Annotated in this window: 105 protein-coding genes and 1 CRISPR repeat array (1 of these 106 cut by a window edge); of the genes, 51 read left to right on the forward strand and 54 right to left on the reverse strand. The window is 72.9% G+C overall.

What is annotated here, in order from left to right; genetic code table 11:
* Positions 1-55: 55 nt before the first annotated feature.
* The gene (locus ABT092_RS05560) at positions 56-1,216 is read left to right on the forward strand and encodes a GNAT family N-acetyltransferase (RefSeq protein WP_351240092.1); all 1,161 of its coding nucleotides are present in this window, start codon (positions 56-58) and stop codon (positions 1,214-1,216) included.
* Between the two features lie 193 nt (positions 1,217-1,409).
* Positions 1,410-2,588, forward strand: coding sequence for an acyl-CoA dehydrogenase family protein (locus ABT092_RS05565; RefSeq protein ID WP_351240094.1), 1,179 nt, complete (start codon positions 1,410-1,412; stop codon positions 2,586-2,588).
* A gap of 124 nt (positions 2,589-2,712) precedes the next feature.
* On the opposite strand, the gene ABT092_RS05570 is transcribed toward ABT092_RS05565, so the two are convergent.
* The 5 genes from ABT092_RS05570 to ABT092_RS05590 all read right to left on the reverse strand — a co-directional run bounded on the left by ABT092_RS05570 (position 2,713) and on the right by ABT092_RS05590 (position 8,948).
* Positions 2,713-3,387 carry a thioesterase II family protein gene (locus tag ABT092_RS05570; protein WP_351240096.1) on the reverse strand — a complete coding sequence of 225 codons (675 nt, stop codon included), beginning with the start codon at positions 3,385-3,387 and terminating at the stop codon, positions 2,713-2,715.
* A 100-nt stretch (positions 3,388-3,487) separates the two neighbouring features.
* A complete protein-coding gene (gene asnB / locus ABT092_RS05575; RefSeq protein ID WP_351240321.1) occupies positions 3,488-5,266 on the reverse strand; it encodes an asparagine synthase (glutamine-hydrolyzing) in 1,779 nt (592 codons plus the stop codon).
* A gap of 5 nt (positions 5,267-5,271) precedes the next feature.
* Positions 5,272-6,999, reverse strand: a complete 1,728-nt coding sequence (locus ABT092_RS05580) for a non-ribosomal peptide synthetase (RefSeq protein ID WP_351240098.1) — start codon at positions 6,997-6,999, stop codon at positions 5,272-5,274.
* A 49-nt stretch (positions 7,000-7,048) separates the two neighbouring features.
* Positions 7,049-7,840 (reverse strand): fumarylacetoacetate hydrolase family protein, encoded by a 792-nt coding sequence (locus tag ABT092_RS05585; protein ID WP_351240099.1) that lies wholly within the window; start codon positions 7,838-7,840, stop codon positions 7,049-7,051.
* 79 nt (positions 7,841-7,919) lie between these two features.
* On the reverse strand, positions 7,920-8,948 hold the full coding sequence (locus tag ABT092_RS05590; RefSeq protein WP_351240101.1) for a hydroxymethylglutaryl-CoA lyase-like TIM-barrel protein: 1,029 nt from the start codon (positions 8,946-8,948) through the stop codon (positions 7,920-7,922).
* A gap of 932 nt (positions 8,949-9,880) precedes the next feature.
* Here ABT092_RS05590 and ABT092_RS05595 point away from each other — a divergent pair.
* The 5 genes from ABT092_RS05595 to ABT092_RS05615 all read left to right on the forward strand — a co-directional run bounded on the left by ABT092_RS05595 (position 9,881) and on the right by ABT092_RS05615 (position 15,846).
* Positions 9,881-11,356, forward strand: coding sequence for a PqqD family protein (locus ABT092_RS05595; protein WP_351240103.1), 1,476 nt, complete (start codon positions 9,881-9,883; stop codon positions 11,354-11,356).
* 456 nt (positions 11,357-11,812) lie between these two features.
* Positions 11,813-12,748 carry a DMT family transporter gene (locus ABT092_RS05600; protein WP_351240105.1) on the forward strand — a complete coding sequence of 312 codons (936 nt, stop codon included), beginning with the start codon at positions 11,813-11,815 and terminating at the stop codon, positions 12,746-12,748.
* 257 nt (positions 12,749-13,005) lie between these two features.
* Positions 13,006-13,779 (forward strand): SDR family oxidoreductase, encoded by a 774-nt coding sequence (locus ABT092_RS05605; protein ID WP_351240107.1) that lies wholly within the window; start codon positions 13,006-13,008, stop codon positions 13,777-13,779.
* Between the two features lie 77 nt (positions 13,780-13,856).
* The gene (locus ABT092_RS05610) at positions 13,857-14,105 is read left to right on the forward strand and encodes an acyl carrier protein (protein ID WP_351240109.1); all 249 of its coding nucleotides are present in this window, start codon (positions 13,857-13,859) and stop codon (positions 14,103-14,105) included.
* Between the two features lie 223 nt (positions 14,106-14,328).
* On the forward strand, positions 14,329-15,846 hold the full coding sequence (locus ABT092_RS05615; protein WP_351240111.1) for a hypothetical protein: 1,518 nt from the start codon (positions 14,329-14,331) through the stop codon (positions 15,844-15,846).
* Positions 15,847-15,968: 122 nt separating this feature from the next.
* On the opposite strand, the gene ABT092_RS05620 is transcribed toward ABT092_RS05615, so the two are convergent.
* Entirely contained in the window at positions 15,969-16,838 is an 870-nt protein-coding gene (locus tag ABT092_RS05620; protein ID WP_351240113.1) for a lytic polysaccharide monooxygenase auxiliary activity family 9 protein, read from the reverse strand.
* Between the two features lie 294 nt (positions 16,839-17,132).
* Here ABT092_RS05620 and ABT092_RS05625 point away from each other — a divergent pair, with 294 nt between their 5' ends.
* From ABT092_RS05625 to ABT092_RS05640, 4 genes are all read left to right on the forward strand, one after another.
* Complete coding sequence (locus ABT092_RS05625) at positions 17,133-17,552, forward strand: helix-turn-helix transcriptional regulator (RefSeq protein ID WP_351240115.1); 420 nt, start codon at positions 17,133-17,135, stop codon at positions 17,550-17,552.
* Between the two features lie 10 nt (positions 17,553-17,562).
* On the forward strand, positions 17,563-17,979 hold the full coding sequence (locus tag ABT092_RS05630; RefSeq protein WP_351240117.1) for a VOC family protein: 417 nt from the start codon (positions 17,563-17,565) through the stop codon (positions 17,977-17,979).
* 780 nt (positions 17,980-18,759) lie between these two features.
* Positions 18,760-18,921, forward strand: coding sequence for a VOC family protein (locus ABT092_RS05635; protein WP_351240323.1), 162 nt, complete (start codon positions 18,760-18,762; stop codon positions 18,919-18,921).
* A 198-nt stretch (positions 18,922-19,119) separates the two neighbouring features.
* Positions 19,120-21,393, forward strand: a complete 2,274-nt coding sequence (locus tag ABT092_RS05640; RefSeq protein ID WP_351240119.1) for a bifunctional glycosyltransferase/CDP-glycerol:glycerophosphate glycerophosphotransferase — start codon at positions 19,120-19,122, stop codon at positions 21,391-21,393.
* A 52-nt stretch (positions 21,394-21,445) separates the two neighbouring features.
* Here ABT092_RS05640 and ABT092_RS05645 read toward each other — a convergent pair whose 3' ends face one another.
* Together ABT092_RS05645 and mca are read right to left on the reverse strand one after the other, a co-directional pair.
* The gene (locus ABT092_RS05645) at positions 21,446-21,691 is read right to left on the reverse strand and encodes a hypothetical protein (RefSeq protein ID WP_351240121.1); all 246 of its coding nucleotides are present in this window, start codon (positions 21,689-21,691) and stop codon (positions 21,446-21,448) included.
* Entirely contained in the window at positions 21,684-22,565 is an 882-nt protein-coding gene (mca, locus tag ABT092_RS05650) for a mycothiol conjugate amidase Mca (RefSeq protein WP_351240123.1), read from the reverse strand. The genes ABT092_RS05645 and mca overlap by 8 nt, the downstream gene beginning before the upstream one ends.
* Before the next feature lie 132 nt (positions 22,566-22,697).
* Between mca and ABT092_RS05655 the strand changes: the two genes are divergently transcribed.
* Positions 22,698-23,102, forward strand: a complete 405-nt coding sequence (locus ABT092_RS05655) for a DUF4307 domain-containing protein (RefSeq protein ID WP_351240125.1) — start codon at positions 22,698-22,700, stop codon at positions 23,100-23,102.
* A gap of 254 nt (positions 23,103-23,356) precedes the next feature.
* Positions 23,357-23,854 (forward strand): transcription elongation factor GreA, encoded by a 498-nt coding sequence (greA, locus tag ABT092_RS05660; RefSeq protein WP_351240127.1) that lies wholly within the window; start codon positions 23,357-23,359, stop codon positions 23,852-23,854.
* A gap of 67 nt (positions 23,855-23,921) precedes the next feature.
* On the opposite strand, the gene ABT092_RS05665 is transcribed toward greA, so the two are convergent.
* Together ABT092_RS05665 and ABT092_RS05670 are read right to left on the reverse strand one after the other, a co-directional pair.
* On the reverse strand, positions 23,922-24,455 hold the full coding sequence (locus ABT092_RS05665; protein WP_351240129.1) for a UTRA domain-containing protein: 534 nt from the start codon (positions 24,453-24,455) through the stop codon (positions 23,922-23,924).
* Positions 24,452-25,189, reverse strand: a complete 738-nt coding sequence (locus ABT092_RS05670; RefSeq protein ID WP_351240131.1) for a GntR family transcriptional regulator — start codon at positions 25,187-25,189, stop codon at positions 24,452-24,454. The genes ABT092_RS05665 and ABT092_RS05670 overlap by 4 nt, the downstream gene beginning before the upstream one ends.
* A 123-nt stretch (positions 25,190-25,312) precedes the next feature.
* Here ABT092_RS05670 and ABT092_RS05675 point away from each other — a divergent pair, with 123 nt between their 5' ends.
* Positions 25,313-25,930, forward strand: a complete 618-nt coding sequence (locus ABT092_RS05675; RefSeq protein ID WP_351240133.1) for a hypothetical protein — start codon at positions 25,313-25,315, stop codon at positions 25,928-25,930.
* Between the two features lie 37 nt (positions 25,931-25,967).
* Here ABT092_RS05675 and ABT092_RS05680 read toward each other — a convergent pair whose 3' ends face one another.
* The 3 genes from ABT092_RS05680 to ilvA form a co-directional block, all read right to left on the reverse strand.
* Positions 25,968-26,819 (reverse strand): ABC transporter permease, encoded by an 852-nt coding sequence (locus ABT092_RS05680; protein ID WP_351240135.1) that lies wholly within the window; start codon positions 26,817-26,819, stop codon positions 25,968-25,970.
* Positions 26,816-27,856 carry an ATP-binding cassette domain-containing protein gene (locus ABT092_RS05685; RefSeq protein ID WP_351240137.1) on the reverse strand — a complete coding sequence of 347 codons (1,041 nt, stop codon included), beginning with the start codon at positions 27,854-27,856 and terminating at the stop codon, positions 26,816-26,818. Before ABT092_RS05685 ends, ABT092_RS05680 begins: the two co-directional genes overlap by 4 nt.
* Before the next feature lie 338 nt (positions 27,857-28,194).
* Positions 28,195-29,436 (reverse strand): threonine ammonia-lyase, encoded by a 1,242-nt coding sequence (gene ilvA, locus ABT092_RS05690; RefSeq protein WP_351240139.1) that lies wholly within the window; start codon positions 29,434-29,436, stop codon positions 28,195-28,197.
* Between the two features lie 151 nt (positions 29,437-29,587).
* Here ilvA and ABT092_RS05695 point away from each other — a divergent pair, with 151 nt between their 5' ends.
* On the forward strand, positions 29,588-30,094 hold the full coding sequence (locus ABT092_RS05695; RefSeq protein ID WP_351240325.1) for a MarR family winged helix-turn-helix transcriptional regulator: 507 nt from the start codon (positions 29,588-29,590) through the stop codon (positions 30,092-30,094).
* A gap of 229 nt (positions 30,095-30,323) precedes the next feature.
* On the opposite strand, the gene ABT092_RS05700 is transcribed toward ABT092_RS05695, so the two are convergent.
* Complete coding sequence (locus ABT092_RS05700; RefSeq protein WP_351240141.1) at positions 30,324-31,478, reverse strand: cystathionine gamma-synthase; 1,155 nt, start codon at positions 31,476-31,478, stop codon at positions 30,324-30,326.
* Positions 31,479-31,580: 102 nt separating this feature from the next.
* Between ABT092_RS05700 and ABT092_RS05705 the strand changes: the two genes are divergently transcribed.
* Both ABT092_RS05705 and msrA read left to right on the forward strand, forming a co-directional pair.
* The gene (locus ABT092_RS05705; RefSeq protein WP_351240143.1) at positions 31,581-32,714 is read left to right on the forward strand and encodes a hypothetical protein; all 1,134 of its coding nucleotides are present in this window, start codon (positions 31,581-31,583) and stop codon (positions 32,712-32,714) included.
* A gap of 170 nt (positions 32,715-32,884) precedes the next feature.
* Entirely contained in the window at positions 32,885-33,547 is a 663-nt protein-coding gene (gene msrA, locus ABT092_RS05710; RefSeq protein WP_351240145.1) for a peptide-methionine (S)-S-oxide reductase MsrA, read from the forward strand.
* 5 nt (positions 33,548-33,552) lie between these two features.
* Here the strand turns inward: msrA and cas2e are convergent, their stop codons facing one another.
* From cas2e to ABT092_RS05765, 11 genes are all read right to left on the reverse strand, one after another.
* On the reverse strand, positions 33,553-33,831 hold the full coding sequence (gene cas2e, locus ABT092_RS05715; protein WP_351240147.1) for a type I-E CRISPR-associated endoribonuclease Cas2e: 279 nt from the start codon (positions 33,829-33,831) through the stop codon (positions 33,553-33,555).
* Positions 33,828-34,904 carry a type I-E CRISPR-associated endonuclease Cas1e gene (gene cas1e, locus ABT092_RS05720; RefSeq protein ID WP_351240149.1) on the reverse strand — a complete coding sequence of 359 codons (1,077 nt, stop codon included), beginning with the start codon at positions 34,902-34,904 and terminating at the stop codon, positions 33,828-33,830. The genes cas2e and cas1e overlap by 4 nt, the downstream gene beginning before the upstream one ends.
* 3 nt (positions 34,905-34,907) lie before the next feature.
* On the reverse strand, positions 34,908-35,771 hold the full coding sequence (cas6e, locus tag ABT092_RS05725; RefSeq protein WP_351240151.1) for a type I-E CRISPR-associated protein Cas6/Cse3/CasE: 864 nt from the start codon (positions 35,769-35,771) through the stop codon (positions 34,908-34,910).
* Between the two features lie 5 nt (positions 35,772-35,776).
* Positions 35,777-36,622, reverse strand: a complete 846-nt coding sequence (cas5e, locus tag ABT092_RS05730; RefSeq protein ID WP_351240153.1) for a type I-E CRISPR-associated protein Cas5/CasD — start codon at positions 36,620-36,622, stop codon at positions 35,777-35,779.
* Entirely contained in the window at positions 36,619-37,770 is a 1,152-nt protein-coding gene (cas7e, locus tag ABT092_RS05735; protein WP_351240155.1) for a type I-E CRISPR-associated protein Cas7/Cse4/CasC, read from the reverse strand. Before cas7e ends, cas5e begins: the two co-directional genes overlap by 4 nt.
* A gap of 168 nt (positions 37,771-37,938) precedes the next feature.
* The gene (gene casB / locus ABT092_RS05740; protein WP_351240157.1) at positions 37,939-38,538 is read right to left on the reverse strand and encodes a type I-E CRISPR-associated protein Cse2/CasB; all 600 of its coding nucleotides are present in this window, start codon (positions 38,536-38,538) and stop codon (positions 37,939-37,941) included.
* Positions 38,539-38,666: 128 nt separating this feature from the next.
* A complete protein-coding gene (gene casA, locus ABT092_RS05745) occupies positions 38,667-40,373 on the reverse strand; it encodes a type I-E CRISPR-associated protein Cse1/CasA (RefSeq protein WP_351240159.1) in 1,707 nt (568 codons plus the stop codon).
* A 232-nt stretch (positions 40,374-40,605) separates the two neighbouring features.
* Positions 40,606-43,716 carry a CRISPR-associated helicase Cas3' gene (cas3, locus tag ABT092_RS05750; protein WP_351240161.1) on the reverse strand — a complete coding sequence of 1,037 codons (3,111 nt, stop codon included), beginning with the start codon at positions 43,714-43,716 and terminating at the stop codon, positions 40,606-40,608.
* A 376-nt stretch (positions 43,717-44,092) separates the two neighbouring features.
* Positions 44,093-46,561: a CRISPR direct-repeat array (repeat unit 28 nt; unit sequence GTCGGCCCCGCGCTTGCGGGGGTGTTCC).
* Positions 46,562-46,633: 72 nt separating this feature from the next.
* Positions 46,634-46,996 (reverse strand): DUF1330 domain-containing protein, encoded by a 363-nt coding sequence (locus ABT092_RS05755; RefSeq protein ID WP_351240163.1) that lies wholly within the window; start codon positions 46,994-46,996, stop codon positions 46,634-46,636.
* 168 nt (positions 46,997-47,164) lie between these two features.
* Positions 47,165-48,418, reverse strand: coding sequence for a L,D-transpeptidase (locus tag ABT092_RS05760; protein WP_351240165.1), 1,254 nt, complete (start codon positions 48,416-48,418; stop codon positions 47,165-47,167).
* Positions 48,419-48,731: 313 nt separating this feature from the next.
* The gene (locus ABT092_RS05765; RefSeq protein ID WP_351240167.1) at positions 48,732-49,127 is read right to left on the reverse strand and encodes a hypothetical protein; all 396 of its coding nucleotides are present in this window, start codon (positions 49,125-49,127) and stop codon (positions 48,732-48,734) included.
* Between the two features lie 110 nt (positions 49,128-49,237).
* Here ABT092_RS05765 and ABT092_RS05770 point away from each other — a divergent pair, with 110 nt between their 5' ends.
* Both ABT092_RS05770 and ABT092_RS05775 read left to right on the forward strand, forming a co-directional pair.
* A complete protein-coding gene (locus tag ABT092_RS05770) occupies positions 49,238-49,576 on the forward strand; it encodes a hypothetical protein (protein WP_351240169.1) in 339 nt (112 codons plus the stop codon).
* A 72-nt stretch (positions 49,577-49,648) separates the two neighbouring features.
* Complete coding sequence (locus tag ABT092_RS05775) at positions 49,649-50,338, forward strand: MBL fold metallo-hydrolase (RefSeq protein WP_351240171.1); 690 nt, start codon at positions 49,649-49,651, stop codon at positions 50,336-50,338.
* Positions 50,339-50,345: 7 nt separating this feature from the next.
* Here the strand turns inward: ABT092_RS05775 and hutH are convergent, their stop codons facing one another.
* The 6 genes from hutH to ABT092_RS05805 form a co-directional block, all read right to left on the reverse strand.
* On the reverse strand, positions 50,346-51,884 hold the full coding sequence (gene hutH / locus ABT092_RS05780) for a histidine ammonia-lyase (protein WP_351240327.1): 1,539 nt from the start codon (positions 51,882-51,884) through the stop codon (positions 50,346-50,348).
* A gap of 136 nt (positions 51,885-52,020) precedes the next feature.
* The gene (locus ABT092_RS05785; RefSeq protein WP_351240173.1) at positions 52,021-52,230 is read right to left on the reverse strand and encodes a DUF4287 domain-containing protein; all 210 of its coding nucleotides are present in this window, start codon (positions 52,228-52,230) and stop codon (positions 52,021-52,023) included.
* Between the two features lie 133 nt (positions 52,231-52,363).
* Positions 52,364-53,539 (reverse strand): GGDEF domain-containing protein, encoded by a 1,176-nt coding sequence (locus ABT092_RS05790; protein ID WP_351240177.1) that lies wholly within the window; start codon positions 53,537-53,539, stop codon positions 52,364-52,366.
* Positions 53,540-53,658: 119 nt separating this feature from the next.
* Positions 53,659-54,477, reverse strand: coding sequence for an enoyl-CoA hydratase/isomerase family protein (locus ABT092_RS05795; protein WP_351240179.1), 819 nt, complete (start codon positions 54,475-54,477; stop codon positions 53,659-53,661).
* 81 nt (positions 54,478-54,558) lie between these two features.
* Entirely contained in the window at positions 54,559-55,731 is a 1,173-nt protein-coding gene (locus ABT092_RS05800; protein WP_351240181.1) for an adenylate/guanylate cyclase domain-containing protein, read from the reverse strand.
* Between the two features lie 165 nt (positions 55,732-55,896).
* Positions 55,897-56,766, reverse strand: coding sequence for a biotin--[acetyl-CoA-carboxylase] ligase (locus tag ABT092_RS05805; RefSeq protein WP_351240183.1), 870 nt, complete (start codon positions 56,764-56,766; stop codon positions 55,897-55,899).
* Between the two features lie 168 nt (positions 56,767-56,934).
* Between ABT092_RS05805 and ABT092_RS05810 the strand changes: the two genes are divergently transcribed.
* From ABT092_RS05810 to ABT092_RS05835, 6 genes are all read left to right on the forward strand, one after another.
* Positions 56,935-58,551, forward strand: coding sequence for an acyl-CoA carboxylase subunit beta (locus ABT092_RS05810; protein ID WP_351240185.1), 1,617 nt, complete (start codon positions 56,935-56,937; stop codon positions 58,549-58,551).
* Between the two features lie 33 nt (positions 58,552-58,584).
* Entirely contained in the window at positions 58,585-58,791 is a 207-nt protein-coding gene (locus ABT092_RS05815; RefSeq protein WP_351240187.1) for an acyl-CoA carboxylase epsilon subunit, read from the forward strand.
* A gap of 64 nt (positions 58,792-58,855) precedes the next feature.
* Positions 58,856-58,984: a morphogenic membrane protein MmpB gene (gene mmpB, locus ABT092_RS05820; RefSeq protein ID WP_351240189.1), complete on the forward strand. Its 129-nt coding sequence runs from the start codon at positions 58,856-58,858 to the stop codon at positions 58,982-58,984.
* A gap of 28 nt (positions 58,985-59,012) precedes the next feature.
* On the forward strand, positions 59,013-59,633 hold the full coding sequence (locus tag ABT092_RS05825; protein ID WP_351240191.1) for a nucleoside triphosphate pyrophosphatase: 621 nt from the start codon (positions 59,013-59,015) through the stop codon (positions 59,631-59,633).
* Positions 59,634-60,036: 403 nt separating this feature from the next.
* Positions 60,037-61,797 carry an acetyl/propionyl/methylcrotonyl-CoA carboxylase subunit alpha gene (locus tag ABT092_RS05830; protein WP_351240193.1) on the forward strand — a complete coding sequence of 587 codons (1,761 nt, stop codon included), beginning with the start codon at positions 60,037-60,039 and terminating at the stop codon, positions 61,795-61,797.
* A 240-nt stretch (positions 61,798-62,037) separates the two neighbouring features.
* Positions 62,038-62,583 (forward strand): TetR/AcrR family transcriptional regulator, encoded by a 546-nt coding sequence (locus ABT092_RS05835; protein ID WP_351240329.1) that lies wholly within the window; start codon positions 62,038-62,040, stop codon positions 62,581-62,583.
* 35 nt (positions 62,584-62,618) lie between these two features.
* Here the strand turns inward: ABT092_RS05835 and ABT092_RS05840 are convergent, their stop codons facing one another.
* Positions 62,619-63,569 (reverse strand): DeoR/GlpR family DNA-binding transcription regulator, encoded by a 951-nt coding sequence (locus tag ABT092_RS05840; RefSeq protein ID WP_351240195.1) that lies wholly within the window; start codon positions 63,567-63,569, stop codon positions 62,619-62,621.
* 163 nt (positions 63,570-63,732) lie between these two features.
* A complete protein-coding gene (locus ABT092_RS05845; RefSeq protein WP_351240197.1) occupies positions 63,733-65,181 on the reverse strand; it encodes an NAD(P)H-quinone dehydrogenase in 1,449 nt (482 codons plus the stop codon).
* Positions 65,182-65,299: 118 nt separating this feature from the next.
* Between ABT092_RS05845 and ABT092_RS05850 the strand changes: the two genes are divergently transcribed.
* The 6 genes from ABT092_RS05850 (at position 65,300) to ABT092_RS05875 (ending at position 70,709) form a co-directional block, all read left to right on the forward strand.
* Complete coding sequence (locus ABT092_RS05850) at positions 65,300-65,737, forward strand: gamma-glutamylcyclotransferase family protein (RefSeq protein WP_351240199.1); 438 nt, start codon at positions 65,300-65,302, stop codon at positions 65,735-65,737.
* 257 nt (positions 65,738-65,994) lie between these two features.
* Positions 65,995-66,819 (forward strand): purine-nucleoside phosphorylase, encoded by an 825-nt coding sequence (locus ABT092_RS05855; RefSeq protein ID WP_351240201.1) that lies wholly within the window; start codon positions 65,995-65,997, stop codon positions 66,817-66,819.
* A 46-nt stretch (positions 66,820-66,865) separates the two neighbouring features.
* Entirely contained in the window at positions 66,866-68,530 is a 1,665-nt protein-coding gene (locus ABT092_RS05860) for a phospho-sugar mutase (protein ID WP_351240203.1), read from the forward strand.
* A 149-nt stretch (positions 68,531-68,679) separates the two neighbouring features.
* Positions 68,680-69,114 carry a hypothetical protein gene (locus ABT092_RS05865; RefSeq protein ID WP_351240205.1) on the forward strand — a complete coding sequence of 145 codons (435 nt, stop codon included), beginning with the start codon at positions 68,680-68,682 and terminating at the stop codon, positions 69,112-69,114.
* 79 nt (positions 69,115-69,193) lie between these two features.
* Complete coding sequence (locus ABT092_RS05870; protein ID WP_351240207.1) at positions 69,194-69,844, forward strand: PH domain-containing protein; 651 nt, start codon at positions 69,194-69,196, stop codon at positions 69,842-69,844.
* Positions 69,845-70,010: 166 nt separating this feature from the next.
* Positions 70,011-70,709, forward strand: a complete 699-nt coding sequence (locus tag ABT092_RS05875) for a beta-glucanase (protein ID WP_451363217.1) — start codon at positions 70,011-70,013, stop codon at positions 70,707-70,709.
* Positions 70,710-70,764: 55 nt separating this feature from the next.
* On the opposite strand, the gene ABT092_RS05880 is transcribed toward ABT092_RS05875, so the two are convergent.
* Together ABT092_RS05880 and abc-f are read right to left on the reverse strand one after the other, a co-directional pair.
* Positions 70,765-71,715, reverse strand: a complete 951-nt coding sequence (locus ABT092_RS05880; protein WP_351240209.1) for an aminoglycoside phosphotransferase/kinase family protein — start codon at positions 71,713-71,715, stop codon at positions 70,765-70,767.
* Positions 71,716-71,764: 49 nt separating this feature from the next.
* Positions 71,765-73,414 carry a ribosomal protection-like ABC-F family protein gene (gene abc-f / locus ABT092_RS05885; protein ID WP_351240211.1) on the reverse strand — a complete coding sequence of 550 codons (1,650 nt, stop codon included), beginning with the start codon at positions 73,412-73,414 and terminating at the stop codon, positions 71,765-71,767.
* Between the two features lie 275 nt (positions 73,415-73,689).
* Here abc-f and deoC point away from each other — a divergent pair, with 275 nt between their 5' ends.
* The 3 genes from deoC to ABT092_RS05900 are packed head-to-tail and all read left to right on the forward strand — an operon-like array spanning position 73,690 to position 77,031.
* Complete coding sequence (deoC, locus tag ABT092_RS05890; RefSeq protein WP_351240333.1) at positions 73,690-74,703, forward strand: deoxyribose-phosphate aldolase; 1,014 nt, start codon at positions 73,690-73,692, stop codon at positions 74,701-74,703.
* Between the two features lie 5 nt (positions 74,704-74,708).
* On the forward strand, positions 74,709-76,145 hold the full coding sequence (locus ABT092_RS05895; protein WP_351240213.1) for an aldehyde dehydrogenase family protein: 1,437 nt from the start codon (positions 74,709-74,711) through the stop codon (positions 76,143-76,145).
* Positions 76,138-77,031 (forward strand): aldehyde dehydrogenase family protein, encoded by an 894-nt coding sequence (locus ABT092_RS05900; protein ID WP_351240215.1) that lies wholly within the window; start codon positions 76,138-76,140, stop codon positions 77,029-77,031. Before ABT092_RS05895 ends, ABT092_RS05900 begins: the two co-directional genes overlap by 8 nt.
* A 57-nt stretch (positions 77,032-77,088) precedes the next feature.
* Here ABT092_RS05900 and ABT092_RS05905 read toward each other — a convergent pair whose 3' ends face one another.
* The gene (locus ABT092_RS05905) at positions 77,089-77,688 is read right to left on the reverse strand and encodes a DUF4291 domain-containing protein (RefSeq protein ID WP_351240217.1); all 600 of its coding nucleotides are present in this window, start codon (positions 77,686-77,688) and stop codon (positions 77,089-77,091) included.
* 199 nt (positions 77,689-77,887) lie between these two features.
* On the opposite strand from ABT092_RS05905, the gene ABT092_RS05910 reads away from it, so the two are divergent.
* Together ABT092_RS05910 and ABT092_RS05915 are read left to right on the forward strand one after the other, a co-directional pair.
* Positions 77,888-78,217 carry a trypco2 family protein gene (locus ABT092_RS05910; RefSeq protein ID WP_351240219.1) on the forward strand — a complete coding sequence of 110 codons (330 nt, stop codon included), beginning with the start codon at positions 77,888-77,890 and terminating at the stop codon, positions 78,215-78,217.
* A 52-nt stretch (positions 78,218-78,269) separates the two neighbouring features.
* Entirely contained in the window at positions 78,270-81,698 is a 3,429-nt protein-coding gene (locus ABT092_RS05915; protein ID WP_351240221.1) for a tetratricopeptide repeat protein, read from the forward strand.
* A 15-nt stretch (positions 81,699-81,713) separates the two neighbouring features.
* Here ABT092_RS05915 and ABT092_RS05920 read toward each other — a convergent pair whose 3' ends face one another.
* Positions 81,714-82,154: a hypothetical protein gene (locus ABT092_RS05920; RefSeq protein ID WP_351240223.1), complete on the reverse strand. Its 441-nt coding sequence runs from the start codon at positions 82,152-82,154 to the stop codon at positions 81,714-81,716.
* Positions 82,155-82,280: 126 nt separating this feature from the next.
* Between ABT092_RS05920 and ABT092_RS05925 the strand changes: the two genes are divergently transcribed.
* The 3 genes from ABT092_RS05925 (at position 82,281) to ABT092_RS05935 (ending at position 83,559) form a co-directional block, all read left to right on the forward strand.
* Positions 82,281-82,922, forward strand: a complete 642-nt coding sequence (locus ABT092_RS05925) for a uridine kinase family protein (protein WP_351240225.1) — start codon at positions 82,281-82,283, stop codon at positions 82,920-82,922.
* A gap of 108 nt (positions 82,923-83,030) precedes the next feature.
* The gene (locus ABT092_RS05930; protein WP_351240227.1) at positions 83,031-83,255 is read left to right on the forward strand and encodes a hypothetical protein; all 225 of its coding nucleotides are present in this window, start codon (positions 83,031-83,033) and stop codon (positions 83,253-83,255) included.
* On the forward strand, positions 83,221-83,559 hold the full coding sequence (locus ABT092_RS05935; protein WP_351240229.1) for a hypothetical protein: 339 nt from the start codon (positions 83,221-83,223) through the stop codon (positions 83,557-83,559). The genes ABT092_RS05930 and ABT092_RS05935 overlap by 35 nt, the downstream gene beginning before the upstream one ends.
* 79 nt (positions 83,560-83,638) lie before the next feature.
* On the opposite strand, the gene ABT092_RS05940 is transcribed toward ABT092_RS05935, so the two are convergent.
* The 3 genes from ABT092_RS05940 to ABT092_RS05950 form a co-directional block, all read right to left on the reverse strand.
* Positions 83,639-83,845 carry a DUF397 domain-containing protein gene (locus ABT092_RS05940; RefSeq protein WP_351240231.1) on the reverse strand — a complete coding sequence of 69 codons (207 nt, stop codon included), beginning with the start codon at positions 83,843-83,845 and terminating at the stop codon, positions 83,639-83,641.
* Positions 83,835-84,668 carry a helix-turn-helix domain-containing protein gene (locus ABT092_RS05945; protein ID WP_351240233.1) on the reverse strand — a complete coding sequence of 278 codons (834 nt, stop codon included), beginning with the start codon at positions 84,666-84,668 and terminating at the stop codon, positions 83,835-83,837. Before ABT092_RS05945 ends, ABT092_RS05940 begins: the two co-directional genes overlap by 11 nt.
* Before the next feature lie 451 nt (positions 84,669-85,119).
* The gene (locus tag ABT092_RS05950; RefSeq protein WP_351240235.1) at positions 85,120-85,875 is read right to left on the reverse strand and encodes a SigE family RNA polymerase sigma factor; all 756 of its coding nucleotides are present in this window, start codon (positions 85,873-85,875) and stop codon (positions 85,120-85,122) included.
* A gap of 192 nt (positions 85,876-86,067) precedes the next feature.
* Between ABT092_RS05950 and afsQ1 the strand changes: the two genes are divergently transcribed.
* From afsQ1 to ABT092_RS05975, 5 genes are all read left to right on the forward strand, one after another.
* Complete coding sequence (gene afsQ1, locus ABT092_RS05955; protein ID WP_351240237.1) at positions 86,068-86,745, forward strand: two-component system response regulator AfsQ1; 678 nt, start codon at positions 86,068-86,070, stop codon at positions 86,743-86,745.
* The gene (locus ABT092_RS05960) at positions 86,742-88,367 is read left to right on the forward strand and encodes an ATP-binding protein (protein WP_502968395.1); all 1,626 of its coding nucleotides are present in this window, start codon (positions 86,742-86,744) and stop codon (positions 88,365-88,367) included. Before afsQ1 ends, ABT092_RS05960 begins: the two co-directional genes overlap by 4 nt.
* Positions 88,364-89,008 (forward strand): hypothetical protein, encoded by a 645-nt coding sequence (locus tag ABT092_RS05965; RefSeq protein ID WP_351240239.1) that lies wholly within the window; start codon positions 88,364-88,366, stop codon positions 89,006-89,008. Before ABT092_RS05960 ends, ABT092_RS05965 begins: the two co-directional genes overlap by 4 nt.
* A 191-nt stretch (positions 89,009-89,199) precedes the next feature.
* Complete coding sequence (locus ABT092_RS05970; protein ID WP_351240241.1) at positions 89,200-89,760, forward strand: VanZ family protein; 561 nt, start codon at positions 89,200-89,202, stop codon at positions 89,758-89,760.
* Positions 89,761-89,846: 86 nt separating this feature from the next.
* A complete protein-coding gene (locus ABT092_RS05975) occupies positions 89,847-90,050 on the forward strand; it encodes a PspC domain-containing protein (protein WP_351240243.1) in 204 nt (67 codons plus the stop codon).
* 100 nt (positions 90,051-90,150) lie between these two features.
* Here the strand turns inward: ABT092_RS05975 and ABT092_RS05980 are convergent, their stop codons facing one another.
* Together ABT092_RS05980 and ABT092_RS05985 are read right to left on the reverse strand one after the other, a co-directional pair.
* Positions 90,151-90,537: an ATP-binding protein gene (locus ABT092_RS05980; protein ID WP_351240245.1), complete on the reverse strand. Its 387-nt coding sequence runs from the start codon at positions 90,535-90,537 to the stop codon at positions 90,151-90,153.
* 179 nt (positions 90,538-90,716) lie between these two features.
* On the reverse strand, positions 90,717-91,880 hold the full coding sequence (locus tag ABT092_RS05985; RefSeq protein WP_351240247.1) for an adenosine deaminase: 1,164 nt from the start codon (positions 91,878-91,880) through the stop codon (positions 90,717-90,719).
* A 113-nt stretch (positions 91,881-91,993) separates the two neighbouring features.
* Here ABT092_RS05985 and ABT092_RS05990 point away from each other — a divergent pair, with 113 nt between their 5' ends.
* Positions 91,994-92,767, forward strand: coding sequence for an alpha/beta hydrolase (locus ABT092_RS05990; protein ID WP_351240249.1), 774 nt, complete (start codon positions 91,994-91,996; stop codon positions 92,765-92,767).
* A gap of 25 nt (positions 92,768-92,792) precedes the next feature.
* On the opposite strand, the gene fabV is transcribed toward ABT092_RS05990, so the two are convergent.
* Entirely contained in the window at positions 92,793-94,010 is a 1,218-nt protein-coding gene (fabV, locus tag ABT092_RS05995; RefSeq protein ID WP_351240251.1) for an enoyl-[acyl-carrier-protein] reductase FabV, read from the reverse strand.
* A gap of 519 nt (positions 94,011-94,529) precedes the next feature.
* Positions 94,530-95,225 carry an NAD(P)-dependent oxidoreductase gene (locus tag ABT092_RS06000; protein WP_351240253.1) on the reverse strand — a complete coding sequence of 232 codons (696 nt, stop codon included), beginning with the start codon at positions 95,223-95,225 and terminating at the stop codon, positions 94,530-94,532.
* Between the two features lie 91 nt (positions 95,226-95,316).
* Here ABT092_RS06000 and ABT092_RS06005 point away from each other — a divergent pair, with 91 nt between their 5' ends.
* Positions 95,317-96,021, forward strand: a complete 705-nt coding sequence (locus ABT092_RS06005; protein WP_351240254.1) for a TetR/AcrR family transcriptional regulator — start codon at positions 95,317-95,319, stop codon at positions 96,019-96,021.
* A 4-nt stretch (positions 96,022-96,025) separates the two neighbouring features.
* Here the strand turns inward: ABT092_RS06005 and ABT092_RS06010 are convergent, their stop codons facing one another.
* Positions 96,026-96,532: a DUF6624 domain-containing protein gene (locus ABT092_RS06010; RefSeq protein WP_351240256.1), complete on the reverse strand. Its 507-nt coding sequence runs from the start codon at positions 96,530-96,532 to the stop codon at positions 96,026-96,028.
* A gap of 234 nt (positions 96,533-96,766) precedes the next feature.
* Between ABT092_RS06010 and ABT092_RS06015 the strand changes: the two genes are divergently transcribed.
* Positions 96,767-97,096, forward strand: a complete 330-nt coding sequence (locus ABT092_RS06015) for an STAS domain-containing protein (RefSeq protein WP_351240258.1) — start codon at positions 96,767-96,769, stop codon at positions 97,094-97,096.
* Here the strand turns inward: ABT092_RS06015 and ABT092_RS06020 are convergent.
* Together ABT092_RS06020 and ABT092_RS06025 are read right to left on the reverse strand one after the other, a co-directional pair.
* The gene (locus ABT092_RS06020; protein WP_351240260.1) at positions 97,007-97,984 is read right to left on the reverse strand and encodes a sigma-70 family RNA polymerase sigma factor; all 978 of its coding nucleotides are present in this window, start codon (positions 97,982-97,984) and stop codon (positions 97,007-97,009) included. The genes ABT092_RS06015 and ABT092_RS06020 overlap by 90 nt on opposite strands.
* A gap of 121 nt (positions 97,985-98,105) precedes the next feature.
* The gene (locus ABT092_RS06025) at positions 98,106-99,512 is read right to left on the reverse strand and encodes an MFS transporter (protein WP_351240262.1); all 1,407 of its coding nucleotides are present in this window, start codon (positions 99,510-99,512) and stop codon (positions 98,106-98,108) included.
* Positions 99,513-99,574: 62 nt separating this feature from the next.
* On the opposite strand from ABT092_RS06025, the gene ABT092_RS06030 reads away from it, so the two are divergent.
* Both ABT092_RS06030 and ABT092_RS06035 read left to right on the forward strand, forming a co-directional pair.
* Positions 99,575-100,531 carry a LysR family transcriptional regulator gene (locus tag ABT092_RS06030; protein WP_351240264.1) on the forward strand — a complete coding sequence of 319 codons (957 nt, stop codon included), beginning with the start codon at positions 99,575-99,577 and terminating at the stop codon, positions 100,529-100,531.
* Between the two features lie 316 nt (positions 100,532-100,847).
* The gene (locus ABT092_RS06035) at positions 100,848-101,438 is read left to right on the forward strand and encodes a lytic polysaccharide monooxygenase auxiliary activity family 9 protein (RefSeq protein ID WP_351240266.1); all 591 of its coding nucleotides are present in this window, start codon (positions 100,848-100,850) and stop codon (positions 101,436-101,438) included.
* 115 nt (positions 101,439-101,553) lie between these two features.
* Here the strand turns inward: ABT092_RS06035 and ABT092_RS06040 are convergent, their stop codons facing one another.
* Positions 101,554-102,522, reverse strand: coding sequence for an AraC family transcriptional regulator (locus ABT092_RS06040; protein WP_351240268.1), 969 nt, complete (start codon positions 102,520-102,522; stop codon positions 101,554-101,556).
* A 100-nt stretch (positions 102,523-102,622) separates the two neighbouring features.
* On the opposite strand from ABT092_RS06040, the gene ABT092_RS06045 reads away from it, so the two are divergent.
* Positions 102,623-103,486: an NmrA family NAD(P)-binding protein gene (locus tag ABT092_RS06045; RefSeq protein WP_351240270.1), complete on the forward strand. Its 864-nt coding sequence runs from the start codon at positions 102,623-102,625 to the stop codon at positions 103,484-103,486.
* A 9-nt stretch (positions 103,487-103,495) separates the two neighbouring features.
* Here the strand turns inward: ABT092_RS06045 and ABT092_RS06050 are convergent, their stop codons facing one another.
* Positions 103,496-103,972: a hypothetical protein gene (locus ABT092_RS06050; protein ID WP_351240272.1), complete on the reverse strand. Its 477-nt coding sequence runs from the start codon at positions 103,970-103,972 to the stop codon at positions 103,496-103,498.
* A 53-nt stretch (positions 103,973-104,025) separates the two neighbouring features.
* On the opposite strand from ABT092_RS06050, the gene ABT092_RS06055 reads away from it, so the two are divergent.
* Complete coding sequence (locus tag ABT092_RS06055; protein WP_351240274.1) at positions 104,026-104,676, forward strand: class I SAM-dependent methyltransferase; 651 nt, start codon at positions 104,026-104,028, stop codon at positions 104,674-104,676.
* Between the two features lie 8 nt (positions 104,677-104,684).
* On the opposite strand, the gene ABT092_RS06060 is transcribed toward ABT092_RS06055, so the two are convergent.
* From ABT092_RS06060 to eccCa, 5 genes are all read right to left on the reverse strand, one after another.
* Positions 104,685-105,962 carry a thymidine phosphorylase gene (locus tag ABT092_RS06060; RefSeq protein WP_351240276.1) on the reverse strand — a complete coding sequence of 426 codons (1,278 nt, stop codon included), beginning with the start codon at positions 105,960-105,962 and terminating at the stop codon, positions 104,685-104,687.
* A 103-nt stretch (positions 105,963-106,065) separates the two neighbouring features.
* Complete coding sequence (locus ABT092_RS06065) at positions 106,066-106,602, reverse strand: DinB family protein (protein ID WP_351240278.1); 537 nt, start codon at positions 106,600-106,602, stop codon at positions 106,066-106,068.
* 966 nt (positions 106,603-107,568) lie between these two features.
* Positions 107,569-108,327 (reverse strand): GntR family transcriptional regulator, encoded by a 759-nt coding sequence (locus ABT092_RS06070; RefSeq protein ID WP_351240280.1) that lies wholly within the window; start codon positions 108,325-108,327, stop codon positions 107,569-107,571.
* Positions 108,328-108,478: 151 nt separating this feature from the next.
* On the reverse strand, positions 108,479-109,921 hold the full coding sequence (locus ABT092_RS06075; RefSeq protein WP_351240282.1) for a DUF6177 family protein: 1,443 nt from the start codon (positions 109,919-109,921) through the stop codon (positions 108,479-108,481).
* A gap of 73 nt (positions 109,922-109,994) precedes the next feature.
* Positions 109,995-112,470 carry the 3' portion of a type VII secretion protein EccCa gene (gene eccCa / locus ABT092_RS06080; RefSeq protein WP_351240284.1) on the reverse strand. It continues 1,568 nt past the right edge of the window, so only the last 2,476 of its 4,044 coding nucleotides appear in the window; its start codon lies off the right edge, out of view — the gene reads right to left on this strand; it ends in the stop codon at positions 109,995-109,997.

The following is a 112,470-nucleotide window of genomic DNA, read 5'->3' on the forward strand; positions in this document are numbered from 1 at the left end:
GCGCGCCACTCGCAGGGCGGACCCATGCCAGCACAAGGACCGGGAGGACGACCAGATGGAGATCACCGCCCCCAGGCACGAGGCCGACCTGGCCGAGTACGCGAGGCTCGCCCATCGCGCCTTCGCCACCGAACTCACCGACCTCGAAGTCCTCCACACCCACGGCGCGGTCCGGCTGGCCCTCGACGGGCAACGGGTCATCGGTGGAGTCACCGCTCTGCCCGTCGGACAGTTCTTCGCCGGAGCGGCCCTCTCCAGTTGCTGCATCTCCACCGTGTGCGTCGCCGTCGACCAACGCGGCCGGGGCGTCGCCCGCCGACTGCTGGCACACGTGACGGCCGAGCAGAGGGCGGCCGGGGCGGTCATCAGCAGCCTGTGGACCCCCTCGCTGGGGTTGTACCGCCGCTGGGGGTGGGAACTGGCCGGCTCGGCGACGACCGGTCAGCTGCCCATCGACGCCTTCGCACCCCCCGTCCGGCACGGCTACCGGGTCGCGGACGTCACGGAGTCGGCCGGGCATCCCCTCCAGCGCAGCCTCGCCCGCACCTGGCACGGCCCCGTCGACCGACCCGCGTGGTGGTGGACGTGGAAGTACCCGGACACGACCGCAGGACCGCGACTGTACGAGATCAGCGATCCCGACGGTCGGGCCCGTGCGCTCGTCGGCTGCTCCCGCACCCGGACGGGACCCTGGGGACACGAACTGGAAATCACCGACTACTGGGCCGGGGACCCGGAGGCGGCCGGCCTCGCGAACGCGTTCATCAGCGACCAGCGCAGCCAGGCGGCCACGGTCCGGTTCCAGCCCGGCACGCAACCCCTGCTGGCTCCCCACCTGTGGACGACCGACCAGTACACGACGACCCAGCAGGTATGGCACCCCTGGATGCTGAAGCTGCTCGACCCTGCGGGGGCGATCGAACAGCGACCGTGGCCGGCCGCCGCGACGGGGCACCTCGACCTCCGTCTCCTCGGGCCCTCCGGGGCCGAGGAACACCTCTCCTTCGACATCGCATCGGGGAAGGCCACGGCCGTGACCGGCCGGAACCCGCGCGTCACCCTCCCCACCGGCCTGTTCACCTCGTGGTACGCCGGATCCGCCAGCACGGAACACCTCCTGCAGTGGGGCGAGGCGGACGGCGTCACCGAGGAGGACCGTCAGCTCCTCACCGCCATGTCCGGTTCGCACCACACCTGGCTCCCCGACCTGTTCTGAACCGCCCCGGGCGAAGCGGGGATCCCGTGCCACGCCACTCGTGCCTCCCGGACGTGCCGTCCGGGAGGCCGGTCGGCACGGCAGCGGCGGCCTCGACCGATCGCAGGTCGGGGGGAGCGCGGTGAACTCGGGACGGGGGCGGCTCGGAGCCTGCGTGAGAGGATCGGGAACAGGCCACGAGGAGGGGTAACCCATGGGTGACCAGGGGCAGTTGCACGTCAGTGGGGAACTGGCGGCGGTGCTGGAACAGATCGACGCGCTCGGCGGGGTCCTCGACGAACGGGCGGATGCGGCAGAGGAGTCGGGACGGCTTCCGGAGGACACCGCGCGGGCGCTGTTCGCCACCGGGATCGTGCGGGCCGAACTGCCGCTGAGCCTCGGCGGGTACGAGTTCGCGCCGCGGCAACTGATCGAGGCGGCGGAGCGGGTGAGCTACCACGACGCCGCGGCCGGATGGACCGCGATCGCCTTGCAGATGATGACCGGGACCACCGCGGCGTACCTCGGCGGGGAGGCGACGGCCGAGCTGTTCCCCGACGTGTCGAACGGGAAGCACGCACTGCTGTCCGGGCACGGCACCCGCCCCGGCCGGGCGGTGCCGGTGGAGGGCGGCTACCGGGTCAGCGGTCAGTGGCAGTTCGCCTCCGGGATGGCGCACGCCACCCACGTCCACAGCGCGATCCTGGTCGAGGGCACCGATGAGCTGCGGGTCCTCACCATGCCGAAGTCGCAGGTCAGCCTGGACGGCAACTGGGACGTGCTCGGGCTGCGCGCCACCCACAGCATCGACTACCACTGCACCGACGCCTACGTCCCGCACGAGTACACCTACGTCGCGACCACGGACACCCCGCGCAACGGCGGCGCCCTCTACCGGCTCGGCCTGGTCAACATGTCCGCGATCGGGCACACGGGATGGACCCTCGGGGTGGGGCGGCGGCTGCTGGACGAGATGAAGCGGGTCGCCGCGGCGCGGACCGGCTCGCGGGGCGCCGCGGTCGACACCTCGCAGTTCCACGCCGAGTACGCGGCGGCGGAAGCGGGGCTGCGGGCCGCCCGGGCCTGGGCGAACGAGGTGTGGCGGGACATCGAACTCACCCTGGATCGAGGTGAGTTGCCGGGCACGGAGCAGGACACCTTGATCCGGCTCGTGCTCAACCACACGACCTCGACCGTGTCCGGGGTGGGCCGGACCGTGCACCGCTGGGCCGGTTCGGCGGCGATCCGCCGCGGCCCGATCGACCGCTTCCTGCGCGACCTCGGCACGGGCGCGCAGCACATCACGTCGAGCCCGGTCGTGCTCCAGAACTGCGGCAGGTGGCTGAGCGGCGCCCGCCCGGACGCCCGGTGGAGCTTCCTCGACCTGGTCTGACCGCGGCCGGCCACCGGGCCGGGCGCGGGCGGCGGCGGGACGCCCGAGCCGGTGATCCCGTCGCACCCGTCAGCCAGGGGAATCGACCCTCCGGGACCACGCCCTGCACCACCGCCAGCGGCCGTCACGGCCGGCCGCACCCGGCGCGCGCCCAGCGGGCGAACTCCGGCGCGCCCAGGAGGTCGGAGTGCCCGCCGGGGAACACGCGGTGGGCACATCCCCCGGTGGTCAGTCCGCTCCACTCGACGATCCCCTCCGTGGAGGTCAACCGATCGTCCTCGCCGCGGGCGGCGAAAACCGGACACTTCACCTCCGGGTGGTCCGCAGACATGAACTCCCGGAGCGTTCTCAGGTCGTGCAGGGCCGTCTCGACGACGACGTTCCGCCATTCGCTCGACTCGTCCGGCAGGGCGGCGGGGTCTACCCCGCTCAGGTAGGCCGCAGTCTCCGAGGGGCTCCGGGTCACCGACTCGGGCAGCGTCAGGAGCGGTGGTGCGGTGGCACCGACGACGACCAGTGCCCGGACGGACGCTCCGCTGCCCTCCAGTGCCCCTGCCGTGGCATAGGCGAGGTAGGCGCCGAAGCTGTGTCCGACGAGGACGGGAGGACCCGGTTCCTCCCGCACCTGGGCGACGCAGGACCGGACAGTACCGGCGAACGACTGCGGGTCGTCGCCAAAGCGTCCCGGGTACCGGACGGTCCGGGCCGACTTCGACAGCCCTCGGGTCAACGGCCTGAGTTCGGTGCCGAACGAACCCGCACCCGGAAAGACGAAGAACTCGGTTGTCCCGACGCTCATTGACGACTCCCTCGTGGGTGGCGCGTGTGACGGTGCGTTCGCAAGGCAGGGACGGCCGGGGGCCGACCCCGTCCGGCCGAGCGCCGGAGCGCTCGCGAAGTCAGAGCGAGAGCCCCAACTCATCCATGATCATGGCCACACTGATGGCGCTGAGCCGGAAGTCCCACTTGTCGGTGCCTCCTCGATCGGAGGACGCGTCGAGGCAGCCGGGGGCGAGGACGCCGCTGGCCTCCACGAGCCCGCGCCAGTCCGACCAGGTGCGTTCGCCGGTGACCGAGCGCAGGTCGTACGCGGTAAAGCCGTGCTTGCCCCGGCGGAGGACGGACTGCGGCACGATCCCGTCGTAGGCCGACTTCAGGCACGCCTTCCCCTCGAAGTCGACGACTTTCGCCTCGTCCGCAACCCTCTGGGCGAGCGAGACGACCGCGTTGCCGAGGAACGGGTAGCGGCCTTCGACGGAGCTGCCCATCAACATCGAATCGCCGTGGTCGCCCAGCAGGTGGCCCGACATCTGCACGTACACGTCGGCGATGGAGCGCAGTTGCATCGCCGAGAGCGATCTCGCCTCCGCGTCCGTGAAGGGGATCAGCCGCGTTCGCCAGAACTCGTCGCCGCGAACGCCGTCCAGGAGAGCGGGGGCGAGGTAGGTCTGCCGGCGCTCGTGCACCCGGCGCCAGTCGATCTCCCAGCCGAAGTCCGCTCTTCCCCAGGCTTGTTCGTTCTCGGAACGGGACCCGCGGGGCGTACCCGGCACGCTGTCGAAGGCGTAGGAGTCGTAGCCGAAGAACAACTCGTCCGCGCCTTCTCCGGACACGACGCCCTTGATCCCGGCGGAACGCACGCTGTCGGCCAGCATCATGGCAGCCACGTTGTAGGTCTCGCGCTGGGGGTAGCAGCAGTGCCGGACCATCCCCTCGAACTGTGCGGCGACGTCGGACCGGAGGCACCGGATCTGCTCGTGCTTGCTCCCCACGAGCTGGGACACTTCGCGTTGGAAGCGCCCTTCGTCCAGACCCGGATCGTCGAAGACCACCGAGAAGGTGTGCAGTGGCTGGTCAACGAGGTCGGACGCCTCCATCACGATGGCGGTGGAGTCGAAGCCGCCGCTCAGATAGGCGCCGATCTCCACGTCCGCGTGCAGTCGGTCGCGGACCGACCGCCTCAGCCCCTCGCGGAGTTCCTCCGCGGGGACCCGCTCCGCGGTGGACTCGAACTCGCCGTAGCGCCAGTAGCGCAGGACCTTCGCGGGGCCGTCCGCGTCGAACCTGACGGCGCAGCCGGGGGGCACGGCCCGGACCTCCCTCACGAGCGTCCGGGGGGCGACGATGTTGCCCAGCGAGAAGTACTGGTCGATCGCGCCGAGGTCAACGCTCCAGGACCGGTCGACGCACCGCACCAGGGGTTTGATCTCCGAACAGAAGTGCGTGTCGGAGTCCGTCCGCGTGTAGAACATCGGGCACACGCCGAACCGGTCTCTCGCCAGGTACAGGGCGTTTTCAGCCCGGTCGAAGATCGCGGTGGCGAACTGGCCGTCCACCATCCGCAGTCCGTCGATCCCGAACCGCGCGACCAGCTCGGGGATGACGGCGACGTCGACCTCGTTCTCCCGCCGCCGGGAACTGCACTTGTCCCACAGCTCGCGAGAGTTGAAGACTTCGCCGTTGGTCATCGCCACGTAGCGGCCGCTGCCGTCCTGGGCCGGCTGCCAGCCGTGTGCGAGGCCGGTGAATCCGAGGCGGCCGAGCTTGACGGAGAGCGTTTCGGTGTTCAGCGAGTAGGTCTCGTCGGGCCCGCGGTGGGTGAGCCCGGCGTGCATGGCGGCGACGATCCCGCGATCGCCCCCGCCGTTCGGGGAGTAGGTCCCGCACACACCACACATCGAGGTCACACGCTCCGGTCACGTAGTTGTCCGACAAGAGCCTTCACGGTGGGCGCCCGCAGCACGTCCGGGACGCCGGCGTCCATCCAGCCGAGTTCCCTCAACTTGCTGACCAGGGCCACCGTGGAGGCCGAGTCGCCACCGATGGCGAAGAAGTTGTCCTCCAGGGTCGCGTCGTCCACGCCCGTGAGCTGACGGACCAGCCCGATGACGTGCTCCTCCGGCGTGGCGGACGCGGTCGGGGCGGGCGTGGCACGGCGGCTCGCCCGCAGGGCGTCGCGGTCGACCTTGCCGTTGCGGGTGTACGGGAGGGCGGTGACGCGGTGGAGGATCGACGGCACCTTGTAGGGGTCCAGGACGGCTTCCAGGTGGCCACGGACCTCGCGGGACGTGACCGTGCCCTGGTAGTAGCAGACCAGTGCGTCGTCGCCGGAGTCCGTTGACGACCCGTGGGACTCCGCGGTCACCACCGCCTCCACGACCCCGGGCAGGCGGCACGCGGCACTCTCGATCTCTCCGGGGTCGAGACGGTAGCCGCGGACCTTGAGCTGGCGGTCCAGTCGCTCGACGAAGTACACGCGCCCGTCGCGGTGATCGACGATGTCGCCGGTCCGGTAGACCCGGTTCGCGTCGCCGTCGACGAAGCGGTGCAGGTCCTGGCCGGTCAGATAGCCGATGGCGACGCTCTCACCGGTGATCACGAGTTCCCCGCGGGTGCCCTCCGGGCCGAGCGGGTCGCCCTCGTCGCCGTCCGGCAGGGGAACGACGTCGAACGCGCAGTCACCGACCACCCTGCCCAGCGGAACGGAGTCCGCGCAGTCCTCGGGGTCGAGCGGATCGCTGAGGAAATTGCAGACGGTGGTCTCGGTGGTCCCGTAGGCGTTGTGGAAGGCCGCTGCCGATGACCACTTCCGGACCACCGCCTGTCGGCAGGACCCGCCGCCGTTGACGACGTGCGCCAGGTTCATCGCGCTGGTGGGCTCGGTCGCGGTGAGCGCGAACGGGGTGGTCTTCAGATGGGTGACGCGGAACTTCTCCAGGGTGCCCCGGAGTACCGCACCGGGGGCGAGTCGGTCCTCGCCGACGACCACCAGGCACGCGCCCGAGGTCAGGGTCCACAGGATCTCCGTGATGCAGCCGTCGAAGGTCAGACGGGCGAACTGGAGCGTGCGGCTGGTGGGGCCGAGTTCCAGGACGCGCACGTGGTCGGCGATCACGCGGGCCAACGGGAGTGCGCGCACGAGCACGCACTTGGGCTGCCCCGTGGACCCCGAGGTGTGGATGGCGTAGCCGACGGAACCCCGATACGGAGCCAGCACCCCGGGTGCCCGGGCGGGGCGTCCCTCCGTGCCGTCGGACCACTCGGCGGGTGTGGGGACGAGCCGGGGCGGGCCGGAGCGGGAGACCGCCTGGGCGATCACGTTGACGCCGAGCGAGGAGACCTTGGCCCTGTTGGACGCCGCGCTGTCGCGGGGGTCGAGGAACACGAACGGTCGTCCGGCCCGGAGCGCTCCGACCATGGCCACGATGGCATGGGAGGTCCGGGTCGCCTCGATGCCGATGAACTCGGCCAGGACGGTGGAGGATTCGAGCCGCGCGACGAAGACGTCGACCTGCTCGCCGAACTCCTGGTAGCTGAGCACGCCGTCCACGGTCTCGATCGCGGGTGATCCGGGGTGCTTCCGGATCACGCTTCCGATCTCGTCCACCACTGATCTCTGTTGTGCGGTCACGTCTTCACTCCTTCACGCTGGGGCGAGTCGGTGGAGCTCCCTGCTGGCGTCACTTCACGGTGTGGGACAGGACGCCGACGCCCTCGACGAGGGAGCTCACGGAGTCACCGGGACTGATCACGGCCGCTCCCGGGGTGCCCGTGCAGATCACGGTTCCGGGCAGCAAGGTGCGGCCCGCGGTGAAGTACTCGACCAGGAAGCCGAGGTCGTACTTCATCTCGGACGTCGGGGCGGAAGCGATGACCTCGCCGTTGCGGACCGTGGAGACCCGAGTGGACCGGAGGGCTGCGTCGTCGAACTCGTCGAGGGACACCAGTTGCGGACCCACGCTGCAGAACGTGTCGAAGCCCTTGGCCCAGGGGATGTGGCGGGGGTTCTCCCGGATGACGTCCTCGGCGGTCATGTCGAGTACGGCCGTGACGCCCGCAACGACCGAGCGCCATGCGTGGCGACGCACGTTCTTGCACGCGGTGCCGATGACCAGTCCGAGTTCGGCCTCCGCCGTGACCCGTCGGGACTGCCCGGGCAGTTCGATGACCTCGCCGTTGCCGATGAGGCAGTTGCGGGGACGCAGGTACGAACCGGGCCCGGAGGTGGGCTGCTGGGTGTTGAGGTCCTGCGAGTGGCCTCGGTAGTTGAGGCCCGCACCCCAGATGTCGCCGCTGTCCAGGACGGTGGCGGCCGCCTCCAGACGGACGTCGGTCAGCGCGTCGGTGGTCAGGGCGTCGAGCGCCGCGGTGAGCTCCCCGCGCCGGGACGCGTCGAGGAGTTCGACCAGCACCCCCGGGGGCTCGAAGCCCGCCAGGCCGGAGAGCGGGACCCAGCCGTCGCGGTGGTTCACAAAGATCTGATGGCCATTGTCCGTTTCGAACCGTGCCAGTCGCACTGTGTTTCCTTTCGGTTGGCGGGGACGCGGGTGCCTACACCGTCTGGGCCCGGAGGGCTATCTGCTCGGCGGCGGCCTGGATGTCGGTCCTGCCCGCGCTGCGCGGGGCCAGGTCGACGGCGGTTTGCATCAAGGAGGCCGGGTCGACGGCCAGCTTGTCGCACAAACTTTCGATGAGGGGGAAGAATCCGGAGTGCATCCCGATCACTCCGCCGAGCACTTGCATGTTCCGGTCCTCGGGCAGGGGTTCGAGGCTGATGCGGCAGAAGTGCGCGAGCTTGGCTAGGGTCTTGTAGTCGAACCTGTCCTCGCCGAGGGTGCTGAAGATCCCCGCGAGCGATTCGGTCTCGGCGTTGCCGGCGCCGCGCCCGATGCCGTCGAGGCAGCCGTCGGCGATCACGGCCCCGGCGTCGTAGGCGGCGATGCTGTTGGCGTTCGCCATGCCCAGGTTGTCGTGGCCGTGGAAGCCGATGACGGGGAAGTGTTCCTTCACCACGGTCACGTAGCGCCGGACGTCGCTGGGCAGCATGGAACCGCACGAGTCCACGACGTACAGGCCGGCGATGGCCGGAGTGACGTCGCTCAGCAACGCCGGCAGTTCCTCGGCCGGGGTGCTGCTGGTCTTCATCAGATTGAGGTAGACCTCACCGCAGATCTCGGTGGCGCGCTCGATGTAGTCCAGGTGGTCGGGCACGCGTTCGGGCTCCATGCCGATGCGGACGAAGGACATGCCCTCGTCGCACAGCCCGGAGAGAGTGGAGAGCCGACTGAACTCGGGCTGGGCGAACATGCCCCACGGAGTGCTCGTCAGCTCCGACTGCGCCAGGGCGCACCAGCGCGTGAGGTCGATGTTGGAGGCCCTGATTCCGGACCGTTCGGCCTCGTACCCGAGGCCGTGTCCGATCTCGACCTTCTGGATGGGGGTCTCGTTCAGCCGGGCGAGCAGCTCGCTCACGAACTTCTCGTCCAACTGGAAGTCGACGGCGTAGGAGCCGTCACGCAACGTAGCGTCGAGGATCTCTGCCTTCTGCGCCTGGACCAGCGGAGCCTGCAATGCGTTCACGTCTATCCTCCGGAGCTCGGAAGGGTGGAGATGCGTGACCGTCAGGAGAGTTTTTGACGGTATCAGAAGCAAAAAGGAAACCAAGGGCGGTTTCTCGACTCATACGGATTCCGAACGGGTTCGCGTGAAAACTCGTTCAGGCGAAGGCAGACAATCAGCCCGAGATGCGCGAGGGGGCTACCTACAACACAGGATCTTCATCAGTGAATGGCAGCAGACATTCCACGACTCCGCACACAGGGCTCCACGGGAAGGAAGAGATCCCTTCCGCCTTCCAGAGCCGCCCGCACATTTTTTTGGGTCAGGGCTACAGGACACAAGGACGCCCATCCCACAGCGATGAAGGAAATCACCCTCAGGATTCGGCACAAGCCCTGGACACTAGAGGCACGCACCGAGACACCGAAAGGCCACGTCTCAACATGTGGACAATGCCGACGAGAAGGGTCGTTAAAATGGTGATTAATCACTCCAAGAAGAGGCCGTTTCAGTCAAGTCGGCATCCAAGTTGGCGGATTATCCACTCCATCGTTGACGTGGAATTCGGACACTGCTGGGATGATCTCGGTCGCCGGAGTTCCGGGCTGATGAATCGCGCTCCATCCTCTCGCTCGACCGCCTCACCTAGGCGTTGAAGTAGTGGCACAATTTCGCCTGGGGTGCGTTTGGAACCCCGTTCCGGGGTATTGATGCCTGATCAGAGCGAAGACCACGTGCCCACGGCCGGAGAGAGTGGCAATTCACTGCTCACCGGCTGACCGAGTGAAGCCGGAAGGGTCCCTCACGAAAGGGACGCCTGACCGCTGGGCCTCTGCGTTCGAACGACGCGATCGAGGCCGCCCCATGTTCCCGTGCACGGCGGCGGGCCACGTTCTCCGCGGTCTGACGTCGATGCCGAATTCCTTCAGAGGAACGGTCCAGGAAGGATGCTGATGCGCACCGAGTTACTGAGGAACCTGAGGGAAGCCCTGCCGGAGCACGACGTTCCGGCGGTGGAGGAGTGCGCCACCACGCTCTACGGCGCCCTGCCGCGACCGGAGGAGATCGCGCGGAACACGGTCATGGTCGCGTACGGCGGCGGCAAGGACAGCGCCTACGCGGTCGCCTTCGTGCGCGCCGTCCACCTGGCCCTGGCCGAGCGGCACGGCGCGACCTTCCGACTGCGCGTGGTGACCATGCGACACGGGGGCATGCCGTACCAGGTGATGCTGAACATCGACCGCACCTACCGGGCCCTGGGCCTCTACGACGACCCGGACGTCGAACTGCTGCTCCTGGAGGGCGACCGGGCGGTGCCCTTCGACCGGGACCGGAGCATGCCGCACCGGCTCATCGCCTTCAACCGGAGCGACATGCTCATGTCCGGGCATCGGACCTACGGCGACGGGCGGGCCACCTTCTGCAACGCCTGCAACCTCAACGTGGCCAACTCCTTCGGTGTCGCGGCCGGCCACGACGGCGGCGTGGACCTCATCATCACCGGCGACTCCCCCCAGGAGCAGCGCGACTACGCGTTGTGGATCCGCCGGTTGGCGCGGGGGGCGGGCCAGAAGCCCGCTGCCGGCCGCAAGGGCTTCCAGGGCACCCTGGAGACCCTGGACGGGCTGGCCCAGGCGTACTTCACGGAGATCCACGGAACGGTCAACGTCGACAAGATCAAGGAACGCGGCGTCACCTCGGAGGTGCCGACCGCCCTGGAGTTCTTCTCCATCTACGACTACACGAGTTACGCCTCGGGGGCCCACTGGCGGCTCCTGACGGACTTCCTCGGGTTCGTCTTCGACGAGATCGCGTTCAACTTCACCGAGTCCGACTGTGCGAACCCCGCGCTCATGGCCCACCTCCGCGGCTTGCGGACCGAATACGCCTACGGACGGACCTACCGGGAGGGCATCGCCCAGTACGTGGACTTCGCCCTGGACCTGATGCGGCGGAAGCACTTCCCGGAACACCTCGTCGAGGAGATGAGGACCCGTTACGACACCGACGCCGGGGTCGAGTCCATGCGTAACGCGGCGACCCGGTACGGCGAGGACGCCTTCGGGGTCGACACCACGCAGTTGGTCTGCATGGTCTACTCGCCCTTCGCGGGCGGCGCGAGGAACCTCCACGACTACCTCGCGGGCGAGCAGGCCGACCTGCTGGCGGACGAGGAGCGCATCCGCGCCCTGCTGGCGGGGAAGGAGGAGGACGGTTCCCTGGCCGCCCGCCTGGAACGGATCAGCGGGTTGAGCATCACCGACCTGCGGGCCCTGCACGACGGGCCCCTGTGGTCGCCGTTCGCACAGAAGGCGACCCAGTCGGGGGTCCTCCCGCTGGTCATGGACAGCGACCCGCACAAGAAGATCATCAATGCCAAACGCAGCCCCGAGGGCGAAGAGGTGTTGGACAGGGTCGCGGGTCGTTAGCGGGCGCACCGGGTGCCTGCCGCCGCTCGACCCGGCCCGGACCCGGTCCCTCGCGGGTCGTCCCGGACGCATTCCGCGCCGGGACGTTTCCCGACGACGGCCCGAGTCGCCCCGGGCGGCCACGGGATTCCCACCGTGGCCGGTCTCGGTCCACCCATCGGTCTCCGTGTCATCACCCGGGGTAGGGTCCCGTGCCATGGGAAGCAAAACGGGAGATTGTGCCCGGCGGATCGGGGAGAACGCCTTACGCGACGTTCCGGACGGGCATCGGTCCACCAAGGGGGGAATGCTGTCATCGAACCGTTCGCGAGCAGTTTCCGAGCGGGGCTTCCCGCACACGGGCGACGTTCCGCGCGTGCCCGCGTCCCTCCCGCACCGTCGCACCTCCCGCGCGCCGTCGGGGACGCGGAGGACCAGTCGGCCCGGGCCCCGGCCGGGCACGGCGATGGAACGCCGATGACGGCGGGCCCGTCCCGCCCGACGGGGGAGTCCACCGTCACGCCGTACCTGTACCTCCTCGTGACCATGGTCATGTTCGGTAGCGCCTTCGCCAGTTCGAAGGTGGTCGTCGGCGAGATGCCACACGAGGTCGCCGCTGCGCTGCGGTTCGGCGGCGGGGGCCTCCTGCTGATCGTCCTGGCCGTGGTGCTGCGGGGCCGCTCGCGTCCGATCGGACGCGACGCCGCCGTCCGTGCGGGCCTCCTGGGCCTGCTGGGCGTCCTCGCCTACAACGTCTTCTTCTTCTGGGGACTCTCCCTGGCCCCCTCGCTCGACGGGAGCGTCATCGTCCCCGTGCTGAGCCCGATCCTCACCACGACGGCGTTGATCGTCCTGGGGCGGGAGAAGGCGTCCTGGACCCGGGTCACCGGGCTGACGGTCGGGGTCACGGGCGCCCTGCTCTTCCTCCCCGGAGTCGGCGGGGGTGCGGCGGACGCCGACCGGCTGACCGGGGATCTCGTCTTCATGGCCGGAGCCGCCTGCTGGGCGTCCTACAGCGTCCTGTCGAAATCGCTGCTCGTGGGGGTGGACCCGTTGCGGGCGACGGCGTGGGGAACGGGGGTGGGCGGGCTGGGGCTCGTCCTGCTGGCCCTCCCCGAAGTGGGCCGGGTGTCCTGGCCCGCGGTGTCCGGTGTCGCCTGGGCCAACGCCGTCTTCCTGGCCGTCGGTCCGACCGCGATCGCCTACCTGTTCTACTACCAGGGACTGCGCAGGGTGAGTCCGTCGACCGCGACCACCATGATGTTCACGGTGCCGCTCTTCGGCTTCTTCTTCTCCACCGTCTTCCTCGGGGAGACGTTCACCGCGATGCAGTTCGTCGGAACGTTGATCATGCTGGGTGGCGCACTCTTCGCCGTGTTCGGTAACCGTCTGGCCCGGCGCGCCTCTCCGTGACCCGTTTCCCGGAAACGTCCGGGGGCGACCGTTCCGCAGCGCGAAATCCCTTCACGGGGCCGGTGCACGGCCGGCCGCGGCGAGTCCGTGGGATCCGCCGTGCGACGCAGAGGAACACCCACGAAAGGAGTCGTCATGGAATCGTCCGACCGGGAACACCGTTCGGCGGACTTCACCGACCGACCCGGGGCAGGGCGGCGTCCGTGTGCCGACGGACGCCCGAGGAGCCCGCGCAGCAGTGTTCGTGAGGCCGGCTGATGGACCTGGGTCTCGCCGGACGCACCGCACTCGTCTGCTCGTCGACCGGAGGCATCGGGGAGGCCATCGCTCGCGCCCTGGCGGCCGAGGGGGCCGACACGGTGGTCTGTGGTCGACGGGGCGACCGGGCGAAGGAGATCGCCGCCGAACTCCCGGGCGGCCTCGGCGTCGAAGTGGACCTCCTCGCCGAGGACGGGCCCGACGCGCTGTTCGACGCCACGGTCGCCTCCTTCGGCCCCCCCGACGTCCTGGTGCTCAACGGTCCCGGACCCGAGCCCGCGCCGGCGACCGCCGTCGACGTCACCTCCGTCGACGCCGCGCTCGACGCCACCTTGCGCCCGCACGTACGGCTGGTGTCACGGGCGCTGCCCGTGATGCGGGAGCGCGGCTGGGGACGGATCCTGGCGGTGGGTTCCAGCGGGATCGCGGCGCCGCTGCCGAACCTGGCGCTGTCGAACCTCGGCCGGGCGGCACTGGCCGGATACCTCAAGACGCTGGCTGCCGAGGTCGCCGCGGACGGGGTGACCGTCAACCTCCTCCTGCCGGGCCGGATCAGCACTGACCGGACCGCGGCCGTCGACGCCGCGAACGCCCGGCGCTCCGGCCGTACCCCCGCGGAGGTGGCGCGCGAGTCGGCCTCGGCCATTCCCGTCGGCAGGTACGGCACCACAAGGGAGTTCGCCGCGGTCGCAGCGTTCCTGTGCGGCGCACCGGCCTCCTACGTCACGGGGACGGCCGTGCGGTGCGACGGCGGTCTGCTGCGTGACCTCTAGCCCTGCCGCGAGCGCGCCGCCGCGCCGCCCGTGAACACCGTGTCATCCGACGGCATCAACATCGAAGGAGGTTCAGCATGGCCGCCACACAGGAGGAAATCACCGCCGGTCTCGCCGAGATCGTGAAGGAGATCGCCGGCGTCCCGATCGAGGAGGTCGAGCGGGAAAGGTCGTTCACCGACGACCTGAACGTCGACTCGCTGTCCATGGTCGAGGTCGTCGTCGCCGCCGAGGAGCGCTTCGACGTCACGATCCCGGACGACGCGGTCAAGCACCTCAGGACCGTCGGCGATGCGGCCGACTACATCCTCCGGCGCCAGGGCTGACCCTGTGGGCGCGGGCGTGTGACACGAGGGCGTGGCGGCGCGGCTCCCGTCCGTTCGGAGGTGGGTTCCTGTCTAGACTGGGAACGACAACTGGGCATGCTGCCCGGCTCGTTGACGCTCTGCAAACAGGGCTCCGCGCACGAGGGGTTCGTCTCCGTCGCGGGTGTCCGTTCCTCCATCGTGCGACTGTCAGCACGCACGACCGACCACTCTGGAGAGACGTGTGAACCACGTCGTACTGTCCCTATCCGACCACCAACCGCCGGCCGTTACGCTGCGCTGTCGTAGCCATGCCGCGTTCGTCAGTCGCCTGGCCGTCGCCGAAGGCCGTCGGTCCATCGTCCTCCACGGCAGCGACGACGCGACGGCGGCGCTGAGGGAACTCGCCACCTCGGCGGGGGTGACCGGAGAGGGCGAGCCGCCCGCTGGAGGTGAGGTCCGGTACGTGCCCACCTGCGCGGCCCGGGGGCGGGTCGGGGCGGCCCGGGACGGGGTGTGGCCCCAGTCCGTGGCCTCGCGTCAGAACAAGGCGCTCCGACGCACGTCCGGCGCCCTGTTCGGCTTCCCGCCGGAGGACCCGGCGGCGACGGAGGCCGCGCTGGAGGTGTTCACCACCGACTGGTCGCCCAGCCCCGCCGCGTGCGCGGTCGCGGTGCACCCCGGCCATCCGCTCAGTTCCGGCCTGGCCGCCGGGCGCGGAGCGGCCTTCACCGGGCGGTACTGCCGTCATCCCCTCACCGGGGACCTGCTCCCGATCTGGACCGCGGCCTGGGTCAAACCGGAGTTCGGCACCGGAGCCGTCCTCGTCAACCCGGGCCACGACGCCGCCGACCTCGCGTTCGCACGGGAGGTGGGGCTGCCCGTGCGCTTCGCGTTGGCGCCGGCCGGGCACGAGGAGGGCCCCGGGCACTGGCTGACGCCTCCGCTCGTGAAGACGGGCCACGCCGTCCGCACCGGGCGCACCGACGGGCTCGACCACGCGGCGGCCCAGTCGGAGTACTTCCGGATCCTCTCGGAACGGGGGCTGGCCCGGACGCACACGGACGTCGGAGCCGGCTCCTTCGCCGTGGCGGTCTTCGACGCGGACGGTCCGGACAAGGTCCACTGGAACCAGGAGCGGAACACGATCGGGACACCCGGTCGGGACGAAGGCACCCCCGTACGGGTGACGCCCGCCGGGGTGCTCGCCGTGCTCGACCCGGCGGTACGCCGATCCGACTTGGTCGTCGTGGCCCCGTCGTCGGCGATCGAGTCCGACCTGCTGGCGCTGAGGTTGCTGCTCGCGGAGCCGGGTCTGGGACACACGCCTGAGCGCGCTCCCGACGTCCTGCTCACCGGTACGGTCACGGGACGGACCGACGATGTCGAGGCGGACGTCCTGGAGGTGACCGTGCTGACGGCCGCCGCGGCCCAGGAGACCCTATCCGTCAAGCCCCAGCAACTCGACACGGCCCAGCGTTTCCTGGCCGCGCACACCGCCCTCGCGGGGACGGCGGACGCCCCGGAGGGGGAAGCCGACCCCGCCGTCCTGAAGGCGGCGGCCCAGGTGCGGACCCTGCTGGTGCGCAGGGACGTCAAGCAGGCGTTCACCCATCTGTACCGGCTCCAGAAGACCCTGGCGAAGGGCGAGACGCCCACCAGCGGCTCCCTCGCCGTCTACGAGGCGCTCGCGTGGGTCGCGCTCGGACTGTCCGGCACCCGCTCCCGGGGCCGGGTGGACGCCGTCTGGCAGAGCATCTGACGTTTTTCCCCCCGACCGGCCCGGACTCGGGCCCGGGCCGGTCGACGAGGGCCGCCTGGCTTCCTCCCGTGGGTCGGCGGGAGGCGTGGGGGTGCTGGTGGGCACCCCGCCGGCCGTCGGGTTCAGTTCGTCCTGCGGCGACCGCGGCCGAAGAACAGGGCGCCCGCGGCGAAGACGCCGGCGGCGGCCGCCCAGACCGCGGCGCCGGCCGACGGGGAGTCGGCGGACCGCGCTTCGGCGGAGACGGGTGCGGGTGCCTGCTCGTCGCCGCCGTGGCCCGCGTGGCTGACGGTGGAGCGGGACGCGCCCGCCTCGATCTTCGCTTCGGTCGGCGCCTTGGCGGCGGCCCCGGCCGACCCGCCGAAGACGACGTCCGAGCAGCCGTAGAACGCCTCGGGGCTGTCGTGGCGCTGCCAGACCTTGTAGACGATGTGGCGGCCGGTGCGGGCGGGGAGCGCGCCGGTGAACCGGTAGTAGCCGTTGTCGCTGGCGCGCGGGGTGGAGTAGGTGCCCACCGGGGTCGGGTCCAGGTCCGACCACTTCAGCGGCTTCGTCGGGTCGAAGCCCTGCTTGGTGATGTACATCGTCATCGTGCCCAGGTGGGCGGCGGTGATCCGCACGTTGAAGTCGTAGGCGCCCGGGGCCACCGCGGTGGCGGGCCAGTCGGTGCGGGCCCAGTCCAGGGCGCGGTACTTGGTGCGGTTGGCCGAGCAGAGCTTGCCGTCCGGGATGATCTGCTGGTGCTTGCCGTTGGCGTTGGCGATGTTCACCTCGTTCCAGTCGTACAGCGGCTGGGAGCCCGAGTCGGCGACGAGGTCCTTGCAGACCTGGGACCGGGTGGTCTCCGGGCCCTCGGCGTAACAGGCGCTGACCCGGCTGACCGGACCGAAGACGGAGCCGTGCGCGCTCGCCGGCGAGGGGGTCAGGGGAACGAGCGTCGCGACGGAGGCGACCACGGAGGCCGCGGCGAGACGGCGGCGGGTGACAGGCATGGTGACTCACTCTCGTACGTGTAGGGACGTCGGGAGGTTCTCGACAACACCGCCTCGGCCGTGGGGAGTTGAGGCGGGTGCTGGCACCAGAGGATCACATTGGTCCGTACCAGGCAAGGGGGTTGGGCCGCTCGCTCCCGGCCTGGTCAACGGCCCGTCGTGGCCGTCGTGCGCCAGGTGCACGACTCGGGAACTTCGACGGGGTGCGGAACGACTAGTGGTCTGTGGAGGGGGGTCCGGGGCGGGGAGGAACGGCGCCGGGAGCCCGTCGCACCCGTGTGGCATCGTGGCGGAATGAGCCTGGAGGACCTCGTCCGACTGCGACGGACGCGCGACCTGATGGACCGCGCGTACGCGGAACCGCTCGACGTGCCCGCGCTCGCCCGCGTCGCCCTGATGTCGCCCGGTCACTTCTCGCGCAGCTTCCGGGCCGCCTACGGGGAGAGTCCGTACCACTACCTCATGACCCGCCGGATCGAGCGGGCCAAGGCGCTGTTGCGGCGGGGGGACCTGTCGGTGACCGAGGTCTGCCTCGCGGTCGGCTGCACCTCCCTGGGGTCGTTCAGTTCGCGCTTCACCGAACTGGTCGGCGAGAGCCCGAGCGCCTACCGTGCGCGGAACCACGACGCGGGTGCCGCCGTTCCCGCCTGCCTGGCCAAGATCCACACCCGACCGGTCCGTCGTGGCCGGGCTGGGCCGGCCCCCCGCGCCTAGCATGACGTGCATGGACATCACGCTCTCGCAGTGCTTCATCGCCGTCGACGACCACGACGAGGCGCTCGCCTTCTACCGCGACGCCCTGGGCCTGGAGGTGCGCAACGACGTCGGCTTCGAGGGCATGCGCTGGGTGACCGTGGGCTCCCCGGAGCAGCCCGACGTGGACATCGTCCTCGAACCGCCCCTCGCGGACCCGGGTGCCTCCCCCGCCGACCGGGAAGCCGTGGCCCGGTTGCTGGCCAAGGGCCACCTGCGCGGGGTCATCTTCGGCACCGACGACTGCGACGCCTCCTTCGAGCGCATCCGCGCCGCCGGTGCCGAGGTGGTCCAGGAGCCCGTGGACCAGCCGTACGGCGTCCGGGACTGCGCCTTCCGCGACCCGGCCGGCAACCTGATCCGGTTCAGCCAGGCGCGCCCCGCCTGACCCGCGGACGGGCCGGTCAGGATCGGAGAAGCGCCGGCCCCCGGACGCCGCCTAGCGTGAGGGCATCGACGCGCCCCGCCGCCGCACCCGACCGACGACGGTCGGGCGGCACCGGTGGTGCGCGCCTCCCCGTCCTCACGCTCAAGGAGAGTCGCATGCCCCTTTCGCTCGACGTCGTCAGCCTCGGCGTTGCCGAGGTGGAGGACGCGCGGGAGTTCCACGTCGCCGCCTTGGCTCCCTCGTCCGTGGACCGGCAGTGGCTCGATCTGCACGGTGCCGGCCGGCTGGCCTTGCACCCGGACCCGGAACCCGCCGCAGGTGCCCGGGCGGACGCCGAACCCACCTGGGGTTTCCGGGGCTGCGTGATGACCGTGGTCGTCGCGCAGCCCAGCGGGGTCCGCAGCGTGCTGGACGCCGCGGTCGAGGGCGGGGCGACGGTCCTGAAGCCGGCGAGGAAGTCGCTGTTCGGCGCCTTCTGCGCGGTGTACCGGGCCCCGGACGGCAGCGTGTGGAAGGTGGCGGCACCGACCGGGAAGGACCGGGGGCCCGCCACGGAGCCCGTCGTGCCCACCGAGACCGTGGCCATCCTCGGCGTCGCCGACGTGAAGGCCGCCGGCGCCTTCTACGCGGCCCTGGGCGTGCAGCCGGACAAGGCGTACCGGCACTACGCCGACTTCCACCCGGGCCCGGGCGCCTGCCGGTTGGCCCTGATGCCGCGGCGGACCCTCGCGAAGGACGCGGGCGTCGACGACGGCGGGACCCTGGTGCGGGGGGGCGGTCCTGCACCACGGCGCCGACACCCGCGGGGAGGTCGACGCGACCCTGTCCGCGGCCTGTGCCGCCGGCGGCCGGATCAGCGCCCCGGCGGCCGAGACCGCCGAGGGCTACCGCGGGGACTTCACCGACCCGGACGGCTTCGTGTGGCGGGTCACCGCGGGGTAGGCCGTGGCGCCCCGGGGACGGGAGCCGCACCGGCAAGCAAGGCCCTGCCGCCGGGGGCCGGGACCTTCGGCATCCCCCAAGTCCCCCGCCGACGTGATGGGATGGCCTCCCCCCACGGGAGCCGCAGGGGGCCTCTTCGGCGTCCTCCGTGGGACCGACACGCTCCCCATCCGTTCGTCCCCGAGGAGTCGGCAGGCCATGTCCCCCCAAGAGCGCACCCCCGCACCGCGGTTCAGTGTCATCGTCCCGGTCTTCAAGGTGCAGGGATACCTGCGGGAGTGTCTGGACTCCCTCCTCGCCCAGGACTTCACCGACTTCGAGGTCATCGCCGTCGACGACTGCTCACCGGACCGCAGTGCGGACGTCCTCGCCGAGTTCGCCGCCCGCGACCCGCGCGTGGTGGTGGTGCGGCACGACACCAACGGCGGGATAGGCAGGGCCCGCAACACCGGTGTGGCGCGGGCCCGCGGCGACTACCTGTTCTTCCTGGACAGCGACGACACGATCACCGCCGGCACCCTGCGTGCCGTGCACGACCGGCTGGCCCTGACCGAGGACCCCGACGTCCTGATCGCCGACCACACCCGTACCTACTGGTGGGGCGAGACCAAGGCCAGCGCCACCGGAGAACTGCTCGCCCGGACCGGGACGGAGGTGTTCCGGCCCGCGGAACGCCCCGAGTTCCTGTCGATGTTCGCGGTGGTGTGGAACCGGGTGTACCGGCGGGACTTCTTCCTCGCCCACGACTTCGCCTTCACCGACGGCCTGTACGAGGACGCCCTCGTCGTCTACACCACGATGCTCACCGCCGAACGCGCCGTCTGCCTCGACCACGTCTGCGTCGAGTACCGCCAGCGCCGCGGCGGGAACTCGATGCAGACGCCGGGGCGCGAGCACTTCACGATATTCGAGCAGTACCAACGGCTCTTCGACTTCCTCGACACCCGCCCCGACCTGGACGGGCTGCGCCCGCTGCTGTTCGAGCGGATGGTGAGCCACTTCCTGCACACCTTCGCCCGGGAGAGCCGGGTGCGCGCCCAGGACCGGTCGGAGTTCTTCTACCGGGCGACCGTGCTCTACCGGCGCCACCTGCCGCCGGGCTTCGTCCCGCCGAGCGGGATCAAGGGCGCCAAGTTCCAGGCGGTCGACCGCGGTTCCTACGCCGCCTTCCAGGCCCTGAAGCTGGTCAACGGCACCCGGTTGCGCGGGGCGGACCGGTTGCGCCGGGCCAGGCGGAGCCTCGGCAGGCAGGCGTACGCCGGGTACTACCGGTTGCAGCTGAGCCGCCCGATCGAGGAGGACCTGGTGGTGTACTCGGCGTACTGGAACCGCACCCCGGCCTGCAACCCCCTCGCGGTGTACGAGAAGGCCAGGGAGCTCGCCCCGCACCTGCGCGCGGTGTGGGTGGTGCGCGCCGCCGACGTGCGGAACCTGCCGCCCGGCATCGACCACGTGGTCCCCCACTCCCCCCGCTACTGGGAGGTGATGGCCCGCGCCAAGTACTTCGTCAACAACGTCAACTTCGCGGACCACGTCGTCAAGCGCCCCGGCCAGGTGCACGTGCAGACCCACCACGGGACCCCGCTCAAGCGCATGGGCATCGACCAGCAGCGCTACCCGGCCGCCGCCAAGGGCATGAACATGGAGAAGCTGCTGGCGCGCGCGGACCGCTGGGACTTCAGCGTCTCGTCCAACGGGCACTCCAGCGAGCAGTGGGACCGGGTCTACCCGTGCGCCTTCGCCTCGGTCGACGCCGGCTACCCCCGCAACGACGTGTACGTGACGGCGGACGCCCGCCGGGTGCTGGCCGCCCGGGAGCGCCTCGGCATCGCGCCCGGCCGCACCGCCGTGCTGTACGCGCCGACCGCCCGCGACTACCAGGTGGGCTACGTGCCGCGGCTCGACCTGGCGCGGGTGGCCCGGGAGCTGGGCCCGGACGTGGTGCTGCTGGTGCGCACCCACTACTTCTACGGCCGGGACCCGGGGCTGACGGAGCTCGCGGACCGTGGGGCGCTGATCGACGTCTCCCGTCACCCGAGCGTCGAGGAGCTGTGCCTCGCCTCGGACGCGTTGATCACCGACTACTCGTCGATCATGTTCGACTACGCGGTGCTGGACCGGCCGATCGTCACCTTCGCCGACGACTGGGAGGTGTACGTGCGCTCCCGGGGGGTCACCTTCGACCTGCTGTCGGGCGAGCCGGGCGACACCCCAGGCGCCGTGGCGACCACGGAGGAGGAGCTCATCGCGACGTTCCGTGACGGCCGGTGGGACGACGAACGCGCCACCGCACTGCGGGCCGCGTTCCGGGAGCGGTTCTGCCCGTGGGACGACGGCCGGGCCGCGGAACGGGTGGTCCGGCGCACCCTCCTCGGCCAGGAGGCGTTGCCGGCGGTACTGCCGCCCTCGGCCCGCGGTGTCGCGCCGTCGCCGCGCAAGGCGGCCGCCGAGCAGGGGCTGTCCGGGGTCTGACCCCGTGGGGCGGGGCCGGGGGCGCGCTCGACGCCCCCGGCCCCGCTCCCGGTCAGGACTTCGGTGCGGACGAGCCCGGTTCCTCGGCGCCCTGGGAGGCCGGGGCCTCCTTGAAGTCGACCCGGCCCATGTGCTTGTTCATGGACTTCATCAGCCCCCAGACGGCGAGTGCCATCACCGCGAAGACGATGAACCCCAGCACTCCGGGGGTGACCTTGTTCTTGTCGACCTCGGCCGCCAACGGGACGAGGCCCGAGACCAGCTGGCCCGCGCTTGCGCTCACACTCATGTCAGGCATTGTCGCGGATGCCCGCGAAGAGGTCGTCCTCGGGGAGGGAGGTGTCGACGAGCGACTTCGCCAGCTCGTACTCCTCGGTCGGCCAGACCTCCTTCTGGAGGTCCATCGGGACCCGGAACCAGCCGCCGTCCGGGTCGATCTGGGTGGCGTGCGCGATCAGCGCCTTGTCCCGGATCTCGAAGAAGTCGGCGCAGGGCACGTGCGTGGTCAGGGTGCGCTCGACCCGCTCGAACTCGTCCCACCGCTTCAGCCAGTCCCCGTAGGGGGACTCCAGCCCGCGCTCCAGCAGGGCCTCGTGCAGCGCCTCGGTGCGGGGGCGGTTGAAGCCCTGGTTGTAGTAGAGCTTGCCCGGCTGGTGGACGGGGCCGAACTCGTCCTCCGGGAACGCCTCCGCGTCGTTCGCCCCCTCGAAGGCGATCATGGTGATCTTGTGGGTCATGATGTGGTCGGGGTGCGGGTAGCCGCCGTTCTCGTCGTAGGTGGTGATCACCTGGGGACGGAAGGCCCGGATGCTGCGGACCAGCCGCCCGGCCGCCTCCGTCTCGTCCTCCAGCGCGAAGCAGCCCTCCGGCAGCGGCGGCAGCGGGTCGCCCTCCGGCAGCCCCGAGTCGACGAAGCCGAGCCACTCCTGCCGGATGCCGAGGATCTCCCGGGCCTCGTCCATCTCCTTCTTGCGCACCTCGTGGATGTTCTCCTCGATGTACGGGTCGCCCTGGAGCTTCGGGTTGAGGACGGAACCGCGTTCGCCGCCCGTGCACGTCACGACGAGCACGTCCACCCCCTCCGACACGTACTTCGCCATGGTGGCCGCGCCCTTGGACGACTCGTCGTCCGGGTGGGCGTGCACGGCCATGAGTCGCAGCTGCTCAGTCAAGACTCGATCCTCGTCGAATACGGCGCCCGGATGAGGGGGCGCGATGGGCGGCTTCTATAGTGACCGAATCGGGGGACGAAAAATTCCGGGACCCGGTCCCGTCACCCCCGTCATCCCCGCAGGAGGGCGATCATGAGCGCGGTCCGTGAGCAGCTTCCGGAGGGCCGGTACGGCCGCTCCGCGGAGGAGCGCGTCGACCGCCGGCTCAAGCTCATCGGATCGGTGCTGGGGGTCGGGATGCTGGGCCTGGTCACCTGGATCGGCTACGGCTACATCTCCGGCCAGGAGGTGAGCGCCGAGATGATCAAGTTCAAGGTCGTCTCCGACAGTGCCGTGCAGGTGCACCTGGAGGTCCGCAAGGACGCCGAGGTCCGCGGGTACTGCACGGTCCGCTCCCAGTCCGAGGACGGTGCCGAGGTGGGCCGGGCCGACTTCCGCTTCGACCAGGCGGAGAGCCGGGTCGACGAGGTGATCACCCTGCGGACCACCGCCCGGGCGACGGCGGCCGAACTCGTGGGCTGCCAGTCGGACGGGTGATCCTCCCCCGATCACGCGCGAACACTGCGTGATCATGTGCTGACCGCGGGTTTGTCGACCGTCGCGGGTGCGCATGCTTTATGAAGGGCCGCACGAGAATCACACAGCCACTGGCCTGCGCTGACGTAAGTCTGATGCATTATGTCCTCCCCCTTCGGCGCGCACATTGTTAGGCTCGTGGTTTCGCCCACCGGGGAGCACATCCCGTCCCGGTAGGGCGTTGCTTTGTATTCCAGTACCGACGAGGAGCACCAGTGACCCAGACCAGTGAGAGCGTCACCTGGCTTACCCAGGAGGCGTACGACCGGCTCCAGGAGGAGCTGACCCGCCTGTCTGGTCCCGCCCGCATCGAGATCGCCAAGAAGATCGAGGCGGCGCGCGAGGAGGGGGACCTGCGCGAGAACGGCGGGTACCACGCGGCCAAGGAGGAGCAGGGCAAGCAGGAGCTCCGCATCCGCCAGCTCACCCAGCTGCTGGAGAACGCCAAGGTCGGCGAGATCCCGCCGGACGACGGCGTCGTGGAGCCGGGCATGGTCGTGACGATCGCCTTCGACGGTGACGAGGACGACACGCTCACGTTCCTGATGGCCTCCCGCGAGTACCCGTCCTCCGACATCGAGACCTACTCCCCGCAGTCCCCGCTGGGTACTGGCGTGAACGGCAAGAAGGTCGGCGACGAGGCCACCTACGAGCTGCCCAACGGCAAGTTCGCCTCCGTCAAGATCCTCGCCGCGAAGCCGTACTCCGGCTGACCGTCGGTACGGAAGCGGGCCCCGGGGCGCGTCCCCGGGGCCCGTTCTGCTCTGTTCCGGCTCCCGCTCACGCCCCGAAGTCGTACTCCAACACGTACGCGGCGGAGTCCATGTCGTTGACCTCGACGGCCCGCCCCTCGGGGGTGCACGCGGTGCGCCGGACCAGCATCACGGGCGTTCCGGCACCGAGGGCCAGCCGCTCGGACTCCTCCCGCGAGGGCATCCGGGAGCGCACCTCCTCACGGAACCGGGTGGGTTCCACGCCCAGTTCGGCGAGGCGGGCGTAGATCCCGCCGGGCCCGCTGTCCGGGCGGGTGACGGCAGTGCCGCGCACCAGCTCCGCCGGCAGCCGGGAGACGGCGAGCAGCACGGGCCCGCCGTCCAGGAGGTAGCGGCGGGACCGCACGCAGACCGGCGCCCCGGCGGGGAGGTCCAGCACCCGGGCGATGTCGCCGGGCGCGGGCTCCTCGGTGACCGTGACGCCGTCGACGGCCACCTCCCGGCCCTCGGCGTCCGTCTCCCACACGGACCGACCGCCCGTCCAGCCCTCCCGCGCCAACCGGGCGATGCCACGGCGGCGCAGCTCCGTTCCGGACGTCACGGCATGTCGACTTCCGCCGTGAGCGCGCGCCCGCTGCCGAGGAAGTCCGTCGCGTACTCGGTCACCTCGCCCTGCTGGTCCCAGTAGTGGTTCGTCCAGGTCAGCACGGGCGTGCCGGCCGGAGCCCCCAGCGCCTCGGCCGGTTCCGTCGGCACCGGACGCACCGCGAGGGCGTCCCGCCGCCGGACGGCGCGCCGTCCGGTGCGCTCCTCGACCAGCCCGAAGGTCATGGTCGGCAGCGGCTCCGGAGCGAGGAGTTCCGGGGCGCTGCGTGCCAGCTCGCCGGGGAGCCAGGAGATCGACACGGCCACCACGCCCTCGTCGTCGACGTACCTTCGCCACCGTTTGACGACCGGCGCACCGGGCTCGACGCCCAACGCGGCGGCGACCTCGTCCGGCGCGGGTTCGAGTCCGGCGCCGAGGAGTTCCACCCGTTCGCCGGGACGCAGACCGGTGGCCCCGGCGCGCAGCAGGCGCAGCCGGTCGGGGCCGGTGGTCTGCCTGCGCCCGAGATCGACGAAGGTGCCCTGGGTCGAAGACCTCACATAGCCCTCGGCCTGCAACTGCTTGATGGCCTTCGCCGCCGTCGCCGTGGCGACACCCCATTCCCCGGAGATGTCCGCGATCGAAGGCAGCTTGGCGTCCTGCGCCAGTTCCCCGTCGACGATCTTCTGCCGGAAGTGGTTCGCGATCTGTATGAACGGCGGCAGCTCTCGCTGGACCCGCGGTGCCATGACGCCTCCCGAGTTCGCGTACTAGCTCGCTACCGAGCGTACCCGACCCATTACTTGACAGGCGTAAGCTAGCACACGAATAGTTAACGCGAGCTAGCACGCGTCTGCTGCAAGGAGACACCCATGCCGGGAGCCCAAGCCCGCCCGCTTCCCCTCGTCCCCTACATCACCGCCTGGAGTTCCGAACGGACCGTGCGGCCACCCGTCATCACGCAGGGTGCAGGCATCGGCTATGCGGACGAGACACCGTTCGACCGGGACGCGGACGGCGTCCTGTGGTCTCGCGAGGGCGTGAGCCCGGGGAAGGGGCGGCCCGACTTCGGACGGGTCCACCTGCTGCGCCAGCGGCGGGCCATGCGCCGGTTGCTGTGCCAGGTGTGCGGAGGCGCGGCCGACCGGAACGAGCACGGTGTCCTGTGGCTCGTGGGGGAGGACGACATCGAGGACATGACCACCACGCACCCGCCGGTCTGTGCCCCTTGCGCCGCCCAGGCGGTGCGTCTGTGCCCGTACCTGCGCCGGGGGCACCTTCTGTTGCGTGTACAAGCGTGTGTCCCGGTGGGCGTGCACGGGGTGATGTACCGCCCGGGAGTCCCCTTCCCCCGCGTGGAACGCGACGGCGGCGTCACCTACGACGATCCGCGCATCCGCTGGACCCGCGCCGCCCAGCTCATCGTGCGGCTGGAGGGGTGCGAGGTCGCGGGACCACCGGACGTGACCGCGCCCGCCCCCCGGCGGTGAGCCGGCGGACGGGCGCGGGACGGGCCGAGCGGGGCGGTCAGCCCGCGGCGTTTCGGTACTTGCGGACGGCCAGGGTGCGGAAGACCACGATGATCAGCAGGGACCAGAGCAGCGAGGCCCAGGCGGGGTGCTGCATGGGCCAGGCCGTGGAGTCGACCACGCCGGGGTTGCCGAAGAGTTCGCGGCACGCCTGCACGGTCGCGCTGAACGGGTTCCAGTCGGCGATGTGCTGGAGCCACGGGGTCATCTGGGAGCTGTCCACGAACGCCGTGGAGACGAAGGTGACCGGGAAGAGCCAGATGAGCCCGCCGGAGGTGGCCGCCTCCGGGCTGCGGACGGACAGGCCGATGGTGGCGCCGATCCAGGTGAACGCGTACCCGAGCAGGAGCAGCAGGCCGAAGCCGGCGAGGACCTCGGGGACGCTGGTGTGGGTGCGCCAGCCGATGAGCAGGGCGACGATCGCCAGGACGAAGAGCGTCAGGGCGGTCTGCACCAGGTCGGCGAGGGTGCGCCCGGTGAGGACCGCGCCGTGGGCCATCGGCAGGGACCGGAAGCGGTCGACGAGGCCCTTGTGCATGTCGTCGGCGATGCCGGCGCCCGAGCCGGCGGTGGCGAAGGTGACGGCCTGGGCGAAGATGCCGGCCATCAGGAACTCGCGGTAGTCGCCGGGGTCCGTGGAGCCGCCGATGTTCATGGAGCCGCCGAACACGTACGAGAACAGCACCACGAACATGATCGGTTGGAGCAGGCCGAAGATGACCATCTCCGGGATGCGGGTCATCCGGATCAGGTTGCGGCGGGCGATGACCAGGGAGTCCCGGACGGACTGGGTGATGCCGCCGGTCCCCTTCGGTGCGGCGGTCCTGACCGCCTCGGTCGCGGCGCTCACTGCGGTGCCTCCTCGTCGTGCCGGGCGGTGGTCTTCCCGGTCCGCTCCGCCTTCTCGGTCCCGCCGGTGGCGGTGTCGTCCTCGCCGTTCCCGGCCGCCTCGGCGCGGTGGCCGGTCAGCGAGAGGAACACGTCGTCGAGGGTGGGGCGGCGCAGTCCGATGTCGTCGATCTCCACGCCTCGGACGTCGAGTTCCCGGATCACCTCGGCCAGCAGCTTGGCGCCGCCCGACACGGGCACGGTGAGCTTGCGGGTGTGCTGGTCGCTGGTGACCTCGCCGTGGCCGAGGGCGGCGAGCACCGCGGTGGCGTCGGCGATGCGGTCGCGCTCGTGGATGACGACCTCCACCCGCTCGCCGCCGGTGCGGGCCTTGAGCTGGTCGGAGGTGCCGCGGGCGATGACCCGGCCGTGGTCGACGACGGCGATGTCGTGCGCGAGGTGGTCGGCCTCCTCCAGGTACTGGGTGGTGAGCAGGAGCGTCGTCCCGCCCGTCACGAGTTCCTGGATGACCTCCCACAGGGCCTGCCGGTTGCGGGGGTCGAGTCCGGTCGTGGGTTCGTCCATGAACATCACGGGCGGCGAGACGACGAGCGCGGCGGCGAGGTCGAGCCGGCGGCGCATGCCTCCGGAGTAGGTCTTCGCGGTCCGGTCGGCGGCGTCCGCGAGGCCGAAGCGGTCGAGCAGTTCGCCGGCGCGGGCCTTGGCGGCCTTGGCGCCGAGCTGGTAGAGCTGGCCGACCATCTGGAGGTTCTCGCGGCCGGTGAGGAGTTCGTCGACGGCGGCGAACTGGCCGGAGAGTCCTATCGACCGGCGGACGTCGTTGGGGTGCTTGAGGACGTCGACGCCCGCGACGACCGCACGGCCGCTGTCGGGGCGGAGCAGTGTCGTCAGGCAGCGGACGGTGGTGGTCTTCCCCGCGCCGTTCGGGCCGAGCAGGCCGAGGACGGTGCCTTCGGGGACGTCCAGGTCGACACCGTCCAGCGCCCTGACGTCGCCGAAGGTCTTCACCAGACCCTCGGCGTAGATGGCGCTTGGCATGTGGTCACTCCCAGTGTTCCGGTCGCCCCTCGCGGACGACGTCGTTCGTCGATGGGCGGCCTCGTGAAACCAAAAGCATAATTTGTTCGAGTTGCCCGTGTTCCTCCACTTGCGCCCGCTCTTCTCGCCGAGCTCGGAAAAGGAGGTGTGGCGCGGCGGCTCGCGCCCTACCCTGCGAGCCGGCACGCACGCGATCGAAGGCACGCACCATAACGCGACGTATCGCGTTTCCTCAAGCGGATTTCCGTGCACCGCCGGCGCACTCCGGCGCGGGCCCGCGCACGTCGGCGGGGGCGGACCCGACCCCGGGCCCGCCCCCGCCACCGCACGCACCCCGCTCAGCCGATGATCGTGTAACCCGCCGCGCGCAGCGCCGCGCGCACCTCCTCGCAGTGCTCGCCGCCCTTGGTCTCCAGGTGCAGCTCGACCTCCGCCTCGGTGAGCCCGAGCCGCGGGTCGGTGCGCACGTGGCTGACGTCCAGCACGTTCGCGTCCACCACGGAGAGCACGCCCAGCAGCGTGGCCAAGGCCCCCGGGCGGTCGGTCAGCCGCAGCCGGACCGCGAGGTACCGGCCCGCGGCGGCCATCCCGTGCCGCAGGATGCGCTGCAACAGCACCGGGTCCACATTGCCCCCGGACAGCACCGCCACCACCGGGCCCTCGAAGGCGCCCGGGTCCGCCAACAGGGCCGCCACCGGCGACGCGCCCGCCGGCTCCACCACCATCTTCGCCCGCTCCATGCACAGCAGCAGCGCACTGGACAGCTCGTCCTCGGACACCGTCCGCACCTCGTCCACCAGCTCCGCGACGATCCGGAACGGCACCTCCCCCGGCCGCCCCACCTTGATCCCGTCGGCCATGGTGGCCAGCGGCGCGACCGACACCGGACGGCCCGCCGCCAAGGAGGGCCCGTAGGCCGCCGCGCCCGCGGCCTGCACCCCGACGATCCGCACGTCCGGCCGCAGCGCCTTCACCGCCACCGCGACGCCCGCCGCGAGGCCGCCGCCGCCCATGCCCACGACGACGGTCCCCACCTCGGGGCACTGTTCGAGCACCTCCAGGCCGACCGTGCCCTGACCGGCGACCACATCGCGGTGGTCGAAGGGATGGATGAACACCGCACCCGTGCGCCGGGCGTACTCCTCCGCAGCGGCCAGCGTCTCGTCGACGACCTGACCGTCCAGCCTCACCTCCGCACCGTACTCGCGGGTCGCGGCGATCTTAGGGAGCGGTGCGCCCACCGGCATGAACACGGTCGAGCGGACCCCGAGCAGCGTGGACGCGTGCGCGACGCCCTGGGCGTGGTTCCCCGCGCTCGCGGTGACCACGCCCGCCGCGCGTTCCTCCGGCAACAGCCCGGCGATCCGCACGTAGGCGCCGCGGAGCTTGAACGAACCGGTGCGCTGGAGGTTCTCGCACTTGAGGTGGACCGGCGTCCCCACCAGCGACGACAGATGACGGCTGCCCTCTATCGGGGTCATCCGCACCACCCCGTGCAGCATCTTCCGCGCACCGCGCACATCGTCCAGCGTGACGGGCGGTTCCACCGGGAGAAACGAGTCAGTCGTGGGGTAGTTCATGGGCCAAGTCTCGCAGCTCACACCGGGCACGACGCGGGGCGCGGCGGGTTTGTCCAGCGCCCGTACGGAGGCCCGTGGGGGCGCGTACTCTGTCCCCCAATTCTTCCCGCACGCATGAAGTGAGCCTTCGGCCATGCCCACAACACCAGAAATGTCGATGGACATGATGACCTCCGGCGACACCGGTCTTCTCGACGCCCTCCAGCACGAAGTGGCACTCTTCGCCCGCCGCGCGGAGCAGACCCGACTCGGCGGCGTCGGGCAGGTGCGCAACTCCATGGACCGCGCCGCGTACCTGCTGCTCAACCGCCTCGACAAGGAGGGACCGATGGGAGTCAAAGCCCTTGCCGCCAGCATGGGCATCGACTCCTCGACCGTGACGCGTCAGGTCGCCCCCCTCGTCGACACCGGACTCGTCAAACGCACCTCGCACCCGGAGGACGGCCGCGCGGTGGTCCTCCAACTGTCCCCGCGGGGGCAGGCCCGGCTCGGCGAGGTGCGGTCCTCCCGCCGGGAGTTGATGGCCCAGTTGACCGAGGACTGGGAACCCGCCGACCGTGAGCACTTCTGCACGCTGCTCACCCGTTTCAACACCGCGCTCTCCGCGCGGATGTCCGCACCGGCACCGACCGTCGAGACCGCCGCCGACGGGTCCTGAACCACCCCGCGGACGAGGACCGCGGACGGCAACCACCGTCCGTACGACCCGGGTTCCCGCCACACGCCTCCGGAGCCGACGCCGACTGGACCCGGAGGTCCGAGTACGGAACCCGGGCACCGTCCGCCCTCCCCCTCGGGGAGCGCCAACCCGCCCGTCACGCCCGCCCCTTCGCCCCCGGCGGGGGAACGGGCCGCCGCCCACCGGTGGGGCGGGCGGCGGGAGCCCGTCAGCCCAGCGCCTGCTGGAGGTCGGCGAGCAGGTCGTCCACGTTCTCGATGCCGACCGACAGCCGCACCAGGTCCGCGGGCACCTCCAGCGCCGAACCGGCCGCCGAGGCGTGCGTCATCCGGCCCGGGTGCTCGATCAGCGACTCCACCCCGCCCAGCGACTCGCCCAGGGTGAACAGCTTCGCCCGGTCGCAGACCGCGACGGCCGCCTCCTCGCCGCCCGCCACCCGGAACGACACCATGCCGCCGAACCGCTTCATCTGCTTGGCGGCGACCTCGTGGCCCGGGTGCCCGGGCAGCCCCGGGTACAGCACCTCGGTGACCCGCGGGTGCCGGGTCAGCGCCTCCGCGATCCGGCCGGCGTTGTCGCTGTGCCGGTCCATGCGCACGGCGAGGGTCTTGATGCCCCGCAGCACCAGCCACGAGTCGAAGGGCCCGGCGATCGCGCCCATGGCGTTCTGGTGGTAGGCCAACTCCTCGGCCAGCGTGGCGTCCCCGGTGACCAGGGCGCCGCCGACCACGTCGGAGTGGCCGCCCATGTACTTGGTCAGCGAGTGCACGACCACGTCGGCGCCCAGCGCCAGCGGCTGCTGGAGGTAGGGCGTGGCGAAGGTGTTGTCGACCACGAGCCGCACCCCCGCTTCCCGGGCCACCTCGGCGAGGGCCGGCACGTCGGTGATGCCGAGCAGCGGGTTGGAGGGGGTCTCCACCCAGATCGCCCGGGTCCTCGGGGTCAGCGCGGCCCGCACCGCCTGCGGGTCGGAGGTGTGCGCGACCGAGAACTCCACGCCCCAGCGCGCCGCGACCTTCGCGAAGAGCCGGAAGGTGCCGCCGTACGCGTCGTCCGGGATCACCACGTGGTCGCCGGGGGCCAGCAGGGTGCGCAGCAGGCAGTCCTCGGCGGCGAGCCCGGAGGCGAACGCGAGGCCGCGGACCCCGCCCTCCAGGGCCGCGAGGTTCTCCTCCAGCGCGGTGCGGGTCGGATTGGCGCTGCGGCTGTACTCGTAGCCGCCCCGCAGACCGCCCACCCCGTCCTGTTTGAACGTGGACACCTGGTGGATCGGGGGGACCACGGCGCCGGTCAGCGGATCGGCGGTGTTGCCCGCGTGGATCGCGACGGTTTCGAAGGAGTGCGTCGGGTGCGAGTCGTTCATGGCACCGAGCGTAGTGCGACGGGGACCGGGCGGGGATGCCCGGGCAGGTCCGTTGTGTGACGGGTTCGCCAATTCTCCGGGCGGTCTGGTTCGCTTGTCCGCATGGAGATTCTCTGGTTCCTGATGGCGCTGGTCCTGCTGGGGACGGTGCTGGCGACGGTGTTGCGGCCGTACCTGCGCGGCAGACGGGACGGCATACGGCTGGTGAGCCCGGACGCGCCCGACGCCGCGGACCCGGCCGCGTACGACTTCCTGTTGCAGGAACAACTCGACGTCCGGATGCCCGGCCCGGACCCGGACCTGGTGGACGTGCTGGACGTGGTGCGCGGCACCCAGAACTGGCGGGCCGCCTCCCAGCTCCTGGCGGGCACCGGGGCGGAGGGCGAGCGGCGCTGGCAGCGGGTCCAGGCGTTCGCCGGCGCCGCCTCCCTGGAGCTCCAGCAGCAGCCGGGCGGCACCGGCGGCGCCGGTGCGGGCGCCCAGTGGCTGCGCTCCTGGCGCACCGAGGCGCCGAAGGACGCGGGCGGCGCCGCGGTGCAGGCGGAGTTCCTGGTGCAGCAGGCGTTCCGCACCTCGACGCCCGGGACGGACGAGTTCCGGATCATCCTGGAGGAGGCCCGGGCCGCGTGCGGGCAGGCCGCCCTGCTGGCCCCCGGGGACCCGATCCCGTACGTCGTGGAGCTGACGATCGCCCGCGGCCTGGGCTACCCGCGCACCGAGTTCGAGCAGCTGTGGCTGAAGATCCTGGACCGCGCTCCGGCGCACATGGGGGCGCACCTCGCCGCGCTGCACTACTGGTGCGAGAAGTGGCACGGTTCGCGGGAGCTGGCGTACTCCTTCGCCGAGGCCGCGGCGGCCCGCGCCCCGCAGGGCTCGCTGCTGTCGGCGCTGCCGCTCTTCGCGGTCTACGAACACATGTCCGAGATCACCCTGGTGAGCGACTTCCACAACACCGGGGTCGTCCGCGACGCCGTCGAGGGCGCCCTCTACGCCGTCCACTCCGCCCGCCCCGACGACCCGATGACGGCGCACGTCCGGCACCTGCTGGTGTTCTTCCTGGTGCAGGCGGAGCGCTGGGGCGAGGCCATGGCCCAGCTGGTGCGGGTGGACGGGCACGTGGGCGCCCTGCCCTGGACCATGTCGGCCGACCCGGCGGCCGACTACGCCGTCTACCGGGCGCTGGCGGTCGCCGGCTACGAGGCGAACGGCGGCAGCCCCGCCACGCTCCCCCGCTGACCCGTCCGTCGTGCGCCCGGGCCGGGCGCACGACGGGGAATGCGGGGACGCGGTCGTTCGTTGTTCCGGAAGACGTGTCGCGAGCGCGGTCCACCAGGCCGCAGCGCGTCGCCGTGTCCGCCGGGCCCGTGACGTCCTTGGCCGAAGACTCAGAAGGAGACAGGGAGAGCATGTTCCTGCACCGCCGCACCCCGCAGCTGCCGACGCCGGAGCAGGCCCTGAGGGGACGCTCCGAGCCCGCCTTCGGCGTGCCCGAGCGGCACACCGTCCTCGACACCCCCTTGCTCGGCCCCTACCCGGAGGGACTGCGGGTCGCCGACTTCGGCCTGGGCTGCTTCTGGGGCGCGGAGCGCACGTTCTGGCGGACGGAGGGCGTCTGGACGACCCTCGTCGGCTACCAGGGCGGCTACACCGAGCACCCCACGTACGAGGAGGTCTGCTCGGGCCTGACCGGCCACACCGAGGCGGTCCGGGTGGTGTACGACCCGGAGCGGGTCTCCTACGAGTCGCTGCTCAAGCTGTTCTGGGAGTCCCACGACCCCACCCAGGGCTTCCGCCAGGGCAACGACGTCGGCACCCAGTACCGCTCCGCCGTCTACCTCCACGACCCGGCCCAGGCCGCCGCGGCGGAGCGCTCGCGCGACGCCTACCAGCAGGTCCTGACCGCCGCCGGCCTCGGCACGATCACCACCGAGGTCCTCCCGGCCGAAGGCCGCACCTTCTACCCCGCCGAGGGGCCCCACCAGCAGTACCTGGACAAGAACCCGAACGGCTACTGCGGCATCGGCGGGACGGGCGTGTCCTGCCCGGTGGGGGTGGCTCCGGCGGACTGAGGCGCTCAGCGGCGGTTGCGGGCCGAGAGGATCAGACCGTCGAGGTCCACCGGACGCCAGCGGTCGCGGCCCGCGGTGCGGACCGCCCAGCCCTGTTCGTTGGAGGCGGGTTCGACCAGGACCGCCTGGCCGTCGCCGATCCGGGTGGCGAGGAGTTCCCAGAGACGGTCGCGGACGCGACGACTCGGGTTGCCGACGAAGACGCCGGCGTTGACCTCGACCATCCAGCGGGTGAGATGGCCGCGCAGACCTTCGGGCGCGGCGATCAGGACGATCACGGTCATCGGGACGGCTCCGGGGACGGGGGGCGATCGGGCTCCGCGGGCTGGTCGGAGTCGGTGGCTTCGGGGCCGATGACCGCCAGGTGCTGCTCGCCCATGCCGGCCGGGGTCAGGGACGTGACCGGGCCGGGGGAATCCGGCCCGGTGGTGTCGTCCGGGGCCCAGTTCACGCCTGCGGCGACCGACCCGAGGCGTTCGTCCCAGAGTTCGCTGGTCTCCGGGGTGTCGAAGTCCGTACCGGGCGGGTTCAGGAGGCCCTTGACGTCGGTCACGATACGGCCGAGCAGCTTCGTCCCCGCGATCTGGTCGCGGAGGCCGACCCGGGCGTCCCGTTCCTCGACGAGCCCCTGCGCGGCGAGGTCGAAGGCGAGGGGAATCGTGTACTCGGCCTTGTAGAGGTCGGCGACGTCCAGCACGAAGGAGATCGCGGAGCCCGTGTGGACGAAGCCGAGTCCGGGGCTCGCGCCGAGTCCGACGACCACGGCGTGGCAGATGCCGTAGAGGGCGGCGTTGGCGGCGGAGAGCAGGCGGTTGAGGTCGTCGCCCGCGGCGAACGCGTCGCCCGCCGTGTAGACGCGGCCGTCCCAGCGGACGCCGGTGCGGCGGGAGTGTTCCTGGTAGAGCTTGCGGATGCGTGCGCCCTCCCGCCCGCGGAGCTGCTGCATCGTGGCGCGGGACACGTCCTCGCCGGGGAACCTCATGCCGTACATGGCCCGTGCGACGGCCAGTCGTTCCTTGGGCCGGGTGACCAGCCACGCCTGCCGGTGGAGCAGCCCGGAACCCCGGCTGGGGCCGAGGCCCGCCGCGTACATCCGCACGCCCTGTTCGCCGACCCAGCAGACCGCGGTGCCGGAGTCCGCGAGCAGTCTGACGGCTCCGTGGGTGACGCGGGTGCCGGGCCCCAGCAGCATGACCGCGATCATGGCGGCCGGGATGCGTACCGTCTCCCGCCGGTTGATGACGACGACGGCGTTCTCGTCGCGGTCGAGGTGGCTGCGTTCCACGTAGACGCTGGAGACCCGGTCCACGAGGCGGTGCAGGTCGTGCGGGTCGGCCTTCCACCAGATGTCGGCCACGGCTCAGTCCTTCCGACCGGGAAGCTGCCCACCGGGAAGGGGCGCGAGCGTGAGGAGTCCACAGCCGTACGCCTTCGAGGGGCCGATCCCGTCGAGGAGGCGGGCGGTGAACAGCGCGGGATCGGTGACGCGGAGGCGGCCCTCGAAGGTGGCGCTGTGGAAGGTGACGCCGGGGCCCTTTCCGTTCTTCCTGAAGGAGTGGCGGTGGCGGGCGGTGACGCGCACCTCGCGGAGCGGGTCCCGCGCCCGGGACCCGCTGTCCGACGGGTCCGCGGGGTCGGGGTGTGCGACGCCGGGGGCGGGGGGGTCGGTCCGGGAGACGGGGACGTCGAAGCCCCACCCTCCGGTGCGGTTCAGGAACCAGCCCAGTTGGGCGCCGACCGTGCGATGGCCGACACGGAACCCCCGTACCCGCTGGTTCTCCGGGTGGGCGGCGATCCGCGCGGCCTGAGCGGAGGTCGGGCGTTGCGGTGCCTGGGTGTTCTGCACCGGGCTCGCGGTGAGTCGGAAGGCGAACTCGCGGCCGACCGCGATCTGGGCGAGGAGCGGAGCGTACGCGCGGACCGCCGCGTGTTCCCCCTCGGCGTCGGGCCAACCCGCCCGTTCGACGACATGGGTCCAGTCCGGCTTGGACCGGGTGAGGACGTACAGGTACGGCCGGTGGGGGTCGTCCGCGTCCAGCCGCCACAGGACCCGTCCCCCGACGGATCCGGCGGGTCGGCCGGATCCGTGGTCGGTGCCCGCGGGCCGGTCGGGTTCGCCGGGGATGCCGCCCATCACCGCGCCGTGCATGGCCCTCGGGTTGGACAGCAGCTTCCGGCTCTCGGCACGGAGGGGATTGATGCGGATGCGGGAGAGATACGTCATGGCGGTCACCAGCCCAACAGGGCGAAGGGGTCGTGTCCGGCCTCGTCGACCGGGTCGGCGGCGTCGGGGTTCGAGAAGCCGGTCGGGATGCTCAGCCAGCGGTGCCGGACGCGTCGACTGGTGAACCGGCGGGCGTACGGGTCGAAGGAGACGGGTGCGTCGTGGATCACGTCGTCGCCGGCCGGGTCCTCCAGGGTCGCCGAGCAGTCGATCCGGGCCGGGTACAGCGGACGGCCGAGCCCCCGTTCCCGACCGAGTCGGGACGCGTACTGTTCGGCCGCCCGTCGCGTGACCAGCCACGGCAGCTCCGTCAACGCCTCCTCCAGGCCCGTCTCCTTCAGACCGAGCGACACCGGCTGGGTGGGCGGACAGGAGCGGCGGCCCAGCGCGAGCGGGAACGCGGGGGCGCGGACGGCGCGATCGAGCGTGCTCAGCAGGGCGCGCGGTCCGGCGACCGCGGCGAGGAAGACCGCGTCCTGGAGGTAGTAGCGGGTCGTCACGTGCGTGTGCTTCGCGGGTGACGTCGGCTTCTGCGTCCCCTTGGCGCTCACTCCGGACTGGGGCAGCGGGCGTCCCCGGTAGTCGCTGACGGTGTGGTAGTCCCGCAACAGGGTGCCCGGCTGGTCGACACGGACGCCGAGCCGTAGCTCCGACAGTTCGCCGAGCGCGTCCTCACGGGCGACGCCGGCAGCGGCGGCGAGCAGGCCGATGACCCCCGACTTGGTGGGCTCGGCCCCGGTCTCGCGGCGGTTGAAGGCGCTGCGTACGCCCCAGGACTGCATCGGCCCGGCGAGCCGCAGCAGCAGGACGGCGTCGCCGCCGGTCGGCGGGCCGGCTACGGCGGGAGTCATCGGGCGGCCTGCTGGAGGGTGTCGGTGAGGTGGGCCCGCAGACCTTCCAGGAGTTGCGGAAAGGCGAGCGGCTCGCCGAACGTCGCCGTCAGCAGTCCGGCCGTGTCGCCCGTCTCGGCGAAGGTGTGGCAGACACCGGTGAACGCCGGCTGGTCGCCCCAGCATCGGGCGGCCCTGCCGTGCTCGCGGGCCAGGCCGCGCGCGGACTCCTCCGCGATGCCCGAGGGAACGTTGACCGGCTCCTCGAAGGCGGAGACGAGGTTGACGGGTTGATCGGACCGTACGGCGAGGGCGACCAGGCTCGGCAGGGTGCGGTGCGCGAAGGAGTTGCCGTAGCCGGTGGGCATGGAGCGGGCGAAGGAGGTCACGAACTCCCCGACGGCGGCGACCGCGGCCTCGTCGTCCGCGAGGTTGTGCCGGAGCTGGTGCAGGCCCACAGTGGCGTAGCGGTAGAGCGTGGCGGAGTTGAAGCCGATGGAGCCGATCATTCCGGCACCGGTCTCCTCGTCCGCCTGCTCGTCGTCGACCGCGGTGAAGTAGTCGAACTCCAGCTCGACCGCGTGGGTCGACAGGGCGTGGGCCACCTGTGTCGCGGCATCGACGTTCAGCGCGGGGATGTCCGCGACCATCCGTCCGAAGAGCGCGACGTCCATCGGATGCCCCGTGCTGAACTGCTCCCGCACGGGCATCGCCTTGATCTCCTCGGCGAGCGCGTCCTCGTCCAGCGCCGCGAGCTCGGCGGCCCGGTCCCGTACCAGCGCCGCGACCGCCGCGAGCTGGCGGCGCCCGTAGAAGAAGAGGTACGCGATGTCCCCGTCCTTCTTGCCGGCGCTGATCCCCAACCGCGCCAGCAGAGCGTTCGCGAGCCGCGCCGCCGCCCCGTCGTCGAGGCCGGTGGCTCTGGCGATCTGCTCGGTGAGGGCGGCGGCGACGCGACGGGTGCGGGTCGCCAGGTCCTGCTGGGGGATCCGTTCGGCGAAGTGGGTGCGGGTGGCCCGCTTCCACGCCTGCGAGGAGACCCGGGACCGGCGTACCCCGCCGAAATACGCCTCCTTGGGGTTGCCCTGGTCGTCGCGGTTGAGGTTGGCGGGCGGCACCGTTTGCAGGATGTGGACGTCGATGTACGCACGGGGCACGGGCAGCGCCATGGGCTCCTCCGGTGGAGTCGTTCGAGGGTGGGACGGTCGTGGGTCGATCGGCGGGTCGGGGTCTCGGGTGGTGGGGTGATCGGTGCGGCGCGTCGGTCGTTCCGCAGGCGCGGCGCCTTCGGTGCCCCGGTGTCTTCGTGCCGTGGCTCCTCGGATGGGACGGGAGGGTTAGGCGTCCTTCGACGGGTCTCCGGCACCCGTGCGGGCGCTCCGGGCGTGGTAGGCGAGCCCCCAGCGGCGCCGGACCTGTTGCCTGGCTCCCGGAGTCGTCCAACGCTGGATGTCCAGGAGCAACTGGTCGTAGTCCACGGCTTGTTCCACCGAGCGGAGCTGTGTGACCAGCCCGCGCAGCCGGTAGAGCAGGGCAGAGACGGAAGCCGTCTGCACGGCCGCCGCCACGCGCTGGTCCACGGCCTCCTTGCCGAACCGTTCGGGGCCGTGCAGCGCGCGCAGCGCCCTGCCCATGGGGATTCCGGGCTGGTGCATGGGCTTGCTCTGGCTCTGTTGGTGCAGACCGTAGAGCGCGAGGGCGGCGTGCTCCGCCTCCAGTTCGGGGGTGACCCGGCCGTCGACGCGGCTGGCGTAGAAGGGCCAGAGCTCGGGGACCGTGCCGGCCGGCCGCCCCAGGCCCGCACGCAGGGCGGCCAGGTCTTCGCCGGGCGGGCGCGTCCTGGCACCGCTCACGGGATCGGTTCGCCAGTCGCCGCGGGCGTCCACGCGCTGGCTCCAGTAGCGGCGTGCGTCGGGTTCTGGCGCGGGGGTGGGCACGGCGGTTCCCTTCGGTCGGCTCGGAGTGAGCTCGTTGCGTTGGTGGGGTGACGAGTCCGGTGGCCGGAGGTCGCCGCACACGGGGCACGGCTGCGCCACGGCGTGCCGGACCACCGGCTGACCCGGGGTCAGTTCCCGCGGCCGGCGGCGCGGCGGGTGAGGATCGCGTCCAGGCGTTGCCGGAACGCGTGCTCGGCCGTACTGAGCCGGTAGACGTGTTCCTTTCCGTCCTTGATCACCGTACGGCCGGTGAACAGACCGGGCGCTGCGGTGGCGAAGACCTGCTCCGCCACCCTCCACGTCGCCCGTTCCGCCTTCTCCTCCCACGCCTGGAGGCCGCGCTCCGAGGCGTCGAAGTCCTCGGCGACGGCACGGAGTCCGGCGAGGAGCCGTCGGACGACGGGGTCGAGCGCGTGCAGCAGGGTGTCCCCGGGACGCTGACCCTTGTCCCACGGGATCGGCTCGGCCCCGGCGGCCCGGCGGAGGTCCGCCGAGAGACGGTTGACGGAGGACGCCAGGCTCTCCGCCTGCTCCACGGCCCCCAGCAGGGAGTCGTAGACGAGCCCCTCGGGATCGAGTGCCGTGACGGGCAGGGGGATCGCGTCGAAGAAGACGTCCTCGATAACGGCCGACTGGTTGCCGTAGACGATGCCGGTGAGTTCCACCTGAAGGGGGTACGCCTTCGGCATCCGGGCGCCGACCTCTCGGAGCTTGCCCAGCAGGACACTGGTCCGCTGCCCGGCACGGGTGGCGGTCGACTCACGGTCCTTGTCGGTGTTCCAGACGGCGAGCAGCGCTTCGAGGCCCCGCCAGCCCGCCCGCCCGGGCTGGTGGCGACGCGGACGCTGGGGACTCGCCGATCCGGCCGTGGTGGTCTTCCTCGCCCGGGGTCCGCCGGCGGGGGGCGTGGTCCACGTGGTGTGCGGCTCGACCTCGGGGGTCGTGGTCAGCCGGTCCCCGGCGGCGACGACGACCCGGGTGACACGCGGTCCGGCCGGGGTGTCCTCGGGGATCAGTCGGATCCGGCGGGACTGCCAGGTCCAGAGGTCGAGCAGGCCACGGGCGGGCCGGAGCTGCCAGGCCGGCAGGGCGCAGGAGAGGGTGTGCGCGATGTCGCCCTCGGTCGCCCGACGGCGCCACTGGGGCGCATCGTCCGAGAGGAGCGCCTGACCGAAGGAGATGTTGAGCAGCAGCGATTCGTAAACCGTGCGCCCCATCGGCATCACGACGCCCAACTGGCCCAGTGGGCCGGTGGGGTTGCCGGTCGTCTTGCCGGCCTTGGCCCGCGGGTCGCCGACGACGCCGGTCTTGATGGCGGCGGTGTCCCAACACTGGGTGTGGAGCAGCCAGCGGGCGGCTTCCGCCGGGGTCAACTCCAGGGGATCGCCCTCGGTGCGGGACGAGAAGAGCGGCACGTTGTTCCCGGTGGCGGCAGTGGCCACGAGAAGGGCCGACCCCTTGGTCTCACCCTTCGCCGTACGGAGCCCGGGGACCTGCGCGAAGGGCTGGACGGGGTCGAACAGGTCGAAGAAGCGGCCGTACTCGTCGAAGTACGCCTCCAACTTGCGCCGTTGTTCCCCGGTGAAGGCTCCGGAACGGAACGTCTCCAGCCACTCGGCCGCGTTCGCCGGGCGCCCGAGCGCGTCCACGACCAGAGGGAGCAGCAACTGACGGTAGATCGCGGGCTTCTGCGTGGGCAGATCCACCACGAGGTCCTGGAACCGGTCCGCGTCGAGCAGCAGCTCACGTAAGCCGACCCCCCGCACGGGGCGAGCCCCTTCCCCGTCGCCGACCGGACGCACGGGCTGCCAGGGCTCATCCAGCAGATTGAACAACTCGGTTTCCTCACAAAGCTTTTACGTCTAGCGAGCGCGGTTCCAGCATGACACACCCTCGCCCCTTGCGAAGAGGAAATGAGAGGATGCCCAGGCCCCGCGAGGTGACAGGTGCACGAGGGACGGGTGTGCACCCGAGGGGATGCTCCGCTTTTCCGTCTGCACGACGGATCGGCCCCGCTGTTGGCGGGGAAGGGGCGGGCCGGCGAGGCGACTCCCTCCGTCGGCCCGCTCACCCCCGCCGCAAGGATCGCGGCGCGCCCTCCGTGCGCTCCACCACGAGCCCCCGTGCGTCCTCGTACCGGAGCCGGTGGTCGCCGAGGACGGCCTCGCGCCGGCGGTCGAGCACGAGTGCCGGGGAGTACCGCAGCCTCGGGTGCCCGAGCCAGCCGGGCAGCGGCCCCAGTCCGCGCACCGCTTCCTCCGACAGCTTCCCGGCGGGGAGCCGCACCGTGCCGCCGAGCACGTCGTCCAACAGCTCGTCCGGGACGTCACCGTTGACCGTCAGGCTTCTGCCGCGAAGGGTGCGGTACGTCGTCCCGTCCTGGACCACGAGAACGACCTCCGCGCTGAACTCGCCGTCACGGACGACGGCGTCCAGATCGGTATCGTGACCGCCTCCGGGCAGGGACGCGTAGTGCAGTCCCGCGAGGGTGGCCCCCTCCTTGTCACCCCGGCGGGTCAGGAGGAAGAGGTCGGCGACCGCGGCCCGCTCCCGCTGCTCGGTCTCCCACGTCTGCCGTGCGGCTGCCGCGTCCTCGCGCCAGGTCGACGGCAGTGCGTCGTCGAGCTCTCCGTAGCCCGCGGCCACCAGCTCGGGCACCCGGTCGGGGACCCGCCACTCCCCCGTCCCGTCAGCGGCCCCGGCGAGTAGGGCGGCGGTGCGCAGCAACAGGTGGCGCCCGTAGATGGCCTCGGAGGCACCGAGGAAACGCGGAGGATCGTGGTGGAAGACGGAGCGGGCACGGGGCGTTCCCGCGGACGCGTCGGCAGCCTCGGGCGGATCGGAAGGGCCGGGGGTGCCCCCGCCGTCGAATCCGGTGATCACCACTCGGGGTCGACGCAGCCCGGTGGGGCGGGGCACGCCCCCGTGGCGGTGCAACCGCCCGATCCGCTGAAGCAGAAGGTCGATCGGGGCCAGGTCCGTGACGAGGAGGTCGGCGTCCACGTCGAAGGACTGCTCGGCGATCTGCGTGGCAACGACGATCAGCCGGGGGCGTGGCCGGGAGCGGGGGCGCCCCGGATCCGCTCCCGGCTCCGGAGGGCCGAGCCGCCGCAACGCGTCCTGCATCCGGTCCGCCCGGGGCCCCACGGCGAACCGACCATGCAGCAGCAGCACCTCGTCCTCGCCGAACTCCGCGCACAGAGCAGTGTGGAGGGCCTGGGCCCGCTGGACGGTGTTGCGGATGACCAGGGCGCATCCGCCGGACGTCAGTTCCGTGCGGAGGAGGGCGGCGATCGACGCATCCGCCTCCTCCCGTGCCCGTTCGGTCAGTTCCCGTGGTGAACGCGGCGCGGGCACCGTCTCCGGCACGAACTCCAGGGCGACGGGCAGCGACGTCCGCCACGAGGCGCACGACCTCACGTCGATGCGGTGACCCGAACCGTCCGGCGCCCGCCACGCCGCGGTCACCGACGGATATCCGCCCGCTTCGGGAAGGCCGTCGACCGTGTACTCCTCCCGGGCAGCGGCACCGGCCAGATAGGCGTCCACCAGATCACGACGCTGGTCTGGTGGCAGCGTCGCGGAGAGCAGGACGACGGGCGCCCCGGCCTGACCTAGCCAGCGCAGACCCTCCCGGAGGAACTGCGACATGTAGACGTCCGCGGCGTGCACCTCGTCCAGCACCACGACCTTGCCCGCCAGGCCCGCCATCCGCAGCATCACGTGCTTCGTACGGGTCGCCGCGAACAGCAACTGGTCGATCGTGCCGACCACGAAGGGGCAGAGCAGCCCGCGTTTGGCGCCGAGGAACCACTCGGCGGGGCCGCGGGACACCGGCTGCGCGGATCGGCGGTCGAAGGCCGCCACCCCGGGACCGTACAGATCGTCGTCCTCGCACTCGCCGTACGCGTCGACCCCGCCGAACCGGTCCTCCGGGTCGTATCCGGCGTCCCGGTGCCCGGTCACGGCACCATCGATCAGCGCACGCCACTTCTTGTTGAACATGCGCTTGCCGTGCAGCAGCGCGACCTGCTCGGACAACTCCTCGTCGATGCCCCCCACCCACGACCTGACCTGCTCGAACATCGGATCGCTCGTGGACTGGGTCGGCATCCCCACGAAGACGCCGTCCGCACCGAACCTGGCGGCCAGGATCTCGGCCGCCATCAACGCGGCCTTGGTCTTGCCCTCACCCATCGGGGCCTCGACCACCAGAAGCCCGGGAGCCTGCATCCGTCGCGCGGCGTCCATGACGAGGATCTGGGACGGCCGGGGCCCGTGCCCGAACCGGTCGCCGAACGCCTCCGGACCCGGCTCCGCCAGCCGCCCCCAGCCTCCGCGCAAGCGCAGTTCCTTCCAGGCGGCGGCAGCCCTCCGCCGCGCACCCTGGAGACTCACTTCCGCGAGGTCGTCGACGCCTGCGAAGTGCTTCTCGTCACTGGCGATCCAGTCCGCCATGACGACGAGCCCGCTGAGGTGCAACTGCGCAGCGCGGGACGGGACCCGTACGGGCTGGACCGACGTGACGTCCTCGAAGCCGAGCTCCGCGGTGAAGCGCTCCACCAGGGCGAGTTGGGCCCGCCGCCACGGCGCCCCACCGGCGTTCTGCCCCCGGCTTCCCCGAGGCTCCAAGGTGGCGCTCTCCTCCGGAAACGCGCCATGGTGCCCGGCCACCAGGGGCCACACCCAACCGACCTGCCCGTCACACCACCCAGCGTCCCGGAGCACCGTACGCAGGACGTACGCACCGGCTCTGTCGTGACGCCACTTGAGCTTCCGGTTGGCGAGGGTGGGCTCGTGCCACCCCAACCCGGCATCACGCACTGCCTGCGCGCCCTTCGCCCACAAGCGTTGGAAGGCGGGGGTGGCCTTCCCGCAGTCATGGATGCCGCACAGCCACGCGAAGAGGCGTCGGCCTCCGCCCGGAGTCCCCACGACCTCGTCCATCATGCGCTTGGTGGACGGTGCCAAGTAGTCGTCCCAGACGCATTCGGCGACGGCCGCCGTGTCCAAGAGGTGCGACAGCAGCAGATTCGTCCTGCCGCCGGCCTTCTCCTCGGACTTTCCCCACAGCACGTGCAGTCCGTCGTGCGGGTGGTGCGGGTCCTGGCCGGTGGCGGCGCTGCCGTGGCTGTGGCTGGGGCTCTCGGGCCGGGATCGTAAGTAGTCTTCAGCCATGCCGTCTCACTCCTCTGTGGGCTGCCCCGGCAGCCTAAACGGCACCACTGACAACGACGGACCACTGGCGCCCTCTGACCGATCCTGTCCTCTTCTGGCAGTGCGGAGACAAGGGGACTTCCGCGTGTTCCCCCTGCCGTCTGCTGTCCGCCGTTCGCCGTTCTGGACGGGGGCGGGCGGCATGGGGAACGATGGCGACGGTGTTCGATCTTTCCGCGACGAGGGGCACGCCTCGTGCCCACCTGGGGGAGTTTCAGTGACCGTGACCACGGTGGCGCTTGGTTCCCACCAGGCGTGCTCGGCCGGTAGCCGTGGCCACGCGTTCCAACTAAATGAAATCCGCGTTGATCGCTGAAAGAACCGCAGGTCAACAAGTGTCGGCCCCGCGCTTGCGGGGGTGTTCCTCCATGTGTGTTCACCCCCGTCGACCACGATGTGTCGGCCCCGCGCTTGCGGGGGTGTTCCCCCCCGACCCTGTCCAACTTGAGCAAGGCGGACGTCGGCCCCGCGCTTGCGGGGGTGTTCCTCGTCTGCGTGGGGGGGCGGGGCAGATGCACTGCGTCGGCCCCGCGCTTGCGGGGGTGTTCCCTGGGACCGCATCGCCGTCCGATCCGTTGTCGGGTCGGCCCCGCGCTTGCGGGGGTGTTCCCGCGAGACAGTTTGGCGTGTCGCACGTGATTGCGTCGGCCCCGCGCTTGCGGGGGTGTTCCGAAGAAGAACATGGCGTATCGGCCGGACTGGTAGTCGGCCCCGCGCTTGCGGGGGTGTTCCTGCGATTCTCCTTCGCCAGCATCCCGCGGGGGAGTCGGCCCCGCGCTTGCGGGGGTGTTCCCGGTCATCCGTCACTTTTCCTCCACTGTCGCAGGTCGGCCCCGCGCTTGCGGGGGTGTTCCTCCAGGCGGGTGACCGTATCTGGGTGCCGGGGGGTCGGCCCCGCGCTTGCGGGGGTGTTCCCGGCCCCAGGAACCACGGCCTGCGCCCCCCGCGGTCGGCCCCGCGCTTGCGGGGGTGTTCCGGCGGTGGAGCGCTTCATCTCCATGGATGGCATGTCGGCCCCGCGCTTGCGGGGGTGTTCCGGCGATCGGGCCGCCGTCGTCCGGGGGCACGGTGTCGGCCCCGCGCTTGCGGGGGTGTTCCGAGGCGCAGTTTCGTCATGGTGATCCTTCGTTGGTCGGCCCCGCGCTTGCGGGGGTGTTCCCGCACCGATCCGTGCCATCACCCGACTCGGGCTGTCGGCCCCGCGCTTGCGGGGGTGTTCCGCGGAGGCGATCCGCTTTCAGCTACACGAGACGGTCGGCCCCGCGCTTGCGGGGGTGTTCCCGGGCCGGGCTCGGAAGGGCGTTGGGCATAGCGGTCGGCCCCGCGCTTGCGGGGGTGTTCCGACCGGGATGCGGAAGTGGCTGACCGGCTCCGGGTCGGCCCCGCGCTTGCGGGGGTGTTCCAGCACCCCCCCCGTGGAGCCCGGCGTCGCCGCTCGTCGGCCCCGCGCTTGCGGGGGTGTTCCGGTCCACCGGATCTCAGGGGCGGTGTACTGGTCGTCGGCCCCGCGCTTGCGGGGGTGTTCCGCCCGCCTTCACCCCCGCGCCCGGGGCCGCCCTGTCGGCCCCGCGCTTGCGGGGGTGTTCCGCGCAGGAGGGGGAACAGCGGGTGGCGGGGGAGGTCGGCCCCGCGCTTGCGGGGGTGTTCCCGGGCGCGGCGGGGACGTGCCGGCGCTGACCCGGTCGGCCCCGCGCTTGCGGGGGTGTTCCGGGGACGCCTGACGGCGTCACCACCTTCGAGGCGTCGGCCCCGCGCTTGCGGGGGTGTTCCGCGCGCCGACATCACCACGGCCATCACCCGTCGGTCGGCCCCGCGCTTGCGGGGGTGTTCCGGACCGGACCACCCTGTCCCGGGCCGTCGCCGTGTCGGCCCCGCGCTTGCGGGGGTGTTCCACCGGATACGGCGGGCGCGGCCTCTACGAACGCGTCGGCCCCGCGCTTGCGGGGGTGTTCCGGCTCCGTGGAACTCCACCGTGTGGGGCATCAGGTCGGCCCCGCGCTTGCGGGGGTGTTCCCAAGTCGGCCAGCGCAGTTTTCAAGCTCGACATGTCGGCCCCGCGCTTGCGGGGGTGTTCCTGCCCCGACACGCACACACAGATATGCGGGTGCGTCGGCCCCGCGCTTGCGGGGGTGTTCCGATCACGGCCTGAGTCATGTTTTTGGACATGGGGTCGGCCCCGCGCTTGCGGGGGTGTTCCGCGGTGCCGGTGCGCGGTCCGGGTGTCGACCTCGTCGGCCCCGCGCTTGCGGGGGTGTTCCGGATCTTGAGGCCCTGGTAGACCTCTCGGTCGTGTCGGCCCCGCGCTTGCGGGGGTGTTCCCCGCGGCGCCGGGTCTACATCTCCCGGTGCTCCGTCGGCCCCGCGCTTGCGGGGGTGTTCCCCCATGGACCTCCCACAGTTCAAGGGCGCAGTCGTCGGCCCCGCGCTTGTGGGGGTGTTCCGGTAGAGCCCTGTGGTCCCTGGGTTTCTACCCTGTCGGCCCCGCGCTTGCGGGGGTGTTCCGCCCTCAGCATGCTCGCCCTCGGTGGGGGGTTGGTCGGCCCCGCGCTTGCGGGGGTGTTCCCCGCTCCTCGACGCGGCGTACCTCCACCGCTCCGTCGGCCCCGCGCTTGCGGGGGTGTTCCCTCCCGCTCGGCAGCGTCTCCGTCGACCTCGTAGTCGGCCCCGCGCTTGCGGGGGTGTTCCGCTGCTGTGGGTGGACGAGCTGATGTTCTACACGTCGGCCCCGCGCTTGCGGGGATGTTCCCACCGGTGAATGGCCTCCTCAGCCGCTTCGTTGTCGGCCCCGCGCTTGCGGGGGTGTTCTGCGGTACGTCATCGTCCTCGGTGAGCGCCGATGGTCGGCCCCGTCTTGGGGCCGGGCCCTACGGCCGCCCCTTCAGGCCCCGTCCCCGCCCGCCGCCGACCGGATCGCGTGGGCGGTGGCGGTCGCGTCGTAGCCGGGCGGGACTCCGTCCACCAGGACGGTGCGGCAGGTGAAGTGGGCGAGGCGCAGCGGGAGGATCTGCTGGTAGGCGGGGGAGGCGTACCAGGCGCGGGCCGCCGCGGCGTCGGGGAAACCGATCATCACCAGGGCTCCGGGCCAGGGTCCCTCGACCACCTCGGGCTCCACCCCGTGGACGAGGAAGTGACCGCCGAAGGGGTCCATGGTGGCCTGGATGCGCTCGATGTAGTCGGCGACCTCCTGCGGGGTGGGGCCCGTCGCGCGGGGCTGGAGGTGGCAGATGGCGTACGTGGTCATGGCCCCGTCTCTCCTCGTTCGGCGGTTCGGTCCTCCGATCCTGGTACGGGCCGCGCCCGGGGTCGATGACCTCGGGGGTCATCGACCGGGGCCGGGGCCGGAACGGAGAACAGGGCCGCCGCGTCCGGTCGGGGACGCGGCGGCCCTGTCGCTGGGGGCGGCGGTGGGTCAGACCGCCGAACCGGCCTTCCACTGGGCCCAGTCCATGTTCCAGCCGTTGAGGCCGTTGTCGGGCTGGATGGTCTTGTCGCCGGTGTTCTTGACGACCACGACGTCACCGAGGAGCGAGTTGGTGAAGAACCAGGCGCCGGGGGTGCCGGAGTCGCCGGCGCCCTTGGTGTCGGCGAGACCTATGCAGCCGTGGCTGGTGTTGACGCTGCCGAAGATGGACTTGGCGCCCCAGTAGTTGCCGTGGATGAAGGTGCCGGAGGTGGACAGGCGCATGGCGTGCGGCACGTCCGCGATGTCGTACTCGCCCTTGCCGTCGTCGTCGGTGAAGCCGACCGTGGCGCCGTTCATCCGGGTCTCCTTGAACTTCTCGGAGATCACCATCTGACCCTCGTAGGTCTTGGTGGTGGGCGCGCCGGCGGAGATCGGGATGGTCCGGACGACCTTGCCGTCCTGGGTGACCTTCATCTGCTTGGTCTTGGCGTCGACGACGGAGACCTGGTTGCGGCCGACCGTGAAGGTGACGGTCTTCTGCTGGACGCCGTAGACGCCGTCCGAGCCCTCCACCCCGTCGAGGGCGAGCTTCAGGGTGACCGTCGAGTTCTCCGTCCAGTACTTCTCGGGGCGGAAGTCGAGGCGCTTGGAGTTGAACCAGTGGCCGACGACCTCCTCACCGCTGCTGCTGCTGACGGTGACGGCCTGTTGGACGGCCTTGCGGTCGGTGATCTCCTTGTCGAAGTTCAGCGAGACGGGCATGCCGACGCCGACCGTGGAGCCGTCCTCCGGGGTGAAGTTGCCGATGAAGCTGTTGGTCGGCGACACGGTGGTGAACGAGGCGTTCTCGTGGGCGGGGCGGCCGTCCCCGTCCGCGGCGGTGACGGCGACCTTGTAGGCGGTGGCCCGTTCGAGTTGGGCGTCCGGCTTCCAGCTCTTCCGGTCCGCGGATATCTGGCCGGCCACGGCCTTGCCGTCCGTGGTGGTCATGGTGACCTTGGTGAGGGTGCCGTCGGTCACCGAGACCTTCGCGGCGTTGTTGATGCTGGCGTTGTCGGAGCCGTCCTTCGGCGTGATGGCGATCTTCGCCTCGGAGGTCTTCTCGGCCGCGGCCTTGTCCACCTGGGCCTGCGGCTTGCCCCCCGCTCCCGGGTCCTCGCCCGCGTCCGATCCCCCGTCGCTGCACGCAGAGAGCACCAGCACCCCGCCCAGCAGCGCGGAAGCAGCCTTGAGTCCCCGACGCCGCCTACTGTCCCTCATCACACGCCTCTCCGTCGTCACCGATTTCCCCGCACACACGGCAGCCCTGTGCTGGTAAAACGCCCTGATCGCGTTCCGCGGTTCCTTGCGCGGCACAGGTGTGGGACACACCACGTCCAACGTCACCGGCGGTCCGGGGGTGCCCCCTCGGACCTCCGACGCGTGGCACGCGGCGGGATCGCGCGCCCCGGGGCGGCGCCCCGGAAAGGCGGCGAGGCCCCGGCGGCGGCACGCCGTCCGGAGCCCCGGCCGTCCGGCCGCACGGCCGGACCCGGATCCGCCGCGCCCTCACGGGCGGACGGATCGGGACGGGTCAGCGGAGGGCGCCGCCCGCGTCCTCACCCTCCTCATCATCGTCGTCCTCGAACCAGTCGCTTCCCTCGGGGTCGAGTTCGTCGTACGGATCGTCGCCGCGGCGGCCTCCGGCGCCCTCGGCGAACGCCTCGCTGCTCCAGGAGGCGCGGGCGAGGTCGACCCCGGGCACGTCCTTGACCAGGTCGTACGGGTCGATGAGGTAGGCGAGCGCCTCGGCTGTGTCCTGTTTCACAGCGAGTTCGGACTGGGCCCGCTCCGCGGGGTCGACGTGCTCGTCCCGGGCGATCTGCCGCAGCGCGCCGCCGGTCAGCGCGTCCCCGTCGCGCACCTCCAGCAGCAGATCGGTGCGCAGGCGCACATATCGGGTGTGACGGGATGTTTCAGAGATGGTCATGGTCGGGAGCGTACGGCCGGCGCACCCCGCGACTTTCCTGCGACCCGCGGCGTTCACTAGCATCGGTCCATCCGGCCAATTCGCCCGTGTCACAAGGGGATCGATTTTCCGTGTCCGCCGCCCGCCGCTCGTTGCTGACCGCAACCGCCGCCGGAACCCTCCTCGGCGCCCTGTGGTTCATCCCTTCCGCCAACGCGACCAGCGCCGATTCCCTCGGCGCGCCCCGGACGATCGTCCCTGCGGCAATCAGAGCCGAGGGCTCGGAGCCGGCGTCCGCGGTGGTGACGACGGTCAGCGAGCAGTCGGTGCGGACCTCCGACTCCGGCGCCCGTCTGGCCGACACCGGCAGCTTCGACACCACCCCCTACGTCTACGGGGGCGCCGCCTTCCTGTGCGTGGGCGCGGGTTTCGTGGCCTACTCGATGCGGCGGGGGCGCACCGAGGGCTGAGGGGCGCACGGAAGGCTGTGCCCTCAGCGAACGCACCGTGCGCCGGTGTCCGCGGTCGCACACGCTGGGCTCATGGACGTCATCGAGGTGGTGCCCGGCTTGCGCATGCTGCGGTTTCCGGTGGGAGCCGCTTACCTGTGGCGGGACGGCCGTGACCTGACCCTGGTGGACACCGGGCCGGTGGGGCACGGGGCCGCGATCGCGCAGGTGTTGGACTCGGTCGGCGTGCTGCGCCGGATCGTGCTGACGCACTGGCACGAGGACCACACCGGTTCGGCGGCCGAGTTGGCCGAACGGTACGGGGCGGAGGTCCTCGCCCATCCGTCGGACGCCCCGGTGATCCGGGGCGAGGCGGTGGGGGCGCCGTTCGTGCTGGAGGACTTCGAGGTGCCGATCCGGGCGGCGGTGCCGGCACTGCCCCCGGCGCCGCCGTGCCGGGTGGACCGCGGGGTCGACGACGGCGAGGTGCTCGACTTCGGGGGCGGGGCGCGGGTGGTGTCCGTGCCCGGGCACACGGACGGCTCCGTCGCGCTGCACCTGCCGGGACCCGGGGTGCTGTTCACCGGGGACACCGTGCACAACGTGGGCGGGCCGGCGTTGGGCGTCTTCAACACCGACCGGGTCCGGGCGATCGCCTCGCTGCACCGGATGGCCGCGCTGGACGTGTCGACCGCGGTCTTCGGGCACGGCGACCCGGTGGTGGGCGGGGCCGGGGCGGCCCTGCGGCGGGCCGCCGCGGCCTTCGGCCCCGACCCTTCCTGACGGCCCCTCAGGCGAGCGGCCCGGTCACCGATTCGGCGGCGCGCACCAGGGCGCCCCCGCGGACGAAGGCGTCGGCCGCGGCCAGGTCGGGGGCGAGGAACCGGTCCGGGCCGGGCCCTTCGATCCCGGCGGCCCGGGCCGCCGCGATCACCGCGCGGGACGCCTCGGCCGGGACCATGCCGGCGCGCAGTTCCAGGGCGCGGGTGGCCGCGTACGCCTCGACGGCGAGCACCCGGGTGAGGTGGTCGACGGCGGTGCGCAACTTGCGGGCGGCGGACCAGCCGAGCGAGACGTGGTCCTCCTGCATGGCGGAGGAGGGGATCGAGTCGGCGGACGCCGGTACGGCCAACCGCTTCAACTCGGCGACCAGGGCGGCCTGGGTGTACTGGGCGATCATGAGTCCGGAGTCGACGCCCGGGTCCTCGGCGAGGAACGCCGGCAGGCCGTGCGAACGGTTGCGGTCCAGGAGGCGGTCGGTGCGGCGTTCCGCGATGGAGGCGAGGTCGGCGACGGCGATGGCGAGGAAGTCGAGCACGTAGCCGACCGGGGCCCCGTGGAAGTTGCCGTTGGACTCGACCCGGCCGTCCGGCAGGACCACCGGGTTGTCGACGGCGGCGGCGAGTTCGCGCTCCGCGACCAGTCGGGCGTGGGCGAGGGTGTCCCGGCCGGCGCCGGCGACCTGCGGGGCGCAGCGGACGGAGTAGGCGTCCTGGACCCGCGGGGCCTCGTCCTGGTGGTGGCCGGTGAGTCCCGAACCGCGCAGCACGGCCAGCATGTTGGCGGCGGCGGCGCCCTGGCCGGGGTGCGGCCGGATGGCGTGCAGTTCCGGGGCCAGCACCCTGGCGCTGCCGAGCAGGGCCTCCAGGCTGAGTGCCGCGGTGATGTCGGCGCTGGTGTAGAGGCGGTCGAGGTCGGCGAGGGCCATCAGCAGCATGCCGAGCATGCCGTCGGTGCCGTTGAGGAGGGCGAGCCCCTCCTTCTCGCGCAGTTCGACGGGGTGCAGCCCGTGGGCGGCGAGCAGGTCGGCGGCGGGTCGGACGGTTCCGTCGGGGCCCTCGGCGTCACCCTCCCCCATCAGCGCCAGGGCGCAGTGGCTGAGCGGGGCGAGGTCGCCGGAGCAGCCGAGCGAGCCGTGTTCGTGGACGACGGGGGTGATGCCCGCGTTCAGCAGGTCGGCCAGGGCGTGGGCCACCTCGGGGCGGACCCCGGTGCGCCCGGAGCAGAGGGTCTTCAGCCGCAGGAACATCAGGGCGCGCACGACCTCGCGTTCGACGCGGGGCCCGATGCCGGCGGCGTGCGAGCGGACGATGTTGCGTTGCAGCCGGGCGCGCAGGTGGGGGCCGATGGGGCGGGTGGCGAGGGCTCCGAAGCCGGTGGAGACCCCGTACACCGGGTCGGTGCCGGCGGCCAGGGCGTCGATGACGGCGCGGGCGGCGGCGAGCGCGCTCTCCGCTTCCTCGGAGAGTTGGACGCGGGCGTCGTGGCGGGCCACGGCGAGCACCTCGGCCGCGGTGGTCCCGGACGCGCCCAGCACCACAGTGTGCATATCCATATTCAGGAGCGTACGCAGTGAATTGAAGCTTGTCATCAGATCGGGCGTCCACCTCCCGTCCGGCCCCGGGCCCTGACCCGCCGTCACACGGCGGGGCGGCCCGGGTCGTCGCCGGCCCCGGACCCTCGCGTCAGGAGGCGTCCGTCGCGCGCACGTGGGCGACCAGCGCATTGGCGTGCCCGTGGCCGAGTCCGTGCTCGGCCTTCAACCAGGCGACCAGCTCCATGTGCTTGGTCAGCGGCGAGGAACGGATCAGCTCCAGCCACTCGGCGACCGGACGGCCGTAGGCCCTCTCGATGGACGGGAAGTAGCTCGCCGGGCCCTTCACGGCTGCGGTCACGGTGGTCCTGCCTTCCTCTCGGGTCACCGGGCGCCGCGCTGCTGCGGGTCGGTGCTGTCGAGGGGTGGACCCGTCCCGCTCCCGGAGCTCATCGCCCGCCGCACGTGATCCGCGCCACACCCGACGGTCCGGGCTATCCCTGCCGCTCCCGCCACCGGCGGAAGCGGCGGCGCTCGCCGACCGGCGGGGCGGGCTCGCCGGCGGGCGGGCCGGCGGCGTCGGCGAGCCGGAGCACCGGGTCGTCGGGGCCCGCCCGGCCGGCCACCACGGGCCCCGGCGACCTGGCCGCCTTGGCCCGGTACTGGGCGGCGTCGGCCAACCGGAACAGCCGGCGGGCGGAGCGCACCTCGCCGATGGGGTCACCGGTGGAGGCCACCCCGCAGGCCACCCCGTCCCCGAGCCCGGCGGCCCGGCGGCACAGTTCGTCGGCGACCCGCACCACCTCGTCCGCCGGCGGGCCGACCGTCAGCAGGCAGAACTCGTCCCCGCCGAGCCGGGCGGCCAGCGTGTCGACGCCCGGCAGCATCGCCCCGCACACCGACAGCACCGAGCCGAAGCGTTCCAGCAGCCGGTCCCCGACCGCGTGCCCCTGGGTGTCGTTGACCCGCTTCAGCCCGTTCAGGTCGCACACCACCAGGCTCACCACCACGCCCTCGGCCCGGTGCCGGTCGATCGCGTCGTCGAGTCCGGCGTCCACCGCCCGCCGGTTGGCGAGCCCGGTGAGGGAGTCGGTGAACGCCAGTCGGCGGGCCTCCTCCAGGCGCTCGGTCTGGGCGAGGCCCGCCGCGACCACGGCCGCGAGCACGGTGGCGAAGTCCGCGTCCGCCTGGACGAAGTCCGGGCCGCCCGCGAGGCGTGCCACGTACAACTCGCCCCAGGCCCGGCCGTGCAGCACCAGCGGGGCGACCACGCAGCAGCCCCGGCCCCGGCGGCGCAGCGCGGCGACCCGCTGGTGGTAGTAGCCGGCGCCGGCGAAGGCCGGGCCGTCGGCGGTCTCCACCCAGGCGTGCGGCTCCCCGCCGCCGGCCCACCGCCCGTGCAGGAACTCGGTGATCTCGGGGAACTCGTGCACCGGGTACGCCTCCAGGGCGGGGAACTCCTCCTCGCCCGGCGCCAGCCGTCCGGCGTTGACGAGCACTCTGAGGCGGCCGTGGTCCCGTTCCCAGACCGAGAGGGCGGCGAAGTCCCCGACGAGGGCCCGCCGGGCGCCGTCCGCCGCGGCCCACCAGGAGTCCCGGGGGGTACGGGCCGCCGCCATGCCCTGGGCCAACTCCACCACGCCTCGTAGCCGCACTTCTTCACCACCCATCACACCAGGTTAGGGACGTTTGGCATGTTTTGAGGCATTGGGTGGATCCACCGGGGGTTCGCAGGGGCACCCGGCCGCGCCCGGGTCCGGGGCGCGCCCCGGACCCGCTCCCCGTGCGCCTACTCCCCGGGCCAGTTCGGGGCGCGCTTCTCGTTGAAGGCGGCGATGCCCTCCGCCCGGTCCCCGGAGAAGGCCACCGTCGACCAGGCCGCGTCCTCCACTTCGAGCCCGGCGCGCAGGTCGAGGCCGTGCCCGAGGCGCAGGGCGCGCTTGGCGGCGCGCAGCCCCACCGGCGAGTTGGCGGCGATCCGCCCGGCGAGCGCCAGCGCCTCGGTCCGGTCCCCGCCCTCTTCGACCAGGAGGTCCACCAGCCCCAGCGCCTGGGCCTCCACGGCGGGCACCCGGCGTCCGGTGAAGATCAGCTCGGCGGCCCGGGCGGCGCCCACCCGGCGCGGCAGCAGTTGGGTGCCGCCGCCGCCCGGGATCACCCCCACGGTGACCTCCGGGAGCCCGACGACGGCCGTGGGGTCGGCCACGATGAGGTCGCAGGACAGGGCGATCTCGAACCCGCCGCCCAGGGCGTAGCCGTGCACCGCGGCGACGGCCGGCACCGGGAGGTCCAGCACCGCGGTGTACGCGGCCCGGCCGACCGGGCGCTGGCGCCGCAGGTCCCGGTCGGTGAAGGAGTTGCGCTCCTTGAGGTCGGCGCCCACGCAGAACGCCCGCGGGTGGCCGGAGGTGACAACCACCGCGCGCACCCCGGGGTCGGAGCCCAGGGCGGTGCAGGCGGCGGCCAGGCCCCGGGCCAGTTCGGTGGAGACCGCGTTCATCGCCTGCGGACGGTCCAGCCGCAGTTCGGCGACCGGGCCGTGCCGGAGCACCGCCACCCCGTCCCCGAACCGCACTGCCCCCTCGTCGGCGTCCGTGCCTGCGTCCACGACGCACCTCCCTGCTCGTTAACGGTCGTTACCCGAGCGGATCATTCCAGGAGGCGGGCCGCGACGGAACGGGGCGAGCGGTCAGGGCCGGGTGAGCAGCCAGGGTTCGACCACACCGAGGCCGCGCACCGGCCGCTGCCACATCGGCTGGAGCACGAAGCGCGGCGCGGGCGACTCCGGCGGCGCGGGGTCCACCGCCGCGTCCTGCGCCGGCGCGAGCCCGGTGCGGGTCAGCTCCTCGGCGAACGCCCCGTCCACCAGGACGGCGTCCCTCGGGGCTATCGAGGTGAGCCGGCTGGCGAGGTTGACGGTGGTGCCGAAGACGTCGCCCATCCGGGTGGTGACGGTGCCGAAGGCGATGCCGACCCGCAGTTCGGGCATCGTCTCGTCGTCGGCCATGGTCTCGATGAGCCGCAGGGCGATGTCGGCGGCGATGCCCGCGTCGTCCGTCGCGTAGAGGACCTCGTCGCCCAGGGTCTTGATCAGTCGACCGCCGCGCGCGGCCACCAGGTCGGCCGCGGTGGTCTCGAACGCCTCGACGAGTTCGCCGAGTTCCTCCTCCTCCATCCGCCGGGTGAGCCGGGTGAAGCCCACCAGGTCGGCGAAGCCGACGGCGAGGCGGCGGTCCACCATCTCCTCGTCGTCGGCGGCCTGCACCACCCGCCCGGTGGCCGCGGCGAGCTGCCGCCGCCACACGTAGACCAGGAACTCCTCCAGCTCCGGGAGCAGCAGTTCCATCAGCGGGTAGGTGACCTCGGTCCGGGTCATGCCCGGCTCGGGCGGCTCGGTGAGGCCCTCCAGGAAGGAGTCGATCTGCCACTCGGCGAGCCGGGCGGTGGTCTGCCCGGTGGACCGGGCGACCTGGATGGCCATCGGCTCGCTGAGCAGGCCCGCCTCGACCAGACCGGCCAGCCGCCGCAGGGCCAGCACGTCGGCCTCGGTGAGCGCCTTGGCCTGGCCGATGTCGGCGAAGCCCATGGCGCGCCAGAAGCGGGACGCGAGTTCCATCGAGACGCCGGCGCTCCGGGCCGCCTGGAAGGGGGTGTAGCGGCGTTCCGCGCCCAGGATCAGCTGTTCCAGCCGGAGGGCGAGGGGGTCGTCGCCGTCTCCGTCGGTGCTCTCCGCGGTGCCGGAACCGGGGCCGCGACCGGAGTCGCCCGACCGGGCCGGCGCGGGTACCGGGCCGGGGTCGTCGGAGCCCGGGTCGGGGGCGCCGCCCCGCCCCGCACCGGCACCCGTGTCGTCGACGGTCACACCTGCTGCCTTCCGATCTGCCGCCCGATCTGCCGCGCGGTCAGGGTGCTGAGGGAGCACCCAGACAGACACAGTACGACAGCTGTGCCGTGGCTCACTCCCGACCGGACGGTCCGGTCCCGCGAACCGCCCGGAACCCCTCCGTCGCCGCAGCGCGGCCCTCCCTCAGCCGGCCTCCGCCGGACGCAGGTGGACGATGTCGCCGGCCCCGACGGGCTGCCGTCCGCCGTCGTCGGAGGCGATGACCAACCGGCCGTCCCCGTCCAGGGCGACCGCCTCGCCGGTCACCTCCCGCTCGCCCGGCAGCAGGGCCCGCACCCGGCGGCCCAGGGTCGCGCACCCGGCCGCGTAGGTCTCCTGCACCCCGGAGGCCACCGGGTCGCCGCCCGCGGCGCGCCAGTCCCCGTACCACTGCTCCAGGGAGCGCAGCAGCGCCCGCAGCAGCGGGTCCCGGTCGGTGGTGACGGCGCCCGCGAGGGCCAGCGAACCGGCGGTCGGCACCGGCAGCTCCCCGGCCCGCAGGCTGACGTTCAGGCCGATGCCGAGGACGATGCCCTCGCCCGCGCGCTCGGCGAGGATGCCGCCCGCCTTGCGTTCCTCGCCGTCGACGGTCACCAGCAGGTCGTTGGGCCACTTGAGGGCGGTGTCCACCCCGGCCGCCCGGGACAGCCCGGTCGCGACGGCGACCCCGGCGAGCAGCGGCACCCACCCCCACCGTTCCTGCGGCACGCCGGGCCCGGGGACCAGGTACACGGAGACGAACAGGCCCGAGCGGGGGGGCGCGGTCCAGCGGCGGTCCAGTCGGCCCCGCGCCGCGTGCTGCGCCTCGGCCACCAGCACGACGCCCTCGCCCGGGGCTTCGGGGCCGGCCGCCCGCGCGGCCAGGTCGGAGTTGGTGGACCCGGTCTCGCGAACCACCTCCAGGGAGGTCCACAGCGAGCCGGGGCGCACCAGGGCACGGCGCAGCGCCGGCGCGTTCAGCGGCGGGCGGTCCAGGTCGGACCAGCGATTGTCAGGGGCATCCGGGGGTGTCATGCAACCCACCCTAGGTGTGGCAAACACCGCACTGCCGAACGGTATCCGTCCCACTACGCTACGAGAAAAGTAGCCCCGGTCACCCATCCGGCGGCCTCCGCGCCGACGCGGCCCCACGCGACGACGGTGTGCCCGGCCGCCGTCATCCTCCGCAGGGAGCCGTACCCGATGTCCACGCCGGAAGAGCCCCGTACCACGTCCACCACGCCCCCGATCGACGTCCACACCACCGCGGGCAAGATCGCCGATCTGCACCGCAGGATCGACGAGGCCACCCACGCGGGTTCGGCGCGGGCGGTCGAGAAGCAGCACGCCAAGGGGAAGCTGACGGCCCGTGAACGGATCGGGCTGCTGTTGGACGAGGGTTCGTTCACGGAGCTGGACGAGTTCGCCCGGCACCGCTCCACCGCGTTCGGGCTGGCGGACAACCGTCCCTACGGCGACGGCGTGGTCACCGGCTACGGAACCGTCGACGGCCGTCCGGTCGCGGTGTTCTCGCAGGACTTCACGGTCTTCGGCGGGGCGCTCGGCGAGGTCTACGGACAGAAGATCGTCAAGGTGATGGACTTCGCGCTGAAGACGGGCTGTCCGGTCATCGGGATCAACGACTCGGGCGGCGCCCGCATCCAGGAGGGCGTGATGGCGCTCGGGATGTACGGGGAGATCTTCCGCCGCAACACCCACGCCTCCGGGGTGATCCCGCAGATCTCGCTGGTCGTCGGGCCCTGTGCGGGCGGGGCCGTGTACTCGCCGGCGATCACCGACTTCACGGTGATGGTCGACCAGACCTCGCACATGTTCATCACCGGGCCCGACGTCATCAAGACGGTGACCGGCGAGGACGTGGGCTTCGAGGAGCTGGGCGGGGCCCGCACCCACAACGCGGTCTCCGGGGTGGCCCACCACCTGGCCGGCGACGAGAAGGACGCCGTCGAGTACGTCAAGTCGCTGCTGTCCTACCTGCCGTCGAACAACCTGAGCGAGCCGCCCGCCTTCCCCGAGGAGGCGGACCTGGAGCCCACCGCCGAGGACCTCGAACTGGACGCGCTGATCCCGGACAGCGCCAACCAGCCCTACGACATGCACCGGGTGGTGGAGCACCTGCTCGACGACGGGGAGTTCCTGGAGACGCAGGCCCTGTTCGCGCCGAACATCCTCACCGGCTTCGGCCGGATCGAGGGCCGGCCGGTGGGCGTCGTCGCCAACCAGCCGATGCAGTTCGCGGGCTGTCTGGACATCGACGCCTCCGAGAAGGCGGCCCGCTTCGTCCGCACCTGCGACGCCTTCAACCTCCCCGTGCTCACCTTCGTGGACGTGCCCGGGTTCCTGCCGGGCGTCGGCCAGGAGCACGAGGGGATCATCCGCCGGGGCGCCAAACTGATCTACGCCTACGCCGAGGCGACGGTCCCCCTGGTCACGGTGATCACCCGCAAGGCGTTCGGCGGGGCGTACGACGTGATGGGCTCCAAGCACCTGGGGGCCGACCTGAACCTGGCCTGGCCGACCGCGCAGATCGCGGTGATGGGCGCCCAGGGCGCGGTGAACGTCCTGCACCGCAGGACCCTCGCCCAGACCCCCGAAGGGGACCGTGAGGAGGTCCGGCAGCAGCTCGTCCAGGAGTACGAGGACACCCTGCTGAACCCGTACACGGCCGCCGAGCGCGGCTACGTCGACGCGGTGGTGACGCCCTCGCACACCCGCCGCCACCTGGTGCGGGCCCTGCGCCACCTGCGCACCAAGCGGGAGGACCTGCCGCCGAAGAAGCACGGGAACATCCCCCTGTAGGCACCGTCGCCGCCCCGCCCCCGAGGAGTCGTCGTGATCAAGGTAGTGAAGGGCAATCCCACCCCGGAGGAACTGGCCGCCGCCCTGGCGGTGGTCCGGGCCCGGGCCGCCGCGTCAGCGGCGGCGTCCGGGGAACGGCCGGTCGCGCCGGACGGCTGGTCCCGTCCGGCCCGCCTGCTGCGGGCCCGGCGCCCCGCGCCGGGCCCGGACGCCTGGACCCGTACCTACCGACCGGGCTGAGCGGGACGGCCCTTAGGTACCCGTACTCAGGCGCGCACCGGCCCCGGTGGGCGACCATCGGGGCATGCTGTGGTCCGACCCCCGCGACGAACCGCCCGAGGAGATGCGCGCCATGCAGGGCATGCTGCGCAGAGCCGGGCTGATCCTCGCCCTCGCCATGGTGCTGGCGATGGTGGGGCTCGGCCTGCGCTGACCTGCGGGGCGGGTTCTACGCTGGGCGCATGAGTGCAGCCCGCCACCTCGTCCTGGCCTCCCAGTCCCCCGCCCGTCTCGGACTCCTGCGACAGGCGGGACTCGACCCCGAGGTGCTGGTGAGCGGGGTCGACGAGGACGCCGTGACCGCCCCCACCCCCGCCGAACTGGCCCTGGCGCTGGCCGTGGCCAAGGCGTCGGTGGTGGCCGCCCGCCCGGAGGCCGTCCGCCGCGGGGCGCTGGTGGTGGGGTGCGACTCGGTGCTCGACCTGGACGGTCAGCCGCTCGGCAAGCCCGCCGACGCGGAGGAGGCCACCGCCCGCTGGAAGGCGATGCGGGGTCGGGCCGGCACCCTCCAGACCGGCCACTGCGTGTACGACACCCGCACCGGCCGGCACGCCGCGGCGACCGCCTCCACGGTGGTCCGCTTCGGCGAGCCGACGGACGCCGAGATCGCCGCCTACGTCGCCTCCGGGGAGCCCCTGCACGTGGCCGGCGCCTTCACCCTGGACGGGCTGTCGGCCCCGTTCGTCGACGGCATCGACGGCGACCACGGCAATGTCATCGGCCTTTCGCTGCCCCTGCTGCGGCGCCTCCTCGCCGACCTCGGCGTGGGCATCACCGACCTGTGGGCGCCGCGGGCGCGGTGAAGGGTCCCGGGGGACGGGGGCGGATGCCTCGGCGCGCCTCCTCGCCGTTGGGCCATTCGTAGGGATTCCACAAAGATTCGCGATCCCGCGCAGTGCCCTCTCATAGAGACCTCGGCCACACAACCGGGCTAGGGTTCCCAAGAGGATTTCCGCGCGGCGTTCGTGACATGGGCTTTCACCGCGCACCCGACCCCTTCTCACCCTCCGTGTGGGGAAGCTCACCATGGTGAACGGGTCGTGGGGCCGTGTCGGCTGTCCCTAAACTCGGCGTGTTCCGGGAAGAGATGCGAAGTGATCGGCGCGGTGACCCGTGACCGTTCCGGGGCCGTGGGTGCCGGGCGGGGGTGCCGGACCGGGTGGGCCGGGACCCGGCCGCCGGCGAAGACTGCAAGGAGGAGCGATCGTGCGGAAGGTGCTCATCGCCAATCGGGGCGAGATCGCGGTTCGGGTGGCCCGGGCGTGCCGGGACGCGGGGATCGCGAGTGTCGCGGTCTACGCGGAGCCCGACCGCGACGCGGTGCACGTACGGGTGGCGGACGAGGCGTTCGCCCTCGGCGGGGACACCCCGGCCACCAGTTACCTGGACATCGCGAAGGTGCTGAAGGCCGCCGCGGACTCGGGCGCCGACGCGGTGCACCCGGGGTACGGGTTCCTGTCGGAGAACGCGGAGTTCGCGCAGGCGGTGATCGACGCGGGGCTGACCTGGATCGGTCCGCCGCCGCAGGCGATCCGGGACCTGGGCGACAAGGTCGCGGCCCGGCACATCGCGCAGCGTGCGGGCGCCCCGCTGGTCGCCGGCACGCCCGACCCGGTGTCGGGCGCGGCGGAGGTCGTGGCGTTCGCGCAGGAGCACGGGCTCCCCATCGCCATCAAGGCCGCCTTCGGCGGCGGCGGGCGCGGGCTGAAGGTCGCCCGGACCCTGGACGAGGTGCCGGAGCTGTACGACTCGGCGGTGCGCGAGGCGGTGGCCGCGTTCGGTCGCGGCGAGTGCTTCGTGGAGCGCTACCTGGACAAGCCGCGGCACGTGGAGACCCAGTGCCTGGCCGACCGGCACGGCAACGTCGTCGTGGTGTCCACCCGTGACTGCTCCCTCCAGCGCCGCCACCAGAAGCTGGTGGAGGAGGCCCCGGCGCCGTTCCTCTCCGACGAGCAGAACGCCCAGCTCTACGCGGCGTCGAAGGCGATCCTCAAGGAAGCCGGGTACGTGGGTGCGGGCACCGTGGAGTTCCTGGTCGGCACGGACGGCACCATCTCGTTCCTGGAGGTGAACACCCGTCTCCAGGTGGAGCACCCGGTGACCGAGGAGGTCACCGGCATCGACCTGGTGCGGGAGATGTTCCGCATCGCGGACGGCGAGGAGCTCGGCTACGACGACCCGCCAGTGCGGGGCCACTCCTTCGAGTTCCGGATCAACGGCGAGGACCCGGGCCGGGGCTTCCTGCCCGCCCCCGGCACCGTCACCCTGTTCGCCCCGCCGACCGGCCCGGGCGTGCGCCTGGACGCCGGGGTGGAGAGCGGCAGCGTGATCGGTCCGGCGTGGGACTCGCTGCTGGCCAAGCTGATCGTCACCGGCGCGACCCGGGAGCAGGCCTTGCAGCGGGCGGCGCGGGCGCTGGAGGAGTTCCGGGTGGAGGGGATGGCCACGGCGATCCCGTTCCACCGCAAGGTCGTCGCCGACGAGGCGTTCACCGCGAGCCCGTTCCGGATCTACACCCGGTGGATCGAGTCCGAGTTCGTCAACGACATCCCCGCGTTCACCCCGACCGGCGCCGAGGCGGACGCCGAGGAGTCGGAGTCCGGCCGGGAGACCGTGGTGGTCGAGGTCGGCGGCAAGCGGCTGGAGGTGTCCCTGCCGGTGTCGCTGGGCATGTCGCTGGCCCGCACCGGGCTCGCCGCCGGCGCCAAGCCGAAGCGGCGCGCGGTGAAGAAGTCGGGGCCGGCCGCCTCCGGCGACGCCCTGGCCTCGCCCATGCAGGGCACCATCGTGAAGGTCGCCGTCGAGGAGGGCCAGGAGGTCAAGGAGGGCGACCTGGTCGTCGTCCTCGAAGCGATGAAGATGGAGCAGCCCCTCAACGCCCACCGCTCGGGCACCGTGAAGGGCCTCACCGCCGAGGTGGGCGCCGCCCTCACCTCCGGCGCCGTCATCTGCGAGATCAAGGACTGACGCCGAGCCGGTGACGATCGACGTGGCGGGCCGCCCCCGGTCGGGGGCGGCCCGCCACGTCGTCGTGCGCTCCCGCGCCCCCTCCGCGACCACCCCGGCCGAAGTGGCATGCTGGAGGGCCGCGGGGAGGCAGGAGGAACGGCGATGAGCGGTGGGAACGGAGACCCGGACGGCACGGTGGACCCGGCGGCGACGGCGAGCGGCCCGGTCGCCCTGGCCGGGCGGCCCGAGCCGCGCGCCATGCGCTCGGACGCCCGTCGCAACTACGAGCGGCTGCTGGGCGCGGCCCGCACCGCCTTCGCCGAGCACGGCACGGGGGCCTCGCTGGAGGACGTGGCGCGCCGGGCCGGGGTCGGCATCGGCACCCTGTACCGCCACTTCCCCAACCGGCACGCCCTGATGAGCGCGGTGTTCGAGGACGCCCGGGACGACCTGCTGGCCCGTTCCCGAGCCCTGTCGGACGATCCGCAGCCCTGCACGGCGCTGGTCGCCTGGCTCCGCGCGATCATCACCCACGCCGGGGAGTACCGGGGGCTGTCCCGCGCCCTGATGACCGCCTGCAACGACGACAGCTCGGCCCTGGCCCGGTGCAGCACCCCGATGCGGGAGGCGGGCGCGGACCTGCTGGCGCGCGCCCAGCAGGCCGGCGCGGTCCGTGCGGACGTGTCGGTGTCCGACCTGATGCAGCTGACCAACGCGATCGCGCTGGCCGCCGAGGAGACCCCCGACGACCCGCACCTCGCGGACCGGTTGTTGAACCTGACCCTGCACGGCATCCGGGCCTGACGGACCGTCCGCCGCGGTCCGGATGCCGCACGGGGTCAGCGGCGCCGCAGGTCGGCGACGCGCCCGGGGGCGCCCCGCTCGCCCGGTGCGCCCTCGCCGAGCCCCGCGGCGCTGCGCAGCTGCGGGCCCCGGCGGGGCCCCGGCAGGGCCACGTCCCGGCGGGGCTGGCGGCCCGGCGGGGCCGGGTCGGCGGCGCCCTGTCCCTGGCCGCCCGCCACGCTGATCTGTACCCCGCGGTCGGCGAGCGCCTGGAGTTCGGTGACGGCCCGGTCGGCGTGCGCGGGGGGATCGTCGGTCACCAGCCGGGTGACCACCTCGGTGGGCACCGTCTGGAACATGGTGTCGGCGCCGAGCTTGGTGTGGTCGGCGAGGACCACCACCTCCGCGGCGGCCTGCACCAGGGCCCGGTCGACGCTGGCCGACAGCATGTTGGAGGTGGACAGGCCCCGTTCGGCGGTCAGCCCGTTCCCGGACAGGAAGGCCCGGGAGACCCGCAGCCCCTGGAGCGACTGCTCGGCGCCGCTGCCGACCAGGGCGTAGTTGGAACCGCGCAGGGTGCCCCCGGTCATGACCACTTCGACCCGGTTGGCGTGCGCGAGCGCCTGGGCCACCAGCAGCGAGTTGGTCACCACCGTCAGGCCCGGGACGCGGGCGAGCCGGCGGGCGAGCTCCTGGGTGGTGGTCCCGGCGCCCACCACGATGGCCTCGCCCTCCTCGACGAGACCGGCCGCGAGATCGGCGATCGCCGTCTTCTCCGCGGTCGCGAGGTGGGACTTCTGAGGGAAGCCGGACTCCCGGGTGAACCCGCCCGGGAGGACCGCACCTCCGTGGCGACGGTCGAGGAGTCCTTCTGCCTCCAGTGCCCGTACGTCCCGCCGGACGGTCACTTCGGAGGTCTGGACGACACGGGCGAGCTCACGGAGCGACACGGCTCCGTTGGCGCGCACCATTTCGAGAATCAACTGACGACGTTCTGCAGCGAACACGAAACTGACAGTAACCCCAACGACCATCTCCTTTCAGCGGTTTGCACTGAAGAGCGGAAGTTGTTCGCAGCGAACGACACTCGGTGGTATAGCGCCCCCGGCGCACGGGGCGCACTCCACCGACCACCCCGGACCCGGGTCGCCCCCGGGTCCGGTCCGGGCGTCAGCCCTCGCCCTCGGACTTGCGGGTGTGAAGCTGACGCGCGACCTCGGCGAGCGAACCCGACAGCGAGGGGTACACGGTGAACGCGTTGGCGATCTGCTCCACCGTCAGGTTGTTGTCCACGGCGAGCGAGATCGGGTGGATCAGCTCCGAGGCGCGCGGCGAGACCACGACACCGCCGACGACGATCCCGGTGCCCGGGCGGCAGAAGATCTTCACGAAGCCGTCCCGGATGCCCTGCATCTTGGCGCGGGCGTTGCGCAGCAGCGGCAGCTTCACCACCCGGGCGTCGATCTTGCCCGCGTCCACGTCGGCCTGGGTGAAGCCGACGGTGGCGATCTCCGGGTCGGTGAAGACGTTGGAGGAGACGGTCTTCAGGTTCAACGGGTTCACCGCGTCGCCCAGGAAGTGGTACATCGCGATGCGCCCCTGCATGGCCGCGACGGAGGCCAGCGCGAAGACGCCGGTCACGTCGCCGGCCGCGTAGACGCCGGGCGCCGAGGTGCGGGACACCCGGTCCGTCCAGATGTGCCCGGAGTCCTTGACCCGGACGCCCGCCTCCTCCAGGCCCATCCCGCTGGAGTTGGGGATCGCGCCGACCGCCATCAGGCAGTGCGTGCCGCTGATGACCCGGCCGTCCGACAGGGTGACCTCGACCCGGTCGCCGACCCGCTTGGCGGACTCGGCGCGGGAGCGGGCCATCACGTTCATGCCGCGCCGGCGGAACACGTCCTCCAGGACGGCCGCGGCGTCGGGGTCCTCGCCGGGCAGCACCCGGTCCCGGCTGGAGACCAGGGTGACCCGGGAGCCGAGCGCCTGGTAGGCGCCGGCGAACTCGGCGCCGGTGACGCCGGAACCGACCACGATCAACTCCGCGGGCAGCTCGGCGAGGTCGTAGACCTGCGTCCAGTTGAGGATGCGCTCGCCGTCCGGCTGGGCGTCGGGCAGCTCCCGGGGGTGCCCGCCGGTCGCGATCAGCACGGCGTCCGCGATCAGCCGCTCCTCGGTGCCGTCGGCGGCGGTCACCACGACGGTCCGGCTGCCGTCCAGCGCCTGCTGGCCCTCCAGCCGGCCCCGGCCGCGCAGCACCCGGGCGCCGGCCCGGGTGACGGAGGCGGTGATGTCGTGCGACTGCGCGAGCGCCAGCCGCTTCACCCGTCGGTTGACCTTGCCGAGGTCCACGCCGACCACGCGCGCCGGCGAGTCCACGTGGGGGGTGTCGTCGGCGACGATGATCCCCAGTTCCTCGTACGACGAGTCGAAGGTGGTCATCACCTCGGCGGTCGCGATCAACGTCTTCGACGGCACGCAGTCGGTCAGCACCGACGCCCCGCCCAGACCGTCGCAGTCCACGACGGTCACCTCCGCGCCGAGCTGCGCGGCGACCAGCGCCGCTTCATAGCCGCCGGGTCCACCACCGATGATCACGATCCGAGTCACGTACCCCATTGTCCCGCACGCTTCAAAACATGCGCCCCCCGGGGCCCGTTTTTCCCACCCTCCCTCTTCAGAGGGGCCCCTCCGATACGGGAGGGACAGCGGGCGCACCTGCCGTACCCTCGACCTCATGTCGCTCTACGCCGCGTACGCCGGCAATCTCGACGCGCGGCTCATGACGCGCCGCGCACCGCACTCGCCGCTGCGCGCCACCGGATGGCTCAACGGCTGGCGGCTGACCTTCGGGGGCGAGCACATGGGATGGGAGGGCGCCCTCGCGACCATCGTCGAGGCCCCCCGCTCCCAGGTCTTCGTCGCCCTGTACGACATCGCCCCCATGGACGAGGACTCCATGGACCGGTGGGAGGGCGTCGGGCTCGACATCTACCGCCGGATGCGGGTGCGGGTGCACACCCTGGACGCGGAGGAACCCGCCTGGGTGTACGTGCTCAACGGGTACGAGGGCGGGCTCCCGTCCGCCCGCTACCTCGGCGAGCTCGCGGACGCCGCGGAGTCGGCGGGGGCGCCCCACGACTACGTGATGGAGCTCCGCAAGCGACCCTGCTGACGACGGGTCCCCGCACGGTTCCCGGCACCCCCGACCGAGGGGGCACCGGGCCGCCCCGTCCCCGCGGGACGGCGGGCGTCGCCCGCGCCCCCGAGGTCTCGGGGCGCACCGGCCGGCTCCGACCCTGTGGGTGCGTGGGGGCGCTCCTCCCCCGGCAGGACGCCGGGCGCCGCGGGCCAGCAACAACAAGGCAACGATCGGGATGGGGCGGGACATAGGTCTACGCGCGTAGGCGAATCCGGGCTACGCTCAGCGGCGTGAACGCATCTCTTCTTCCGGACGACATCCAGGGCGACCCGTACTCCGCTGCGGAGACCGCTGCCGCCCGCCTGCGCAAGCTGACCGGTTCGGACACCCACGACGTGGCCCTCGTCATGGGTTCCGGCTGGGCCCCGGCGGTCGACGCCCTGGGCGAGCCCGAGCACGAGTTCCCGGTGACGGACCTCCCCGGCTTCCCGCCGCCCGCGGTCGCGGGCCACGGCGGACGGGTCCGCTCGTACCGGATCGGCGAGAAGCGCGCCCTGGTGTTCCTGGGCCGGACGCACTACTACGAGGGCCGCGGCGTCGCCCCCGTCGCGCACGCGGTCCGCACCGCGGCCGCCGCGGGGTGCCGGACGATCGTGCTGACCAACGGGTGCGGCGGTCTGCGCGAGGGCATGCGTCCCGGTCAGCCGGTGCTGATCAGCGACCACATCAACCTCACGGCCACCTCCCCGATCGTCGGGGCGAACTTCGTGGACCTCACGGACCTCTACTCGCCGCGGCTGCGCGCCCTGTGCAAGGAGATCGACCCCACCCTGGAGGAGGGCGTCTACCTCCAGGTCACCGGTCCGCACTACGAGACGCCCGCCGAGATCCGGATGGCCCGCACCATCGGCGCCGACCTGGTCGGCATGTCCACCGTGCTGGAGGCGATCGCCGCCCGCGAGGCGGGCGCCGAGGTGCTCGGGATCTCGCTGGTGACCAACCTCGCCGCCGGGATGACCGGCGAGCCCCTCAACCACGAGGAGGTGCTCCAGGCCGGCCGGGACTCCGCCGCACGGATGGGCGCCCTGCTCACCCGGGTGCTGGGCCGCATCTGACAGCGTGGGCACCGCCCACCCGGACACACCCCCGAGAGGCAGAACCGTGCAGGACGCCGAGCTGATCACCCGTGCCCGTACCTGGCTGGCCGAGGACCCGGACCCGCAGACCCGGGCGGAGCTGACCGACCTGCTGGCCCGGCTGGAGGGGCCCGGGGCCGCGGAGGCGGGCGCCGAGTTGGCCGACCGCTTCGCCGGCACCCTCCAGTTCGGCACCGCGGGGCTCCGCGGCGAGCTGGGGGCGGGCCCGATGCGGATGAACCGGGCCGTGGTGATCCGGGCCGCCGCGGGCCTGGCCGCGTACCTGAAGGACGAGGGCCACCCGGACGGTCTGGTGGTCATCGGCTACGACGCCCGCCACAAGTCCGCGGACTTCGCGCGCGACACCGCCGCGGTGCTGGTCGGCGCCGGGCTGCGGGCCGCGGTGCTGCCCCGCCCGCTGCCCACCCCGGTGCTGGCGTACGCGATCCGGCACCTCGGGGCGGTCGCCGGCGTCGAGGTGACGGCGAGCCACAACCCGCCCCGGGACAACGGCTACAAGGTCTACCTGGGCGACGGCTCCCAGATCGTGCCGCCGGCGGACACCGGCATCGCCGAACGGATCGCGGCGGTGGGCCCGCTCGCCGGAGTGCCGCGCCCGGAGGAGGGCTGGACGACCCTGGGCGACGAGGTCGTGGCGGCGTACCTGGCCCGGACCGACGCGGTGCTCGCCCCCGACTCGGCGCGCACCGCCCGGACCGTCTACACGGCGATGCACGGGGTGGGCAAGGACGTGGCGCTGGCCGCGTTCGCCCGGGCCGGCTTCCCCGCCCCGGTGCTGGTGGTCGAACAGGCCGAGCCGGACGCGGAGTTCCCCACCGTCGCGTTCCCCAACCCGGAGGAACCCGGCGCGATGGACCTGGCCTTCCGGACGGCCCGGGCCGTCCGGCCGGACCTGGTGATCGCCAACGACCCGGACGCGGACCGCTGCGCGGTGGCCGTGCCCGAGGACCCCTCGGGCGAGCGCTGGCGCATGCTGCGCGGCGACGAGGTGGGCGCCCTGCTCGCCGCGCACCTGGTGCGCCGGGGCGTGCGCGGGGTGTTCGCCGAGTCGATCGTCTCGTCCTCGCTGCTGGGGCGGATCGCCGCCGCGGCGGGCCTCGGCCACGAGGAGACGCTGACCGGCTTCAAGTGGATCGCCCGGGTGGACGGCCTGCGGTACGGCTACGAGGAGGCGCTCGGCTACTGCGTCGACCCGGAGGGCGTGCGGGACAAGGACGGCATCACCGCGGCGCTGCTGATCACCGAGTTGGCCTCGGAGCTGAAGGAGCGCGGCCGGACCCTGCTCGACCTGCTGGACGACCTCGCGGTGGAGCACGGGGTGCACGCCACCGACCAGCTCTCCGTCCGGGTGGCCGACCTGACGGTGATCGCGGACGCGATGCGCACCCTGCGCGCCGAGCCGCCGACGGCCTTGGCGGGCCGGGCGGTGGTCCGGGCCGAGGACCTGGCCCACGGCACCGGGGCGCTGCCCCCGACCGACGGACTGCGCTACGCCCTGGACGGCGCCCGGGTGATCGTGCGCCCCAGCGGCACCGAGCCGAAGCTGAAGTGCTACCTGGAGGCCGTGGTGCCGGTGGCCTCCGCCGCGGACCTGCCGCGGGCCCGCGCCGAGGCGGGCGCGCTGCTGGCGGAGCTCAAGCGCGACCTGGCGCGGGCGGCCGGGATCTGAACCCGTTCCCGTGGGCGGTCCCGCCGCCCACGGGAACGTACGACGGGGCGGAGCACGCATCCGCAGGTCAGCGCGGAGCTTGCCGGCCCGAGCCGGAGGAGGCTCGGCGGTTCAGGAACTCCTCGCGGGGCCCAGGCGTCATCGGGAGCATGCGGGAGCACGAGCAGAACGGGCAGAAGGACCACTACTCCTACGACGGTGCCGGGGCCGAGGTCGAGGACCCTCCGGACGACCCGTCCGGCGCCGTCGCCGGATGTCTGGTGGCGGTGGTGGCGGGCGCGGTCGGGCTGGCCGTGTGGCTGCACGGTGCGGGACCCGGGATCCATGGCGCCTTCGAGGGCGAGCGGGACCTCAGCCTGGTGTACGGGGAGCTGCCGCTGATGCTGTTCGGGGTGCCGGCGCTCACCCTCACCGTCTGGTGGCTGGCCCGGGCGGCCCTGGACCGCCGGGCGGAGCCCTGGCCCGCGGCGGCCTCCCTCGCCGCCGCCCTGACGGCGGCGCTGGCCGCGCTCTCCGTGCTGGCCTGGGGGTGCCTGCTCTGGCTGGAGGCCCGGGTGGAGCCCTTCGTCCACACCGGCTGGTGACCCGTGCGGACGGCGCCCTGCGCCGGACGGCCCCGGGTGCCGAGGCCCGGTTCCGGCCAGGTGGGGCAGAATCGTTCGTATGACGAGTCCCGATCGCCCCACTCCCGCGTCGTCCGCCGCGGGGAACCAGGAGGAGCCGCCCTACAAGGACCGGGTCTTCCGTTCCTCCGCCGGCATCGCGAGCGGTGTGCTGCTGCTCGTGCTGGGGGGCTGGCTCGGGGTGGACGCCGTGGTGCGCGGGGCGGGCACCGCCCCCTGGCTGGCGCTCGCGGCCCTGTTGTTCCTGGCTCCGCTGGTGGTGGCGTACACGCTGCGGCCCGCGGTCTTCGTGAACGAGGACCGGCTGCGCATCCGCAATCCGTTCCGGACGATCATCCTGCCCTGGGCGAGCGTCGGGAACCTGCGGGCGGGCTACTCCAACGAGGTCTTCGACGACGCCGGGGTGAAGTACCAGCTCTGGGCGGTGCCGGTGTCGCTGCGGGCCCGCAAGAAGGCGGCCCGGCAGCAGAGCCGGGCGGCGATGGACGATCCCTCGGGCCGTACCAGCCTCACCGCCTCGCAGGTCCGTTCGCCCTCCGACCAGGTGGTGGAGGACCTGAGGGAGCTGGCGGAGCGGCGCGGGGGCGCCGCGTCCGCGCAGGGGCGCCCGGTGGTGCGCTGGGCCTACGAGGTGATGGCCTCCTCGGCGGCGGGCGCCGTGCTGTTGGCGGTCCTGCTCGCGGTGAGCTGATCCCCCGCACCCCGTCCACCACTCCGTTCACCGTATCGTCACTCCATGTGATGAATTGCAGGCGAAACGTCACCGCACTGCGCATGGGTGACCGGAGCTCGGGCAGAACCTCCCGGAAGCACCCGTTCCGGAGAGGAGTGACGTGCTCATCGACGCCTTCGCCCGGCTGTACGGCCGACTGCGACCGCCCCCCACCGCCCGCGCGCCCCGGACGACCGGCACCCCGGTCTTCACCGCCGACTTCACCTCCACCGCCCAATGGGTGGCGGGCCGCACCTGGGCGTATCCCGGGGGCGGCCCGATCAATCCGGGCGACGACAAGCTGGACCACCTGGTGGCGGACCCCTCGTACGCCCGCGCCGGCACCTTCCGGGCGACGCGCCGCCACGACGGCCTGTGGAACGCGGGCCTGCTGACCACCGAGGGCAGTGCGGAGGGGTTCGCGCTCCGGACCGGGGACGTCCTGACGGCCCGGGTGCGACTGCCGGTCGGGGCGGGTGCCTGGCCGGCCATCTGGACCTGGCGGGACGGGGACCAGGAAATCGACGTCTTCGAGTACCACCCCGACAACCCGGACCTGCTGGAGTTGTCCAACCGGGTGCGCGGGGGGCACCACTACCACCGCGCCCCCTCGATCGGACCGGGCCGCTGGATCGACCTGACGGTGGAGTTCGGCCCCCGGTCGGTGGTGTGGTGGGTGAACGGGGAGCGCGCCCACGCCGACCGGCGCGGGGTGGGGTGGCGCTGGCGCGCGTACCTCATCGTCAACCTCTCGGTGTGCGCCGGGCACTACCACCCGGCTCCGGAGGAGCACGTCTCCGAGCTCTCCTACGAGGTGGCCGGGGTGCACGTGTACCGCCGCTGACGCCACGGTCCGCCCCCAAGCGAGCGGCCCGGGGCGGACGGCGTCGACGCCGGGGTCAGTCCTCCGCGCCGGCGGCAAAGGGCGTCGTCCGCCAGTGCTCGACCGCGGGCCGGAGGTACTCCAGCAGTTCGGGGAGCTGCGGGACCAGGGTGAGGGTGGCGATGACCCGCAGCATGCCCACGGCGTTGACGAAGTCGAGGACCTCCCGGTCGAGCGGCCTGGTGCCGTTGCGGCGCGCGCCGCGGTCGTAGGCGGCTTCGTGCTCGGGTCCGAGGGCGGCCAGGTCCCATTCGACGGGCCCCAGGGTGACCAGTTCGAAGTCGGCGTGGAGGTCTCCGTCCACCGCCATGAAGACGTTCGCGGGCGGGGAGTCGCCGTGGACGGGTTGGAGGTCGATGCCGGGGAACCGGGCCTCGAAGGCGCTGCGCGAGCGGACGAGGGGCTCCAGGAGGTGCCACTCATGGCGGGCGCGGTCCAGGTCGGCCGCGCCGATCAGGTCAGGATGCCGGTCGAGCAGGGCGAGGCCGTCCGCGATGGACCGCGGGTCGGCCGCGGACAGGAACTCCAGGCGGCCGGGGTAGGCGCGCAGTGCCGCGTGCAGGTCCGCGGTGCTCTCGGCGTTCGCGACGTAGTCGGGTTCCTCGTCCCGGGCCTCCTCGACGAACGGCCAGAAGGTCATCGAGAACCCGTCGCGCTGCACGGGTGCGCACGGCACCAGCGGGCTGGGCGCGATCACGGGGACGTTCCGGTCGGCCAGCCACCGGGTGACGTCCAGTTCGTTCTGCTGGCGGCGGGTGAGGGCGGCGAGGTCGTCCGGGCGGGGCAGGACGGTGGGGACCCGGGCCACGACCGGCGAGGGGGCCAGGTGGACGACGACCGAGAAGAGGTCGTGGAGCACCGCGGGCCCGGTGACGGTCAGGCCGAGCCCGCGCCCCGCCGCGACGGCCGCCTCGACGGCGGCGGCGGTGCGGTCGGCGCGCTGGTGCGGGGTCAGGAAGGTGGTCATGGTGTGTCCTCCGGGTGCAGTGGGTCGACGGTGGGGCGGTGCCGGGCGCTCAGTGCCGACGGCCGGCGCGCAGTGCCAGCCGTTCGGCGGGGAAGCGCTCCCGGAAGGCGCGGTCGTGCGAGACCGCGACCACAGCTCCGGGGTACGTCGCGAGCGCCGTGAGGAGGTCCTCGACCAGGTCGAGGGCGATGTGGTTGGTCGGCTCGTCGAGGACGAGGAGGTCGGCGGGTCGGGTCATCAGGGTCGCGATCTGCAACCGCCGCTGCTGTCCCGCGGAGAGGGCGGCGACCGGGACGTGCAGGTCCTGTTCGCGGAAGAGGCCGAGGGACAGGAGTTGCTCGGCGTGCTCGTCCGGCGGGCCGTCCCGTCCGGCGGCGAACGCGGCGAGCAGCGGGAGCCGGCTGGTGCGCGCGGGCAGTTCCTGGGCGAGGTAGCCGGTCCGGGCGGGGCGGCGCACGGTGCCCGCGTCCGGTTCCAGGTCGCCCGCCAGGACGCGGAGCAGCGTGGTCTTGCCCGCGCCGTTCTCGCCGGTGACCAGGAGGCGTCCCCGGGGCTCGATCGACAGGAGCCCGTCCAGGTGCAGCCGGTCCCCGACCCGTACGTCGCCGAGCTCGGCGAGCGCACCGTGGGCGGGGCCGCCGTTCGCGGACGGCAGCGCCGTGGTGAACCGGAGCGGTTCCGGCGGCCGGGCCACCGGCTCGCGCCGCAGCCGGTCCAGGCGCTCCCGCGCCGAGCGCACCCGTCCGCCGAGCTTCGCCTCGCTGGAGCGGCGGTGCTTGCCGAAGCCCTGCTTCGGGTCACGGCCGGTGGTGGCCAGCCGTCGGCCGGCGGCCTCCAGCAGTTCCTCCGTCCGGGCCACGTCCTCGACCCAGTCCGCGTGCCGCTGCTCCGCGCCGCGCCGGGCGGCGGCCTTCGCGGCGCGGTAGCCGGCCCAGCCGTCGCCGTACCGGCGCACGGTGCGCTCGTCCCGGTCGACCTCCAGGATCGCGGTGGCGATGCGCTCCAGGAAGCCGCGGTCGTGGGTGACCGCGAGGACGGTGCCGCGGTGTGCGCGCAGGTGTTCCTCCAGCCAGCGCACGGCCGCCGCGTCGAGGTGGTTCGTCGGTTCGTCCAGGAGCAGCAGTTCGGGGGCGGCGGCCAGGCAGCAGGCGAGCGCGAGGCGCGACTGCTCCCCGCCGGAGAGCGAGCCGAGCCGGCGCTCCCGGGGGATCCGCCCCAGTCCGAGCCCGTGCAGGGCGGCGTCCACCCGGGCGTCCGCCCGGTATCCGTCGCGTTCTTCGTAGGCGGTCAGCAGTTCGCCGTAGGCGGCGAGTTCCTCCTCCGCTGCGTCGGCGAGGGTCTCCTCCGCCGCGCGGAGCCCGCGCTCCAGGTCGCGCAGCTCGCTCAGGGCGAGGTCGACGGCGTCCTGCACGGTGCGGTTCGGGTCGAGGTCGAGGGTCTGGGCGAGGTGGCCGGTTCCGCCGGGGAAGCGGACGGTGACCTCCCCGGCGTCCGGTGCCTCGGCGCCGGCGAGCAGCCGCAGCAGGGTGGACTTGCCGGAGCCGTTCTCGCCGATGACGGCGGCCTTCTCGCCCGGGCGCACGGTGAAGGAGACCTGGTCGAGGACGGTCCGGGTGCCGTACGACTTGGTGAGGGAGGTGACGGAGAGCTGTGCCGCCGCAGCGAGGGCGGGCAGGACGGTGCGGGCGCGTTCGCGCATGGGGCTTTCCCTGGGCGTGCGAAAGGTCGACGGGCAGCAGAAACGGCGGCGGGGGCCGTGCCCGGACTCAGACGAAGAAGAGGAAAGCCATGGCCCCACCGTAACAAGACGGCTCGTCCCGTTCCACGCGATTTCGGAGCCCGGGGCCCGCGGTCGGGCGGGCCCCGCCGGTCCGGGGGAGCATCCTTTCCGGCCCGCCCGAAGTGTCCCGATCCCACCCCTTACACCTCACCCTGTACAGCTACTACGCGCGTAGATATGCTCAGCTCGTGACCATGCCCACGATTCCGCCCCCAGAGCCGACGGCCACCGGTCCCCTCGGCCCGGCCGGGCCCGCCGCACGCACCCCGGACGACCACCCGCTCGCGCACGTCACCGCGTCGGAAACGGCCCTGCGCGGTTTCCTGCACGGTCTGCCGGGCGTGGACGCGGTGGGCCTCGAAGCCCGCGCCGCCTCCCTCGGCACCCGTTCGATCAAGACCACGGCGAAGGCGTACGCCATCGACCTGGCGATCTCGATGATCGACCTCACCACGTTGGAGGGCGCCGACACCCCGGGCAAGGTCCGGGCCCTCGGCGCGAAGGCGGCGCACCCCGATCCCACCGCGCCGAACGCCCCGCGGGTCGCGGCGGTCTGCGTGTACCCGGACAGGGTGGAGACCGCCAGGGCGGCGGTCGCCGGCACCGGGATCAAGGTCGCCTCGGTGGCCACCGCCTTCCCCGCGGGCCGCGCCGCACTGGCGGTGAAGCTCGCCGATGTGCGGGACGCGGTCGCGGCGGGGGCGGACGAGATCGACATGGTCATCGACCGGGGCGCCTTCCTCGCCGGCCGCTACCTCACGGTGTACGAGGAGATCCGCGCCGTGAAGGAGGCGTGCGGCAGCGCCCGGCTGAAGGTCATCTTCGAGACCGGCGAACTGTCCACCTACGACAACATCCGCCGCGCCTCCTGGCTCGGCATGCTCGCCGGCGCCGACTTCATCAAGACCTCGACCGGCAAGGTCGCCGTCAACGCCACCCCCGCGAACACCCTGTTGATGCTGGAGGCGGTCCGCGACTTCCGGGCCCGCACCGGCGTGCAGGTCGGCGTGAAGCCCGCCGGCGGCATCCGCACCACCAAGGACGCGATCAAGTTCCTGGTGCTGGTGAACGAGACGGTCGGCCCGGACTGGCTGACCAACGAATGGTTCAGGTTCGGCGCCTCGTCCCTGCTCAACGACCTGCTGATGCAGCGCCAGAAACTGGCGACCGGCCGCTACTCCGGCCCCGACTACGTGACGGTGGACTGATCACCATGACCGACCTCTTCGCGTACGCACCCGCGCCCGAGTCGCGCGCGGTCGTCGACCTCGCGCCCTCCTACGGCCTCTTCATCGACGGCGAGTTCACCGACGCCGCGGACGGCCGGACCTTCACCACCGCCTCGCCGTCCACCGAGGAGGTGCTCTCCGAGGTCGCCCGGGCGGGCACCGCCGACGTGGAACGCGCCGTACAGGCCGCCCGCAAGGCGTTCGGCACCTGGTCGGCGCTGCCGGGCGCGGAACGCGCCAAGTACCTGTTCCGGATCGCCCGGCTGATCCAGGAGCGCAGCCGGGAACTGGCCGTGCTGGAGACCCTCGACAACGGCAAGCCGATCCGGGAGACCCGGGACGTCGACCTGCCGTTGGTCGCCGCGCACTTCTTCTACTACGCCGGCTGGGCGGACAAGTTGGGTCATGCCGGCTACGGCCCCGACCCGAAGCCGCTGGGCGTCGCCGGCCAGGTCATCCCGTGGAACTTCCCGCTGCTGATGCTGGCGTGGAAGATCGCCCCAGCGCTCGCCACCGGCAACACCGTGGTGCTGAAGCCCGCCGAGACCACCCCGCTCTCCGCGCTGTTCTTCGCCGATATCTGCCGTCAGGCAGGGCTGCCCAGGGGCGTGGTCAACGTCCTGCCCGGTTACGGGGACGCCGGCGCCGCGCTGGTGGCGCACCCGGACGTGAACAAGGTCGCGTTCACCGGCTCCACCGCGGTCGGCAAGGAGATCGCCCGCACGGTCGCCGGCACCGACAAGAAGCTGACCCTGGAGCTCGGCGGCAAGGGCGCCAACATCGTCTTCGACGACGCCCCCGTCGACCAGGCCGTCGAGGGCATCGTGAACGGCATCTTCTTCAACCAGGGCCAGGTGTGCTGCGCCGGCTCGCGGCTGCTGGTGCAGGAGTCCGTGCACGACGAGGTGGTGGACGCGCTGAAGCGGCGGCTGACCACCCTGCGGCTCGGCGACCCGCTGGACAAGAACACCGACATCGGCGCCATCAACTCCGCCGAACAGCTCGCCCGGATCACCGCGTTGACCGAGCGCGGCGAGGCGGAGGGCGCCGAGCGCTGGACCGCCCCCTGCGAACTGCCCGCCGCCGGCCACTGGTTCGCACCGACCGTGTTCACCGGCGTCACCCAGGCGCACGCGGTGGCCCGGGAGGAGATCTTCGGCCCGGTCCTGTCGGTGCTGACCTTCCGCACCCCGGACGAGGCCGTGGCCAAGGCCAACAACACCCCCTACGGACTCTCCGCGGGCATCTGGACCGAGAAGGGTTCCCGCATCCTCGCCGTGGCCAACAAGCTGCGGGCCGGGGTCATCTGGTCCAACACGTTCAACAAGTTCGACCCCACCTCGCCGTTCGGCGGGTACAAGGAGTCGGGCCACGGCCGCGAGGGCGGCCGGCACGGTCTGGAGGCGTACCTCGATGTCTGACAACGGCCGACTCGGCGTCTTCAAGACCTACAAGCTGTTCGTGGGGGGCACGTTCCCCCGGAGCGAGAGCGGGCGGGTGTACGAGGTGACCGACTCCAAGGAGAGCACCTGGCTGGCCAACGCCCCGCTGGCGTCCCGCAAGGACGCCCGGGACGCGGTGGTCGCCGCCCGCAAGGCGTTCGGCCGCTGGTCGGGGGCGACCGCCTACAACCGCGGCCAGGTCCTCTACCGCGTGGCGGAGATGTTGGAGGGCCGCCGGGAGCAGTTCGTCCGGGAGGTCGCCGACGCGGAGGGCCTGTCGAAGTCGAAGGCCGCCGCCCGGGTCGACGCGGCCGTGGACCGTTGGGTCTGGTACGCCGGCTGGACCGACAAGATCGCGCAGGTCGCGGGCGGCGGCAACCCCGTGGCGGGCCCGTTCTTCAACCTGTCCTCCCCCGAGCCGACCGGAGTGGTCGCCGTCCTCGCCCCGCAGGAGTCCTCGCTGCTGGGACTGGTGTCGGTGCTCGCCCCGGTGCTCGCCGGCGGCAACACGGCGGTGGTCGTCACCAGCGAGCGCGCCCCGCTGCCCGCGCTCTCCCTCGGCGAGGTGCTGGCCACCTCCGACGTCCCGGGCGGCACGGTGAACCTGCTCTCCGGGCGGACGGCGGAGCTCGCCGCCCCGCTCGCCGCGCACGCCGACGTCAACGCGATCGACCTGACCGGCGCCGACCCCGAACTGGCCACCACCCTGGAGGCCGCCGCGGCCGACAACCTCAAGCGGGTGCTGCGCCCCCGCACCGAGGACTGGTCCGCCGACCCGGGCACCCGCCGGCTGACCGCCTTCCTGGAGACCAAGACCGTGTGGCACCCCACCGGTTCGCTGGGCGCCTCCGGCTCCGCGTACTGAGTCCCGCGCGCCCGCGGCCCCGGCCCCCTCCGCGGGGAGCACGGGGCCGCGGTGCGTTCAGCCCCCCGAGGGACGCAGGCGGTCCAACAGCCCCTCCGGCACCGGGTAGGGCCGCTCCACCGGCAACAGCCGCCGGGCGGCGTCGAGGTCCCCGTCCCGCACCGCCGCGTGCACCTCGCGGGCGAGCGGGGTGACCTCGGCGACGGAGACGATCCACTCGTCCGCGTAGCGGTGCGCGGCCTCCCCGGCGAGCCCGAGTTGCAGCGAGCGGTACGGCAACGGCCGCAGCTGCGGATCGCGTTCGGGGTCCCACTGCACCCGGGTCGGGGCCCGCCGCAACTGCCGCTGCCAGTCCTCGCGGTCGGCGTGCACCCCGGCCGCGTAGTGCGACAGGCACGCCCGGGCGAGCGCCCACTCGAAGCCCTCGCGGCTGATCTCGACCGCCAGGACGGTCTGCTGGCCCTCCTTGGCGCCCCAGCCGCAGCGGTACATCATCCACAGGAACGACGGCTTGATCCAGGTCATCCGGCCCCGTCGCCACAGCGCGGGGAAGCGGCCGTCCCGCGCGGTCGGCAACCCGATCTCGGGCGGGTACGCCTGGTAGACGGTGACGGTGGTCTCGGTGTGCAGGGCGCGAATCTCGAACTGGGGTTCCACTAGTACAGGCTGGCCGCGGGACGCCCCGGACGCCAGCGAATTACGTGCCGGGCCCACCACCGGCACGAGCAACGGCGGCGAAGAGCGGCACCGAGGGGCCTTCGGGACGGAAGCTCCGGCGGGGCGGAACCGTGCACCGGTTCCGCTGCGTCCACCCGCGTGTGACGGTTCGTCAGGATCGATGACGGAGGTGGGGCCGGTGGACGTTCCTCTGGCGGACGCGGTGGCGGCGGTGCGGGACGAGTTGCTGGCGGCCGCGGCCCGGGCCGGAACCGAACCGGAGCTGGTGTTCACGGTGGGGCCCGTGGCGATGGAGTTCGAGGTCGAGGTGCGCGCCGACGCGCGGGCGAAGTCAGGCTTCTCCCTGTGGGCGGTCGGCGCCGAGGCCGAGGCGGGCGGCTCCCGGACCCGCACCCACCGGGTGTCCTTCACCCTCACCCCCCAGCGCCCCGACGGCACCGACGTCCGGGTGGGCTCCACCCGCTCCCGTCCCGCCGGCCCCGGGGACGCCTCCCGGCGCATCGGATGACACCGCGCCCGGCCACGGGCGGCGGTCAGGACGGGGCCGGAGGAGGCCGAAGGTGGAACAGGTCCGTCTCGCCGCGGTGACCGGGCCGGGCGGACCCGGCTCGGGCCACGCGGTGGGCGGCGGGCTGGTGCTGGCCTCCGCGCACGTCACCGGACCGGTCGGGGGCCGGGTGGAGGTGTTCGCCCCGGGCGGCACGGGCGCGGCGCACGGCACCGTCGTGTACGCCGGCCCCCCGGGCGGCCGGGACGACGCCGCACTGGTCCTGGTGGACGACTCGCCGCACTGGCGACCGCCCGGCGCACCGGTGCGCTGGGGCCGCCTGGTCACCGACCGGCCGGGCGCCCGGTGCGAGACCCGGGGCGTCCCGGACGAGGCCCAACGGCCCCACCTCGCGGTGGAGGCCGTGCAGTTGACGGGCCGGGTGAACCCGGGCAGCGGGTTCGTGAACGACCAGTACGTGATGGACCTGGACCAGCATCCGCCGCGGTGGGACGCCGCGGACGGCGCTTCGCCCTGGGGCGGGCTGTCGGGAGCGGCCGTGTTCTGCGGCCGGCTGCTGACCGGTGTGGTGGCCGCCGACCGCGCGCACTCCGGCCACGGCCGGCTGAACCTGGTGCCCGCCTACGTCCTCCACCACGATCCCGCCTTCCGGGCGGCCCTCGCCGAGCACGGCGGAGCGCCTGCGGGCGGACCGGAGGCGGTGGAGTTCCAGGACCTCGCCGACCCCGCGCACGACCCGGCCGCCCGCCGCGGGGCGGCCACCCCCGCGGCACTGCTGGACCCGGGGCGGCAGGTGGTTCCCTTCCACGGGCGGGAGGCCCTCCTCACGGAGCTGACCGCCTGGTGCGGGCTCGGCGGCTTCGGCGCCTGGCTGCTGCACGGGCCCGGTGGACAGGGCAAGACGCGCCTCGCCCACCACCTCGCCGGCCGGCTCGCCGCCGAGGGCTGGACGGCGTTGTGGCCCCGCGCCCGGGCCACCGCGGACGCTCTGCACGGGGTGCGGCACGCCGCCCGTCCGCTGCTGGTCGTCCTCGACTACGCCGAGGTCCGTACCGACCAGCTCGCGGCCCTGGTCGAGGCCGCGGCCGAGCACCCCGGCACCAGCCCGTTGAAGCTCCTGCTGCTGGCCCGCACGGACGGCGACTGGTGGCGGGAGGCGGCCGGCGCGGACCGGGTCGCCGAGGACCACCTGGCCACCGCGCGCGTCCACCGCCTCGCCCCGTTGGAGGACGACCCCGACCGACGGCCCGACCACTACCGCGAGGTCGTCCGCGCGCTCACCGCGGCCCTCCCCCTGGTCGACGGCATGACCGACCCCGTCACGACCCTCCCGGCCCCGTCGCGGTGCCTGGGCCAGGACGCGTACGCCAACGCCCTCACCCTGCACATGACCGCGCTCGCCGACCTCCTGGACACCGCACGCCCCGGGCCCGAGGGGGACGCGGCGCCGGGCGGCGCCGACGCGGTGGAGGACCGGCTCCTGGGCCACGAACGCCGGTACTGGCGGCAGAACGCCGCCGCCCGGGGCCTCACGCCCGCCCTGAGCGCCACCACCCTGGAGTCCGCGCTGGCCGCCGCCCATCTCAGCGGCGCCGGCGACCGCGAGGCCGCCGACCGGCTCTGGTCACGCCTGCCGGCCCTCGCCGACCAGCCCCGCGACCGCCGCGACCGGGTCACCGCCTGGCTCGCCGCCCTGTACCCCACCACCAGCGGACCGGGCGCGCCGCCCTGGGGCAGCCTCCAGCCCGACCGGCTGGCCGAACGCCACGCCGGCCACGTCCTCACCGCCGACCCCGCCCTCGCCGACCACCTCCTGGACGGCGCCGACGACGCCCAGGCGGCCCAACTCCTCACCGTCTACAGCCGCGCCGCCGCCCACCCCGGCCTCCCCCGTCTCGACGGCCACCTCACCGACCTGTGCGTCCGCCACCACCGGACACGGGCCGCCCAGATCGTCGCCACCGCCACCCGCAGCAACCACCCCGCTCCCCTCGTCGCCGCCCTGGGCGCCCTCGGCGAGGACCCGGCCCTCCCCCTGGACGAACTCGCCGCGCTGTCCAGGAGACTGCCCCCCAGCAGCCAACGGCTGGCCGTCACCGCCGCCCGGCTCGCCCGCACCGTCTGCGCACGGCAACGCGCCCTGGCCGAGCAGGACCCGGACGCCCACCTGCCCGACCTCGCCCGTGCCCTGAACAACCTCGCCATCCGACTGGGCGAGGTGGGACGGCGGGAGGAGGCCCTCACCGCCATCGAAGAGGCGGCCCACCACTACCGTGCCCTGGCCGAGCGGGACCCGGACTCCTACCTGCGCCATCGGGCCACCGCCCTGAACAACCTGGGCACCCGGCTGGGGAAGGTGGGCCGGCGGAAGGAGGCGGTGCCCGTCATCCGGGAGTCCATCGACATCCGCCGCGCCCTGGCCGAACGGGACCCGGACTCCTACCTGTCCGACCTGTCCGCCTCCCTCAACAACCTGTCCGTGGAGCTGGGGGAGCTGGGACGGCGGGAGGAGGCCCTCGGCCCGGTACAGGAGGCCGTCGACATCCGCCGCACCCTGGCCGAGCGGGACCCGGGCACCTACCTGCCGGACCTCGCGGTCTCCCTCAACAACCTCTCGGTGGAGCTGAGCGCGCTCGGTAGGCGGGGGGAGGCCCTGGCCGCCGTCCGGGAGGCCACCGACATCCGCCGCACCCTGGCCGAGGCGAACCCGGACGCGCACCTGGCCGACCTCGCCAAGTCGCTCAGCAACCTCTCCGTGGACCTGGGGCGGGTGGGACGGCCCCGGGAAGCCCTTCCGCACGTCGAGGAGGCGACCACCCACTACCGCACCCTCGCCGGAGGCAGTCCCGAGGCCCATCTGCCCGACCTGGCGATGGCCCTCAACAACCTCTCCGTCTGCCTGGGGGAGCTGGGGCGGCAGGAGGAGGCCCTCGCCCGCATCGAGGAGGCGACCACCCACTACCGCACCCTCGCCGAGGCTGACCCGGGCAGCTATCTGCCCGACCTGGCGATGGCCCTCAACAACCTCTCCGTGGACATGCGCCGCGCGGGACGACGGGACGAGGCCCTCGCCCACAGCGAGAGCGCGACCGACCACTACCGCGCCCTGGTCGAGGGCAACCCGGAAGCCCACCTGCCCGGTCTGGCGATGTCCCTGCTGAACCTCTCCGCCGGCCTGGGGGCGGTGAAACGGCACGGGGAGGCCCTGGCCGCCAGCGAGGAGGCCACCGGTCACTACCGCGCCCTGGCGGAGACCAGTCCGGGCGCCCACCTGCCCAACCTGGCCCAGTCCCTGCTCAACTTCTCCACGGACCTGGCGGTGGTGGGGCGCCGAGCGGAGGCCCTGGCCGTGATCGAGGAGGCCAACGAGCGCCACCGCGCCCTGGCGGAGGCCGAGCCCACCCTCTTCGGGCCCCGTCTCCAGCACTCCCTGGAGGTCACGGCCCTGCTCGAAGGGCTGGATGCTCCCGGGGGAGGGTAGACCCCGGCCCCGACCTCAACGCCCGGCCAACAGCCCCGTCGCCCGCCCGGTGAGCGGGCCCACCACGGGCAGTTCGCCCAGCGAGTCGCCGCGCGCCAGCGGGGCGGTGAGCACGGTGGTGGACAGCGGCTTGAAGTCGGCGACCTGGGTGCCGACCCCGTTGGCCAGCGGGTCCACCCCGGTGCCCGCGAGCGGGTTGAGCTGCATCGCGGTGAGCGGCCCGGTCACGTACCCGACGGTGTCGGTGAGGGCCCGCCCCGCGGCCTGCGCGTCCAACTGGCCGACCGTGGAGGGCTGGGCGCCCGCCTCGGGTGCGGGGGCGACCGGGGCCGCGGCGGCGGACGTCGCCCCCGCCCCGAAGGCCATGCCGACCGCGCCGAGGGCGAGTCCCGCGCGCAGCAGGGCGCGCGGGACGGGGGGAGCCTGACGGGGAGAGTGGTCCTGGTGATCTGCCATGGGTGCCGCCCGGGGATACGAGATGGGTAATCAAGGACTCACGAAGCGTAGTTGAGGGCGTGGTCGGGCCGCAAAGCCGACCCGCGGGGTCGGCAGGCGCCCGGGAATGCCGCACACTGGACTCTCGTGAGTTCCCTCCCCGACATATCGCCGTCACCCGCCCGTGTCGTCCTGATCACGGGCCCCTCCGGCTCCGGAAAGTCCTCGTTCGCCGCACGCAGCGGGCTGCCCGTGCTGTGTCTGGACGACTTCTACAAGGAACACGACGACCCCACCCTGCCGCTGGTGCCCGGTTCCCGTGACGTGGACTGGGACTCCCCGCTGTCCTGGGACGCCGACGCCGCGGTGCGGGCGATCACCGAACTCTGCACGGTCGGGTGCACCGACGTACCGGTGTACGACATCTCCACGAGCTCGCGCACCGGCACGAGCCGGATGGACCTCGACGGCGCGCCGCTCTTCCTCGCCGAGGGCATCTTCGCGGCGGACGTCGTCCGCCGCTGCCGGGACCTGGGCCTCCTCGCCGACGCCCTCTGCCTACGGGGCCGCCCCACCACGACGTTCCGCCGCCGACTGGCACGGGACCTGCGGGAGGCCCGCAAGCCGGTGCCGTTCCTGCTGCGGCGGGGCTGGCGACTGATGCGCACCGAACGGCGCATCGTGGCCCACCAGGTCGACCTGGGGGCGTACGCCTGCGGTCAGACGGAGGCCGCGGCCCGCGTGGCCGCCGCCTCGGACCACCAGGCCCCGGAGGGCTCGCGCGCCTGAAGCCCCGGCGGTCACCCCGGTGCCCCTCCGGGGGCGGGTTCGCTCGTTCGGGTGAGGCGTGTACCGGGTACCCCTCCGCTTCCACCCGGACAGCGGTAGGACGACCTGGTGGGAATCGGAGACCGGCACCAGAAGAAGGACGTCGAGGCGGCGTTGAAGCGGGCCGAGGCAGCTGGCCTCAAGGTGACGCACGACAAGAACCGCCACCGGTGGGGGTGGGTCGTGTGTTGTCCCTGCAACGAGAAGCACCGAGTGCACTGCACACCCCAGAGTCCGGGAAACGAGGCGAGGAAGATCGATGCCTTCACCAACCAGCACCGTGGCTGCGCGTGAGTGGGACTTCGTCCTGCACCTCCAAGCGCCACTGACTCCCGAGCAGTCCGACACCCTGGACGGACTCGACCGGTTCAACGACGGGCGCATCTGTCTCATCGAGGGCCCGGACTACGCCAAGTTCACCTGCACCTTCGCCGCCATGGCGCTGACGGATGCCATCGCCGAGGCCCTGAGCTTCTTCGAGGACCTTCCCGGCGTGCTGGTGCGCGGCGTGGAACTCGGTCCGGCGGAGCTGGAATTCAACGGCATGGCCACTCCGGCCGTGGTCCCCGCACCGCCCCCGCTCGCGGACGCCCCCTGAACCGGACGCCCCTGGTCGCCACCCGACCCGGCCGGGCGCTCCCCCACCTTCCCGCGGGGAACGCCCGGCTCGACGACGGTCAGACCGTGCCGAAGCCTTCGTCCCTGACACCTGCCACGAAGGACGCGAACACCGCTACGGGCCACGCCAGCACGGGACCGTCCACGACCTTCGAGTCCCGCATCGGCACCACGCCTTCGGAGACGGCCACGTTCGCCGCGACCTCGACGCACTCACCACCGTTGTTGCTGTAGGAGGACTTGAACCAACGCGGCTCACTCGTCATGGGTCATCCCCTTCATCACCTGCCGGATCATGGCCACGGACTCCGCCTGGGAGAGCGCCTCGGCCTGCAACTGATGGTAGGCCCTCACCTGGGGATGGACGGAGGTGCTCTCACGGTCGAAGTACCCCATTCCCTGCGACTCGGTGTAAGCGACGGCCGAGCGGTCGGGCAGGGTCAGCAGATACACCGGCAGATCAAGTGCACGCCGTTCACCGATCTCGTAGGGAGCGATCTGAAGCACGCTGTTGGGTGCCTCGGCGAACTCCACCAGCCGTTGGAGTTGGGCAGCCATGACCTTAGCCCCGCCGACCGGACGACGGATACAACTCTCGTCTAGTACCACGATCACCATGGGCGCGCGCGACCCCACCAAGCCTGCCTGCCGCTCCGCGAGCAACGCGAGCCGCTCGTCAGCCTCTTTCGGCGAAATGGTGCCTCGGTACACGTTCGAGTCGGCGAGCACCCGCGCGTACTCCGGCGTCTGCAACAACCCCGGGATGATCCCGACCGTGAACAGCCGAATCTCCGTCGCCCGGGACTCGTGCTGGACGTACTCGGGGAAGCCCCGCAGGAACATGCTCTGCTTCATCGCGTACCACTCGCGCTCGAAGACCTTCACGCCCAGGGCACGGTCCATGGCGCGGGCCAGGGCCAGGCTCGGGCCCTTGCGGCCGGTCTCCACGGCCGAGATGTGGCCGCCCGAGTACTCCGTCAGATCGCCCAGTTCCTCCTGTTTCAGGCCGCGGGCCTCCCGCAGCCGGCGCAACTCCGCGCCGAACGCCGCCTGGGGCGATTCCTCCGGGTTCAAGTCCTTGCGGTTCAACGGCCCATCACCGATCCTCCCTGCCTGACCACGGGTTGGGCGCATGACTCTAGGGCCAGGAGAGTGCGCACGGTGGGCGAATGGACACGGAGGGGAACGTTCGGGGCCGAAGAGCACACTTTCGGGGAATCGGGGGCCTGTTCGCCGGCGACGGCCCCCAACCCGTGGACGGGAAAAGGGAAGAGCAGGACCGGTAAGACCCCCCGGCCTCCGGTCCTGCTCATGCGGCCCCGCGGTTCCCACCCCCCGGTGGTTGCCGCTCTCCCGTTGAAGGGCCGTTCCCCCGTGTCCCACCCCCCGGTGGGCTCTTCCCCCTGTTAACTCCCCCCATGGGCTCCCGAGTTCCCCCCCGAGCCACCCATTTTCTTTCTTCCCCCGATTTTCCCCCGTGCTGACGGTGCGCCGCCACCCCCACAGTGGCGGCGTACCGTGCCTCCGGTGGGGCCGGTCGCTAGGCGACCAGCTCCCCGAAGGACTCCTCCTGGTCCCGGCCGAAGCTCAGGACCTCGTCCTCGCGCAGCCGGCGCAGCGAGCGCCAGATGCTGGACTTGACGGTGCCGACGCTGATGTCGAGTATGTCCGCGATCTCCGGGTCGGTACGGCCCTCGTAGTAGCGCAGGACCAGCATCGTCCGCTGGAGTTCGGGCAGCCGGGCGAGCGCCTGCCACAGGACGGCGCGCAGTTCGGTGCCGCGCATGGCGTCCGTGTCGCCGGGCGTCTCCGGCAGTTCCTCGGTCGGGTACTCGTTGAGCTTGCGTCGGCGCCAGGCGCTGATGTGCAGGTTGGTCATCGTGCGGCGCAGGTAGCCGCCGAGGGCGGCCTTGTCGCTGATCCGGTCCCAGGCCCGGTAGGTGGAGAAGAGGGCGCTCTGGAGGAGGTCCTCGGCCTCGAACCGGTCACCGGTCAGGTGGTAGGCGGTGGCGTACAGGGAGGCGCGGCGCTCCTGGACGTAGGCGGTGAACGCGGCTTCGGCGTTCGCCTCCGACCGGGTCCGGCGCTCCCCCGCGGCCTCCCCGTGGGCGACGCCCTTCTGCGGTGCGTCGACCATCGTCATGTAGGTCGTGTGGGTGCACTGGTGACGTCCGGTGCCGCGAGCGCACCCCCGCCCGCTCACGGCACCGGACTTCTCGCTGGAACCGTTCCCCCGTCCGCCGTCGTGAAGACGCGTGACGACCGCGCTCGCGTTGATGCTGTGCAGCTTGTTCATCTCGCGCCCCCCGTCAGTGCTGATCGTGCTCCGTGCGATGACCAGAATCCTTCCGCGGGCACTTCATGACGTTGTCCGCCGACTGTCACAGCACTGTCACAGGGGCCTGTGACGTCGGGGGGACGGCCGGGGAGGGGCCCGGGTCACCGGCGGCAGTCGTGTCCTCGCGGGTCATGGGACAGAATGGCCTCCGTGCCTTCCCTGTTGCTGATCGAGGACGACGACGCCATCCGTACGGCCCTGGAGCTGTCGCTGACGCGCCAGGGGCACCGTGTGGCCACCGCTGCCACCGGCGAGGACGGCCTGAAACTGCTGCGTGAACAGCGGCCCGACCTGATCGTGCTGGACGTGATGCTGCCGGGCATCGACGGCTTCGAGGTGTGCCGTCGCATCCGCCGCACCGACCAGTTGCCGATCATCCTGCTGACCGCGCGCAGCGACGACATCGACGTGGTGGTCGGGCTGGAGTCCGGCGCCGACGACTACGTGGTCAAGCCCGTGCAGGGGCGGGTGCTGGACGCCCGCATCCGGGCGGTGCTGCGCCGGGGCGAGCGGGAGGCCACGGATTCGGCGACCTTCGGCGGCCTGGTCATCGACCGGGCCGCGATGACGGTCACCAAGAACGGCGAGGACCTGCAACTGACGCCGACCGAGTTGCGGCTGCTGCTGGAGCTGAGCCGCCGGCCGGGCCAGGCGCTGTCACGGCAGCAGTTGCTGCGGCTGGTGTGGGAGCACGACTACCTCGGCGACTCCCGGCTCGTCGACGCGTGCGTGCAACGGCTGCGGGCCAAGGTGGAGGACGTGCCGTCCTCGCCGACGCTGATCCGCACGGTGCGCGGGGTGGGGTACCGGCTGGACAGTCCTCAGTGACCGAGCGGGACGACGAGCGGGAGTCCCCCGAAGACGGCGACGCCGGTGACGGGCGCGCGGGGCGGGGTGCGGCGGGTGGTGGCCGGGTGCGGCGCGGACTCTCCGCGGCGCTGCGGTTCACCAGCCTGCGGCTGCGGCTGGTGCTGGTCTTCGGCCTGGTGGCGTTGACGGCGGCGGTCGCGGTGTCGGGGATCGCGTACTGGTTGAACCGGGAGGCGGTGCTGACCCAGACGCAGCGCGCGGCGCTCAACGACTTCCGGCAGGAGATGGGCAGCCGGGCCGGCGAGCTGCCGGCGCGTCCGACGGCGGGCGAACTCCGGCACGCGGCCGGCCAGATGGCGACGAGCAGCCAGCACTACGAGGTGCTGTTGCTGGCCGGGGACGACGAGGGCACCCCCGCGATCGGCGGTTCGAACGTCAAGGCGTTCGCCCTGGACGACGTGCCCTCCTCGCTCCGGGAGGCGGTCGACGAGCAGCAGCCGTTGACGGCCACGAACCGTTCGCCGTACCACCTGTTCTGGCAGCGGGTGACGATCGCGGACACTCCGTACCTGGTGGCGGGCACCCGGTTGATCGGGGGCGGGCCGAGCGGCTACATGCTGAAGTCGTTGGAGCCGGAGGAGGAGGACCTGAACTCCTTGGCCTGGTCGCTCGCGATCGCGACGGGGTTGGCGTTGATCGGGGCGTCGCTGATCGCGCAGGCCGCGGCGACGACGGTGCTCAGGCCGGTGCACCGGCTGGGGGCGGCGGCGAAACGGTTGGGCGAGGGGAAGCTGGACACCCGGCTCCAGGTGTCGGGCACCGACGAGTTGGCGGAGTTGTCGCGGACGTTCAACCGGGCGGCGCAGGCGCTGGAGAAGCGGGTCGCCGAGATGAGCGCCCGGGACGAGGCGTCCCGGCGGTTCGTGGCGGACATGTCGCACGAGCTGCGGACCCCGTTGACCGCGATCACCGCGGTGACGGAGGTCCTGGAGGAGGAGCTGGACGCGGAGACCGGGAGCATGGACCCGATGATCGAGCCGGCGGTGCGGATCGTGGTCAGCGAGACCCGGCGGTTGAACAACCTGGTCGAGAACCTGATGGAGGTGACCCGCTTCGACGCGGGCACCGCGCGGCTGGTGCTGGACGACGTGGACATCGCCGACCAGATCACCGCGTGCATCGACGTGCGGGCCTGGCTGGACGCGGTGGAGCTGGACGCCGAGCGCGGGATCATGGCCCAGGTCGACCCGCGTCGCCTTGACGTGATCCTGGCGAATCTGATCGGGAACGCTCTCAAGCACGGCGGCTCGCCGGTGCGGGTGGCGGTCCGTACGGACGCCGGTGACGGCACGGGTCGGGGGGACGTGCTGATCGAGGTGCGGGACCACGGGCCGGGCATCCCGGCCGAAGTGCTGCCGCACGTCTTCGACCGCTTCTACAAGGCGAGCGCGTCCCGGCCGCGGTCCGACGGCAGTGGCCTCGGACTGTCGATCGCCCTGGAGAACGCCCACATCCACGGTGGGGAGATCACGGCCGCCAACTCGGACGAGGGGGGTGCCGTGTTCACGCTGCGGTTGCCGCGGGACGTCTCGGAGGCGGCGGACGTCGCCGTCGACGGGCGGCAGGGAGGTGCCCGGTGACCGGGGTGCGGCGGCGGTGGGCCGCGGGGGCCGCGGGCGTGCTGCTGGGCCTATCGGCCGCCGGCTGCGGCATCCGGCCGACCGAGGTGCCGACCGATTTCGGGTCGGCCCCGTCCCGGACGCCCTGCGCGGTGTCGGAGCCGCCGGCGGACGGACCGGACGCGGTCGGGGTGCCGATGCGGGTGTTCCTGGTGTGCGCCTCGCAGTTGGCGGCCGTGCAGCGGCGGGTGGAGCTGCCGGCGGAGCAGGACGCGGGGCAGAGCGCGGAGCGCGCGGCCGGCAAGGATGACCGCGGCCGGGTGGCGCGGGCGTTGCTGGAGCAGTTGGCCCTGCCGATGGCCCGGGCGGAGCGCCAGGCGGGGTACACCACGGACGTGCCGGACCGGCTGGTGGTGACCGGCCCGCAGGCCGGCGACCCTCGGGACGCGTTGCGGCTGAGCGCCCCGGTGGCGGGACTGGAGCCGTTCGCGCTGGCGCAGCTCGTCTGCACGCTCGCGCACTCGGCCGCCGCCGCGCACGACGGCCGGGTGGTGCTCGGCGGGCCGGGGGACTCCGCGCTGCACGCGTACGAGTGCACCCCCGAGGTCCGTGCCCGGCCCGGCTCGCACGGGCCGCCGCGCACCGAGGTGCGCGGCGGCTGACCTCGTGGGCGGCGCCCGTCTCCGGTGCCGGGCGGGGAGCGGGTCGGTGCCGGGGCACCCGTTCGGCCGCACGCCGGCCCCCGTGCGATGGGCGTGTGCGGCGGACCGTTGACGGCACGGAGTGACCGGGGCCACGAGGCGTCCGGCATCCGAACGGAACCGCGGGCCGGGCACGTGTCGTCCTTGGAGGCGTGCAGCGCCAAGGCTTCCGCATCCGCACGGCAGGAGCGATCCTCCTGCTGGCCCACGTCCTCCTGGTGGGGTGGATCACGCTGCGCCCCCTCGACGTCCCGTGGATCAGTGCGCCGAACTTCCACCCGCTGGTCGGGATCAGGGCGGACCTGGCCTCGGGTTGGCCCACCGCGTTCCGGCGGATCGGCGGGGACCTGGTGCTGCTGGCTCCGCTGGGGGTGTTGCTCCCCGCCGTGGGCGGCAGGTTGAACGTTTCGCTATGGGGTTCGCTGCTGCGCACCGTGACCGCGGGCGGGCTGCTGTCCCTGGGGATCGAGCTGTTCCAGACGGGTGTGCCGGGCCAGGTGGTGGACGTCGATTCGCTGCTGTTGAACACCCTGGGCGTGGGGGTGGCGCACCTGCTGGTGGTGCCGGCCGTACGGGCCCGGCTCCGTCGCCGAGGGGAGCGCTCCCGCCGTGCGCCCCTCCCCCAGGTGGACGGCCCCCGGGGAGCGACCCCGACGATTCCCAGGGTCGGGATCGCCCCGCAGAGTGACGCTTTGCCCGCTTCGCGACCGTAGCGTGGAGCCATCGGATGGAGGACCGGGGGCACGCTCCCGGCCCCGTGCGACCCGTACGCCTCTGACCGCCTCGTGAAGGAGCCCCCATGACCGCCCTGGCCCGCCCCACTGACGGACGGATGATCGGCGGAGTGTGCGCGGCGCTGGCCCGGCGCTTCGGCACTTCCGCGACGACGATGCGCGTCCTCTTCGTGGCGTCCTGCCTGCTGCCCGGACCGCAGTTCCTGCTCTACCTCGGCCTGTGGTTCTTCCTGCCGAGCGAGAAGGCCGCCGCGCGCACCTCGTGGTAGTCCGCCCCCCGACGCACGGACGGGCCCCGCCGACCATCTTGGGTTCTATCGGTCGGCGGGGCCCGTCCGTGCGTGGGTGCGGGGCCGCTCGTCGGGGCGGTCAGCCCAGCGGGATCCCGTTGATCGGCAGTCCGCCGAGCAACCCGCCGATGAGGGGCAGGCCCTTGGTGGGCAGCGCCTCGGAGAGGGTCTGCGCGACGGCCGGCTTGGCCGCGGTGGCGGCGCCGCCGAGGGCGGTGGTCGTGGCCTCGGCGGTGCGGGTGTCGGGGAGGGGGCTGACCGCGTCGGGCGCCGGCAGGATCTTCGCGGCCTCGGCGACCGGCAGCGCCTGGACGGCGCCCCCGACGGGGAGGGTCTGGGTGAGGCCGCCGAGCGCGGAGGTGGCGTCCGGCAGGGCGGGGGCGGCGTTCGCGGCACCGGCACCGACGGCGGCGATGGCCGCGCCGAGCGCGGCGACACCGAGGGTCTTGGCGGCAGACTGCTTCATGGGGAGTGGCGTCCTTGCTGTTGAACGCGCTGTCGCGGGCGCGCGACGAGCGGGTTGGGGCGGGGCTGCGGGAGTTCCGGGACGAGCGGTCTAGGACCGTAGCCACGCAGCGGGGCCGCCGCAAACACGCGCGGGCGGCCGGAGTGTTGCCACATCCGGCCGCCCACACATCACGCCACTCAGCCCTTGGCAGCGACGAAACCCCTGGTGGAAGCGGTCTGTTCGAAGAGCCAGGCCGACTTCAGCTCGGCGTAGCCCGGCTTGATCACGTCGTTGATCATGGCGAGTCGTTCATCGAAAGGGATGAACGCCGACTTCATCGCATTGACGGTGAACCACTGCATGTCGTCGAGCGTGTATCCGAAGGTGTCGACCAGGTGCTCGAACTCGCGGCTCATGCTGGTGCCCGACATCAGACGGTTGTCGGTGTTCACGGTCGCCCGGAAGTGCAGCTTGCGCAGCAGTCCGATGGGGTGCTCCGCGTAGGAGGCTGCGGCGGCCGTCTGGAGGTTGGAGGTCGGGCACAGCTCCAGCGGGATGCGCTTGTCGCGGACGTAGGAGGCGAGGCGGCCCAGGGTGACCGAGCCGTCCTCGGCGACCTCGATGTCGTCGATGATCCGCACGCCGTGGCCGAGTCGGTCGGCGCCGCACCACTGGAGGGCCTGCCAGATCGACGGGAGGCCGAACGCCTCGCCGGCGTGGATGGTGAAGTGGTTGTTCTCGCGCTTCAGGTACTCGAAGGCGTCGAGGTGACGGGTGGGCGGGAAGCCCGCCTCGGCGCCCGCGATGTCGAAGCCCACCACCCCGGAGTCCCGGTAGGCGTTGGCGAGTTCGGCGATCTCCAGCGCGCGGGCGGCGTGCCGCATCGCGGTGAGCAGCGCACCCACCCGGATGCGGTGCCCGTTTTCCTTGGCCCGGCGCTCGCCCTCGCGGAAGCCGGCGTTGACCGCCTCGACGACCTCCTCCAGGGTGAGCCCCTGCTCCAGGTGCTGCTCGGGGGCGTAGCGCACCTCGGCGTAGACGACGCCGTCCTCGGCGAGGTCCTCGGCGCACTCGGCGGCGACCCGGAAGAGGGCGTCCTTGGTCTGCATGACGGCGCAGGTGTGCGCGAAGGTCTCCAGGTAGCGCTCCAGCGAACCGGAGTCGGCGGCCTCGCGGAACCAGACGCCGAGCTTGTCGGCGTCGGTCTCGGGCAGGGCGTCGTAGCCGATCTCCCGGGCGAGGTCCACCACGGTCCCGGGGCGCAGGCCGCCGTCGAGGTGGTCGTGGAGGAGGACCTTGGGGGCGCGACGGATCTGGTCCGCGCTGGGCGTTTCGGGGTGCTGCCCCGTCTGGCTCGTCATCTTCGCACTGTACCTCCTACGCGCGTAGACACCGACGGGTACGTATGCGCCGATACGCAAAGGTGACCCCGAGGGGTTGTGGGACACGCCGTTGTTTCTGGGAACGTTCTGCCATGGGACTGGGAGCGACGCAGGGACGCGGGGCTCGGTTGGGCAGGGCGCAGGGCCCCACGAGGATGACGGCGGGCGGGGTCGTGCTGGTGCTGCCGGGAGGCAGGGAGACTTCGGAGCGGGCGCCTTCCCCGCTCGCGGGCGGCAGCGCCCGCGGGTTCGGGAGACACCTGGCGAGACAGGGACGACAGCAGGGGTTGATCGCCCATGTGGTGCGGTACCGGGCCCTCGGCTGGAACGGGGAGCGGGCGGTGCTGGCCTCGGACGCGGAATGGGCCGTCGACGAGACGGTGCGCCGGTACGGGGACGTGCCGGTGTGCCTCGCCGGTTTCGGGATGGGCGGGCGGGCCGCGCTGCGGGCCGGCGGCCACCCCGCGGTGTACTCGGTGCTGGCGCTCGCCCCCTGGCTGCCCGCGGAGGACGCCGAGCCGCCCGAGCCGGTGAAGCAGCTGGCCGGGCGGCGCGTGATGATCGTCCACGGCACCAAGGACCACCGCAACGACCCCGAGCTGTCGTTCCAGCTCGCGGCCCGCGCCAAGAAGGCCAACCGGGACGTGTGCCGCTTCGAGGTGCACGCGGACGGGCACGGGCTGCGCCAGTACCGGGACGAAGTGCGGGCGCTGGCGGTGGACTTCGTCCTCGGCACGCTGTTCGGCACCCGGTTCGCCCGGCCGGTGCTCGACGCCCTCAAGGCACCGCCGCCGCTGGGGCTGCGGATGCCCCTGGCCTCCGGCTTCGGGACGGGCGTCACCGCGCGCAACGGGTCCCGGCGGTGAGCCGCCCGCCGGGACCCGTTCGGGCTCAGGACGCGACAGGGGTGGGCCAGGGGACGTCGGTGGCCACGGGGACGGTGTAGTCGACGCCCGGCACGGCGAAGCCGTACAGGCGCTGCACCTCGGCGCGGAACCAGTCCAGGTCCGCGAGGTCGGCGACGGTGTCGGTGGTGGCCGCCCGCCAGCGTTCGGCCACCGCCGCCTGGACCTCGTCGGCGAGTTCCCAGGTGTCCAGGCGGACCCGGCCCTCGTCGTCCAGGGCGAGCGGCGCGAGGCCGGTGAGCTGGTCCCACAGGGCGGCGAGTTGCCGCACCGGCGGGACCAGGTCCGTCCCCAGGACGCCGCGCAGCAGGCCGGTGTACAGGGCGATGCCGGGGATGGCGGTGGAGGACTGGGTGACGGCGGCCCCGTTGACGGAGGTCACGGCCCGCCCGCCCAGCGACGCGGCGAGCCGCTCGTCCAGGGTGCGGGCGGTGGCCTCCAGGTGCGCCTTGGCCGCGCCGATCGTGCCCTGCCGGTAGATGGCCGCCGTCAGCGGCGAACCGATGTACGACAGCGCGGCGGTGGAGAAGCCCGGGGCGAGCACCCCCCGAGCGGCCAGGCGGTCGATCCAACGCGCCCAGTCGGCGCCGCCCATCACGGCCACGGTCTGCTCGACGTCGTCACCCTCGGCCGGCCCGGTCTCGACCTCCCGGACCTCGGGGGCGCCCCGGTCGTCGAAGACCAGGGTCTTGGTGCGGTGGGCCGCACCGATCGGCTTGAGGACGGAGGCGTAGGCGGTGCCGGTATCGGGATCGGTGCGCCGGGGCGCGGCCACCGAGTAGACCAGGTGGTCCAGGCGGCCGCCGAAGCGCTGCTCGACCAGGTCGGCCACCCGGTCCTTCAACGCGTCGGAGAACGCGTCGCCGTTGAGGAGGACCAGGTCCCGCCCGGCGTCCCGGGCGAGTTCGGCGGTGGCGGCGGTGCGGTACCAACCGGCGGTGGCGGTGCGACGCGGGGTGGGCGCCTTCTCGAAGGAGACGGCGATGCCGCGGATGCCGGCACGCTTCAGCCCGGCGAGGGTGGCGGCCAGACCGTAACCGGCCGAGGAACCGATGACCAGCGCCACCGGCCCGTCCCCGGCCGGGAGGCCGAGCGGTTCGGGGCACTCCCGCCACATGTCCGCCACCACCCGCTCGCAACCCCGGGGGTGGGAGTCAAGGAAGAGGAAGCCCCGGTTCCGGGGGGTGAGAACGCGCTCGCTCACGTGGGCCGTCCTTGGGTCGTCGGAGCCTGGCCCGGCCAGTCTGCGCCAGGGCGGACCGGACGGACGGTCCCGCCCGGCACAAGGATCACGGGCCGGTGTTGGAGCGTTCCACCACGTCCGGGGGTGGTGGAACGCTCCCTCCCGGGCGGTCCGCGCCGGCGGGGAACGGGCCTGTCGAAGGGCGGTGGCCGGCGGGTACCGTACCCGGCATGTCCGGCATCGGCACGGGTCGTTGCCGGGGAGGGGGTGCCGGTGTTCGACGTCGTGTTGCTCGTGGTGTGGGGCGGGTGGGCCACGGGCTTCGGTTGGATCGTCGCCACGGACTTCCGGGGCGCGGCTGTCTACTTCGCGCTGCCCCACACCCGTGATCCGGTCACGGACCTGCCCGCTACGTTCCCGGGCATCGGCTTCGTCCGAACGGCGGCGGGGGTGTTCGCCCTGGTCGGCCCGGTCGTCCTGGTTCGACGGGACGGACGCGGACCCGCCGGAGCACTGAGCGGCCCGCCCGCCTGCGGGCGGCTACCCGTGGGCCCGGGCGCTGGGGGTGTGGCGGCCGACGATCGCCGGGGCCTGGTGGACGAGCGCCTCGTCGGTGAGCGCCGCGACCATGAAGAGGGCGAAGTCGATCCGGCGGGTGAGGTTGCTGGCCAGTGCCGGGTCGCCGACGTGGTGGCGCCAGAGGGGCAGCCCCTGGCTCTCGCCCTCCTCCAGGTCGCTGCCGCGGACCACGGTCCAGCGGGTGTCGCTGGCGAACACCCGGCGGCACGCCTCGACCTGGTCGTCGATCTCGACGGCGCGCAGCAGCTTGCCCAGGACGGTCGCGGCCCGCAGGGCCAGGGTGAACAGCCGTGAGTAGCGGTCCTTGCCGTCGCGGGTGATGTGCCAGCCGCAGGAGAAGACCAGCCGGGCGCCCGGGCGGGCGTGGTCGAGCACGGCCTGCGCGGTGCCCGAGGAGTACTGCCGCACGCCCCAGGGCACCAGCACGGTGAGCACCCCGTCGCAGCCCTCGACCGCGCGCCGGATCACCTCGGGGTCGTCGGTGGCGCCGGGGACGACGGTCATCCGGTCGGCGAGGGCGGCCAGTTTGGGCACGCTGCGCTCCCGGCAGACGCCGACCACCTCGTAGCCGCGGTCCAGCGCGTGGCGGACCATGTACTGCCCCAACTTCCCGGACGCTCCGACGACGCAGACCTTCCCGATGCGCTCCGTTTCCACGGCACGACCCCCTCCACCTTCGGCCTTATGGTGTAAGGCACGCTAACCTTATGCCGTAAGGCGGTCAAGGGGAGCGGAAGGGGAAGGGCGGATGTCCACAGCGGGCGCCGGGGGCGGCAGGGCGAGCAGGGGCGGTCGCGGGCGGACGGCTCGCGCGCCGCTCAGCCGGGAGCGGGTGATCCGCGCGGCGGTGACGGTGGCGGACGAGAAGGGCTCGGCGGCGCTGACCATGCGGGCCGTCGCCGCGCCGCTGGGCGTGGAGGCGATGTCGCTGTACCACCACGTCTCGGGACGGGAGGACCTCCTCGACGGCATGGTCGACGCGGTGTTCGCCGAGATCGACCTGCCCTCGGGGGAGGTCGACTGGAAGGAGGCCATGCACCGGCGGGCACACTCCGCGCGGGCCGCGCTGCGGCGCCACCCGTGGGCCGTGTCCCTGCTGGACTCCCGCGCCCGCCCCGGCCCGGCGACCCTGCGCCACCACGACGCGGTGATCGGCGCCCTGCGCGGCGGGGGGTTCTCGGTCGCGATGACCGCCCACGCCTTCTCGCTGATCGACAGCTACGTGTACGGGTTCGTCATGCAGGAACTGAGCCTGCCGTTCGGCGATGCGGCCGAGGTGGACGAGGTGGCGGGGGCGATCCTGCGGGAGATGCCCGCCGACGCCTACCCCCACCTCGCCGAACTCGCCGCCGCGCACGTCCTCGCCCCGGGCTACGACTACGCCGAGGACGAGTTCGCCTTCGGCCTCGCCCTGATCCTCGACGCGCTGCGGCCCGACGAGGTCGACGGGTGAGCCCTCAGGCCGGGGAGAACCGGGCCACGTAGACGTCGAAGGGCTCGATGCCGACCTCCGCCCGGAACTCGTCCGTGCGCGCGGGGTCCTCGCAGGGCCAGGGGATCGGTCGGCCGTCCCGCACTCCGGCGATCTGGGTGCCGTAGCGCTGCTCGCGGCCCTCGTTCACCCGGGTGCGGTCGTGCAGGAAGGCCAGCTCGCGCGGGCCGGCCGAGCCCTCGGCGACGGCCCGGCCCATCAGTCGCAGGGCGCGCCGCTGGACGTCGAGCTGTCGATCCGCGTGCTGGGCGATCAGCCAGGCGGCACGGGCGGCGTCCGCGCCGACCCGGTCCGCGGTCGGCCAGCCGTGCTCGTCCATGATCGCGGCGAGTCGGTCGCCGTGCCGTGCGGTCAGCCGGCGCCAGGCCAACTGGTCGGCGAAGTCCTCGCCGTTCGCATGGACGGCGGCCCGGTGATCGGCCTCGGCCATCGCCATGAGTTCCGCGGCCAGCGCGGACGGGTCAGCTGCCACCACTGTCAACTCCCTTGCAAGTGAGGGGCCTTGTTCGGCCTGCTCGCCAACCCTAGGGCGCGGATCGGAGGTGAAGATCATTCCGGAGAACGGTGACAGCGGTCCCCGTTCGGGGAGAGAATGGATGCACTCCCCCGCACCGAAGCCGACTCGTCGCGACCTCGTCGCCCGACGATGAGTTCCCCGGCGGGCGGCGGTCTACCGGGCGTGGACAGCGATACGGGTGGTGTGTTGGTGCTCCCTGCGCGGGTGGCGCCCGGGGAGGTCCTCCTGCTCTGCGAGGACGTGCGGCGACGGCTGACCGGCGGCGGCTCGGGCCGGCGGCTGGTCTGCGACGCGCGGGCGCTCGGCGTGCGCGGTCTGGCCGCCGTCGACCTGCTGGCCCGGCTCCAGTGGGCGGCGCGACGGGCCGGGGGACGGATCGTGCTGCGCGAGCCGCCCCCCGCGGTGCGGGAACTGATCCGGCTGGCCGGGCTACCGCTCCAGGTGGAGGGGGAGCCCGAAGAGCGGGAACCACCGGGCCGTGTCGAGGAAGCTGGTGATCTCCACGATCCGGCCCCCTGATATCTCCAGCACCTGGAGCGCCCACGGTTCGTAGCGGCCCCGGGTCGGGGTGGGGCGGTACTGGGCGAAGGCGGGCGTGCCGTTCGCGACGGTCGGCACCAGCAGCGAGCCGCGGCAGCCGGCGCCGGTGCCGAGCATCCAGCCGGTGATCTCCCGGTGCCCCCGGAGCCAGAGGTCGTAGGGGGGCATGGACAGCACGGCGTCCTCGTGGAGGAGGGCGGTCAGCCGGGCCATGTCGTAGCCCTCGAACGCCTCCACGTACGCGGCGAGCAGCTTCTGCTGTTCCTCGTCGGCGGGCTCGGCCGGGTCCGCCTCGCGGATGTCGGCCGCGGCCAGCGTCGCCCGGGCCCGTTGGAGGGCGCTGTTGACGGAGGCGACCGTGGTGTCCAGCAGTTCGGCGACCTCCTGGGCGCGCCAGGCCAGCACCTCGCGCAGGATCAGCACCGCCCGCTGCTTGGGCGGCAGGTGCTGGAGCGCGGCCATGAAGGCGAGCCGGACCGACTCCCGGGCCAGCGCGGTCTGCTCGGGACCCGCCGTGTCGGGCAGCACCCGGCCGTCCGGGACGGGCTCCAGCCAGGTGGGCTCGGCGCGTTCCTTGAGGACGGCGGTGGCGTGGTGCTGCGGCTCGGTGAGGTCCATCGGGCGGGCGCGGCGGTTGCCGGCGTTCAGCTGGTCCAGACAGACGTTGGTGGCGATGCGGTACAGCCAGGACCTCAGGGAGGAGCGGCCCTCGAACTTCTCCAGGGCGCGCCAGGCGCGGACCATGGTGTCCTGGACGGCGTCCTCCGCCTCGAACGAGGAGCCGAGCATCCGGTAGCAGTAGCCCGTGAGCTCCACCCGGTACCGCTCCAACTCGGTCAAGGGATCGATCGTCGTCGTGTCGGTCATGATCCAGCCACCCCTGCTGTTCGTCCCGCCCCGGTCCCGTGCCGGCGATCAGAACGTACCTCCGGCCACTGACAACCGGGGCTGACCTGCGCGTTCCCGGAGCCGTACCGGCCCGCCCGCGTCAGCGGGCCGGGTGGGTCACCCCTCGATACTGGCGCGGCACCGGGCGGGGTGCCACCCGGACGGCCCTGGCCTCGGCGCGGGCGGCACGGGTGCCGAGCACGGTGATCAGGACGACCCCGACCACGGCCAGCAGGCCGAGCGCGACGGTGGCGGTCCAGCCGCCCGCGTGGAAGGCCAGTGCGCCGAAGGTGCTGCCCGCGCTGGAGCCCAGGTAGTACACCGACTGGTACAGGGCCGACGCCTGGGCGCGGCCGTGGGTGGCGGTGCGGCTGACCGCGGCGGAGGCGACGGCGTGCCCGGCGAAGAAGCCGGCGGTGATGAGGACCAGTCCGCCGACCACCGCCACCAGCGAGGGGGTGAGGGTGAGCAGCAGGCCGACCGTGGTGGTGGTGCCCGCCAGGTAGAGGGCGCCGCGCCGGCCGAGCCGGGCGACGAGCTTGCCGGCGGCGGCCGAGGAGGCCGTGCCGACCAGGAAGACCAGGAAGATCGAGCCGATCACGCCCTGGGGCAGCGAGAACGGGGCTTCGGTGAGCCGGTAGCCGATCACCGTGTAGACCGCGCCGAACACCGTCATGAACAGGGCGCCGATGGCGTACAGGCGGCGCAGCAGCGGGTTGCCGAGGTGGCTGCGGACGGTGCGGGCGAGGTGGCCCGGGCTCAGCGGGGCGGCGGTGAAGTGGCGGGGGGCGGGGACCAGGGCGCGGAAGGCGACGGCGGCGAGGACCGCGAAGAGTCCGAGGACGCCGAGCGCGACGCGCCAGCCCCACTCCTGGGCGACCCAGCCGGTGACGACCCGGCCGCTCATCCCGCCGATGCTGTTGCCCGCGACGAACAGGCCGATCGCGCCGATCAGCGCCTTGGGCCGGACCTCCTCCGCGAGGTAGGCCATGGCCGAGGCGGGGACGCCGGCGAGGGCGGCGCCCTGGACGGCGCGCAGGGCGATCAGCGCACCGAGCGAGGGGGCGAAGGGGATCAGCAGGGTCACGCCGACCGCGACGGCCAGCGAGACGGTCATCAGGGTGCGCCGGCCGAACCGTTCGGAGAGCGCGCTCAGCGGCAGGACGAACAGGGCCAGGGCGCCGGTGGCGGCGGAGACGGTCCAGCTCGCGTCGCCGGCGCCCACCGCGAACTCGGTGGAGATCAGCGGCAGGAGGGACTGCGTGGAGTACAGCAGGGCGAAGGTCGCGAGGCCCACCAGGAACAGGGCGAAGCTCATCCGCCGGTAGCCGGGGCCGCCGGGCGCGAGACGGGTGTCGGCACCGGTGGCGCCGCCGTCGCCGGTGGTGGCGGGGGCGGGCGCGGGGGGTGCCGGAGGGACGGGGGCGACGGGCGACGGGGCGGCGGGGGCGGCGGTCACGGTGGTTCGCGGGAACCCGGTGACCGCCCCGGTACTGGCGGGAGGCATGGGTCGAACGTACGGCCGGGATTCTGATGCGTCCAATGCATGGAACGTCCATAATCGTTCCCATGATGCATAAGGACAGCTCACGGCCGCGTGTGTCACCCGGTGGTGACACAGACGACATCGTCGCGTTGCTCGCGCCGCGGCTGGCGTACTTCGCGGGCGTGGCGCGGACCGAGCACGTGACGCGGGCCGCGCAGGAGATGCAGGTGCCGCAGTCGACCCTGTCGCGGGCGATGGTCCGGCTGGAACGGGACCTGGGGGTGGACCTGTTCGCGCGCCGGGGGCGCACGCTGGCGCTCACCCCGGCCGGACGGTCCTTCCTCACCTCGGTGGAGCGGGCGCTCGACGGCATCGGGCGGGCCGCCGAGGAGGTGCGTGCCGATGCCGACCCGGCGAGCGGGAAGGTGGCCTTCGGCTTCCTGCACACCCTGGGCACGGAGACGGTGCCGGGGCTGATCCGCGGTTTCCGGGCCGACCACCCCCGGGTGCGGTTCAGCCTGGTGCAGAACTACGGCGAGGCGATGCTGGAGCGGCTGCGGGCACACGAGTTGGACCTGTGCCTGACCTCGCCGGTGCCGGACGCCCCGGACCTGGTGGCGCGGCGGCTGGACGAACAGCGGCTGCGGCTGGTGGTGCCGGACGACCACCGGTTGGCGGGGCGCCGGCGCATCCGGCTCGCGGAGGCCGCCGACGAGACCTTCGTGACCCTGGAGGCCGGGTACGGGCTCCGGCGGATCACCGACGACCTGTGCGCGGCGGCCGGGTTCCGGCCCAAGGTCGCGTTCGAGGGGGAGGAGGCGGAGACCCTGCGCGGGCTGGTGCAGGCGGGGCTGGGGGTGGCGCTGTTGCCGCCCCCGACGGTGCCCCGGCCGGGGGTGGTGGAGTTGACGGTGACGGCGCCGCGGGCGGTGCGGGAGATCGGGGTGGCCTGGCTCGCGGGCGGCGGTCCGGACACCCCGCCGGTGGCCGCGTTCAAGCGGTTCCTGCTCTCCCAGCGGGGGCATCTGCTGCCCGGTTGACGCGCAGGGGCGCCCGCCGGAGTTGAGCCACCCCGGTGCGGGGGGTCCGGCACGGCGGTGCGGCGCGGTGCCCGGCCCCGGGCGGGCGCCCCCCTGCTGCGGCGATGGGGTGCCGGCCACCCGGACCGCCACGGCCGGACGGTTGCACGCTCGACGAGGCACCGGGCGGAATTGCGGTGCTTGACGCGCATTCCCGTGTGACCGAAAGCAGCGTTGGCCCCGGGAACTGGCCGAAATAGCCTGGTCTTGGTCTAGACCACCCCTGCAACTCCGCCTCCCCCACCTCACCGAGGCACCCCCACGTTCAGGAGTGAACATGCGCAAGAAGCTCACCACGTCCCTGGTCGGCGCGGGCCTCGCCTTCGCCGCGCTCTTCGCCACCACCGGCAGCGCCCAGGGCCACGGCTACGTGGACTCGCCGGCCGCCCGCTCCACGCTCTGCGGCAACGGCACCGTCCAGGACTGCGGCCAGATCGAGTGGGAGGCGTGGAGCGTCGAGGGCTACAAGGGCTTCCCCGGCCGCGGCCCCGCCGACGGCACCCTCTGCGCCGGCGGCAACGCCCGCTTCGCCGAGCTGGACGACCCGCGCGGCGGCAACTGGCCCGCGACCAAGGTCCGCGGCGGCCAGAACTACGCCTTCAACTGGCAGATGGTCGCCCGGCACGCCACCACCGACTTCCGCTACTACATCACCAAGGACGGCTGGAACCCGAACAAGCCGCTGACCCGCGGCGACCTGGAGCCCCAGCCGTTCCTGACCGTGCCGTTCGGCGGCCGGATGCCCGGCTGGAGCGTCTCGCACTCCGGTGTGCTGCCGCAGAAGTCCGGCAAGCACCTGATCCTCGGCGTGTGGACCGTCCACGACACCGAGAACGCGTTCTACTCCTGCTCGGACGTCCAGTTCTGACCTCGCCCCCCGGGACCTGACGCCCGGACCACCGGCGCACCACCTGCCTCTCCTCAGGGCACCCGCGCCCGCCCCCGCCCGGGGGTGGGCGCGGTCGTGTGCCGAGCGGCCGGCCTCAGGCCGTGCGGGACCTCGCCCGGTGCTCGGTGGGGCGCACGCCCCGCACCCGCTTGAACGCCACGCTCAACGCGTACGCATTGGCGTAGCCGACCCGGCGGGAGACCGCCTCCACCGTCTCGTCGGTGCGGGCCAGCAGATCCGCCGCCAAGCCGATCCGCCACTGCGTGAGGTAACCCATCGGCGGGCCGCCCATCCGCTGGGTGAACCGGCGGGCGAACCCCGCCCGCGACGCCCCGACCTCCGCCGCCAGCGAGGCCACCGTCCACGGCCGGGCCGGGTCCTCGTGCAGCAAGCGCAAGGCCCGGCCGACGACCGGGTCCCCGTGCGCCCGGTACCGGTCCGGCGCCGATGCCTCCGGCCGTTCGAACCAGGCCCGCAGCCCGGACACCAACAACAGGTCCAGCAAGCGGTCCAGAACCGCCTGACGGCCCGGGGCACTGCGGTGGATCTCCTCCGCGAGGGTCTCCAGGACGGCGGCCCCGCCCGGCGGCAACGACACCCGCGCGATCCTCGGCAGGGCGTCCGCCAGCCGCGCCGAGGCCGCGTCCCCCAGCCGGTAGGCCCCGCGCAGCAGCACCGGCCGGGGCACTGCGTCGTCCCGACCGTCCCGCGGGCCGGTCGCCGCCCGGCAGCCCGGCGTGCAGGAGTCCAGGACCAGGGCCCCGTCCGGGGTGGTGCAGCGCTCGTCCTCGTCGACCAGGTAGCGCGGGGCGGTGCCCGGATCGTCGGCGACCACGTACGCCTGCGGACCCACCACGATCGCCAACTCCCCCTCCCCCAGCGGAACCGGCGCCCCCGCTCCGTCCGGGCGACTGATCCACGCCCGCCCGCTCAGCATGGCGAGCACCGCGATCCGGGTGCCCTCCTCGAACCGGAACGCCCACGGCGGCCGGACCACGGCCTGGTCGAACAGGGCCCCGTGGGACCGGACCTCGTGCAGCAGGGCGGACAAGGCGTCATCCATCCGGCCGAGTCTAGGCCGGTCGGATGTCGTGGACGCTCAGACATCGATGTGAGCGTGCCGAGCATCGCAGCACCGCGCCGCCCGCGTTTCACTGGCGCACATGACCACGCACACCCAGCCGGAACAGTCCGTCTCCCCCGCCTCGCCCGTCCTCGTCCTCGGCGGGACCGGCAAGACGGGGCGCCGCGTCGCCGCCGCCCTCACCCGCCGGGGCTTCACAGCCCGTCCCGCCTCCCGCTCCGCCCCCACCCGCTTCGACTGGTCCGACCGCACCACCTGGGGGCCCGCCCTCGACGGGGTGAGCGCCGTGTACGTCGTGGACTCCCAGGGCCCCGACGCCGCCGAGGAGGTCCGTGCCTTCGCCGCGCTCGCCGTCGAGGGCGGCGTGCAGCGGTTGGTGCTGTTGTCCGCCCGGACCTGGGGCGAGTTCGGCGATCCGGCACTGCTCGCCACCGAGGACGCGGTGCGCGCCGCGGGAGCCGACTGGACGGTGCTGCGGCCCACCTGGTTCGACCAGAACTTCACCGAGGAGTTCCTCTCCTCCCTCCTGACCACCGGGGAACTGCGGCTGCCCGCCGGGGAGGGCCGGGAGCCCTTCCTCGACCTGGAGGACCTGGCCGAGGTCGCCGCCGTCGTCCTCACCGAGGACGGGCACGCGGGTCGTACCTACGAGTTGTCCGGCCCGCGCGCGCTGACCCTGCGGGAGGCCGTCGCGGAACTCTCCGCGGCCGCCGGCCGCCCGCTGCGGTACGTCCCGGTCAGCGAAGCCGAGTACCTCGCCGAACAGCGGGCGGCCGGGGTCCCCGAGGAGGTCGCCCAGCTGCTGGCGGGGCTGTTCCGGCACATCGCCGAGGACGGCAGCGCCTCGATCGCGGACGGCGTGCGGCAGGTGCTCGGACGCGACCCCCGGGACTTCCGCACCTACGCACGCGGCGCCGACCTCTCCGCCGACCCGGCCGGGTGACACCGGGCCTCAGCGGTCCATGAGCACCAGCATCCACAGCAGCGAGCCGAGTGCGACCACGACGGGCACCGCGTACCACCAGGGGCGCAGCCAACCCCAGCGGACGAGGTGGTAGGTGCCCCACTCGGTGAGCCAGGACCCGATGTGGGCCGTCATCGCCGGTACCCCGGCCGCCGTGACGTGCTCCTGCTCCCACCGGCCGCCCGGCGGCCGCACCAACAGGGCGCTCAGCAACAGCCAGACGGTGAGCGCGTTGGCCGCGGCCAACAACGCGACGAGGACCGTGCGGAGCACCCGCTCGGCACGGTCCGCGGACGGCGCCCCGCCCGTTCCGTCCACCGCCCCGGCCCCGGTCAGCGGGGTGCGCCCGTCCCCGCTCCCGGCACCCGGCCCGTCGTCCGACCGCATCGGCACGCCCTTCCCGGGCGGTGCTCCACGGCCCGTCGTCGGGAAGACGCGGTGCGGGGTGCGCCGGTTCTGGAGCACCGGCGCGAAACTCCGTCGCGCACGCTGCCGGTCCGGCACTAGCGTGCCGCGGCATGCACCCCCACACCCCCGCCGCCGAGGACCCCGGCGACCCCAAGGACCTCGTCCGCCGCGGCTACGACGCGTTGTCCCTCCGGTACGAGGAGGCGTTCGACTCCGACACCAAGTACCGGGACTGGCTCGCCGACCTGCGCGGACGGCTGGCGACGGGCAGCCGGGTGCTGGACCTGGGGTGCGGCAACGGGGTGCCGGTCGCCCGGGACCTGACGGCGGCCGGGCACCGGGTCCTCGGGGTGGACCTGAGCGAGGTCCAGGTCCGGCGCGCCCGGGCGCGGGTGCCCGGGGCGGAGTTCCGCCGGGACGACATCAGCGCGCTCGACTTCCCCGAAGGCTCCTTCGACGCGGTCCTCGCCCTGTACTCGCTGATCCACCTGCCCCTCGGGGAGCAGCTCCCGCTGCTGTGCCGGGTGGTCCGGTGGCTGCGTCCGGGCGGGTCCTTCCTCGTCACCGTGGGGCGGGACGCCCTGACGGGCACCGACGTGGACTGGCTCGGCAGCGGGGTCGCCATGTGGTGGAGCCACCCCGACGCGGCGACCAGCCGGGAGTGGCTGCGCACGGCCGGGTTCGAGGTGCGGGAGGAGCGGTTCGTTCCGGAGGGGGACGGCGGCCACGTGCTGTTCGTGGCCGCCCGCCCGCTCGGCTGACCTCCGGATCAGGCGATGCGCTCCAGGACGATCGGGGTCGGGGTGAAGTCCGGTGCCGACGCGGCCACGTCGAAGGCGCCCTCCAGGGACTCCAGTGCGTAGCCGAAGCGCTCGGGGGTGTCGGTGTGCAGGGTCAGCAGCGGCTGCCCCGCGGTGACCGTCTCGCCGGGCTTCGCGTGGATCTCCACCCCGGCGCCCGCCTGCACCGGGTCCTCCTTGCGGGCCCGGCCCGCGCCGAGGCGCCAGGCGGCGACGCCCACGTCGTACGCGTCGAGCCGGGTGAGCACGCCGGAGGCGGGGGCCGTGACCACGTGCCGCTCGCGGGCGACCGGCAGCGGTGCGTCGGGGTCGCCGCCCTGGGCGGCGATCATGCGCCGCCACACGTCCATGGCGGAGCCGTCGGCGAGGGCCTTCGCGGGGTCGGCGTCCCGCAGGCCCGCCGCGTCCAGCATCTCGCGGGCGAGCGCCAAGGTCAGTTCGACGACGTCGGCGGGGCCGCCGCCGGCGAGCACCTCCACCGACTCGCGGACCTCCAGCGCGTTGCCCGCGGTCAATCCGAGCGGGGTGGACATGTCGGTGAGCAGGGCGACCGTGCGCACCCCGCTGTCGGTGCCCAGGCCCACCATGGTGGCGGCCAGCTCGCGGGCGTCGTCCAGGGTCTTCATGAAGGCGCCGGTACCGACCTTCACGTCCAGCACCAGGGAGCCGGTGCCCTCGGCGATCTTCTTCGACATGATCGAGGACGCGATCAGCGGAATGGCCTCGACGGTGCCGGTGACGTCCCGCAGGGCGTACAGCTTCTTGTCGGCCGGGGCGAGGCCGTCGCCGGCCGCGCAGATCACCGCGCCGGTCCCGTCCAGCACGGAGAGCATCTCCTCGTTGGAGAGCAGGGCGCGCCAGCCCGGGACGGACTCCAGCTTGTCGAGGGTGCCGCCGGTGTGGCCGAGGCCACGGCCGGAGAGCTGCGGCACGGCGGCCCCGCAGGCGGCGACCAGCGGGGCGAGCGGCAGGGTGATCTTGTCGCCGACCCCGCCGGTGGAGTGCTTGTCGGCGGTGGGGCGGGACAGCGCCGAGAAGTCCATGCGCTCGCCGGAGGCGATCATGGCGGCGGTCCAGCGGGCGATCTCGCGCCGGTTCATCCCGTTCAGCAGGATCGCCATGGCCAGGGCGGACATCTGCTCGTCGGCCACCGCACCGCGGGTGTAGGCGTCGATGACCCAGTCGATCTGCTCGTCGCTGAGTTCACCGCGGTCCCGCTTGGTGCGGATGACGGAGATGACGTCCATGGCATGTCCTTCCGAGGGTTCGCGAACACCCGTGCCCCCGCCGGGGCACGGGTGTCGACTCTACGCGCATAGAGGAAAAATCGGCACGCCCCCGACCGGATCGTCACCGCTGCGCGGTGGTGTTCGCCCCGTCCAGGGCTTCCCGGACGACGTCGGCGTGCCCGGCGTGCTGGGCCGTCTCCCGGATCAGGTGCAGCAGGATCCGGCGCACCGGCCAGTGCACCGCCTCCGGCGGCGACCAGGGCGTCACCGGCAGCGGCACGGCCCGCCCCAGGTCCGGGATGCCGGCCACGGCCTCCTCGGTCGCCCGGGCGGCGTCGGCGTACTCCGCCAACAGGTCGGCGAGCGTCTCCGACCCGGCCATGCGGTACTGCGCCACGTCCAGCATGCCGTCCGGCAGCACCCCGTCCCCGTCCACCGCGATCCGCGTCCACACCCGCTCCCCGCGGGCCAGGTGCTTGACGATCCCGCCCAGGGTCAACTCGCTGGCCGTGGTGCGCCGCGCGGCCTGGGCATCGGTCAGGCCCCGTACGGTGATCAGCAGCAACTCCCGCTGTTCGGCGAGGGCTTGCAGCAGTTCGGCGTGCTCGTCGGGGAGGGCGGGGGCGGTGGTGTCGGTGGTGTCGGTTCCTGAGGTCATGGGGGGGACGGTAGGTGGGGTATAGGTCAGGTTTTGACCTATACCCCTGACCCGTTCCCTACCTGGTGGTGCCGGAGTATCGGTGCCTAGGGCCGCTCAGCCCGGCAACTCGGCCCGGAGGTCAACGAGTGTGCAGCGCCGCAGTTCCACCACTTGCTGCGAAGCGAGGAACCACCGGCTGTGCGGATGCCCGTAGGGGAGGTAGCAGTCATCCGACCAGCGGAGGCCATGAGCGCCGGGAGCATAGAAGGCCCCGAACGCACCGCAAGGACGGACCGTGCGCGCCCTGACGGCCAGGGCGTTCCGCAGGTGCGGGCAGCGCTCCAGAGCGATGGCAGCGCAGGGTAGGCAAAGGGGCGGCTTGGCGCAGAGCCCGCCTTCCGCCCCTTCGGCCATCCCCTCGCCCGCGCCCGATGCCGGAAGGAGGAAGAGCCACCCCCGAGAGGTGCGACTCGCCGGCCCTCCGCACACCTGGCACGCACGCCGCAGCATCGTCTGACGTTGCCTCAACGGATGCACGGAGCCGAACTCCGGTCGCCCCCGACCCGCCGCCTGGGTGACACGACTCCATAGGATCCGCCGCTCGTCCCGATCGGAGGTGACCTCGTCGCGATACGCCAAACCGACCCCACAGGGTCGGACCTGAAGGGTCCTCACCGTGACCTTCTCCTCGCTCCACAGCGCGACGTGGGGCACGGGCAGGGCCAGGGGCCCCCACACGGACGGCGCAGGTGGTACGGGACCGGCACCGACCGGACAGTCGTCCGGACGGGCGGGACGACCCCGCCTCCGGACACGCTGACGCGCCATGCGGTCCGACAGGGGAAGAGCAGGCATGATGAAACCTCCCTGAGGGGACGGAGCGGCGCATCTGCTTGGCGGTAGGGCGCCGCTCCGCGTGAAGGTCGAAAGGGTTGCGACTTCGCAACCCAACCTCACTATGACACCTAGGTCGCCATCCTTCAATCACCCCGCACTGGTGGCCAACTGGTAGGACACCTCGAACCTGTCCGCGGACATCCGCGTGTCGGTGACTTCGAGGCACCGGTCGTGCTGGTTGCGGGTCACCCTCAGCAGGCGCAGCACGGGAACTCCGTCTCCGAGACGCAGCAGTTCCCGCTCGCGCGGCGTGGGCATGCGTGCGTTGCACACCTCGATCCAGTCCAGGACGTTCCCCGCTTCCTCCATCAGCCCGTAGATGCCGGTGGGACCCGTGTCGCGTTCCTCGAACCGGGTGCCTCTGGCAAGGTGCTCGGGCAGATAGGAGGTGGCGAGTTGGAGCGGGAACGTGCTTCCGCGTGGGCCCATGCTGCGTTCGCGCAGGAAGACGGGCGCACCGGCCTCGACGCCGAGGAGCGCCGCCACGTCCGCGGGCGCGGTCCCCCAGTGGAGCAGCGAAGGGGACAGCCCGACCCATTCCTTGGCCCGGGCGTCGAAGTAGTAGCCGCGTTCGTCCCTCAGAACGCCCCGGCCCCGATCGATGCGGCGCCGTTCCGCAGGGGCGCGCACGAACACGCCCCTGCCCACGTGGGACTCGACGAGGCCCTCGGCCTTGAGTACGGCGACCGCCTGCGAGGCGGTCACGTGTGTGATGCCGTACTCGCCGGCCAGCTCCCGCGCGGACGGAAGCCGATCACCTGGCCCGTACACGCCGGAGGCGATGGCCACCCGCAGCGCGTCCGCGACCTGCCGGAACGGCGGTCGCGCATCCGATGGATCGATCACCCGTACCTCCCTGGGCACCCTATGGAACATGCTCACCCATCGAACCACGTGCCCCGAGCGGGGACGAGTGGGGAGGGCGTGACGTCACCCTGCGTCAACCTCGGGAGACGGCACCGCCACCAAGGCGTCGTCCACCGCCCCCGCGGGCGCCTCAGACCGCGGCCCGGCGGCGCAGATGGGTCAGCAGCACGTCCAGGGCGTGCCACGCCTCGGCGTGGGTGCCGTCGCCCAAGGGGTAGTGCAACGCCGGTCGGGCCTCCGGGCCCAGTTGCACGGGGCGCAGGGCGAGCGGGGGCCGGCGGGCGTGGGTGAGGGTGGTCTCCAGGACCCCCTCGGGCCCGAGGGTGAACGCCAGCGGAACGGGCGGCGCCTCGAAGACGGGGGGTGCGGTGAGGTCGCGGCGGGCCGGGCGCAGGGTCGCCAGCAGGGAGATCAGGCCGTGCTCGCCGTCCGCCAGGGCAGCGGCCAAGTCCTGCACGGCGTCCAGCGGGACCCGCTCCCCCTCGCCGTGGCCCACGGTGAGGGTGACGTCCTCCTCGACGCCCGCCGTCGTCCGGGTGATCCGCACGGTCGCCAGGGCCGGTCGGCCGGGGGCGCCGACCGCCGTGACGAAGGTCGGCTCCGGCATCCGGGCGCGGGCCAGGTCGGTGAGTTGGCGGGGCGACCACGGCAGGTTGATCGGTTCCGCCGTGCCCCAACCGGCCGGAGGCGCGCCGGTGAGGGTCCGCCAGGCCAGTTCCAGGGAGCGCCCGAGGAGCAGCTCCGCCTCGGGCGGGTACGCGGTGCGGAACGAGACGGCGAGTTGGCGCTCCCCGGTGGGCCCGGCCGGCCGGTACGGCGCGGCGGGGGCGGACCCGCCGGCGGCGTCGGGGACGACCGCGAAGGTGCCGTCCCGCCAGCCCAGCACGGCACCGGTCAGCCCGTCGTAGTAGCCGCAGTCGGCGTGTTGGACGACCCAGCGGTTGGGCGGGCCGGTCAGGGCGGTGCGCAGGTGGTGGCTGAGGCGGCAGTGTGCGGGGGTGACGATCTGGAGGGCGGAGCCCCGGGCCGCGGTGGTGCGCAGCACCTCCGCGAGCCAGGCGGTCAGCGGGACCACGGGCCGGTCGGCGAGGACCACCACCGTCGACTCGGTGACCACGTCCACCGCGGGCAGCGGGTCCTCAGCGACGATCGCGGTCGTCCCCTCCGTGCCGTCCGGGCCGGGGTCGCTCTCCACCGGGACGACACCGGTCCCGCCCGCACCGGGCGGCCACACGGTGCCGCCGAGCAGATGGGCGAGCCGGCCCACGACCGATCCGGCCAGCGGCTCCGCCTCGGGCACCGCGCTGGAGGCACGGGTCTCCGTCCACCACACCGGCACCGGGGCCGCGGCGGCGCTCCGCGGCCCGAGCAGCCGGTCGACCTCGCCCGGCACCTGGACCAGCACCGGTGACTCGACGGACACCAGCGGTCGGCCGCCCGCGCCCAGGAGTTGGACCACGGCCCCGTCCGCGGTGGCCGTGGCCCGCGTACCGGGGCCGCCCGCGTGCAGCCCCACCAGCAGGGTGAGCGGGTCGGGCATCCTCGGGGTGAGCGCGATCAGGTCCTTGGTCATGCGGCGCACCGCCCGGCGGCCGGCCCGTGGGGTGCGGGGTCGGGGCGGGCGGGGAGCACCGGGTGCGCATCGGTCACGAGTCGTCCGTTTCGTCGTCGCCGGTGGCGGCCAGGGCGGTCTGGATCAGTCGGTGGGGGCGCCCGCGCCGGACCAGGGTGCCCCGGCCGGGCGGTTGGAGGCCGGCGTGGAGGCCGGGGAAGAGCTGGCCCTCGGCGCGCTCGCCGGTCATCACCAGGGCCGCCGTCCCGGACTCCCGCAGGGTCGTCAGGAACGGCTCGTACAGGGCCCGGGAGGAACCGGCGACCCGGCGGGCGACCACGAAGTGGAGGCCGATGTCCTGGGCGGAGGAGACGTACGGCAGGAAGGGGGCGAGCGGCTGCTGTCCGGCGGTGGTGAGGATGTCGTAGTCGTCGACGAGGACCACGATCCTGGGGCCGGTGAAGGTCGGCCCGTCGGGGGCCGCATCGAGGTCCACGCCCTCGTCCGGCAGCCGTTTGTCGAGTTCCTTGGCGATGCCCGAGGCCAGCGCGGCGGAGATCCGGGCGTGGTGCGCGTAGCCGCCCCGGTACGGCTCGGGCACCGCCGCGCGCAGCCCCCGGCGGGGGTCGAACACGGCGAAGACCAGTTCGTCGTCCCGATGGCGGGCGATCAGCCCGGCGGCGATCAGCTTCAGCAGGTTCGTCTTGCCGCACTCGTTGTCACCGAGGACCAGCAGGTGCTGGTCCTGGCCGAACAGGTCCAGCAGGACGGGGGCCAGCGCGTCCTGGTCGACCCCGATCGGGATGCGGCGGGGCTCGGCGTGCGCGGTGGGCAGCTTCGCGGACGGCAGCCGGGTGGGCAACACCCGCACGGCCGGCGCCAGGTCGCCGTGCCAGGTGGCGCGGATCGCGGCGACCGCGTCCTCCAGGGCCGCGCCGGGATCGCCCACGGACCCGCCGTCGCCCGTGGCCCCGTCGATGCGGGGCAGCGCGACCTGGGCGAAGAGCTTCCGGTCGGTGAGCGCCCGCCCCGGGGCGCCCGCCGGGATCGTCTCCGAGAGCTTCCGGTCGACACCGGAGTCGGAGGGGTCGTTCAGCCGCAGCTCGATCCGGGTGCCGAACATCGACTGGCCCGCGATCCGGACGTCGTTCCAGCGGAGCATGCCCGCCACCACGTGGACGCCGTAGCCGCCGCCGCGGCGCAGCACGTCGTTCACGGCGTCGTCGATGGCGGCGAACTCCTCGCGCAGGGCGCCGTACCCGTCGATCAGCAGCACCACGTCGGTCGCGGGGAGTTCGCCGATCGCGCCCCGGGCGCGCAGCCGCCGGAGCTGGTCCACGGAGTCGATGCCGTGCTCGCGGAAGAGTCGTTCGCGCACCGCGAGCATGTTCCGCACCTCGGCGACCGTCCGGGCCGCCCGTTCGTGGTCGGCGCGCCCGGCGACCCCGCCGACGTGCGGCAGCCCGGCCAGTGCGGCGAGCCCGCCGCCGGCCAGGTCCAGACCGTAGACCGCGACGTCGCGGGGGGTGTGGGTGAGCGCGAGGGACAGGGCGAGGGTCCGCAGCAGGGTCGTCTTGCCGGACTGGGGGCCGCCGATCACGGCGGTGTGCCCGCCGGCCACCGTCAGGTCCAGCTCCCAGGGGCCGCGCCACTGCCGGGCGGGCGCGTCCAGCACGCCCAACGGGACCCTCATGGGTGCGCCCCGCCGCTCGCCGAGCCGCATCCCGTGCTCGTCGGCGCCCAGCGGGCCGGCGGCGGCGTCCAGGGACAGCGCCTCGGGCAGCGGGGGCAACCAGATGCGGCGCACGGGCGGGGCCGCGGCGGCGAGTTGGTCGACCATCACGGAGAGCACGGTCGGACCGGTCTCCCGGGCGGTGGCGACGGGGCCGGGGTCCTCGGGGCCCGCCGCCGCGTCGGCGAGGGTGTTGTACGTCGGGTAGGCGAGGGCCAGCGGACCCTCCTCGCCGGGCTCCTCGCGGAGCGGGCCCAGGTACCGCCCCGAGACGTAACCGGCCTTGAAGCGCGTGTACGCGGAGGTGTCGACCTTGAGGTAGCCGAAGCCGGGCAGCGGCGGCAGGTGGAAGGCGTCGGTGGTGTCCAGGACGGTGCGGGACTCGTCGGGGGAGAACGTCCGCAGCCCGAGCCGGTACGACAGGTAGGTGTCAAGGCCCTTGAGCTTGCCGCCCTCGATGCGCTGGCTGGAGAGCAGCAGATGGACGCCGATGGAGCGCCCGATCCGTCCGATCGACAGGAACAGGTCGATGAAGTCGGGCTTGGCGGTGAGCAGTTCGCCGAACTCGTCGATGACGACGAGCAGGTGGGGCAGGGGTTCCAGGTCGGGGCGCCGTTCGGCGCGCAGCGCGGCGTAGTGGCCGATGTCGGCGAGGTTGCCGGCGTCCTTCAGGACCTGTTGGCGGCGTTTGACCTCGCCCGCGAGGGAGGTGTGGACCCGTTCGACCAGTCCCGCCTGGTTCTCCAGGTTGGTGATCACCCCCGCGACGTGCGGGAGTTGCCCGAAGGGCGCGAAGGTGGCGCCGCCCTTGTAGTCGACGAGGACCATCGCCAGTTGC

The sequence above is a fragment of the Streptomyces sp. NPDC002490 genome, from assembly GCF_040296045.1.
Classification (GTDB): Bacteria; Actinomycetota; Actinomycetes; order Streptomycetales; family Streptomycetaceae; genus Streptomyces.

Excerpts from the sequence above, each read along its gene's own strand:
- ABT092_RS06055 (WP_351240274.1), top strand. The coding sequence starts at position 104,026 with ATGCACCCCCACACCCCCGCCGCCGAGGACCCCGGCGACCCCAAGGAC.
- ABT092_RS05760 (WP_351240165.1), bottom strand. The coding sequence starts at position 48,418 with ATGAGGGACAGTAGGCGGCGTCGGGGACTCAAGGCTGCTTCCGCGCTG.
- ABT092_RS05880 (WP_351240209.1), bottom strand. The coding sequence starts at position 71,715 with ATGACCACCTTCCTGACCCCGCACCAGCGCGCCGACCGCACCGCCGCC.
- ABT092_RS05975 (WP_351240243.1), top strand. The coding sequence starts at position 89,847 with ATGACCGCCCTGGCCCGCCCCACTGACGGACGGATGATCGGCGGAGTG.
- ABT092_RS05630 (WP_351240117.1), top strand. The coding sequence starts at position 17,563 with ATGGACATCACGCTCTCGCAGTGCTTCATCGCCGTCGACGACCACGAC.
- ABT092_RS05640 (WP_351240119.1), top strand. The coding sequence starts at position 19,120 with ATGTCCCCCCAAGAGCGCACCCCCGCACCGCGGTTCAGTGTCATCGTC.
- ABT092_RS05560 (WP_351240092.1), top strand. The coding sequence starts at position 56 with ATGGAGATCACCGCCCCCAGGCACGAGGCCGACCTGGCCGAGTACGCG.
- ABT092_RS06025 (WP_351240262.1), bottom strand. The coding sequence starts at position 99,512 with ATGCCTCCCGCCAGTACCGGGGCGGTCACCGGGTTCCCGCGAACCACC.
- ABT092_RS05765 (WP_351240167.1), bottom strand. The coding sequence starts at position 49,127 with ATGACCATCTCTGAAACATCCCGTCACACCCGATATGTGCGCCTGCGC.
- ABT092_RS05990 (WP_351240249.1), top strand. The coding sequence starts at position 91,994 with ATGGGACTGGGAGCGACGCAGGGACGCGGGGCTCGGTTGGGCAGGGCG.
- ABT092_RS05755 (WP_351240163.1), bottom strand. The coding sequence starts at position 46,996 with ATGACCACGTACGCCATCTGCCACCTCCAGCCCCGCGCGACGGGCCCC.
- ABT092_RS05685 (WP_351240137.1), bottom strand. The coding sequence starts at position 27,856 with ATGCCAAGCGCCATCTACGCCGAGGGTCTGGTGAAGACCTTCGGCGAC.
- ABT092_RS05940 (WP_351240231.1), bottom strand. The coding sequence starts at position 83,845 with ATGACGAGTGAGCCGCGTTGGTTCAAGTCCTCCTACAGCAACAACGGT.
- ABT092_RS05810 (WP_351240185.1), top strand. The coding sequence starts at position 56,935 with ATGTCCACGCCGGAAGAGCCCCGTACCACGTCCACCACGCCCCCGATC.
- asnB (WP_351240321.1), bottom strand. The coding sequence starts at position 5,266 with ATGTGTGGTGTGTGCGGGACCTACTCCCCGAACGGCGGGGGCGATCGC.
- ABT092_RS05920 (WP_351240223.1), bottom strand. The coding sequence starts at position 82,154 with ATGGCAGATCACCAGGACCACTCTCCCCGTCAGGCTCCCCCCGTCCCG.
- mmpB (WP_351240189.1), top strand. The coding sequence starts at position 58,856 with ATGCTGTGGTCCGACCCCCGCGACGAACCGCCCGAGGAGATGCGCGCC.
- ABT092_RS06040 (WP_351240268.1), bottom strand. The coding sequence starts at position 102,522 with ATGGATGACGCCTTGTCCGCCCTGCTGCACGAGGTCCGGTCCCACGGG.
- cas5e (WP_351240153.1), bottom strand. The coding sequence starts at position 36,622 with ATGACTCCCGCCGTAGCCGGCCCGCCGACCGGCGGCGACGCCGTCCTG.
- ABT092_RS05775 (WP_351240171.1), top strand. The coding sequence starts at position 49,649 with ATGGACGTCATCGAGGTGGTGCCCGGCTTGCGCATGCTGCGGTTTCCG.
- ABT092_RS05985 (WP_351240247.1), bottom strand. The coding sequence starts at position 91,880 with ATGACGAGCCAGACGGGGCAGCACCCCGAAACGCCCAGCGCGGACCAG.
- ABT092_RS05900 (WP_351240215.1), top strand. The coding sequence starts at position 76,138 with ATGTCTGACAACGGCCGACTCGGCGTCTTCAAGACCTACAAGCTGTTC.
- cas7e (WP_351240155.1), bottom strand. The coding sequence starts at position 37,770 with ATGGCGCTGCCCGTGCCCCGTGCGTACATCGACGTCCACATCCTGCAA.
- ABT092_RS06005 (WP_351240254.1), top strand. The coding sequence starts at position 95,317 with ATGTCCACAGCGGGCGCCGGGGGCGGCAGGGCGAGCAGGGGCGGTCGC.
- ABT092_RS05625 (WP_351240115.1), top strand. The coding sequence starts at position 17,133 with ATGAGCCTGGAGGACCTCGTCCGACTGCGACGGACGCGCGACCTGATG.
- ABT092_RS05700 (WP_351240141.1), bottom strand. The coding sequence starts at position 31,478 with ATGAACGACTCGCACCCGACGCACTCCTTCGAAACCGTCGCGATCCAC.
- ABT092_RS05655 (WP_351240125.1), top strand. The coding sequence starts at position 22,698 with ATGAGCGCGGTCCGTGAGCAGCTTCCGGAGGGCCGGTACGGCCGCTCC.
- msrA (WP_351240145.1), top strand. The coding sequence starts at position 32,885 with ATGTTCCTGCACCGCCGCACCCCGCAGCTGCCGACGCCGGAGCAGGCC.
- ABT092_RS05695 (WP_351240325.1), top strand. The coding sequence starts at position 29,588 with ATGTCGATGGACATGATGACCTCCGGCGACACCGGTCTTCTCGACGCC.
- ABT092_RS06030 (WP_351240264.1), top strand. The coding sequence starts at position 99,575 with ATGATGCATAAGGACAGCTCACGGCCGCGTGTGTCACCCGGTGGTGAC.
- ABT092_RS05935 (WP_351240229.1), top strand. The coding sequence starts at position 83,221 with ATGCCTTCACCAACCAGCACCGTGGCTGCGCGTGAGTGGGACTTCGTC.
- ABT092_RS06035 (WP_351240266.1), top strand. The coding sequence starts at position 100,848 with ATGCGCAAGAAGCTCACCACGTCCCTGGTCGGCGCGGGCCTCGCCTTC.
- ABT092_RS05645 (WP_351240121.1), bottom strand. The coding sequence starts at position 21,691 with ATGCCTGACATGAGTGTGAGCGCAAGCGCGGGCCAGCTGGTCTCGGGC.
- ABT092_RS06075 (WP_351240282.1), bottom strand. The coding sequence starts at position 109,921 with ATGACCAAGGACCTGATCGCGCTCACCCCGAGGATGCCCGACCCGCTC.
- ABT092_RS05565 (WP_351240094.1), top strand. The coding sequence starts at position 1,410 with ATGGGTGACCAGGGGCAGTTGCACGTCAGTGGGGAACTGGCGGCGGTG.
- ABT092_RS05595 (WP_351240103.1), top strand. The coding sequence starts at position 9,881 with ATGCGCACCGAGTTACTGAGGAACCTGAGGGAAGCCCTGCCGGAGCAC.
- ABT092_RS05620 (WP_351240113.1), bottom strand. The coding sequence starts at position 16,838 with ATGCCTGTCACCCGCCGCCGTCTCGCCGCGGCCTCCGTGGTCGCCTCC.
- ABT092_RS05825 (WP_351240191.1), top strand. The coding sequence starts at position 59,013 with ATGAGTGCAGCCCGCCACCTCGTCCTGGCCTCCCAGTCCCCCGCCCGT.
- ABT092_RS05980 (WP_351240245.1), bottom strand. The coding sequence starts at position 90,537 with ATGAAGCAGTCTGCCGCCAAGACCCTCGGTGTCGCCGCGCTCGGCGCG.
- ABT092_RS05610 (WP_351240109.1), top strand. The coding sequence starts at position 13,857 with ATGGCCGCCACACAGGAGGAAATCACCGCCGGTCTCGCCGAGATCGTG.
- ABT092_RS05600 (WP_351240105.1), top strand. The coding sequence starts at position 11,813 with ATGACGGCGGGCCCGTCCCGCCCGACGGGGGAGTCCACCGTCACGCCG.
- deoC (WP_351240333.1), top strand. The coding sequence starts at position 73,690 with ATGCCCACGATTCCGCCCCCAGAGCCGACGGCCACCGGTCCCCTCGGC.
- ABT092_RS05570 (WP_351240096.1), bottom strand. The coding sequence starts at position 3,387 with ATGAGCGTCGGGACAACCGAGTTCTTCGTCTTTCCGGGTGCGGGTTCG.
- ABT092_RS05870 (WP_351240207.1), top strand. The coding sequence starts at position 69,194 with ATGACGAGTCCCGATCGCCCCACTCCCGCGTCGTCCGCCGCGGGGAAC.
- hutH (WP_351240327.1), bottom strand. The coding sequence starts at position 51,884 with ATGCACACTGTGGTGCTGGGCGCGTCCGGGACCACCGCGGCCGAGGTG.
- ABT092_RS05790 (WP_351240177.1), bottom strand. The coding sequence starts at position 53,539 with ATGGGTGGTGAAGAAGTGCGGCTACGAGGCGTGGTGGAGTTGGCCCAG.
- ABT092_RS06065 (WP_351240278.1), bottom strand. The coding sequence starts at position 106,602 with ATGACCTCAGGAACCGACACCACCGACACCACCGCCCCCGCCCTCCCC.
- ABT092_RS05805 (WP_351240183.1), bottom strand. The coding sequence starts at position 56,766 with ATGACACCCCCGGATGCCCCTGACAATCGCTGGTCCGACCTGGACCGC.
- ABT092_RS06020 (WP_351240260.1), bottom strand. The coding sequence starts at position 97,984 with ATGACCGACACGACGACGATCGATCCCTTGACCGAGTTGGAGCGGTAC.
- ABT092_RS05845 (WP_351240197.1), bottom strand. The coding sequence starts at position 65,181 with ATGGGGTACGTGACTCGGATCGTGATCATCGGTGGTGGACCCGGCGGC.
- ABT092_RS06060 (WP_351240276.1), bottom strand. The coding sequence starts at position 105,962 with ATGGACGTCATCTCCGTCATCCGCACCAAGCGGGACCGCGGTGAACTC.
- ABT092_RS05670 (WP_351240131.1), bottom strand. The coding sequence starts at position 25,189 with ATGGCACCGCGGGTCCAGCGAGAGCTGCCGCCGTTCATACAGATCGCG.
- cas3 (WP_351240161.1), bottom strand. The coding sequence starts at position 43,716 with ATGGCTGAAGACTACTTACGATCCCGGCCCGAGAGCCCCAGCCACAGC.
- ABT092_RS05850 (WP_351240199.1), top strand. The coding sequence starts at position 65,300 with ATGTCGCTCTACGCCGCGTACGCCGGCAATCTCGACGCGCGGCTCATG.
- ABT092_RS05705 (WP_351240143.1), top strand. The coding sequence starts at position 31,581 with ATGGAGATTCTCTGGTTCCTGATGGCGCTGGTCCTGCTGGGGACGGTG.
- ABT092_RS05950 (WP_351240235.1), bottom strand. The coding sequence starts at position 85,875 with ATGAACAAGCTGCACAGCATCAACGCGAGCGCGGTCGTCACGCGTCTT.
- ABT092_RS06045 (WP_351240270.1), top strand. The coding sequence starts at position 102,623 with ATGACCACGCACACCCAGCCGGAACAGTCCGTCTCCCCCGCCTCGCCC.
- cas6e (WP_351240151.1), bottom strand. The coding sequence starts at position 35,771 with ATGACGTATCTCTCCCGCATCCGCATCAATCCCCTCCGTGCCGAGAGC.
- abc-f (WP_351240211.1), bottom strand. The coding sequence starts at position 73,414 with ATGCGCGAACGCGCCCGCACCGTCCTGCCCGCCCTCGCTGCGGCGGCA.
- ABT092_RS05675 (WP_351240133.1), top strand. The coding sequence starts at position 25,313 with ATGCCGGGAGCCCAAGCCCGCCCGCTTCCCCTCGTCCCCTACATCACC.
- ABT092_RS05605 (WP_351240107.1), top strand. The coding sequence starts at position 13,006 with ATGGACCTGGGTCTCGCCGGACGCACCGCACTCGTCTGCTCGTCGACC.
- ABT092_RS05865 (WP_351240205.1), top strand. The coding sequence starts at position 68,680 with ATGCGGGAGCACGAGCAGAACGGGCAGAAGGACCACTACTCCTACGAC.
- cas2e (WP_351240147.1), bottom strand. The coding sequence starts at position 33,831 with ATGACCGTGATCGTCCTGATCGCCGCGCCCGAAGGTCTGCGCGGCCAT.
- ABT092_RS05835 (WP_351240329.1), top strand. The coding sequence starts at position 62,038 with ATGCGCTCGGACGCCCGTCGCAACTACGAGCGGCTGCTGGGCGCGGCC.
- ABT092_RS05895 (WP_351240213.1), top strand. The coding sequence starts at position 74,709 with ATGACCGACCTCTTCGCGTACGCACCCGCGCCCGAGTCGCGCGCGGTC.
- ilvA (WP_351240139.1), bottom strand. The coding sequence starts at position 29,436 with ATGAACTACCCCACGACTGACTCGTTTCTCCCGGTGGAACCGCCCGTC.